The sequence below is a fragment of the Simplicispira piscis genome (assembly GCF_054783455.1).
Genome location: NZ_BAAGQN010000010.1, coordinates 8,026 through 120,568 on the forward strand (window position 1 = coordinate 8,026; position 112,543 = coordinate 120,568).

Annotated in this window: 92 protein-coding genes, 3 tRNA genes and 1 pseudogene; 48 read left to right on the forward strand and 48 right to left on the reverse strand. The window is 63.0% G+C overall.

The genetic code is table 11. The features are described from left to right. Nucleotides 1–14 precede the first annotated feature (14 nt). Nucleotides 15–797 (forward strand): serine O-acetyltransferase, encoded by a 783-nt coding sequence (gene cysE / locus ACYVOC_RS06215; protein WP_116003437.1) that lies wholly within the window; start codon nucleotides 15–17, stop codon nucleotides 795–797. 129 nt (nucleotides 798–926) lie between these two features. On the opposite strand, the gene ACYVOC_RS06220 is transcribed toward cysE, so the two are convergent. The 3 genes from ACYVOC_RS06220 to yjgA are packed head-to-tail and all read right to left on the reverse strand — an operon-like array spanning nucleotide 927 to nucleotide 3,247. Beyond that, nucleotides 927–1,958: a hypothetical protein gene (locus ACYVOC_RS06220; protein ID WP_461161202.1), complete on the reverse strand. Its 1,032-nt coding sequence runs from the start codon at nucleotides 1,956–1,958 to the stop codon at nucleotides 927–929. A 28-nt stretch (nucleotides 1,959–1,986) separates the two neighbouring features. Then, nucleotides 1,987–2,592, reverse strand: a complete 606-nt coding sequence (mog, locus tag ACYVOC_RS06225; protein ID WP_461161203.1) for a molybdopterin adenylyltransferase — start codon at nucleotides 2,590–2,592, stop codon at nucleotides 1,987–1,989. Then, nucleotides 2,582–3,247, reverse strand: a complete 666-nt coding sequence (gene yjgA / locus ACYVOC_RS06230; RefSeq protein ID WP_461161204.1) for a ribosome biogenesis factor YjgA — start codon at nucleotides 3,245–3,247, stop codon at nucleotides 2,582–2,584. Before yjgA ends, mog begins: the two co-directional genes overlap by 11 nt. A gap of 257 nt (nucleotides 3,248–3,504) precedes the next feature. On the opposite strand from yjgA, the gene pmbA reads away from it, so the two are divergent. After that, nucleotides 3,505–4,890 carry a metalloprotease PmbA gene (gene pmbA, locus ACYVOC_RS06235; RefSeq protein ID WP_461161205.1) on the forward strand — a complete coding sequence of 462 codons (1,386 nt, stop codon included), beginning with the start codon at nucleotides 3,505–3,507 and terminating at the stop codon, nucleotides 4,888–4,890. Nucleotides 4,891–4,981: 91 nt separating this feature from the next. On the opposite strand, the gene hpaI is transcribed toward pmbA, so the two are convergent. From hpaI to ACYVOC_RS06255, 4 genes are all read right to left on the reverse strand, one after another. After that, nucleotides 4,982–5,788: a 4-hydroxy-2-oxoheptanedioate aldolase gene (gene hpaI, locus ACYVOC_RS06240; protein ID WP_461161206.1), complete on the reverse strand. Its 807-nt coding sequence runs from the start codon at nucleotides 5,786–5,788 to the stop codon at nucleotides 4,982–4,984. Between the two features lie 89 nt (nucleotides 5,789–5,877). Continuing rightward, nucleotides 5,878–6,336 (reverse strand): GatB/YqeY domain-containing protein, encoded by a 459-nt coding sequence (locus tag ACYVOC_RS06245; protein ID WP_116003443.1) that lies wholly within the window; start codon nucleotides 6,334–6,336, stop codon nucleotides 5,878–5,880. A gap of 225 nt (nucleotides 6,337–6,561) precedes the next feature. After that, nucleotides 6,562–6,774: a 30S ribosomal protein S21 gene (gene rpsU, locus ACYVOC_RS06250; RefSeq protein ID WP_094477962.1), complete on the reverse strand. Its 213-nt coding sequence runs from the start codon at nucleotides 6,772–6,774 to the stop codon at nucleotides 6,562–6,564. Between the two features lie 161 nt (nucleotides 6,775–6,935). After that, nucleotides 6,936–8,264, reverse strand: a complete 1,329-nt coding sequence (locus ACYVOC_RS06255; protein ID WP_461161207.1) for a BaiN/RdsA family NAD(P)/FAD-dependent oxidoreductase — start codon at nucleotides 8,262–8,264, stop codon at nucleotides 6,936–6,938. 184 nt (nucleotides 8,265–8,448) lie between these two features. On the opposite strand from ACYVOC_RS06255, the gene ACYVOC_RS06260 reads away from it, so the two are divergent. Next, nucleotides 8,449–10,548, forward strand: a complete 2,100-nt coding sequence (locus ACYVOC_RS06260; protein ID WP_461161208.1) for a hypothetical protein — start codon at nucleotides 8,449–8,451, stop codon at nucleotides 10,546–10,548. Nucleotides 10,549–10,626: 78 nt separating this feature from the next. Next, a complete protein-coding gene (locus tag ACYVOC_RS06265; RefSeq protein WP_461161209.1) occupies nucleotides 10,627–11,109 on the forward strand; it encodes a DUF4124 domain-containing protein in 483 nt (160 codons plus the stop codon). A gap of 248 nt (nucleotides 11,110–11,357) precedes the next feature. On the opposite strand, the gene ybiB is transcribed toward ACYVOC_RS06265, so the two are convergent. The 7 genes from ybiB to ACYVOC_RS06300 form a co-directional block, all read right to left on the reverse strand. Beyond that, nucleotides 11,358–12,278 (reverse strand): DNA-binding protein YbiB, encoded by a 921-nt coding sequence (gene ybiB, locus ACYVOC_RS06270; protein WP_461161210.1) that lies wholly within the window; start codon nucleotides 12,276–12,278, stop codon nucleotides 11,358–11,360. Nucleotides 12,279–12,564: 286 nt separating this feature from the next. Continuing rightward, nucleotides 12,565–14,304, reverse strand: coding sequence for a protein kinase domain-containing protein (locus tag ACYVOC_RS06275; RefSeq protein WP_461161211.1), 1,740 nt, complete (start codon nucleotides 14,302–14,304; stop codon nucleotides 12,565–12,567). Nucleotides 14,305–14,307: 3 nt separating this feature from the next. After that, entirely contained in the window at nucleotides 14,308–15,120 is an 813-nt protein-coding gene (locus ACYVOC_RS06280; RefSeq protein WP_116003448.1) for a formate/nitrite transporter family protein, read from the reverse strand. Between the two features lie 36 nt (nucleotides 15,121–15,156). Continuing rightward, nucleotides 15,157–15,552: a nitrite reductase small subunit NirD gene (nirD, locus tag ACYVOC_RS06285; protein WP_461161212.1), complete on the reverse strand. Its 396-nt coding sequence runs from the start codon at nucleotides 15,550–15,552 to the stop codon at nucleotides 15,157–15,159. 69 nt (nucleotides 15,553–15,621) lie between these two features. Beyond that, nucleotides 15,622–18,102 carry a nitrite reductase large subunit NirB gene (nirB, locus tag ACYVOC_RS06290; protein ID WP_461161213.1) on the reverse strand — a complete coding sequence of 827 codons (2,481 nt, stop codon included), beginning with the start codon at nucleotides 18,100–18,102 and terminating at the stop codon, nucleotides 15,622–15,624. Between the two features lie 333 nt (nucleotides 18,103–18,435). Further along, complete coding sequence (locus ACYVOC_RS06295) at nucleotides 18,436–18,732, reverse strand: DUF4148 domain-containing protein (protein WP_116003452.1); 297 nt, start codon at nucleotides 18,730–18,732, stop codon at nucleotides 18,436–18,438. Between the two features lie 70 nt (nucleotides 18,733–18,802). Then, nucleotides 18,803–19,099, reverse strand: coding sequence for a DUF4148 domain-containing protein (locus ACYVOC_RS06300; RefSeq protein ID WP_116003452.1), 297 nt, complete (start codon nucleotides 19,097–19,099; stop codon nucleotides 18,803–18,805). Nucleotides 19,100–19,411: 312 nt separating this feature from the next. On the opposite strand from ACYVOC_RS06300, the gene ACYVOC_RS06305 reads away from it, so the two are divergent. Continuing rightward, nucleotides 19,412–19,852 (forward strand): CBS domain-containing protein, encoded by a 441-nt coding sequence (locus tag ACYVOC_RS06305; protein WP_461161214.1) that lies wholly within the window; start codon nucleotides 19,412–19,414, stop codon nucleotides 19,850–19,852. A gap of 65 nt (nucleotides 19,853–19,917) precedes the next feature. Here ACYVOC_RS06305 and ACYVOC_RS06310 read toward each other — a convergent pair whose 3' ends face one another. Next, entirely contained in the window at nucleotides 19,918–22,326 is a 2,409-nt protein-coding gene (locus tag ACYVOC_RS06310; RefSeq protein WP_461161215.1) for a tetratricopeptide repeat protein, read from the reverse strand. A gap of 242 nt (nucleotides 22,327–22,568) precedes the next feature. Here ACYVOC_RS06310 and ACYVOC_RS06315 point away from each other — a divergent pair, with 242 nt between their 5' ends. The 3 genes from ACYVOC_RS06315 to ACYVOC_RS06325 all read left to right on the forward strand — a co-directional run bounded on the left by ACYVOC_RS06315 (nucleotide 22,569) and on the right by ACYVOC_RS06325 (nucleotide 26,366). Beyond that, nucleotides 22,569–23,969, forward strand: a complete 1,401-nt coding sequence (locus tag ACYVOC_RS06315; RefSeq protein WP_461161216.1) for a UDP-glucose dehydrogenase family protein — start codon at nucleotides 22,569–22,571, stop codon at nucleotides 23,967–23,969. Beyond that, a complete protein-coding gene (locus ACYVOC_RS06320; RefSeq protein ID WP_461161217.1) occupies nucleotides 23,966–24,916 on the forward strand; it encodes a UDP-glucuronic acid decarboxylase family protein in 951 nt (316 codons plus the stop codon). The genes ACYVOC_RS06315 and ACYVOC_RS06320 overlap by 4 nt, the downstream gene beginning before the upstream one ends. Nucleotides 24,917–25,205: 289 nt before the next feature. Further along, entirely contained in the window at nucleotides 25,206–26,366 is a 1,161-nt protein-coding gene (locus ACYVOC_RS06325; protein ID WP_461161218.1) for a branched-chain amino acid ABC transporter substrate-binding protein, read from the forward strand. A 127-nt stretch (nucleotides 26,367–26,493) separates the two neighbouring features. Here the strand turns inward: ACYVOC_RS06325 and ACYVOC_RS06330 are convergent, their stop codons facing one another. Together ACYVOC_RS06330 and hpnC are read right to left on the reverse strand one after the other, a co-directional pair. Further along, nucleotides 26,494–27,879 (reverse strand): L-serine ammonia-lyase, encoded by a 1,386-nt coding sequence (locus tag ACYVOC_RS06330; protein ID WP_461161219.1) that lies wholly within the window; start codon nucleotides 27,877–27,879, stop codon nucleotides 26,494–26,496. Nucleotides 27,880–28,944: 1,065 nt separating this feature from the next. Next, nucleotides 28,945–29,811, reverse strand: coding sequence for a squalene synthase HpnC (gene hpnC, locus ACYVOC_RS06335; RefSeq protein ID WP_461161220.1), 867 nt, complete (start codon nucleotides 29,809–29,811; stop codon nucleotides 28,945–28,947). An 81-nt stretch (nucleotides 29,812–29,892) separates the two neighbouring features. Between hpnC and ACYVOC_RS06340 the strand changes: the two genes are divergently transcribed. From ACYVOC_RS06340 to ACYVOC_RS06380, 9 genes are all read left to right on the forward strand, one after another. Beyond that, on the forward strand, nucleotides 29,893–31,110 hold the full coding sequence (locus ACYVOC_RS06340; RefSeq protein WP_461161221.1) for an efflux RND transporter periplasmic adaptor subunit: 1,218 nt from the start codon (nucleotides 29,893–29,895) through the stop codon (nucleotides 31,108–31,110). A 7-nt stretch (nucleotides 31,111–31,117) separates the two neighbouring features. Next, nucleotides 31,118–34,381 carry an efflux RND transporter permease subunit gene (locus ACYVOC_RS06345; RefSeq protein ID WP_461161222.1) on the forward strand — a complete coding sequence of 1,088 codons (3,264 nt, stop codon included), beginning with the start codon at nucleotides 31,118–31,120 and terminating at the stop codon, nucleotides 34,379–34,381. Nucleotides 34,382–34,445: 64 nt separating this feature from the next. Beyond that, a tRNA-Leu gene (locus tag ACYVOC_RS06350) sits at nucleotides 34,446–34,532 on the forward strand. Nucleotides 34,533–34,608: 76 nt separating this feature from the next. After that, on the forward strand, nucleotides 34,609–35,922 hold the full coding sequence (tig, locus tag ACYVOC_RS06355) for a trigger factor (protein ID WP_116003459.1): 1,314 nt from the start codon (nucleotides 34,609–34,611) through the stop codon (nucleotides 35,920–35,922). Between the two features lie 124 nt (nucleotides 35,923–36,046). Beyond that, entirely contained in the window at nucleotides 36,047–36,655 is a 609-nt protein-coding gene (clpP, locus tag ACYVOC_RS06360) for an ATP-dependent Clp endopeptidase proteolytic subunit ClpP (RefSeq protein ID WP_116003460.1), read from the forward strand. Nucleotides 36,656–36,757: 102 nt separating this feature from the next. Continuing rightward, nucleotides 36,758–38,023, forward strand: a complete 1,266-nt coding sequence (gene clpX, locus ACYVOC_RS06365; protein ID WP_461161223.1) for an ATP-dependent Clp protease ATP-binding subunit ClpX — start codon at nucleotides 36,758–36,760, stop codon at nucleotides 38,021–38,023. A 123-nt stretch (nucleotides 38,024–38,146) separates the two neighbouring features. After that, nucleotides 38,147–40,582: an endopeptidase La gene (gene lon, locus ACYVOC_RS06370; protein WP_461161224.1), complete on the forward strand. Its 2,436-nt coding sequence runs from the start codon at nucleotides 38,147–38,149 to the stop codon at nucleotides 40,580–40,582. Nucleotides 40,583–40,666: 84 nt separating this feature from the next. Beyond that, nucleotides 40,667–40,742, forward strand: a tRNA-Gly gene (locus ACYVOC_RS06375). 55 nt (nucleotides 40,743–40,797) lie between these two features. After that, nucleotides 40,798–40,871, forward strand: a tRNA-Cys gene (locus ACYVOC_RS06380). Between the two features lie 86 nt (nucleotides 40,872–40,957). On the opposite strand, the gene ACYVOC_RS06385 is transcribed toward ACYVOC_RS06380, so the two are convergent. Further along, a complete protein-coding gene (locus ACYVOC_RS06385) occupies nucleotides 40,958–43,258 on the reverse strand; it encodes a TonB-dependent hemoglobin/transferrin/lactoferrin family receptor (protein ID WP_461161225.1) in 2,301 nt (766 codons plus the stop codon). A gap of 230 nt (nucleotides 43,259–43,488) precedes the next feature. On the opposite strand from ACYVOC_RS06385, the gene ACYVOC_RS06390 reads away from it, so the two are divergent. Then, complete coding sequence (locus tag ACYVOC_RS06390) at nucleotides 43,489–45,213, forward strand: nitrite reductase (protein ID WP_116003464.1); 1,725 nt, start codon at nucleotides 43,489–43,491, stop codon at nucleotides 45,211–45,213. An 83-nt stretch (nucleotides 45,214–45,296) separates the two neighbouring features. Here ACYVOC_RS06390 and ACYVOC_RS06395 read toward each other — a convergent pair whose 3' ends face one another. Then, nucleotides 45,297–45,860: a PadR family transcriptional regulator gene (locus ACYVOC_RS06395; protein ID WP_116003465.1), complete on the reverse strand. Its 564-nt coding sequence runs from the start codon at nucleotides 45,858–45,860 to the stop codon at nucleotides 45,297–45,299. Nucleotides 45,861–45,984: 124 nt separating this feature from the next. Here ACYVOC_RS06395 and ACYVOC_RS06400 point away from each other — a divergent pair. Together ACYVOC_RS06400 and ACYVOC_RS06405 are read left to right on the forward strand one after the other, a co-directional pair. Further along, a pseudogene (locus ACYVOC_RS06400) lies at nucleotides 45,985–47,994 on the forward strand (FAD-dependent oxidoreductase); the annotation flags it as partial. 566 nt (nucleotides 47,995–48,560) lie between these two features. After that, complete coding sequence (locus tag ACYVOC_RS06405) at nucleotides 48,561–49,373, forward strand: crotonase/enoyl-CoA hydratase family protein (RefSeq protein ID WP_461161226.1); 813 nt, start codon at nucleotides 48,561–48,563, stop codon at nucleotides 49,371–49,373. Between the two features lie 26 nt (nucleotides 49,374–49,399). On the opposite strand, the gene upp is transcribed toward ACYVOC_RS06405, so the two are convergent. From upp to ACYVOC_RS06425, 4 genes are all read right to left on the reverse strand, one after another. Further along, a complete protein-coding gene (upp, locus tag ACYVOC_RS06410; protein WP_116003468.1) occupies nucleotides 49,400–50,029 on the reverse strand; it encodes a uracil phosphoribosyltransferase in 630 nt (209 codons plus the stop codon). A 31-nt stretch (nucleotides 50,030–50,060) separates the two neighbouring features. Further along, nucleotides 50,061–51,041, reverse strand: coding sequence for a threo-3-hydroxy-L-aspartate ammonia-lyase (locus ACYVOC_RS06415; protein ID WP_116003469.1), 981 nt, complete (start codon nucleotides 51,039–51,041; stop codon nucleotides 50,061–50,063). Between the two features lie 130 nt (nucleotides 51,042–51,171). After that, the gene (locus ACYVOC_RS06420; RefSeq protein WP_461161227.1) at nucleotides 51,172–52,038 is read right to left on the reverse strand and encodes a glycine-rich domain-containing protein; all 867 of its coding nucleotides are present in this window, start codon (nucleotides 52,036–52,038) and stop codon (nucleotides 51,172–51,174) included. A gap of 4 nt (nucleotides 52,039–52,042) precedes the next feature. Then, the gene (locus tag ACYVOC_RS06425) at nucleotides 52,043–53,563 is read right to left on the reverse strand and encodes a helicase HerA-like C-terminal domain-containing protein (protein ID WP_461161228.1); all 1,521 of its coding nucleotides are present in this window, start codon (nucleotides 53,561–53,563) and stop codon (nucleotides 52,043–52,045) included. A gap of 79 nt (nucleotides 53,564–53,642) precedes the next feature. Between ACYVOC_RS06425 and ACYVOC_RS06430 the strand changes: the two genes are divergently transcribed. From ACYVOC_RS06430 to rng, 7 genes are all read left to right on the forward strand, one after another. After that, nucleotides 53,643–54,362 carry a YebC/PmpR family DNA-binding transcriptional regulator gene (locus tag ACYVOC_RS06430; protein ID WP_116003471.1) on the forward strand — a complete coding sequence of 240 codons (720 nt, stop codon included), beginning with the start codon at nucleotides 53,643–53,645 and terminating at the stop codon, nucleotides 54,360–54,362. Between the two features lie 13 nt (nucleotides 54,363–54,375). Continuing rightward, nucleotides 54,376–55,659 carry a phosphoribosylamine--glycine ligase gene (gene purD, locus ACYVOC_RS06435; protein WP_116003472.1) on the forward strand — a complete coding sequence of 428 codons (1,284 nt, stop codon included), beginning with the start codon at nucleotides 54,376–54,378 and terminating at the stop codon, nucleotides 55,657–55,659. Next, nucleotides 55,656–56,597: an oxygen-dependent coproporphyrinogen oxidase gene (hemF, locus tag ACYVOC_RS06440; protein ID WP_461161229.1), complete on the forward strand. Its 942-nt coding sequence runs from the start codon at nucleotides 55,656–55,658 to the stop codon at nucleotides 56,595–56,597. Before purD ends, hemF begins: the two co-directional genes overlap by 4 nt. A 171-nt stretch (nucleotides 56,598–56,768) precedes the next feature. After that, nucleotides 56,769–57,632 carry a ribosome silencing factor gene (gene rsfS, locus ACYVOC_RS06445; protein WP_461161230.1) on the forward strand — a complete coding sequence of 288 codons (864 nt, stop codon included), beginning with the start codon at nucleotides 56,769–56,771 and terminating at the stop codon, nucleotides 57,630–57,632. 8 nt (nucleotides 57,633–57,640) lie between these two features. Beyond that, nucleotides 57,641–58,108, forward strand: a complete 468-nt coding sequence (gene rlmH / locus ACYVOC_RS06450) for a 23S rRNA (pseudouridine(1915)-N(3))-methyltransferase RlmH (protein ID WP_116003475.1) — start codon at nucleotides 57,641–57,643, stop codon at nucleotides 58,106–58,108. An 89-nt stretch (nucleotides 58,109–58,197) separates the two neighbouring features. Then, nucleotides 58,198–58,812, forward strand: coding sequence for a Maf family protein (locus ACYVOC_RS06455; protein WP_461161231.1), 615 nt, complete (start codon nucleotides 58,198–58,200; stop codon nucleotides 58,810–58,812). A gap of 32 nt (nucleotides 58,813–58,844) precedes the next feature. After that, the gene (gene rng / locus ACYVOC_RS06460) at nucleotides 58,845–60,332 is read left to right on the forward strand and encodes a ribonuclease G (RefSeq protein ID WP_116005972.1); all 1,488 of its coding nucleotides are present in this window, start codon (nucleotides 58,845–58,847) and stop codon (nucleotides 60,330–60,332) included. A 675-nt stretch (nucleotides 60,333–61,007) separates the two neighbouring features. Here rng and ACYVOC_RS06465 read toward each other — a convergent pair. The 11 genes from ACYVOC_RS06465 to hemC all read right to left on the reverse strand — a co-directional run bounded on the left by ACYVOC_RS06465 (nucleotide 61,008) and on the right by hemC (nucleotide 73,219). Then, nucleotides 61,008–61,565, reverse strand: coding sequence for a dihydrofolate reductase family protein (locus tag ACYVOC_RS06465; protein ID WP_461161232.1), 558 nt, complete (start codon nucleotides 61,563–61,565; stop codon nucleotides 61,008–61,010). 251 nt (nucleotides 61,566–61,816) lie between these two features. After that, nucleotides 61,817–62,701 (reverse strand): UTP--glucose-1-phosphate uridylyltransferase GalU, encoded by an 885-nt coding sequence (galU, locus tag ACYVOC_RS06470; RefSeq protein WP_461161233.1) that lies wholly within the window; start codon nucleotides 62,699–62,701, stop codon nucleotides 61,817–61,819. Between the two features lie 109 nt (nucleotides 62,702–62,810). Next, nucleotides 62,811–65,693: a valine--tRNA ligase gene (locus ACYVOC_RS06475; protein WP_461161234.1), complete on the reverse strand. Its 2,883-nt coding sequence runs from the start codon at nucleotides 65,691–65,693 to the stop codon at nucleotides 62,811–62,813. 467 nt (nucleotides 65,694–66,160) lie between these two features. After that, on the reverse strand, nucleotides 66,161–66,736 hold the full coding sequence (locus tag ACYVOC_RS06480) for a YceI family protein (RefSeq protein ID WP_116003481.1): 576 nt from the start codon (nucleotides 66,734–66,736) through the stop codon (nucleotides 66,161–66,163). Nucleotides 66,737–66,799: 63 nt separating this feature from the next. Then, on the reverse strand, nucleotides 66,800–67,381 hold the full coding sequence (locus tag ACYVOC_RS06485) for a YceI family protein (protein WP_461161235.1): 582 nt from the start codon (nucleotides 67,379–67,381) through the stop codon (nucleotides 66,800–66,802). Nucleotides 67,382–67,403: 22 nt separating this feature from the next. Continuing rightward, nucleotides 67,404–67,973 (reverse strand): cytochrome b, encoded by a 570-nt coding sequence (locus ACYVOC_RS06490; protein ID WP_116003483.1) that lies wholly within the window; start codon nucleotides 67,971–67,973, stop codon nucleotides 67,404–67,406. 128 nt (nucleotides 67,974–68,101) lie between these two features. Continuing rightward, nucleotides 68,102–68,809: an MgtC/SapB family protein gene (locus ACYVOC_RS06495; RefSeq protein ID WP_116003484.1), complete on the reverse strand. Its 708-nt coding sequence runs from the start codon at nucleotides 68,807–68,809 to the stop codon at nucleotides 68,102–68,104. A gap of 310 nt (nucleotides 68,810–69,119) precedes the next feature. Then, nucleotides 69,120–70,397: a heme biosynthesis HemY N-terminal domain-containing protein gene (locus ACYVOC_RS06500; RefSeq protein WP_461161236.1), complete on the reverse strand. Its 1,278-nt coding sequence runs from the start codon at nucleotides 70,395–70,397 to the stop codon at nucleotides 69,120–69,122. Nucleotides 70,398–70,417: 20 nt separating this feature from the next. Beyond that, complete coding sequence (locus ACYVOC_RS06505; protein ID WP_461161237.1) at nucleotides 70,418–71,500, reverse strand: uroporphyrinogen-III C-methyltransferase; 1,083 nt, start codon at nucleotides 71,498–71,500, stop codon at nucleotides 70,418–70,420. Beyond that, the gene (locus tag ACYVOC_RS06510) at nucleotides 71,497–72,288 is read right to left on the reverse strand and encodes a uroporphyrinogen-III synthase (RefSeq protein WP_461161238.1); all 792 of its coding nucleotides are present in this window, start codon (nucleotides 72,286–72,288) and stop codon (nucleotides 71,497–71,499) included. Before ACYVOC_RS06510 ends, ACYVOC_RS06505 begins: the two co-directional genes overlap by 4 nt. Nucleotides 72,289–72,292: 4 nt before the next feature. Beyond that, on the reverse strand, nucleotides 72,293–73,219 hold the full coding sequence (hemC, locus tag ACYVOC_RS06515; protein WP_461161239.1) for a hydroxymethylbilane synthase: 927 nt from the start codon (nucleotides 73,217–73,219) through the stop codon (nucleotides 72,293–72,295). Between the two features lie 36 nt (nucleotides 73,220–73,255). On the opposite strand from hemC, the gene ppc reads away from it, so the two are divergent. Beyond that, a complete protein-coding gene (ppc, locus tag ACYVOC_RS06520) occupies nucleotides 73,256–76,096 on the forward strand; it encodes a phosphoenolpyruvate carboxylase (protein ID WP_461161240.1) in 2,841 nt (946 codons plus the stop codon). A gap of 44 nt (nucleotides 76,097–76,140) precedes the next feature. Here ppc and ACYVOC_RS06525 read toward each other — a convergent pair whose 3' ends face one another. Next, on the reverse strand, nucleotides 76,141–77,370 hold the full coding sequence (locus ACYVOC_RS06525; RefSeq protein WP_461161241.1) for a spherulation-specific family 4 protein: 1,230 nt from the start codon (nucleotides 77,368–77,370) through the stop codon (nucleotides 76,141–76,143). Between the two features lie 137 nt (nucleotides 77,371–77,507). On the opposite strand from ACYVOC_RS06525, the gene ACYVOC_RS06530 reads away from it, so the two are divergent. Further along, entirely contained in the window at nucleotides 77,508–78,227 is a 720-nt protein-coding gene (locus tag ACYVOC_RS06530) for a hypothetical protein (protein WP_461161242.1), read from the forward strand. Continuing rightward, nucleotides 78,224–78,763, forward strand: a complete 540-nt coding sequence (locus tag ACYVOC_RS06535; protein ID WP_233521089.1) for a FlgO family outer membrane protein — start codon at nucleotides 78,224–78,226, stop codon at nucleotides 78,761–78,763. The genes ACYVOC_RS06530 and ACYVOC_RS06535 overlap by 4 nt, the downstream gene beginning before the upstream one ends. Nucleotides 78,764–78,848: 85 nt before the next feature. On the opposite strand, the gene flhC is transcribed toward ACYVOC_RS06535, so the two are convergent. From flhC to ACYVOC_RS06560, 5 genes are all read right to left on the reverse strand, one after another. After that, complete coding sequence (gene flhC / locus ACYVOC_RS06540) at nucleotides 78,849–79,421, reverse strand: flagellar transcriptional regulator FlhC (protein WP_461161243.1); 573 nt, start codon at nucleotides 79,419–79,421, stop codon at nucleotides 78,849–78,851. Nucleotides 79,422–79,474: 53 nt separating this feature from the next. Next, on the reverse strand, nucleotides 79,475–79,801 hold the full coding sequence (gene flhD, locus ACYVOC_RS06545; RefSeq protein ID WP_116003492.1) for a flagellar transcriptional regulator FlhD: 327 nt from the start codon (nucleotides 79,799–79,801) through the stop codon (nucleotides 79,475–79,477). 230 nt (nucleotides 79,802–80,031) lie between these two features. After that, nucleotides 80,032–80,931: a sulfurtransferase gene (locus ACYVOC_RS06550; protein ID WP_461161309.1), complete on the reverse strand. Its 900-nt coding sequence runs from the start codon at nucleotides 80,929–80,931 to the stop codon at nucleotides 80,032–80,034. A gap of 66 nt (nucleotides 80,932–80,997) precedes the next feature. Then, nucleotides 80,998–81,915 carry a DMT family transporter gene (locus tag ACYVOC_RS06555; protein WP_116003493.1) on the reverse strand — a complete coding sequence of 306 codons (918 nt, stop codon included), beginning with the start codon at nucleotides 81,913–81,915 and terminating at the stop codon, nucleotides 80,998–81,000. Between the two features lie 91 nt (nucleotides 81,916–82,006). Beyond that, nucleotides 82,007–83,146 (reverse strand): aromatic ring-hydroxylating oxygenase subunit alpha, encoded by a 1,140-nt coding sequence (locus ACYVOC_RS06560; RefSeq protein WP_461161244.1) that lies wholly within the window; start codon nucleotides 83,144–83,146, stop codon nucleotides 82,007–82,009. Between the two features lie 266 nt (nucleotides 83,147–83,412). Here ACYVOC_RS06560 and ACYVOC_RS06565 point away from each other — a divergent pair, with 266 nt between their 5' ends. The 5 genes from ACYVOC_RS06565 (at nucleotide 83,413) to ACYVOC_RS06585 (ending at nucleotide 89,417) form a co-directional block, all read left to right on the forward strand. Then, a complete protein-coding gene (locus ACYVOC_RS06565; protein WP_116003495.1) occupies nucleotides 83,413–83,640 on the forward strand; it encodes an exodeoxyribonuclease VII small subunit in 228 nt (75 codons plus the stop codon). Then, the gene (locus ACYVOC_RS06570) at nucleotides 83,637–84,563 is read left to right on the forward strand and encodes a polyprenyl synthetase family protein (RefSeq protein WP_461161245.1); all 927 of its coding nucleotides are present in this window, start codon (nucleotides 83,637–83,639) and stop codon (nucleotides 84,561–84,563) included. The genes ACYVOC_RS06565 and ACYVOC_RS06570 overlap by 4 nt, the downstream gene beginning before the upstream one ends. A gap of 67 nt (nucleotides 84,564–84,630) precedes the next feature. Next, nucleotides 84,631–86,544, forward strand: a complete 1,914-nt coding sequence (gene dxs / locus ACYVOC_RS06575) for a 1-deoxy-D-xylulose-5-phosphate synthase (RefSeq protein WP_116003497.1) — start codon at nucleotides 84,631–84,633, stop codon at nucleotides 86,542–86,544. A gap of 557 nt (nucleotides 86,545–87,101) precedes the next feature. Then, complete coding sequence (locus ACYVOC_RS06580; protein ID WP_116003498.1) at nucleotides 87,102–88,184, forward strand: TRAP transporter substrate-binding protein; 1,083 nt, start codon at nucleotides 87,102–87,104, stop codon at nucleotides 88,182–88,184. 153 nt (nucleotides 88,185–88,337) lie between these two features. Further along, the gene (locus ACYVOC_RS06585) at nucleotides 88,338–89,417 is read left to right on the forward strand and encodes a TRAP transporter substrate-binding protein (RefSeq protein ID WP_116003499.1); all 1,080 of its coding nucleotides are present in this window, start codon (nucleotides 88,338–88,340) and stop codon (nucleotides 89,415–89,417) included. Between the two features lie 418 nt (nucleotides 89,418–89,835). On the opposite strand, the gene bamC is transcribed toward ACYVOC_RS06585, so the two are convergent. The 5 genes from bamC to ACYVOC_RS06610 all read right to left on the reverse strand — a co-directional run bounded on the left by bamC (nucleotide 89,836) and on the right by ACYVOC_RS06610 (nucleotide 94,050). Beyond that, a complete protein-coding gene (bamC, locus tag ACYVOC_RS06590) occupies nucleotides 89,836–90,921 on the reverse strand; it encodes an outer membrane protein assembly factor BamC (RefSeq protein ID WP_461161246.1) in 1,086 nt (361 codons plus the stop codon). Between the two features lie 33 nt (nucleotides 90,922–90,954). Further along, nucleotides 90,955–91,851, reverse strand: coding sequence for a 4-hydroxy-tetrahydrodipicolinate synthase (gene dapA / locus ACYVOC_RS06595; protein ID WP_461161247.1), 897 nt, complete (start codon nucleotides 91,849–91,851; stop codon nucleotides 90,955–90,957). 34 nt (nucleotides 91,852–91,885) lie between these two features. Further along, on the reverse strand, nucleotides 91,886–92,464 hold the full coding sequence (locus tag ACYVOC_RS06600; protein WP_461161248.1) for a class I SAM-dependent methyltransferase: 579 nt from the start codon (nucleotides 92,462–92,464) through the stop codon (nucleotides 91,886–91,888). A gap of 207 nt (nucleotides 92,465–92,671) precedes the next feature. Beyond that, nucleotides 92,672–92,830, reverse strand: coding sequence for a hypothetical protein (locus tag ACYVOC_RS06605; RefSeq protein WP_158550273.1), 159 nt, complete (start codon nucleotides 92,828–92,830; stop codon nucleotides 92,672–92,674). Nucleotides 92,831–92,832: 2 nt separating this feature from the next. Beyond that, nucleotides 92,833–94,050 carry an MFS transporter gene (locus ACYVOC_RS06610; RefSeq protein ID WP_461161249.1) on the reverse strand — a complete coding sequence of 406 codons (1,218 nt, stop codon included), beginning with the start codon at nucleotides 94,048–94,050 and terminating at the stop codon, nucleotides 92,833–92,835. A gap of 137 nt (nucleotides 94,051–94,187) precedes the next feature. On the opposite strand from ACYVOC_RS06610, the gene ACYVOC_RS06615 reads away from it, so the two are divergent. The 3 genes from ACYVOC_RS06615 to ACYVOC_RS06625 all read left to right on the forward strand — a co-directional run bounded on the left by ACYVOC_RS06615 (nucleotide 94,188) and on the right by ACYVOC_RS06625 (nucleotide 100,670). Beyond that, on the forward strand, nucleotides 94,188–96,173 hold the full coding sequence (locus ACYVOC_RS06615; protein ID WP_461161250.1) for a DNA topoisomerase IV subunit B: 1,986 nt from the start codon (nucleotides 94,188–94,190) through the stop codon (nucleotides 96,171–96,173). Between the two features lie 236 nt (nucleotides 96,174–96,409). Then, nucleotides 96,410–98,761: a DNA topoisomerase IV subunit A gene (gene parC / locus ACYVOC_RS06620; protein WP_461161251.1), complete on the forward strand. Its 2,352-nt coding sequence runs from the start codon at nucleotides 96,410–96,412 to the stop codon at nucleotides 98,759–98,761. A gap of 124 nt (nucleotides 98,762–98,885) precedes the next feature. Further along, on the forward strand, nucleotides 98,886–100,670 hold the full coding sequence (locus ACYVOC_RS06625; RefSeq protein WP_461161252.1) for a methyl-accepting chemotaxis protein: 1,785 nt from the start codon (nucleotides 98,886–98,888) through the stop codon (nucleotides 100,668–100,670). Nucleotides 100,671–100,723: 53 nt separating this feature from the next. Here the strand turns inward: ACYVOC_RS06625 and ACYVOC_RS06630 are convergent, their stop codons facing one another. Next, nucleotides 100,724–101,182 carry a RidA family protein gene (locus tag ACYVOC_RS06630; protein ID WP_461161253.1) on the reverse strand — a complete coding sequence of 153 codons (459 nt, stop codon included), beginning with the start codon at nucleotides 101,180–101,182 and terminating at the stop codon, nucleotides 100,724–100,726. 348 nt (nucleotides 101,183–101,530) lie between these two features. On the opposite strand from ACYVOC_RS06630, the gene ACYVOC_RS06635 reads away from it, so the two are divergent. Genes ACYVOC_RS06635 through ACYVOC_RS06650 form a run of 4 tightly spaced genes read left to right on the forward strand, consistent with a single transcriptional unit; the run spans nucleotide 101,531 to nucleotide 106,703 of the window. Continuing rightward, nucleotides 101,531–104,029 carry a DNA internalization-related competence protein ComEC/Rec2 gene (locus ACYVOC_RS06635; protein ID WP_461161254.1) on the forward strand — a complete coding sequence of 833 codons (2,499 nt, stop codon included), beginning with the start codon at nucleotides 101,531–101,533 and terminating at the stop codon, nucleotides 104,027–104,029. A 51-nt stretch (nucleotides 104,030–104,080) separates the two neighbouring features. Further along, nucleotides 104,081–105,544 (forward strand): circularly permuted type 2 ATP-grasp protein, encoded by a 1,464-nt coding sequence (locus ACYVOC_RS06640; protein WP_461161255.1) that lies wholly within the window; start codon nucleotides 104,081–104,083, stop codon nucleotides 105,542–105,544. Next, nucleotides 105,538–105,750: an alpha-E domain-containing protein gene (locus ACYVOC_RS06645; protein ID WP_116003509.1), complete on the forward strand. Its 213-nt coding sequence runs from the start codon at nucleotides 105,538–105,540 to the stop codon at nucleotides 105,748–105,750. The genes ACYVOC_RS06640 and ACYVOC_RS06645 overlap by 7 nt, the downstream gene beginning before the upstream one ends. After that, nucleotides 105,744–106,703 (forward strand): alpha-E domain-containing protein, encoded by a 960-nt coding sequence (locus tag ACYVOC_RS06650; protein WP_461161256.1) that lies wholly within the window; start codon nucleotides 105,744–105,746, stop codon nucleotides 106,701–106,703. The genes ACYVOC_RS06645 and ACYVOC_RS06650 overlap by 7 nt, the downstream gene beginning before the upstream one ends. A 111-nt stretch (nucleotides 106,704–106,814) precedes the next feature. On the opposite strand, the gene ACYVOC_RS06655 is transcribed toward ACYVOC_RS06650, so the two are convergent. Continuing rightward, the gene (locus ACYVOC_RS06655) at nucleotides 106,815–107,132 is read right to left on the reverse strand and encodes a VF530 family protein (RefSeq protein WP_461161257.1); all 318 of its coding nucleotides are present in this window, start codon (nucleotides 107,130–107,132) and stop codon (nucleotides 106,815–106,817) included. 97 nt (nucleotides 107,133–107,229) lie between these two features. Continuing rightward, nucleotides 107,230–107,706: a bacterioferritin gene (gene bfr / locus ACYVOC_RS06660; RefSeq protein ID WP_116003512.1), complete on the reverse strand. Its 477-nt coding sequence runs from the start codon at nucleotides 107,704–107,706 to the stop codon at nucleotides 107,230–107,232. Nucleotides 107,707–107,931: 225 nt separating this feature from the next. On the opposite strand from bfr, the gene ahpC reads away from it, so the two are divergent. The 6 genes from ahpC to ACYVOC_RS06690 all read left to right on the forward strand — a co-directional run. Further along, the gene (ahpC, locus tag ACYVOC_RS06665) at nucleotides 107,932–108,495 is read left to right on the forward strand and encodes an alkyl hydroperoxide reductase subunit C (protein ID WP_461161258.1); all 564 of its coding nucleotides are present in this window, start codon (nucleotides 107,932–107,934) and stop codon (nucleotides 108,493–108,495) included. A gap of 101 nt (nucleotides 108,496–108,596) precedes the next feature. Continuing rightward, nucleotides 108,597–110,165, forward strand: a complete 1,569-nt coding sequence (ahpF, locus tag ACYVOC_RS06670) for an alkyl hydroperoxide reductase subunit F (protein ID WP_461161259.1) — start codon at nucleotides 108,597–108,599, stop codon at nucleotides 110,163–110,165. Between the two features lie 207 nt (nucleotides 110,166–110,372). After that, nucleotides 110,373–110,630: a type II toxin-antitoxin system Phd/YefM family antitoxin gene (locus ACYVOC_RS06675; protein ID WP_461161260.1), complete on the forward strand. Its 258-nt coding sequence runs from the start codon at nucleotides 110,373–110,375 to the stop codon at nucleotides 110,628–110,630. Next, nucleotides 110,627–111,067 (forward strand): PIN domain-containing protein, encoded by a 441-nt coding sequence (locus ACYVOC_RS06680; protein ID WP_461161261.1) that lies wholly within the window; start codon nucleotides 110,627–110,629, stop codon nucleotides 111,065–111,067. Before ACYVOC_RS06675 ends, ACYVOC_RS06680 begins: the two co-directional genes overlap by 4 nt. A 4-nt stretch (nucleotides 111,068–111,071) precedes the next feature. Then, the gene (locus ACYVOC_RS06685) at nucleotides 111,072–112,142 is read left to right on the forward strand and encodes an HlyD family secretion protein (RefSeq protein WP_461161262.1); all 1,071 of its coding nucleotides are present in this window, start codon (nucleotides 111,072–111,074) and stop codon (nucleotides 112,140–112,142) included. Further along, nucleotides 112,139–112,543: ATP-binding cassette domain-containing protein (locus ACYVOC_RS06690; protein ID WP_461161263.1), on the forward strand; the 405-nt coding region annotated here is incomplete at its 3' end. The genes ACYVOC_RS06685 and ACYVOC_RS06690, both read left to right, overlap by 4 nt.

Consider the following 112,543-nt stretch of genomic DNA (forward strand, 5'->3'; position numbering starts at 1 on the left):
CAGCACCATCTTTCATGTTCACCCGCCTGCGCTCCGACATCCAATGCATTCTTGAGCGCGACCCTGCCGCGCGCAGCCGCTGGGAGGTGCTGACCTGCTACCCCGGCTTGCACGCATTGGTGCTGCACCGGCGCGCCCACTGGTGCTGGAACCACGGGTTCAAATGGCTGGGGCGCTTTATTTCGCATAGCTCGCGCTGGCTGACCGGCATTGAAATCCACCCTGGCGCAAAAATTGGCGAGCGTGTTTTTTTCGACCATGCCATGGGCGTGGTGGTGGGCGAGACGGCAGAGATTGGCGATGGCTGCACCATCTACCAGGGCGTCACGCTGGGCGGCACTTCGCTCTACAAAGGCAGCAAACGCCACCCCACGCTGGGCCGTGACGTGGTGGTGAGCGCCGGCGCCAAGGTGCTGGGCGGCTTCGAGATAGGCGATGGCGCCAAGATTGGCAGCAACGCCGTGGTCATCAAACCCGTGCCTGCGGGCGCCACCGCCGTGGGGATTCCGGCGCGCATCATCCCTTCCAAGGAAGGCCAGAGCGCCGACGTGACCGAGCCGCAGCAGGCGCCCAAGTTCACCGCCTACGGCATCACCCAGGAAGACGACCCGCTCTCCCAGGCCCTGCGCGGCCTGATCGACAACGCCTCGTCGCAAGAGCACCAGATTGCGCTGCTGTGGCAGGCCATCGAAAAGCTGTCGTCCGGCCCCCAGCAAGCCCGCGACTGCGTGCCCCGCGATGCGGCGCTGCAAGAACACTTCGAGGCAGGCAAGCTCAACGACCTCGTGGGCGAGTGATTGCTTCTGAAAAGAGAGCTGATTGCGCTTGATCCTATTGGTTTTCAGATGGAAAAATATCTGAAAACCAATCAATCCAAGCGCTACGTGCTATCAATTAAGTAATATTGGCACGGGTGCATGCACCCGCTACAGCAACGTGGCCAGGTGGGGCGCCAGCGTTTCCAGGTTGACAAACGTCAGTTCGTACATGGCCGTGAGCCCGGCCGCCTGTTCCTGCGTGAGGTCGGCGGCGCAGATCACGAAGCGATGGCGGTCCAGCCCCAGGCGCTTGCGCAGGCGCAGGTATTTGTCGATGTCACGGCGAAACTCGCCCGATTTGCATTCGATGCAGATCGGGGGCTGGCCTGCAGGCAGGCACACCACGTCGAGTTCATGCAGGTCTTCGTTGGGGAACACCACCTTGACCCCGCGTGCGCAGGAGAAATCTTTGCCGCGTTGCTGGGCCAGCTCGATCAGGGTGATGAAGGCATACCACTCCAGCCAGCCGCCGTCGAAAAACTGGCGCACGGCGGGCGCAGTCTGTAGTGTGAGCCGCACGATTTTCTCGGGCTTTTGGTAGTGGTAGCGGGCAAAAAACGTGTGGCTATAAAGCTGGCGGCACAGGGTGTTGATGGCCTGCGCATCCTTTTGGGACAGGCTGGCGAGTTCCAGGTTGACCCAGCTATGGCTTTTGCGATAGGCGAAGCACACGCGGTCCATCAGTTCGGAAAACAGGGTGTAACCCGTGCCCACCATGCGCGCTGCGTCGTCAAAGAAGCCGCTGGTGTCGACCTGCGCATAGTCAAACTGCGCCTCGATCTGGCGCGCGGCGAACCAGGCCTGCAGCGGTGCGTGCTGCTCTGCCGTGGCCAGCAGGCTGGTGTTGTGCAGGTTGACGTCTTGTAGCGGCGAGACGTCGGCCGCGGGGCTCTCGGGCGCCTGCGTGGCCTGCGGCGTTGCGTGGGAATCCATCATGCCTTCGGGCGGTGCGTCGGGCTGCTGTAGCGCCTTGATTTCCCGCATGGCTGAAAAATACCGTTCCACGAGCTTTTCGACATAAAAGACCGTGCCAAAAACCGTTGCGGCGGTACCGCAGCGGGCGCAAGGCATCTGGGTGCCGATGGGGGTGCTGGCTTCTTCGGAGACGAAACCACATTGGTTGCAGCGGTAAATCGGCATGGTGGATGCGATGGAAAAAGGGGGGTGTTCAGGCCGCCCTGGGCCGCACAGCGCTCTTGGGCCGGAAGGCCTTGCACACGGCGTCGTGCGTTTCCAAGTAGGGGCCGCCAATCAGGTCGATGCAGTAGGGCACAGCAGCAAAAATCCCGGGCACGAGCTGCTGGCTGTCCGCGTCCTTCAGACCCTCCAGCGTTTCGGCAATGGCCTTGGGTTGGCCGGGCAGGTTGATGATGAGGCTGTGGCCCCGCACCACCGCCACCTGGCGCGAGAGGATGGCCGTGGGCACAAAGCGCAGGCTGATCTGGCGCATCTGTTCGCCAAAGCCCGGCATTTCCTTGTGCGCCACGGCCAGCGTGGCCTCGGGGGTCACGTCGCGCAGCGCAGGGCCCGTGCCGCCGGTGGTCAGCACCAGGCTGCAGCCCGCTTCTACCAGCTCAATCAGTGTGGCGCTGATGCGGTCCTGTTCGTCGGCAATCAGTCGGGGTTCGAACGTAAGCGGGTTTTTCAGCGCGCGTGCCAGCCAGTCTTGCAGAGCGGGCAAGCCCTTGTCTTTGTACACGCCGCTGCTGGCGCGGTCGCTCACGGAGACGATGCCGATCTTGACCGGGTCGCAGGCCAGTGTTTCATTCGCCATCGGAATCCTCGTTCAAGGCGGTGTCGGGCTCCTCGGTGCTGGCGCCTGACACCTGCTCGCGCACCAGCGCAAACAGCTCGCGGTAGGCGCGGCCCTTGCGGGGGGCCAGGCCTTGCGAGACGGTGGTGTTGTTCTCGGTGGGGGCGTCCTTGCGTGCCTGGCGGATCAGGGCGCGCAGCTGCTGGATGTCGGTACCGGGGTAGTGGGCAATCCATTCGGCCTGGGCGCTGTCCTGGGCCAGCAACTGGTCGCGCCACTGCTCGGCCTGGTGCAGGGCCAGTTTTTCTTTGGCGGAGCCGCTGCGCTGTTCAGTCAGCGCGTCGCGCACGGCCTGTACTGCCTCGGGATCGAGCTTGCGCATGAGCTTGCCGACAAACTGCATCTGGCGGCGCTTGCCTTCAAAGTTGGTGATGCGCCGGGCTTCCCGCAAGGCCTCTGCCAGCTTGTCGGGCAGGTCCAGTCGGGTGAGCAGGTCGGCGCGCAGGGTCAACAGCTCTTTGCCCAGCTCTTGCAGCTCGTCGCTCTCGCGTTTGAGATCGGTGCGGCTGGCATCGTGGGTGCCTTTGAGTTCGGCCTTGAGCTCAAGGTCAAGTTCGCTGCCTTCGGCAACAAACTGGCCCTTCACGAAGTAGCCTTTGGTGGGTTTGCGTGACATGGTGGAATCCGGGGGAAAAGGGTGGCATAGGGATGCTCTGCACAACTCTCAGCGGTCTGTGGCAGCACGGCCTCGGGCGGTCTACGGCGTTGCTTTTCTTGCCAATAGCCGCGCTATTGGCTGCAAAAAACGCCTTGTAGCCCATCCCGATCCGCACCACCACATCCTCGCGAGAGTTATGCAGAGCATCCCTCGTGGGGCGGGCGACGGTGCCGCGCCAAGCGGGTGCCACTGCGGCAAGTATCATAGCCGTCGCCATGAACCATACGCATTCCTCCGCTGACACGGGCTTTAGCTATTCCCGCCCATTTTTTGAACAACTCGTGGACCAGGCCCTCGCACATGCGAAGAAGCTGGGCGCTACCGATGCGGGCGCTGAGGCCTCCGAAGGGTGCGGCCTCTCCGTGGGCGTACGCAAGGGCGAGTTGGAAACCGTGGAGCGCAACCGCGACAAATCGCTGGGCGTGACGGTCTACATCGGCCACCGCCGGGGCAATGCCAGCACGTCCGATTTTTCGTCCGCCGCGATCGAGCGCACGGTGCAAGCCGCCTACGATATCGCCCGTTTCACCGCCGCAGACCCGATGGCCGGCCTGCCGGACGCCGACGACATCGCCCCGCCGGAAACCCACCGCGATCTTGACCTTTTCCATCCCTGGGCCTTGACCAGCGAAGAGGCGACGCGCATCGCGCTCGAATGCGAGGCGGCAGCGTTTGCCACCCACCGGCGCATCACCAACAGTGAAGGCGCGGGCGTGTCGGCGCAGCAAAGCCATTTTTTCAGCGCGCACACGCGGGGCTTTCGCGGTGGCTATGCCACTTCGCGCCACAGCCTGTCGGTCTCGCCCATTGCCTCGCTGCCGGGCAAGAACGGCGAAATGCAGCGCGACGCCTGGTACAGCTCCCAGCGCAGCGCGGCCGAACTGGCAGCGCCTGCCGCGATAGGCCGCTATGCGGCCCAGCGGGCCCTGTCCCGCCTGGGTAGCCGAAAAATCGCCACCACCGAATGCCCGGTGCTGTTCGAGTCATCGCTGGCCGCAGGCCTGCTGGGCGGTTTTGTGCAGGCCATCAGCGGCGGTGCGCTGTACCGCAAGAGCACATTCCTGCTCGATTCGCTGGGCAAGCCGGTTTTTCCTGCGCATATCGACATTCTTGAAGATCCGTTCATCCTGCGCGGCAAGGGCAGCTCGCCGTTTGACGAAGAAGGCGTGCGCGTGCAGCCCCGCAAGGTGGTGGACGCCGGGCGCGTGCAGGGCTATTTCCTCAGCAGCTATTCGGCCCGCAAGCTGGGCATGAAAACCACCGGCAACGCCGGTGGCTCGCACAACCTGGTGCTGACATCGCGCCGTACCAAAAAAGGCGACGATCTGGACGCCATGCTGAAAAAGCTGGGCACCGGCCTGTTCGTGGTCGAGCTCATGGGCCAGGGCGTCAATTACGTGACGGGCGACTACTCGCGCGGCGCCAGCGGCTTCTGGGTGGAGAACGGCGAGATCGCCTTCCCGGTGCACGAGATCACCATCGCAGGCAACCTCAAGACCATGCTCAAGGGCATTGTGGCCGTGGGTGCCGACACCTATAACTACGGTGCCAAGACCGTGGGGTCGATTCTGGTCAATCGCATGACGGTGGCTGGGAGCTGATGGCGACGTCTGCCGGGCCTTGGATTTGAATCCCCGGTGCCACTCTCGTGGCTGGGAGGGGCCGTTGTGGTGCTCAGGTCGGCTGTGAGCTTCAGTACGCAGCGCTCGTGGCCTTGACAGCAGCGGACAGGGGATGGGCACCAAACTGCGCGCGCAACTGGCGCGCCGCTTGGGCAAACACCAGCACATCCACGCCCACTGCCACAAAAGTGCAGCCCAATTGCAGGTAGTGCTGGGCCAGCGCGGGGTCCGATGTGAGGATGCCGGCCGCCTTGCCGCTGGCCACAATGGTGGCGATGGCCTTGTCGATGGCGGCTTGCACTTCGGGGTGGCCCGGGTTGCTGCGGTGGCCCATGGAGGCGGACAGGTCTGCCGGGCCGATGAAGACGCCGTGCACGCCTTGCACCGCGCAGATTTCGGGCAGGTTGTGCATCGCGGTGACGGTTTCGGCCTGCACCAGCAGGCATATTTCGTCATCGGCAATGTCCATGTAGTCGGCGCGACTGGTCCATAGCGATGAGCGCGCCACCGCGCTGCCCACACCGCGCACGCCCCGCGGCGGGTACTGCGTGGCGGCGGCGATGGCGCGGGCCTGCTCGGCCGTGTCCACCATGGGCACCAGCAGCGACCTGGCGCCGATGTCGAGCACCTGTTTGATGAGGGCTGTGTCGCCCTGCGGCACACGCACCACGGGGTGCGAAGGGTAGGGCGCGATGGCCTGCAGCGCCGCCAGCATGCTGCGCAGGTCGTTGGGGGCGTGTTCGCCGTCGATCAGCAGCCAGTCGAAGCGGGCCGTGGCGGCCACTTCTGCGAGGTAGGCGTCCGCCATGGAAAGCCACAGGCCGATCTGGGGCTGGCCTGCGGCCAGGGCGGATTTAAAGGGATTGTGGGCGGGCATGGCGGTGGGGTTCGTTCAAAAAAGACGATCAGACCGCTATCGTAGCGCCAGGTCTTTGACACGCCGGGCCGCTATGGCGGCCCCCCCTATCAGTTGGCGCTCAAGCCCGCCAGCGCGGCTTTCACAGCGGCAGACACCTGGCCCATGTCGGCCTTGCCCGCCAGGCGGGTTTTGACCACGCCCATGACCTTGCCCATATCGCCCTGGCCCTTGGCGCCCAACTCGATCACGATGGCTTGCACCGCTGCGGCGGTTTCCTCGGCCGACATGCGCTCGGGCAGGTAGCCCTGCAACACCGCCATTTCGGCTTTTTCCTTGTCGGCCAGGTCCTGGCGGCCTGCGCCCTCGAAGGCAGCGATCGAGTCCTTGCGCTGCTTGACGAGCTTGTCGACGATGGCGACCACGGCCGCATCGTCGAGTACCACGCGCTCGTCCACCTCTTTTTGCTTGCAGGCGGCCAGCAGGCCCCGGATGGTCAGCAGGCGCTCACTGTCCTTGGCGCGCATGGCGGTTTTCATGTCTTCGGTGATCTGGTCCTTGAGGCTCATGGCGGCTTCCTTTTGTGGGTTAGGCAGAGGTGTCGGGTTTGCACAAAGCCCCTCTGGCTAGGCGCAGCGCCGCAGACAGTAGTGTTGCTACGGCAAGGCGTTGTAACGACGCCAGAGGGGCTTTGTGCAGACCCAAAAAAACAAAAACCCGCGCTTGGCGTCCCTAGCGCGGGTTGGGACCTGTGGTGACAAGTCCAGGTTCCAAGCAGAGCCCGGAGCCGAAGATCAGTACATCTTCTTGGGCAGCTGCATGCTGCGGATACGCTTGTAGTTGCGCTTGACGGCGGCTGCCTTCTTGCGCTTGCGCTCGGCGGTGGGCTTTTCGTAGAACTCGCGGGCACGCAGGTCGGTCAGCAGGCCCAGCTTTTCGATGGTGCGCTTGAAACGGCGCAGGGCAACGTCAAAGGGCTCGTTCTCTTTTACACGGATGGTGGTCATTAGCTAATGGTTTCCAAAAATTTTGCCCGCAGAGGGTCTTGGGGAGATCGGGCCTCAAGACCTTGCGTGGCGGTGTTCCCCGTCTGTAACTAGTATTTGGCCGACGGGGCGATGCCAGCAAAGCCGGACATTATAGCGCTTGTCCGGCGGGTGTCCAGGCATCAAGCGGCAGGCAACGCTTGCGCGCACGCATGTGCACTGGCCCAGGCCCACTGAAAGTTATAGCCCCCCAGCCAGCCGGTGATGTCCACCACCTCGCCAATGAAGTACAGGCCGCTTTGCGCCTTGCTCTCCATGGTTTGTTGCGACAGGGCGCGCGTGTCGATGCCGCCCAGCGTGACCTCGGCCTTTTTGTAGCCCTCGGTGCCGGTGGGCGTGAGCTGCCAGTGCGCCAGTTGCTCTGCCAGCCGCGCCAGGGCCTTGTCCGAGGCCTCGGCCACGGGGCGCTGCCAGTCGCTGCTTTGCGCAGTCCAGGCGTCGGCCAGGCGGCTGGGCACCCACTGGGCCAGTTCGTTGGCCAGCAACTTGCGTGATCGCAGCTTGGCCTGCGCCAGCGCGGCAGACAGGTCGGCCCCCGGTGCAAGGTTGATGGACAGCGGCGTGCCCTCCTGCCAGTAGCTGGAGATTTGCAGCACCGCCGGGCCCGACAGCCCCCGGTGCGTGAACAGCAGGTCTTCGTCGAAGGCCATGCGCGTTTTTCTTTTGCCGCCGGGCCGCCCCAAGGCAAAAGCGGCCCCCTCGGGGGGCAGCGACCCGCGAAGCGGTGGAGCGTGGGGGCCTTCCTGGATTCCCGTGCTGATCTGCACCGGCAGCGCCAGGCCGGCGAGCTGCGCGTAAGGCGCCCAGGCGTCGCCGTCGAAGGTGAGCGGCACCAGGCCGGGGCGGCGTTCGATGAGCGGAATGCCGAACTGTTGCGCGATCCGGTAGCCAAAATCGGTGGCGCCGATTTTTGGAATGGACAGCCCGCCCGTGGCCACGACCACGCTGCGCGCCTGCACCGTGCCGCAATCAGTATCAATTTGATAGCTGCCAGCGCTTGTATCGTCTGCCATAGAGGCTAAAAAGATGATTTTTTTGACACTGCAGGGTTGCCAGCGCGTCACGCCCCCTGCGGCGCATTCGGCCAGCAGCATGGCGATGATGTCTTCGGCCGAGCGGTCGGCAAACAACTGGCCTTTGTGCTTTTCGTGGAAAGGGATGCCGTGCTTCTGCACCAGCGCAACGAAGTCGGCAGGCGTGTAGCGCGACAGCGCCGAGCGGCAGAACTGCGGGTTCTGCCCCACAAAGTATTTGTGCGGGGCCGCGGGGTCGAGATCGCGGTTGGTGAAGTTGCAGCGCCCGCCGCCCGAGATGCGGATCTTCTCGGCCACGGCCTGGGCGTGGTCGATGAGCAGCACCTTCAGGCCACGCTGGCCCGCCTGGCCTGCGCAAAACAAACCGGCGGCGCCTGCGCCGACGATCACGGTATCAAAAAAGGGAAGCGTCGGCACGGCAGTCGGAAGCGGTGAGGCAAAGGCGCTGATTGTGCCGTCTCTGCTGGTGGCAAGGGGTGTGGCTACAGGAGCCTCTGCCGCACTTCGTAAAACAGTGTTTCTGTTGGTAACGACGGGATGGCAAAGGCGTTCTGTGGGCGCGGTTCATCAATAATCTGGGCTGCTCAAGGAGAACCTGGATATGACGTCAGCATTCGATTTCTACGCACAGGCCATCACACGGCGCCGCTTTGGCCAGTGGGGTCTGGTGGCCGCAGCGACCGGCGTTGCTGGTTGTGGGGGAGGGGGGGAGGGCGAGGAGCCCCCAGTGGTTCCGCCTGCCAAAGTGGGCGCGCTGGAGCTGTTGGCTGGCGCTTTGGGCGGCGGCGGGTTCGCACTGCAGCAAGGCGCCATGGCGCGGCTGCCCGATGAACTGAGCGGGCCTGCGTTCAACAGCCAGGGCGACTTTCAGTTTGTGAGCGGAACCTATGACTGTCGCGTGGGGCGCAGAAGCAGGCAAGGGGTGTCGTCGTTTTCTCCGATCCCCTCGGCTCTCCATGGACTGTTGTTTGATGCCATGGACCGTTACCTCGTGACGGGGGGCGGGGGAACCATTGAATACTTGCAGGGCGAAACACCCGTGCGCCTGGCGGGAGGTGCTTCCGGTACGGGGTTGATCGATGGGGTGGGAACGGGCGCGCGTCTCTTTTCCCCCCAATCTCTGCTGCTGGCCAAGAACGGGCTCGTGTACTTCATCGATGAAGATTCCCAGAGGGGTTTCCAAACGGTGTTGCGCACCCTGGCGACGGACGGAACGGTGAAGACACTGTTGCCGATACCCCATGGGAGCCAGCTGCTGGAGTCCCCTGTCGGAGGCGTGCGGCGCTACACCCATTCGTCGGACGCGTCCGTGCCAAAGGAGTGGGCGGAACTGGTGTTGGAGGGCAACGCCTACCAATGGAGAGTGCTTCCCAGCCAGTGGGCGTTCGACCAGTGGACTCCGCTGCAAAAGGTCCAAGGGGCTGCAGATGTGTACTGGGCGTATTCCGGAACGCAAGGGGACCCCGAATTCAGCATTGCGCAAATCGACTTGTCGGGCCGCTCGGTGGCCGCCGGGTGGAAGGTGCCGGGCGGTGCGGTGGCGGTCGTTGCTCAAGGGTCGTCGCAGGCAAACCTGGCCTCCCTGTTCGTCGTGGCCCGCAGTGGGCTGTGGCAGGATGGATCGGAGGTTGTGGAGTGCAGGCAGGAGTCCACAGGTGCCGTGGTGCACCGGTGGTTGGGCCTGCGGGCCCGCAGGGGCGAGGCAGACGGCCAGGGCCTGCAGGCGCGTTTTGACTTCATGCAAGGCGCTGAGGCATTGTCCGATGGGGCCGGTGGTTTGGTGCTGCTGGAGTACCAGCGCGGCAGTTCGTCGTCTGTTGCACCTGTGCCTGCCGTTCGATCGTTCAGCGCCTCGGGCCAGGTGAGCACATGGGCCGCCGCGCCGCGCGGGTCCCGGTTGGCCATCGCCTATGGCCATCTGGTCGGCCATGAGGGCGGAACCAAAAATACCTTGGTTCGAACGCCCATGGATGGCAAGTCTGCCTGGCAGTCATGGACAAGTTCCAGCCATGTCGCTCGCAACAGGGGTGAAGATGTGTTTCTGCGCACCGATACGACGGGGCGGCTGTGGTTTGCCAAGCGTTATTCGCCGCAGCCCGGCGGTGGCGATGCCTATTTCGGCAGGGCCAAGGGGAACTCGCTCGTGGGCACGATCGATGCCAATGGGCAGGTGCAAATCGTCGCGGGGGATCCGCAGGCCTTGTACACGCCTCAGACTTATCCCCCACTGGCGCAGCGCCCCTGGTACATGGACATTGCGGACATGGCTTTCGAAGGCGGCTCCGCCCAGGTTTCGTGGGTGCTGTGCAACCGTGTGGAGTTGGATGGCGCCACCTCCTTTGTGCGCTTCCACCCCGAATTGGTGCGCATCGATACCCAGGGAATCCAGAAATTTGCGTTGTCTTTGGCGATAGATCCCAAACTGCCGGAGTTCTATCAGGAGCCCTTCAAGCAGATCTGCGTTCTGCCCGGTCGGCCCGGCGAGGTGTTTCTCTCCAGCGCCTGCGGCGTGCACCGGTGGACGCAGGCCAAGGGACTGGAGCTGCTGGCGGGCCAGAACGAGCCCACACCCGGAGGCGTTTTCCCCGGCCCGCTGCCGGGCGGGTTGAACCTGGTGAAGTTTCTGGCGTCAGGGCCTGACCGGAACAGCCTGTACGCGGGCAGCGAGAACAGCGTGCTGCGACTGGTGTTGCCGGAGTAGGTTTGGCAGGCCAAAGACACCCTGGTTTCCCCCATGCAGCGCGGTAGCATGGAGTCTTTGTTATCCGAGGGGTGTCCCATGAATTTGCTTCGCTACGCCGCCTGTATCCTGGCACTGGGCCTTGTGTCCCCAGCCTGGGCCATCAACAAATGCACGGATGCCCAAGGCAAGGCGTCGTTTCAGGAGGCGCCCTGTCCCGGCGAGGGCGAGAAGGTCGAGCTACGGCCCGCAATGCCGGCTCCCGCCGTCGCACCGCCCCCGCGCAAACCCTCCAAAGAGGGGCCATTTGGCGAATCCTGGCGGCGCAAGCAGTCTCTGCAGACCCAGGGCATTCCGCAGGCGCGCGCGGCCCTTGAGCGCAACCAGAGTGAATGCGCGGCGGCGCCGGCAGAGGCCGTCGCCCACGCGGGGCCGCTGCGGCGCGGCAACCTTCCGCAAGGCTCCCAGTTCGTGCAAGAGCTGGAGGCTGCCAGCACCAAGGACAAGGCGGCCTGCGAGGCGCGCTCCGAGGAGCTACGCAAGCAGCTCAAGGCGCTGGAGAAGGAGCTGGAAGGACTCTGATTCCATTTCTAAATCACCCGTGTCGTTGTTGCTTCGCCTTGCCGTGCCACAGCACTGTCTGCGGCTTCGCGCCTAGACACGAATGATTTGGAAAAGGAATGAAAAGGCACGCACAGAACTTCGCGCGCAGTTTCAGGTGCACGCTGTGTGGGTCGCCGCAGTGGCCGTCGCCCCGGTTGGCCCAGTGCTTTTGGGTACCCAGTGGTCCGTTCCCGAGGAGTGGACTGTGCGGAAGGGCCATGGGGTGCCTATCGTGCAATCTGTTGGACGAGATGCAAGAGATGTTCCACCTGCCGTGCGATGGGCTCGGGCACGGGCAGTTCGCCGCTGAGCACGGCGCGGGTGTAGGCCGCAGTGCTGGCAGCTTCGGTGGTGGCGGGCAGTGTGGGCAGTGCGGTCAGCGGGCCGCCCTGGGCTTCCTGCAGGCGCACGGCGCGCCCGGAGAGAAAGCCATCCATCTGCGGCGTGCGGCGCGGATCGGCCACGGGCTCGCCTTCGGTGCCGCGCAGCAGCAGGGCATCGGCGCCCGTGAGGGCGATGGTGGCAGCCATCGACTCGGCGTACTCGGGGTGCGTGTAGCTGCCCACGATGAGGCTGTCGCCCGCCACGGGAGCGAGGGGGTCCATGAGCTTGACGAGGCTGTGGGCGCTGTTGCGCAGGCCCAGCGTGCGGCGCACGTCCAGCAGGCGCTCCAGGCCCGGCAGCAGCAGCGCGGTGGGGGCGAAGGCCACCTGACCGTTGTCGATTTCGTCCAGTTCCTGCAGTGCTGGAATGTCCAGCGCGGCCAGCACGTCCTGGCTGGAGACGCGGCGGTCTTCCGTGGCCGTGCCGTGCACCAGCACGGGCAGGCCGTTGCGTGCCAGCAGCAGGGCCAGCAGCGGGGTCAGCACGGGCAGCTTGCGCGCGCCGTTGTAGCTGGGCAGCACCATGAGCGGGCGGGCGCTGGCGGGCAGCATCTCCAGGCGCTCGTGCACGGCGTCGAGGAAGCCCGCCATTTCTTCTGGTGTTTCGCCCTTGATACGCATGGCGATGCAGAAGGCGCCCACTTCAAGGTCGCTGGCCGTGCCGTCAAGCACCTGGCCCATCAGGTCGGTGGCCTGGTCGCGCGGCAGGTTGCGTGCACCCACTTTGCCGCGTCCGATCACTTTGAGGTATTGGCTAATGCCCATGGGTCTGACGCCTGTATTGGTGTGGGGAGCGCATTGTCGTGCAAGTGCAGCCGCACTGCAGCGCGCGCTGCACAGGGGGGAGTGCGCCGGTCGGGTACAGCGCCAGATTGCAGCCGCACCATGAAGCTTCGGCGGTGGTGCGTGCGCTGGCGGCGCTGCCGTGCGTGGTGCAGGTTGGTGCCTTGCTGTACAGGCGGCCCCCAAGTGGGTCGGGATGCGTGTGGGGCATGGCGGTGTTTCTTGTGCGGTGCTGTGCCGGACACCATGCAAACCTTGTGCCTGGGCTTCAGCCCCGCGCGTGGAGCACACCCAGCAGCGCGATGACGGTGATCGCCAGCACCAATGCCGTGGCGCGCCAGAACATCAGCGGATTGCGCTCGGCCAAGGGCGGGCGCGTGCGGGCCAGGGTGGCTGCGCCGGCTTGGTGCAGTTCGTGCACGAACTCGGACAGCTCGGCCTGGCGTTTGAGCGGGTTGGGGTGTACCGCGCGTTCCAGCACGGCATCGATCCAGGCGGGAATGGGTCGGCTTTCGTCGTGCAGCGCACTGGCATAGCGCAGCCGCGTGAGGGCGGCGCGGGTGCGCAGGCCCGCCATATGGGTGCCGTAGGGCAGGCGCCCGGTGAGCATCTGGTAGGTGATGACGCCGAGTGAAAAAAGGTCTGATTGCGGTGTGCTGGGCCCGCCCCAGAAATATTCGGGCGCGGTGTATTGCACGGTGCCCAGAATGGCATCGCTGCCACCGTGCACCGCCGTCTCAGCCAGCCCGGCCACGTGCACCGCACCAAAGTCGATGATCTTCACCGTGCCGGTATGGTCGATCATGATGTTCTCGGGGCGCAGGTCCTGGTGCAGCATCTCCCTGCGGTGAAAGGCCTGCAGGCCGCGTGCGATCTGCACCACGATGCTGCGCACCTCGGCAAGCGGGGGGCGGGGGTGGTCGATCATCCACTGCGCCAGCGTCTGGCCCTGCACATGCTCTAGTGCGACAAACAGGTGCTCGCGCCGGTGGGTGCTGGCCACGGCCTGCAGCACATGGGGGCTGTGGATGCGGCGGGCAATCCATTCCTCCAGCAGAAAGCGGTCAAGGGCGTCCTCGTCGCTCTGCAGGTCGATGGAAGGGGTCTTGAGCACCACCTGTTCGCCGCTGTCCGGGGCCGTGGCCAGGTAGAGGTGGCTGCGGTGGCTGGCGTGCAGCTCGCGCACGATCTGGTAGCCGTCCAGGGTGTCGCGCGGGGCCAGTACCGGCGGCAGGCGCAGGGCCGCGCGCTGGCGCTGCAGTTCGCTGCTGTCCTGCAGGGGCAGTGCGTCGATGCGCACCACCTGCAGCGTCAGGTTGTCGGGGCTGCCTCGGTGCAGTGCCTCGGCCACGATGGCGCGTGCGGCCTGGTCCAGGTCGCACGCGTGGTCCTGCAGCGTCTGGATGATGAAGGGGGCGGGTACATGCTCGTGCACGCCATCCGTGGCCAGCACGAAGGTGTCGCCAGGCTCGACGGACAGCGCGCGGTAATCGATGTCGAGCTGGGGGTGAAAACCCATGGCGCGGGCCAGGTGGCTGTGGCCACCGGGCAGTTGCACGCGATGGTCCTGCGTGAGCTGCTCCAGCGCCTTGCCCTGCACGCGGTAGATGCGTGCATCACCCACATGGAACAGGTGCGCGGTGGTCGACTTGAGAACCAGTGCGCTGAGGGTGCACACATGGCCACGGTCGGCATCGAAGCGGTGGGGGCCATTGCGGTCTTGTGCGTACAGCCAGAAGTTGGTGGCGGCCAGCACGCACTGCACCGAGCGGCGCACGCTCCAGGCGTCGGACGTGCAGTAGTAGTCCTGCAGCAATGCATGCACGGCGGCGGCACTGGCGATGTGGCTGACGTCGCTGCTGCTGATACCGTCGGCCAGCGCCAGGGCCACGCCCTTGCTGACCAGGGCCGGGCCTTCGGGGACGCAGGCACCATGGAAATCCTGGTTGACTTCCTTGTGGCCCTTGTCCGAATGCTGGCCGATGTGCACGCGCAGGGTGTCGGCCACTGGTCAGACCAGCTTGCGCTTGGGGGCCGTGCGGATGTGCGTGACGTAGAGCGTGAGCCCGGTAAACGCCAGACCGCCGACCAGGTTGCCCAGCACCACGGGGATTTCGTTCCAGAGGAAGTAGTCGAGGATGGAGAAATTGCCGCCCATCATCAGGCCCGAGGGGAACAGAAACATGTTCACCACCGAGTGTTCGAAGGTCATGGCAAAAAACACCATCACCGGCATCCACATGGCGATGACCTTGCCGCTGACGGTGGTGGAAATCATGGCCCCCACCACGCCGGTGGACACCATCCAGTTGCACAGCATGCCGCGGATGAAGATCGTGATCCAGCCCATCAGGCCGTGTTGCGCATAGCCCAGGGTGCGCGCCTCGCCGATGTGGCCGATCTTGGTGCCCACCTCGTTGGGGGGCACCGAAAAACCGTAGGTGAAGATGAAGGCCATCATGAAGGCCACGGTCAGCGCCCCCAGGAAGTTGCCGACAAAAACCAGCCCCCAGTTGCGCAGCACCCCCTTGACCGTGACGCCGGGGCGCTTGTCGAGCCAGGCCAGCGGGGTGAGCACGAACACGCCGGTCAACAAATCGAAGCCCAGCAGGTAGAGCATGCAAAACCCCACGGGGAACAGGATGGCGCCCACCAGCGCCGAGCCTGTCATGACGGTGGCCGAGACGGCAAACACGGCTGCCAGCGACAGGATGGCGCCCGCCATATAGGCGCGAATCAGGGTATCGCGGGTGGACATGTAGACCTTGGATTCACCGGCATCCACCATCTTGGTGACGAATTCGGAAGGGACGAGGTAGGCCATGGTGTTCTTTCTGCGGTAGTCGGGGTCGAAAAGGTGTTACGCCGTGGTGGCTGTAGTGGCGCTGCGCTGGCAGGGCCCGGCGAGAGGGCGCGTCTCGGTGGTGGCGTGGTGCGCCAGTTCGTCGGCGTCCAGGAACACCTGGCCGTCCTCCACCTTGACCTGGAACTTCGGCGTGCAGCCCTCGTCGGGCGCTGCGGCCTGGCCGTCGCACAGGCCGATGGCCCAGTTGTGCAGCGGGCAGGCCACGCTGTGGCCGAACACGATGCCCTGCGACAGTTGCCCGCCCTTGTGTGGGCAGTGGTCGAGCAGGGCGAAGATCTCGCCCGCCTCGGTCCGGAACACGGCCACCTCCAGGCCCTGGGCGCGCTGAACGCGGCGTGCGCCCAGCACAGGGATGTCGTCTACGCGGCAAATGGGTTTCCATGTGGTCATTGCTATTCCTTTTGTAGCTGGTAGCGCTTATCTATAAAGCGCTATGGGCTGTTTTTGTATAAATATTGTTCAGACTACGGCGATGGGGATGAACTGGCGCGGGTCCACGCGCGCCTTGTCGAACTCGAACCAGGGGTCGGGCTCGCCTTCGAGCGCCCCTTGCAGGCGCGCCCACAGGGCTTTGCGGCCCTCGGGGTCGTCGAGCACTTTCTTTTTCACGTAGTCCAGGCCCACGCGCGCCACGTAGTGCACGGTGCGCTCCAGGTACCAGCCTTCCTCGCGGTAGAGCTGCATGAAGGCGCCCGTGAATTCCAGCACCTCCTCGGCGGTCTTGAGCTTGGTGAAGAACTGCGCCACCTCGGTCTTGATGCCGCCGTTGCCGGCGATGTACATCTCCCAGCCGCTGTCCACGCCGATGATCCCCACGTCCTTGATGCCGCTCTCGGCGCAGTTGCGCGGGCAGCCGCTGACGGCGAACTTGACCTTGTGCGGTGCGTGCATGCCCACAAAGGCGCGTTCCAGGTCCTTGCCCATCTGGGTGCTGTCCTGCGTGCCCATGCGGCACCACTCGCTGCCCACGCAGGTCTTCACCGTGCGCAGCGCCTTGGCGTAGGCGTGGCCGCTGGGCATGCCGATGTCGCGCCACACGGCCTGCAGGTCTTCCTTCTTCACGCCCAGCAGGTCGATGCGTTGGCCGCCCGTGACCTTGACGGTGGGAATTTTGTATTTGTCCACCACATCGGCGATGCGGCGCAGCTCATCGGCCGTGGTCTCGCCGCCCCACATGCGGGGCACCACGGAATAGGTGCCGTCCTTCTGGATGTTGGCGTGGCTGCGCTCGTTGATGGCGCGGCTTTGCGGGTCGTCCTGCGCCTCCTTGGGCCAGGTGCTGATGCAGTAGTAGTTGATGGCCGGGCGGCAGCCGGGGCAGCCGTTGGGGGTTTTCCAGTCCATGAAACGGAATACCGCGCCCGTGCTCAGCAGCTTGTGCGTGCGGATGGCGTCGCGCACGGCCTGGTGGCCGTGGTCGGTGCAGCCGCACAGGGGCTTGGTTTTGGGCGTGGCCGAGTAGTCGCCCCCGGCGGTGAACATCAGAATCTGTTCGACCAGGCCGGTGCACGACCCGCAGCTCGCGCTGGCCTTGGTGTGCTTGCGCACCTCGTCCAGCGTGAACAGGCCCTTGTCTTTGATGGCCTTGCAGATGGTACCCTTGGTGACGCCATTGCAGCCGCACACCTCGTCGGTGTCCAGCATGGCGGCGGCCTTGTTGTGGCCCTGGTGGCCGGCGTCGCCCATGTTGGATTCGCCAAACATCAGCTTGTCGCGGATGTCGCCGACGGGGCGGGCGTCGCGCAGCAGCTTGAAGTACCAGCTGCCATCCACCGTGTCGCCATACAGGCAAGCGCCTATAAGCTTGTCGTCCTTGAGCACCAGTTTCTTGTACACGCCGCCGCTCGGGTCGCTCATGACGATCTCCTCGGTGCCCGCGCCGCCCTGGAAGTCCCCGGCCGAGAACAGGTCGATGCCCGTCACCTTGAGCTTGGTGGACGTGAGCGAGCCCTGGTAGCGGCCAATGCCAAACTCCGCTAGGTGGTTGGCCAACACGCGGGCCTGCTCGAACAGCGGCGCCACCAGACCGTAGGCAATGCCCCGGTGCGCCGCGCACTCGCCCACGGCGTAGATGCGCGCGTCGGTGGTGGTTTGTAGCGTGTCGCTCACCACAATGCCACGGTTCACGTGCAGGCGCATCTTTTCGGCGAGCTGCGTGTTGGGGCGGATGCCCACGGCCATCACCACCAGGTCGGCGGGCACCTCGGTGCCGTCCTTGAATTGCACGGCCCGGACCCGTTGTTTCGACGGGGCCTCTTCCCCGTCTGCACGGCCGTTCTCGTTGCCCAGCAGCGCAGCAGTTTGGCCCTGCATGAGGAACTGCATGCCGCGCTCGGCCAGCGACTTTTGCAGCATCTTGCCGGCCACGCTGTCGAGCTGGCGCTCCATGAGCCATTCGCTGGCGTGCACCACGGTCACCTGCATGCCGCGTTTCATCAGGCCATTGGCGGCCTCCAGGCCCAGCAAGCCGCCGCCGATGACCACCGCGTGCTGGTAGGTGGCGGCGGCGTCGATCATGGCCTGCGTGTCGGCAATGTCGCGGTAGGCCAGCACGCCGTCGAGCTCCTTGCCCGGCAAGGGCAGGATGAACGGGTTGGAGCCCGTGGCGAGGATAAGGCGGTCGTATTCGGCGCTGATCTGCTCGCCCGCTGCGCTGGTGCCGTGCACCACGCGGTGCACGCGGTCTACATCGGTGACCGTGCAGCCCGTGTGCAGGGTGATACCGTTGTCCTGGTACCAGGACCAGTCGTTGAGGATGATCTCGTCCACCGTCTGCTCCCCCGCCAGCACGGGCGAGAGCAGGATGCGGTTGTAGTTCGGGTGCGGCTCGGCGCCGAACACCGTGATGTCGTACAGGTCGGGTGCGATCTTGAGCAGCTCTTCGAGCGTGCGCACACCGGCCATTCCGTTGCCTACCATGACCAGCCTGGGTTTTTTCATCGGAGCCCCTCCCTGGGCAATTGCATTGCAGAACATGGGCGCGTTGGATGTGCGCCTGTATGCACTGCAATGCAATGACCGTGCCAGCGATGAAATGCTTGTGTGCTTTGTCTATGGGTACAGGAGTGCGCACCCTGGCAGTGCGGTAGGCCAGAACCGTGCGGTGCCTGAGGCGTTTGCACCATGCTGGGGTGCTGTGCCAGCGCCTGGTGCGTCGCAAGGTGCGTCTGCGCCATGGCGGCGCACATACCGAGAGAGAAAGCGAAAAGCCCGCACCGTTTGCACGGTGCGGGCCTTGTAGGGCGCCAGAATTCTGGCGTCGGAATGCAGTGTTTAGCTGCGGTTGCCGGTGGCGATCAGGCCTGCACGGGCGGCGGTCACGGCCTCTGCACGCACAGCGGTGCGGTCCTGGGTGCTGACAGCGCGGGCTGCGTGGTCGGCCACAGGGCCCTTGGCAAAGCTAGCCAGTGCCTGCTGACCTTCGGCGCGCACATCGGCGCTGCTGCGGGTGGACTGGACGCGGGCTTCGAAGTCGGTGCCGTACAGGTCGCCATTGAGTTCAGCGGCTTGTGCGCCGATCGAGGCAAAAGCGGCAACGGCGGCAATGGAGAGGATGCGTGCGGTGTTCATGGTGGTGTCCTTGATACAAAAAATGGTGGGGTGCTCAAGGCGCCTGCCAGGTCTGCAGGCGCCGGGGTTTTTAGCTGCGGTTGCCAGTGGCGATCAGGCCTGCACGGGCGGCGGTCACGGCCTCTGCACGCACAGCGGTGCGGTCCTGGGTGCTGACAGCGCGGGCTGCGTGGTCGGCCACAGGGCCCTTGGCAAAGCTAGCCAGTGCCTGCTGACCTTCGGCGCGCACATCGGCGCTGCTGCGGGTGGACTGGACGCGGGCTTCGAAGTCGGTGCCGTACAGGTCGCCATTGAGTTCAGCGGCTTGTGCGCCGATCGAGGCAAAAGCGGCAACGGCGGCAATAGAGAGAATGCGTGCGGTGTTCATGATGGTGTCCTTTCAAACGTACTCTGTGGATCCGCTGGCCGCAGAAGCCATCGAGTCCTGCGGGGCGGTTTCGGTGAGTCGCCTTAGCGGGTTCGTCTCATCGATGGGTTGAACTGTACGCCCCTATTGGTCATGAAAAAACTACTCAGTCTATAATTGACTATTCCGGTATTTGGAATAATTGGCGTGTCTGGGGTGAGAAATCGGGCGTATACACGGCAGCACACAACTTGGTACAAGGCCCCGTTGCGCTATGGGCGTGGATGGGCTGAAATAGGCTTTTGCAGCCTGTTATCCCGAGGGAGGTGTTCCATGACCGTCGTAGCCGAAATTCTCAAGTCCAAACCGGATTCCATCGTGCAGTCCATCGGGCCCACGGACACTGTTCTAGAAGCGCTGCGCCGTATGGGCGACAAGGGTATTGGCGCGCTGCTGGTCATGGAGAACGACGCCATCGTGGGCATCATCACCGAGCGCGACTACGCCCGCAAGATTGCCCTCATGGGCCGTACCTCGGACAAAACCCTGGTGCGCGACGTGATGACGACGTCCGTGCTGTGCGTGCATTCCACCCAGACCAGCGAGCAGTGCATGCAGCTGATGACCGGCAAGCGCCTGCGCCACCTGCCGGTGGTGGACGACGGCAAGCTGCTGGGCATGATCTCCATCGGTGACTTGGTGAAAGACATCATCTCCGAGCAGAAATTCATCATCGAGCAGCTGGAGCACTACATCACAGGTGGTCGCCGCTGAACGACGGCAAGCCCCCCCTGGGTCGGGTTTGCCTCTTCGACTGAGGGTAGTCCACTGGCTTTAGATCAGCCTTCGATGTAAATCGGCTCACAGGGTAGGTTGGCTTGCTGCCGCTCAAACATGATGCGATACGCTTTTTCGAGGTCGCGTGTGAAGCGTTGGCCATCGAACAACGGTGAACTGCGGCGCAGTTCCTGAAGTTTTGCGCGCAGGGCAGCCAGATCGCCAGGATGGGTGGCGAGGTGGATCGCCCGGTTTTCATAGTCCTGTGGTGTGTGAGTGATCAGCTCAGGCAAGCCCACAGCAGTGAGGAGGCTGGCGGCTACTCGACCCGCGAAGGCTTGGCCTACCAGCGTGAGAACCGGCAATCCTGCCCAAAGTGCATCGCTGGTTGTCGTGTGGGCGTTGTAAGGCAAGGTGTCGATAAACAGGTCAGCGGCTTGGTGGCGCGCCAAATGTTCATCCAGGGCCATACGGGGGGCGAAAACCAGGCGTTGCCCGCTGATGCCGCGCTGTTCGGCTTCATGAATTAAACGCTCGGCAACGGTAGCGTTATCCTCGAATAACCAGAGCACGCTATTGGGCACGGCGTGCAGTATGCGCATCCAGCGGTCGAAGGTGTCGGGCAGAATTTTGTAGTTATTGTTGAAACAACAAAAAACGAAGCTGTCTTGTGGCAGGCCCAGCTCGTCCCGCGTGAACTGGCGGTTTGATATGGCGCGGCGGCTGTCATTGGCTTGGTAGCTGTGCGGCATGTAGACCGCTTTTTCCGTGAAGAAGCGCTGCAGTGGGGGAGGAAGCACGACAGCGTCAGCAATCACGTAATCCATGTAGTCGGCGCCGGTCGTCCCAGGGTAGCCTAAGTAGCTGACCTGCACGGGGGCGCAGCGGTTGGCAAAAATGCCTAGACGGCCATCACGTGTGAAGCCCATGAGGTCCACTGCGATATCGATGCCTCGCTCGCGGGCCAGAGAGGCAACCTCTTCATCGGTGTGGCTGCTCACATCGTGGAAGTGTTCGACAGTGCATTCGATGCGGCTGCGCATCGTATCGAACACCTGAGGGCCCAAAGAAAACGCATGGATTTCAAACTGGTCTTTGGCATGGCTTTCGAACAACTCAGCCATCAGATACATCACCGGATGATTGAAGTAATTTGCAGAAAAATAGCCCACGCGAATTTTGCCTTTACGTCGCTGCGGGAAACTGTGCTGAACACCGCGTGAAATATGGAGCGACTCCAAATGTGCACGCGCGAGTTCCAAGTGCATTTGTGGATCATCCACCATTGCGAGGAGCGAAAAAGGGGGAAGCTTGTGGTCAATAGTTTCGGTCCGGAGTGCCTTTATGTTTTCCTCGAATCCGGTCCAATCACACATATGCATTCGCAGTGGTAGTGTGAGTGATAGATCAGCGTCACATTGCTCAAGGCTGTGAATTGCTTCGCGGTACATTTTGAGTTGTGCTTGCGAGAGGGACTTTTGATAGTGGGCGGAAGCCAGGTTCGGCTCGATTTCCAAGGCTTTGTTGTAGTTTGCAATGGCGTCTTGGAGCCTGTCTTGTGCTGCGAGCGCTTTGCCACCGATCACATAGGCGGTAGCACGCATAGGGGCGATGGAAAGAGCACGCTCCACATAAGCAATGGCCTGTGCGTGCTGGTGAAGGTCGATCAGGCAGTCGGCGTAGCTGACCAGCATGTCGGCATCCAAGGGCTTGAGTTCGGTGGCGCGCCTTAGCAAAGGCGCTGCCTGCGCGGCATGCTCCTGGCGTTTCAAGGCGCATCCTTTGGTGTGAAGCGCCTCTGCATACTGCGGTTGAAGGGCCAAAGCCTGGTCTGCGATAGCAATGGCGGAATCCAGTTGATCGATGTCGATCATTGCCGTCGCAAGGTTGTTGAGGGCCTTGAGATGCTTTGGTGTTTGTTCTAAAACTTGCTCGAAGATGGCGATGGCTTCCTGAGGGCGCTTCAGTCCCAGTAGCGCAATGCCTTGATTGATTCGCAGGTCAGTGTTGTCGTGTCCTGCTGCAAGCAGTTGCTCGGCCGCCTGGAGGGCGTCATGGTGTCTGCCTGCCTTCACGAGGATGGCCACGCGGTTGAGCTGTGCCGCAGGCATCTGCGGGTTTAACGCAATCGCCTGCTCGATACGGTTCAGGGCTTCCTCGGTTCGGCCTCCATCGGCCAAGGCAATTGCGAAATTGACTTGCACACCCGCGTCCTGCGGCAGCAACTGTGCGGCCTGCCCAATGAGTCGTTGCGCGTCAGAGATAGCGCCGCTCGTTAGCGCGACTACGCCCAGCATGTGCAGTGCACCCGCATGGTTAGGGCGCTGCGCCAGTATCTGCTGGTATTGAGTGGCCGCGTTTTGCAGCTGGCCGCTGCGGTGCTGAGCTACCGCCTGCTGAAAGGCCCGGTCAATATCGAAAGGGCGATCCGGGGTGGTCGGACGAAATGGGAAGAGATTCTGCGATTTCATATGGTGAATTTACTGCTGTGACAAGACCGTCTGGCCTGTTTGGCGGGGTCGGCCAGGAAGCATGCTGCGGTTGATTTGTATTGTCTACCTGACTGCCGTGGGTCCATTGCTGGAAACTCTTCTCCGGTAAAGTTCGAACAACGCCATTCCAAGCCGCTCAAAATTCGCCAGGTCATCGGGGGGCGATTCAGGGTCGGCTGTGGGTTGGTTTTTTGCTTTCGTCCAACGACATTCGATTTTTCATGAATCTCACCATATTCGGAACCGGCTACGTAGGCCTCGTCACCGGGGCTTGCCTGGCGGAGCTAGGAAATGATGTCCTTTGTATAGATACCGATGCAGGCAAGGTCGCTTCCCTCCAAGCGGGAGATGTACCAATCTACGAGCCTGGGCTGCGAGAGTTAGTGGACAGCAATACTAGCGCCGGTCGGTTGGCGTTTTCCACTGACATGGCCTATGGCGTGGCGCATGGAGAGGTGCAATTCATTGCAGTGGGCACACCCTCTGCTGAAGATGGCAGCGCCGATCTTCACTCTGTATTCAACGTGGCGCGCACCATCGCCATGCATATGACGGGTTTCAAGGTGATCGTCAATAAGTCGACCGTCCCCGTAGGTTCGGGCGAAGCCGTGCATCGCACTGTTGCAGCCGTTCTCGCGCAACGCCGCGGGGAGGTCGATGCGCTACCCCGTTTCGCCGTGGTCTCCAACCCTGAGTTCCTCAAGGAAGGTAGCGCAATCGATGATTTCATGCGGCCTGATCGCATCATCATCGGTTTTGGTGATTCGCATGATGAGCAGCAGGCGGGGCGCCTCCTGCGCGAGTTATATCGTCCATTTGGGCATGATCACGACCGCCTGATTTGCATGGACCGACGCAGTGCTGAATTTACGAAATATGTAGCGAATGCCATGCTGGCCACGCGCATCAGTTTCATGAACGAGATGGCTAACCTTGCTGACCGTCTGGGAGCGGATATCGAGCCTGTGCGTATAGGCATAGGTTCTGATCCGCGGATTGGGGATAGCTTTCTTTATCCTGGTGTCGGCTATGGTGGTAGCTGCTTTCCCAAGGATGTGGCCGCGCTGCAGTGGATGGGTCATAGCGTTGGTTTGCCGCTGCGAGTGCTGGCAGCCGTGGAGCAAGTCAATGATGATCAAAAACAGTTACTGGTGCACAAGCTCGCGCTGCGGTTCGGACAAGATCTCTCTGGGTGCCGATTTGCACTGTGGGGCCTCGCCTTCAAGCCCAATACCGATGACATGCGCGAAGCGTCTAGCCGTGTGATCGTGCGCGAATTGCTGGAGCGCGGGGCAGTGCTCTGCGTCTTTGATCCGGTGGCCATGTCGGAGGCTCGCCGTTGCTTTGAGGAAGACATGCGCAATCGACCCGAACTGCTGGAGCGAATCAGCTACGCTGATGGCCCCATCGAGGCTGCGCGTGACGCTGATGCTTTGCTGATCGTGACCGAGTGGCAAGTGTTCCGCAGTCCTAACTTTGATGCATTAAGAGCGGCACTGAGGCGGCCGCTCGTGGTGGATGGACGCAATCTTTACGAACCATCCGCCATGCGAGCCCTCGGGTTTGATTATCTGACAATAGGCCGGGGCATGCCGGATGCACTGAGGACCACAGCACTGTGATATCCGCAAAAAAAATTCTTGTGACCGGAGGGGCCGGTTTTCTGGGTTCCCACTTGTGCGAACGTCTGCTGTTGGATGGCCACGAAGTATTGTGTGCCGATGACTTTTCTACGGGTTCCGAAAAAAATATCACCCATCTCCAGTCTTCTCCACGCTTTCGTTTACTTTGTCACGACGTCACCTTGGCCTTGGATGTTGAGGTGGATGAGATCTATAACTTGGCCTGTCCCGCATCGCCCGTGCACTATCAGGCAGATCCTCTGCGGACAATGCGCACCAACGTCATCGGTGCGTTGAACCTGCTGGAACTGGCCCGTAAATGCGATGCCGTAATCCTTCAAGCCTCTACCAGTGAGGTGTATGGCGATCCCAGCGTGCATCCGCAGTTGGAATCTTATTGGGGGAATGTCAATCCCATTGGGGTGCGGGCCTGCTACGACGAAGGAAAGCGTTGTGCAGAGACAATGTTCTTCGACTATCGACGCCAGCACAGCGTACGGACGAAGGTGGTACGACTGTTCAACACCTATGGCCCCCGAATGCGTCCTGACGATGGTCGGGTTGTTTCAAATTTCATCGTCCAGGCGTTACGCGGTGCCGATTTGACTGTATATGGAGCAGGAGCACAGACCCGTAGCTTTTGCTATGTCGATGACCTGGTGGAAGCGCTGGTGCGCATGATGGCGACGCCGGATGATGTGGCGGGACCCGTTAATCTTGGAAATCCGGATGAATTCACCATCCTGGAACTTGCGCAAAAGGTTCTCGTACAGACTGGCTCGTCCGCTCGCATCACCTATCGCCCTCTGCCGGAAGACGATCCTCGCCAGCGCCGACCCGACATCACATTGGCGCATACGCTGTTGCACGGTTGGGTGCCTCAGATCGATCTTGACAACGGTTTGCGTCGGACTATTGCCTATTTCCATGCAGCTGATGCGGGATGAATCAGCGGATTTGACACTCCAAGTCACCTTGTTTGATGGGTAATGTGGCCTGCTGTCGCGAGCGATTGGCCAGCGGCTGGGCATGCTAATAGGCCGGTCACGGCCAGGATCTTCGCCACGATACGTAAGCCATTTATGGCGGTGTTATCGCAAGTTCCGTACCGAAAGATGTATTGCACGGCCTTTTCATGCCTGAAACTTGCTAATGGCAGGGCTTTCCCGGTCACGCCTGAGGTCAAGGCCCTTGTATACACCCAGTCACAAACATTTTTTGGACGGAGTTTCCTGCATGACGACTTCTTTGAAACGGCGCCATTTCACTGCCGGACTGGCGCTTGCCCCTTTGGCGGCCAGCGGCTTGCTGACGGGCTGCAGCAATATCCCTGACACCATCAAGATCGGGGTAGCGCAGCCGTTGAGTGGCCCGCTGGCCGCCCTGGGGCAGGATTTGCTCAATGGCGTGAACCTGGCCGTGAGCGAGTTGAATAAGAACAACTACGCCATTGACGGCAAGCGCGTCACGCTAGAGGTGGTTGCAATGGACGACCGGGCCGACGCTGCCACAGGCAAAGCCGTGGCGCAGCAGTTGGTGGATGCGGGGATCGTGGCTGTCATTGGGCACCTCAATTCGGGCGTGAGCATCGAGACAGCGCCCATTTACGGTGCCAAGGATATTGCGCAGATTGCGATCTCCACGAACCCAAAGTTCACGCAGCTGGGCTTGTCCACCACTTTCCGCATGGTGGCTAACGACGATCTGCAGGCACGTGCCATTGGCTCGTTTGCTGCGTCGCAGTTTGGGGCTGTGCGCTATGCCGCGCTGGACGATGGGACGCCTTATGGCAAGGGCTTGACCGATGGCGCCGTGGTCCAGCTCAAGGCCGAGAAGCGCGAGGTGGTGCTGCGCCAGTCGTTTGACGACAAGACGGTGGCGTTTGACAAGCTGGCGGAGGAAATCAAGGCCGCAAATGTCGAGGTCATCGTCTCCACGTTGAATGACTTTCAGGCTGTGGCCCTGATTGAGGCGCTTAAAAAGATCGACTACACCCGGGTACGCCTGCTCGGCGGTGACACGATCAAAACCACCGATATGGCCAAGGCGGCCGGCATCATCGAAGGTATTTTTGCCACCTCGCCGGTGCTGGAGGCCAAGGAATTCGTCACCGGTCGCCAGTTCCTGGAGAAGTACCTTGAGGCTTTCAAGAAGCCCCCGGCGTATGGCGGCCACTACACCTACGACAGCATGTATGTGCTGTCGGCAGCGCTGCAGAAGGCCAAGTCGGCCAAGCCCAAGGATGTGACGGCCGCGATGCATTCCATCAACGGCTATGCACCGGTGACCGGCACCATGACCTGGGACGATAAAGGCGAGCAGCGCTACGCCGCCGTGGGCGTGTATGAACTGCGGCGCGGCAATTGGGAGCTGCGCATGCGGTCAGACCGCTGGTAAGCGTGCTGCTCGGCACGTGAAATGGGCAAGCCTGTGCCAGGGGCCACCGCGCAAAGGCTTGCCCTGCGCGCTGGTGGCTCCCCCCCTTCTCTTGCAGCGCGTAGCGATATAGGGGTGTGTCTATCTTTCAGCATTCCACCACGTTCACGGCCAGGCCACCGCGCGAGGTTTCCTTGTACTTGGACATCATGTCGGCGCCAGTTTGCACCATGGTCTTGATCACCTGATCGAGCGACACCACGTGCTGGCCGTCGCCGCGCAGTGCCAGGCGCGCGGCATTGATGGCCTTGATGGCGCCCATGGCGTTGCGCTCGATGCAGGGAATCTGCACTTGCCCGCCCACGGGGTCGCAGGTCATGCCCAGGTTGTGCTCCATACCGATCTCGGCCGCATTCTCTGCCTGCGCGGGTGTGCCACCCAGCACGGCGGCCAGAGCCCCGGCTGCCATCGAGCAGGCCACGCCCACTTCCCCTTGGCAGCCCACTTCGGCGCCTGAGAGCGAGGCGTTGAGTTTGTAGATGCTGCCAATGGCGCCTGCCGTGAGCAGGAAGTCGAAAATGCCCGCCTCGTTGGCGCCCGGCACAAAGTTAATGTAGTAGTGCAGCACCGCCGGGATCACCCCGGCCGCCCCATTGGTGGGCGCCGTCACCACGCGGCCCCCGGCAGCGTTTTCCTCGTTCACGGCCATGGCGTAGAGGTTGACCCAGTCCAGCATGGAGAGCGGGTCGCGCAGCGCAGCCTCGGGGTTGCTGCTCAGGCTGCGCTGCAGCTCTGCAGCCCGGCGCCGGATGCGCATTGGCCCAGGCAGGGTACCGCCTGTAGCGCAGCCGCGCCGCACGGCCCCGGCCATGGTGTGCCAGATGGCCCGCAACTGCGTCTGCACTTCGTCGGGGCTACGCCACTGCGCTTCGTTGGCACGCATGATCTGCGCGATGCCCAGGCCGCTGGTTTGGCACTGTGCCAGCAGCTGTGCGCCGCTGGTAAAGGGGTAGGGTGCCGTGGATGTGGCGTTGCCAGGCGCGCTGCCATTGAGTACGCGCTCACCCGCCGCATCCACCACAAAGCCACCGCCGATCGAGAAGTACTCGGCCACGGTGGTTTCGGCTCCTTGCGCGTCGAGGGCTGCAAAGCGCATGCCATTGGGGTGACGTGGCAGGCTTTTGCGGCGGTACAGCAGGTGTTCCTTTTCCACAAAGCGCACAGGGTGTTCGCCCAGCAGTGCCAGCCGTTGCTGGCTGCGGATGGCGTCGATGGCCGGGGCGATGTGCTCGGGGTCGATCTGGTCGGGCTCGTGTCCGGCCAGCCCCAGCAGGATGGCGCGGTCGGTGCCGTGGCCGATGCCTGTGGCGGCCAGCGAGCCGAACAGCTCCACGCGCACGCCATGCACGGCGGCCAGCCCCGGCATCTGTTGCAGCTGGCAGGCGAAATGGCGCGCCGCGATCATGGGGCCCACGGTGTGGGAGCTGGACGGGCCGATGCCGATTTTGAAGAGGTCGAAAACGCTGACGGTCATGGTGTGTGGGGTGTGCGGGGGCCGGGCGCAAAAGGGGTCAACAAAAAGGCACCCCGTGGGTGCCGTGGATCGGTGGTGCTGACGGTAGGTGTGTGCGAGTGGGGCTGCAAGATCGCTATCCCTGAGCGTGTGGGGCGCCTTGTGCGGGGGAGGTGGTGTGGTTGCTATGAAATAAATAGCTTTTTGCGCTTTATTGGTAAGCGTTAGAGGCTGTTCTGCCTCAAATATTTGGGACTTACTTCAGCTGGGATTGCGGGGCATGAATCTTTCTTTTAGAGGCGCCGGGTGGGGCGGTTGAGGGCGGAGGCCGGGTCTCGCCCCGGCGGGCGACCTCCTTTCTTGTCGCGCGATAAGCAAGGAGGCAAAGAAACGCGCCCCACAGTCTGCGACCCCTTCGCGCAGCGAAGGGGCAAACCTGCGTCGGGGCGCTTGCGGGGTGCGCCGCGTAACTCACTGCGCGCTGGCGCGCTCCGTTCGAACAAACGCGGCGAGTCAGTTCACGAAGCATGCGCGCGGGGGCGCGCATGCTCACCCCGCAAACGCCCCGCCGCAGGCGCAGCCAGAAGGGGGTTTGAAGACCGCAATCCACACGGGCCATCGCTGCGCTCGCCCCTGCATTCGCGGGCGCAAGCGCCTCGCGCTGCGCAGGCCAGGCCGAGCAAAGCGATGGCCCGTGCGGCTGTTTGGACTTTCCCTGCCCCTTCTGTATGCGCCGAGGAGCGCAGGGCGCGGGGTGGCGGGTGTGCCGCAGGACACACCCGCTTCGTGATCTGACTCGCCGTGGTTGTTCGAGCGGCGCGCCGAAGGCGCAAAGCGAGTTCCACGGCGCACCCCGTGACCGCGCACCGCAGGTTGCCCGCAGCGAAGCGAAGGGACGCAGACTGTAGGGTCGCCCTTTCTTTGGTGACTTTCTTTCGGCGAAGCGAAAGAAAGTTACTGCGCCGCCGGGCGCACACCCCGGCTCCCGCCCCTTGCAAAGGCACGCTGATAGCTGCAAAAAATATAGCTGCTGACGTATGACCAACAAGCGACAGATGCCAAAAACACCAAAAACCGGCCAGCTTCTCACATCCCCAGCGCCCGCCCCAGCATCACCGGCGCATCCCACCCCCGGATGCGCGGCCGCTGGCACAGGCTGTGGCCGTGCAGCGCATCCACCTTGTCGAGGATGCGCAAGCCCCCTTGCACCACCAGCCGCAATTCCCAGCCGATGCGCCCCGGTAGGCGGTGCACCAGCGGCGCGCCCTCCAGCATCGTGGCGCGTGCCCAGCGGGCATGTTCGGTGATGAGCGCGGTGGTACGAGGCGTCGGCTGCAGTGCCTGCAACTGCGAGCGGTCCACGCCGTGGGCGGCGCAGTCGTCGTCGGGCAAATAGAAGCGCCCCCGGGGAATGTCCACGCTCAGGTCTTGCCAGAAATTGATGAGCTGCAGCGCGGTGCAGATGGCATCGCTCTCCTGCAGGGCCTGCGCGCTGTGCACGCCGTACAGGTGCAGCAGCAGACGGCCCACCGGGTTGGCAGAGCGGCGGCAGTAGTCCAGCAGCTCGGCACGGCTGGCATAACCCGCGCTGTCGCGGGTTTTTTCCACGTCTTGCACAAAGGCGCTGAGCAGATCGTCCAGCAGGGGCACGGGCAAGTGGTGGCTGCGCAGAACGCCTGCAAGGGGTGCAAACACCTCGGGCCAGCGGGACGATACGGCGTTGTCCGTGGCGGTGGCATGCAGGTCGGCCCGGTAGGCGGCCAAGTCGTGCAGGCGTTCGGCCGGGTTGGCGTTGCCTTCGTCGGCCAGGTCGTCGGCGGTGCGGGCAAAGGCGTAAATGGCGGCAATGGGCGTGCGCAGATGCGGCGGGCACAGCCACGAGGCCACGGGAAAGTTCTCGTAGTGAGTAATGGCCTGGGGCGGGGCTGGGGGCTGGGGGGCGGGGGTGTTCACGGTGCTGATTGTCGCTTGACAAGAAAAGGACGATCACATAGATTACTAACCAGTCAGTCAGTAATATTCCGGACCCATTCCATGCGCACACCGCAAGCACCGTTGCCCCAGCAGGGGCTTTTTTTCGGCCCGTTTCGACTTCTGCGGTACGCCAGTGGCGTGGGTGCAGTCGCCTTGTTTTTGGTCGCCTGTACGCCTGCGGAGCCTCCGCCAGAGCCTGTGCGGGCCGTCAAACTGGTGACCGTTGGCGTGGAGGCCTTGCAGGCGTACCAGGATTATTCGGGCGAGGTGCGCGCGCGCACCGAGTCGCGCCTGGGCTTTCGCGTGGCAGGCAAGATCGTGCAGCGCCAGGCCGAATTGGGGCAGCGCGTGCGTGCCGGGCAGGCGCTGGCCCAACTGGACCCGCAGGACTACCAGTTGGCCGCGTCGGCAGCGCAGGCCCAGGTGTCCGTCGCGCAGACGCAGCATGATCTGGCGGCAGCGGATTTCCAGCGGTTTGCGGCCCTGAAAGCGCAGAACTTCATCAGCGGTGCCGAGCTGGACCGGCGCGAAGCGTCGCTCAAGGCCGCCAGGGCCACGTTGGCGCAGGCCCGGGCACAGGCTTCGGCGCAGGGCAACCAAGCCACCTACACCCGGCTGGTGTCCGATGTGGACGGTGTCGTCACTGCCGTGGATGCCGAGGTGGGCCAGGTGGTGAGTGCGGGCACGCCGGTGCTGCGCATTGCCCAGGACGGTGCACGCGATGTGGTGTTTGCCGTGCCCGAAGACAAGGTCACCCGTCTGCGGGTGGGCCAGGCAGTCACTGTGCGTTCGTGGTCTGGGGGTGAGACCCTGCAGGCCCGCGTGCGCGAGGTGGCGGCCAGTGCCGACCCGGTGACGCGCACCTTTGTTGTCAAGGCCGGTATCGAGGCGGGCCAGGTGCCGCCCCTGGGGGCTACGGTGCATGTCACGCCGGAAGCCCTCGGCGCGGTAGGCCGGTCCGCCATCAAGCTGCCCACCACGGCACTGCGCCAGGAAGGCGCTGCAACCGCTGTGTGGGTGTATGAGCCGGATACAGGCACCGTGCGCTCGCAAGCGGTGCAAGTGGTTACGGCCGATGGCAATGAGGCTGTGATTACGGACGGACTGGTGCCTGGCATGCAGGTGGTGAGCACCGGTGTGCATGTGCTGACACCAGGGCAGAAGGTCGGAGTTTATGAGCAAAAATCGGCTCAAGCGCTCTCTGGTAAAGCGCAAGAAGCTATAAAAATAACAGTGCCTGTGCCGGCTGCGGCGGCTTCTGCTTCCGTGGCCCGGTGAGCGCACCATGAAGCAAACGCCACAGAACAACGGCTTCAACCTCTCGGCCTGGGCCATCAACCATGCCCCGCTAACGCGCTACCTCATGGTGGTGCTGATGGTGATGGGCATTGCCGCTTATTTCCAGCTTGGCCAGGACGAGGACCCGCCCTTCACCTTCCGCGCCATGGTGGTGCGCACTTACTGGCCTGGCGCCACGGCGCAGCAGGTGGCTGAACAGGTGACCGACAAGATCGAGCGCACCTTGCAGGAGGTGCCGCTGGCCGACAAGATCCGCAGCTATTCCAAGCCGGGCGAGTCGCAGATCATTCTGGAAATCAAGGACAGCTCGCGCTCGAACGAGGTCGCCAACGTTTGGTACAGCGTGCGCAAGAAGGTGGGCGACATGCGCTACACCTTGCCACAAGGCGTGCAGGGCCCGTTCTTCAACGACGACTTTGGCGATGTATTCGGCGTGATTTATGCGCTGGAGGCCGACGGGTTCAGCTATGCCGAGGCCAAACAGTTTGCCGACGACGTGCGCCAGAAGCTGCTGCGTGTGCCCGATGTTGCCAAGGTCGAGCTGTTTGGCGTGCAGGATGAAAAGCTCTATATCGAGATCTCGCAAAGCCGCCTCTCCCAGCTCGGGCTGGACATGAACCAGGTGCTGGCACAACTGGGCCAGCAGAACGCGGTGGAAAGTGCGGGCATTGTGCAGACGCCGCAGGACCAGTTGCAGGTGCGTGTGGCCGGGCAGTTTCGGGCCATGGAGGACTTGAGCGCCATGCCGATTCGCGGCGCTTCGGGTGCGCAGTTGCGCCTGGGGGATATCGCCACGATCCAGCGCGGGTATGTCGAGCCCACCGCCGTCAAGGTACGGCATGAGGGGCGCGAGGTGGTCGCCCTGGGGGTCTCCATGGCCAAGGGCGGCGACATCATCCGTCTGGGCAAAGCCCTGCGCAGTGCGACGGCGGACATCGAAAAAACACTGCCCGCCGGAGTGCGCCTGGCCAATGTGCAGGACCAACCTCAGGCCGTGGCCCGTTCCGTCAATGAATTCGTCAAGGTGCTCATCGAGGCCGTGGCCATCGTGCTGGCTGTGAGTTTTGTCAGCCTGGGCCTGCACAAGCGGGCAGGCCAGCAGCCCTGGTGGCGGCGCTGGTATATCGACCCGCGCCCGGGGCTGGTGGTAGGCATCACCATTCCGTTGGTGCTGGGCGTGACCTTTCTGGCCATGTGGTACTGGGGGATTGGGTTGCACAAAGTGTCGCTGGGCTCGCTCATCATCGCCCTGGGCCTGTTGGTGGACGATGCCATCATTGCCGTGGAGATGATGGTGCTCAAGCTCGAGGAGGGCTACGACAAGATGCGCGCCGCCACCTTCGCTTATGAGCTGACGGCCATGCCCATGCTCACGGGCACACTCATCACGGCGGCAGGTTTTCTGCCCATTGGCATTGCCAGGTCGTCTGTGGGCGAATACGCCTTCGCCATCTTCGCCGTGACGGTGATCGCGCTGGTGCTGAGCTGGCTGGCCTCGGTGTATTTCGTGCCGTACCTGGGCACATTGCTGCTCCAGCCGCCGCCGGGCCGCCCCAAGGCGGCTGGCGCCCCCTTGGGGGGCAGCGAAGCACAGGCAGTGGCGAGTGTGGGGGCCAGTGATCTGCCTGCGCATGTGGCCGCAGCGGGCATCACTGATGATCCGCGCGAGGTGTTCGACAGCCCGTTTTACAAAGCCTTCCGCCGTTTGGTGCACTGGTGCGTGGAGCACCGCTGGGCCACCATTGGCGCCACGCTGCTCACTTTTGCGCTGGGCATTGCCGGTATGGGTGTGGTGCAGCAGCAGTTCTTCCCCGATTCGAACCGGCCTGAGGTGCTGGTCGACCTGTGGTTTCCCGAGGGCACCTCTTTTGCAGGAAACGAGGAGGTCACCCGCCGCGTGGAGAAGCGCCTGATGGAGCAACCCGGCGTGGCATCGGTCAGTGGCTGGGTGGGTTCGGGCGTGCCACGTTTCTATTTGCCGCTGGACCAGGTGTTTCCGCAAAGCAATGTGTCGCAATTCATTGTGCTGGCGCAAGATCTCCAAAAACGCGGTGCCTTGCTGCGGACGCTGCCGACCGTTCTGGCGCAGGAGTTTCCCGAGGTGCGCGGCCGCGTCAAGCTGCTGCCCAATGGGCCGCCAGTGCCCTACCCGGTGCAGTTCCGCGTGGTGGGGCCGGACCCGACGGTGCTGCGCGCGCATGCCGACGAAGTGAAAGCCGTGATGCGCGAACATGCCAAGATGCGCGGCGTGAACGACAACTGGAACGAATCGGTGAAGGTGTTGCGCCTGGAGGTCGATCAGGACAAGGCGCGTGCCCTGGGCGTGAGCAGCCAGTCCATCGCCCAGGCCTCCCGGGTCATGCAGTCGGGTATGACGGTAGGCCAGTTCCGCGAAGACGACAAGCTCATCGACATCGTGCTGCGCCAGCCCGAGGACGAGCGCCGCGCCATCACCGATATCGGCAACGCTTATCTGCCCACGGCGTCGGGCAAGTCGATACCGCTGACGCAGATTGCCAGGCCGGTGTTTGCCTGGGAGCCGGGCGTGATGTGGCGCGAGGGCCGTGAATACGCCATCACGGTACAGGGCGATGTGGTCGAGGGTATGCAGGGCGCTACGGTGACGCAGATGCTGCTGCCTGGTTTGCGAAAGATCGAGGCCGCATGGCAGCAAAGCGGGCAGGGGGCCTATCGCATCGTGGTGGCCGGCGCCGTGGCGGAAAGCTCCAAGGGCTCGTCGTCCATCGCGGCAGGTGTGCCTATCATGCTGTTCATCACGTTCACCCTGCTGATGCTGCAACTGCACAGCTTCAGCCGGGCTGTATTGGTCTTCCTGACCGGCCCGCTGGGCATCGCCGGGGTGGCCGGGGCGCTGATTTTGCTGGGGCGTCCGTTCGGCTTTGTGGCGCTGCTGGGTGTGATTGCGCTCATGGGCATGATCCAGCGCAATTCGGTCATTCTGATCGACCAGATAGAAAAAGACCGCGCACGCGGCGTGCCGGCATGGGACGCCATTGTCGAGGCGGCCGTGCGCCGCTTGCGCCCCATCGTACTGACCGCTGCGGCGGCCGTTCTGGCCATGATTCCGCTGTCCCGCAGCGTGTTTTGGGGCCCTATGGCTGTGGCTATCATGGGCGGGCTCATTGTGGCCACGGTGTTGACGCTGCTGGCCCTGCCCGCCATGTATGCGGCCTGGTTCCGCGTGCGCCGACCGGAACCTGTCATCGGAGATGGGCCAGTATCAGGTTAAAATTAAAAGTTAACCAGTTTCATGCAGGCGGCAGTTTTTCTTGCCGCCTGCTTGTTTGATGACCGCGCGGGTGGCGAAATTGGTAGACGCACCAGGTTTAGGTCCTGACGGTGGCAACACTGTGGGGGTTCGAGTCCCCCCCCGCGCACCACCCCTTTTGAAACTAGTCCGGACACGGTGTCACTGCACGGCAGTGGTCACGTTTAACCAAAAATTTAGGAGTAGCCATGGCTGTTACCGTTGAAACCCTTGAAAAGCTCGAACGCAAGATCACGCTGAGCCTGCCCCTGTCCGCCATCCAGAGCGAGGTGGAAACGCGCCTCAAGCGCCTGGCCCGCACCGTCAAGATGGACGGCTTCCGTCCCGGCAAGGTGCCCATGAATGTGGTTTCGCAGCGCTATGGCTACTCGGTGCAGTACGAAGTGCTCAACGACAAGGTCGGCGAGGCTTTTGCACAGGCGGCCAACGAAGCCAGTCTGCGCGTGGCCGGTCAGCCGCGCATTACTGAAAAAGACGGTGCGCCCGAGGGCGAGGTCGCCTTTGACGCGGTATTCGAGGTGTTTCCTGAAGTCAAAATTGGAGACCTGACCAGCGCCGAAATCGAAAAACTGTCGGCCGCTGTGGACGATGGCGCCATCGACAAGACTGTTGACATACTGCGCAAGCAGCGCCGCAGCTTCGCACAGCGCGCCATGGACGCCGCAGCGCAGGACGGCGACCGCGTCACCGTGGACTTTGAAGGCAAGCTCGACGGCGAGACCTTTCAGGGCGGCAAGGCCGAGGACTTCCAGTTTTTGGTGGGCGAAGGCCAGATGCTCAAGGAATTTGAAGATGCCGTGCGCGGCATGAAACCGGGCGAGAGTAAGACTTTCCCGTTGGCTTTCCCCGAGGAATACCACGGCAAGGATGTGGCAGGCAAGACCGCTGACTTCCTGGTCACCGTTAAAAAGATTGAAGCCGCCCACCTGCCTGAAGTGAACGATGCCCTGGCCAAGTCGCTCGGTATTGCCGACGGCACCGTGGCGGGCCTGCGCGCTGATATCAAGACTAACCTCGAGCGTGAAGTCAAGTTCCGCTTGCTGGCACGCAACAAGCAAGCCGTGATGGAAGCCCTGCTGTCCAAGGCCGAACTCGATCTGCCCAATGCCAGTGTGCAGGGTGAAATCGATCGCCTGAAGGAAGGCGCACGCGCTGACCTCAAGCAGCGTGGTGTTAAGGATGCCGACAAGGCAGAAATCCCTGACGACATCTTCCGAGCCCAGGCCGAGCGCCGCGTGCGCCTGGGCCTGGTGGTGGCAGAACTGGTCAAGACCAACAACCTGCATGCCAAGCCTGAGCAGCTCAAGGCCCATATCGACGAACTGGCCGCCAGCTACGAGAAGCCCGAAGACGTGGTGCGCTGGTATTTTGGCGACCGCCAGCGCTTGGGCGAAGTCGAGGCTGTGGTCATCGAGAACAATGTCGCCGATTTCGTCCTGGCACAGGCCAAGGTGACCGAGAAGGCCATGTCCTTTGACGAACTGATGGCTGGACAGGGCTGATAACTGCTTGAACGCGGCCCATTTTTGGTGGCCGTGTCCGGGTATTGCGCCTTCAGGGGCTTGTGACAACGTTCACAAGCCCCAATTCATTTCTGGGTACAGTACCCGCCTGACAGGAGTAAATATGAGTGCACTGGAAACACAGGCCTTGGGAATGGTCCCGATGGTCATCGAGCAGTCGGGCCGCGGTGAGCGGTCTTACGACATCTATTCGCGGCTTCTCAAAGAGCGCGTGATCTTCCTCGTGGGCGAGGTCAATGACCAGACGGCCAACCTGGTGGTGGCACAGTTGTTGTTCCTGGAGAGTGAGAATCCGGACAAGGACATTTCGTTCTACATCAACTCGCCCGGGGGCAGCGTTACAGCCGGCATGGCGATCTACGACACCATGAACTTTATCAAGCCCGATGTGTCCACGCTGTGCTGTGGCTTTGCCGCCAGCATGGGCGCGTTCCTGCTCGCTGCAGGGGCTAAGGGCAAGCGTTTTTCGTTGCCTAACTCCAAGGTCATGATCCACCAGGTGCTGGGCGGCGCACGCGGCCAGGCCACGGACATCGAGATCCATGCGCGCGACATCTTGCGCACCAAGGACCAAATGAACCGCATTCTTGCCGAGCGCACGGGCCAGACGCTGGAGAAGGTTCAGCGTGACACCGAGCGCGACTATTTCATGACCGCCGATGAAGCCAAGGACTACGGCATCATCGACCAGGTGATCTCCAAGCGTCCCTGACCGTGGCGCGCAGGGCGTGCCCGGACTTTTTTCGTTCCGGGCAACTCTGTTTTTCATTGGGTATCATTCTGACCACTATCTGTAATACAAGGTAAAGCCCCCATGGCCGAGAAAAAAGGCTCCTCCAGCGAAAAAACGCTTTACTGTTCGTTCTGCGGCAAAAGCCAGCACGAAGTGAAGAAGCTGATCGCCGGTCCGTCGGTCTTTATCTGCGACGAATGTATCGACCTGTGCAATGAGGTGATCCGGGACGAATTGCCCCCGGGCGACACGAATCGCGAGGCGCGTACCGATTTGCCGACGCCCACCGAAATCAAGGCAAACCTGGACAACTACGTCATTGGCCAAGAAATTGCCAAGCGCACTCTGGCAGTGGCTGTTTACAACCACTACAAGCGCCTGCGCTACAAAGACAAGGCAGGCAAGGACGAGGTGGAGCTGTCCAAGAGCAATATCCTGCTCATTGGTCCCACGGGTTCGGGCAAGACGCTGCTGGCGCAGACTTTGGCACGCATGCTGGACGTGCCTTTTGTCATGGCCGACGCCACGACGCTGACGGAGGCAGGCTATGTCGGCGAGGACGTGGAGAACATCGTCCAAAAGCTGCTGCAAAGCTGTAACTACGAGGTCGAGCGCGCCCAGCGCGGCATTGTTTATATCGACGAGATCGACAAGATCTCGCGCAAATCCGACAACCCCAGCATTACGCGGGATGTGTCGGGTGAGGGCGTGCAACAAGCCTTGCTCAAGCTCATCGAGGGCACCATGGCCAGCGTGCCGCCCCAAGGCGGGCGCAAGCACCCCAACCAGGATTTTCTGCAAATCGACACGACCAACATCCTGTTCATTTGCGGCGGCGCGTTCGCGGGCCTTGAGAAGGTCATTGAGAACCGCACCGAGGCCTCAGGCATCGGTTTTGGCGCGGCCGTCAAGAGCAAGAAGCAACGCTCATTGTCGGACGTGTTCCAGGAAATCGAGCCCGAAGATCTCATCAAGTTCGGCTTGATTCCGGAGCTGGTCGGGCGTATGCCTGTAGTCACGGCCCTGGCCGAGCTACATGAAGATGCACTGGTGCAGATCCTGATCGAGCCTAAGAATGCCCTGGTTAAGCAGTACAGCAAGTTGCTGGCCATGGAGGGTGCCGAGCTGGAAATCCGGCCTGCAGCCCTCAAGGCCATTGCCCGCAAGGCCCTGGCACGCAAGACGGGCGCACGTGGTTTGCGTTCTATTTTGGAGCAGGCGCTCCTGGGCACCATGTTTGACTTGCCCAATACAAGCAATGTGGACAAGGTGGTGGTGGATGAGTCCACCATCGATGAAAACAAGCCACCACTGCTGGTGTACCGCGAAGCAGCGAAAAAGGCTTGACTACACGGCGTGGGCGTTGTGGCGCCCATGCCCGTCACGAGCCCCTGTGTCGGCATTTTGCGCACCAGGGGTTGAAAGTTTCTGTCTGCGGACCATATTCCCTGTAGTTTCATGAGGATCTCCATGTCCGGACACGTCCCCCTTTCTGCTACACCCCTCGAGCTGCCGCTGTTGCCGCTGCGCGATGTCGTTGTTTTCCCTCACATGGTCATTCCCTTGTTCGTGGGGCGCCCCAAGAGCATCAAGGCGCTGGAGTTGGCCATGGAGACCGACCGCCGCATCATGCTGGTGGCTCAAAAGGCAGCAGCCAAGGATGAGCCCTCGGTCACCGATATGTTTGATGTGGGCTGCATCTCGACCATCCTGCAGATGCTCAAGCTCCCTGATGGCACCGTGAAGGTGCTGGTCGAGGGTCAGCAGCGTGCCTCGGTGGGTGCGATCGAGGATGCCGATTCCCATTTTTCTGCGACGGTGACGCCGGTTGAACTGGCAGAAAGCGAGCACCGCCCTAGCGAAGTTGAGGCACTGCGCCGCGCCGTAATGCAGCAGTTTGACCAGTATGTCAAGCTCAACAAGAAGATCCCGCCCGAAATCCTGACCTCGATCTCCAGCATTGATGACCCGGGCCGCCTGGCCGACACCATTGCCGCGCACCTGCCGCTCAAGCTGGAAAACAAGCAGGCCGTGCTCGATCTCTCGGATGTCAAGGATCGGCTTGAAAACCTGTTCGAGCAGCTCGACCGTGAAGTGGACATCCTCAACGTCGATAAGAAAATCCGTGGCCGCGTCAAGCGCCAGATGGAGAAAAATCAGCGCGACTTCTATCTGAACGAACAGGTCAAAGCCATTCAGAAGGAGCTGGGTGAAGGTGAAGAGGGCGCTGACCTGGAAGAGGTCGAGAAAAAAATCAAGCAGGCCAAGATGCCGGCCGAAGCGCGCAAGAAGGCCGAGGGCGAGCTCAAGAAGCTCAAGTTGATGTCGCCCATGTCGGCGGAGGCCACCGTGGTGCGCAATTACATCGATGTGTTGGTGTCGCTGCCTTGGAGCAAGAAAACCAAGATCAAACACGACCTGGGCCATGCCGAAACGGTGCTCAACGAGGACCACTACGGACTGGAAAAGGTCAAGGACCGCATCATGGAATACCTTGCCGTGCAGCAGCGCGTGGACAAGGTCAAGGCGCCCATCCTGTGTTTGGTGGGGCCACCGGGTGTGGGTAAAACCTCGCTGGGCCAGTCCATTGCCAAGGCCACAGGGCGCAAGTATGTCCGCATGGCGCTGGGCGGTATGCGCGACGAGGCTGAAATTCGTGGCCACCGCCGCACCTATATCGGTGCCATGCCGGGCAAGGTGCTGCAAAGCCTGGGCAAGATCGAAACGCGCAATCCCTTGTTTTTGCTCGATGAGATCGACAAGTTGGGCACAGACTTCCGGGGCGATCCGTCGAGCGCCCTGCTGGAGGTACTGGACCCCGAGCAGAACCATACCTTTGGCGACCACTACGTGGAGGTGGATTTCGATCTGAGCGACGTCATGTTCGTCGCCACCTCGAACTCGATGAACATTCCGTCGGCGCTGCTCGACCGTATGGAGGTCATCCGCCTGTCGGGCTACACGGAGGAAGAGAAAACCAATATCGCCATGAAGTACCTGCTGCCCAAGCAGTTCAAAAACAATGGCGTGAAGGACGAGGAGCTGCAGATCACCGAAGCTGCAGTGCGCGACATGGTGCGCTACTACACCCGCGAGGCTGGTGTGCGTTCGCTCGAGCGTGAGCTGTCCAAAATCTGCCGCAAGGTGGTCAAGGCACTGTTGCTCAAGAAGCTGGAGCCACAGGTGGTAGTTACGGCTGACAACCTTCCAGATTTTCTGGGCGTGCGTAAGTACACCTTTGGGCGGGCAGAGCAAAAGAACCAGGTGGGTCAGGTCGTCGGTCTGGCCTGGACCGAGGTGGGTGGTGATTTGCTGACCATCGAGGCAGTGACCATGCCAGGCAAGGGTGTCATTACCCGCACGGGTTCACTGGGTGATGTGATGAAGGAGTCGGTTGAGGCAGCGCGCACCGTGGTACGCAGCCGTGCGCGCATGCTGGGCATCAAGGACGAAGCCTTCGAAAAGAAGGACGTGCACATCCATGTGCCCGATGGCGCGACTCCCAAGGATGGCCCGAGTGCTGGCGCAGCGATGGCTACGGCTTTTGTGTCGGCGCTGACTGGCATTCCCGTGCGTGGTGATGTGGCAATGACTGGTGAAATCACGCTGCGCGGTGAAATCACGGCCATCGGGGGCTTGAAGGAGAAGCTGTTGGCCGCCCTGCGTGGAGGCATCAAGACAGTGTTGATCCCCGAAGAAAATGTCAAAGATTTGCAGGAGATTCCGGACAACGTCAAGAGCGGCCTGGAGATCGTGCCGGTGAAGTGGATCGACAAAGTGCTGGACGTGGCGCTGGAGCGCCAGCCCGTGCCTCTGACCGATGCCGAGGTGGCTGCCGCTGCTGCTGTGGTGGCGGTCGCGGCGGCACCGTCAGTGGCCGTGTCGGTGGAATCTGTAAAACATTGATGATTTTTTCTGGCGCCCTTAAAAAATTGCGCTACAATACCTTCACTGCAGACAAACGTTATACAATGTGAGGCTGTAGTAAATGCGGGAATAGCTCAGTTGGTAGAGCGCAACCTTGCCAAGGTTGAGGTCGAGAGTTCGAGACTCTTTTCCCGCTCCAATTTTCAAAAAAGGGAAGCAATTGCTTCCCTTTTTTATAAATTACACGGTTCTCTGGCGCGGTAGCAAAGCGGTTATGCCCCGGATTGCAAATCCGGTTAGTCCGGTTCGACTCCGGACCGCGCCTCCAAAAATATTCCCCAATAAAAAGCCGCTGGCTCTATCGAGAGCGCAGCGGCATTTTTATTGCCGGCGCGCGGAACGCGCCGTGCGCCTTCAGAAATCCATGACCAAAGCGACGTGAAAGCTGCGCCCAGGCTGGGTATAGGCATCGTTGGTAGTAGATGCTGCCGTCAGGCCATAGACGTCGGGCCACATCCAGTATTTCTGGTTGGTGAGGTTGTGCACTGCCAGATTTAAGCGCATGTTCTTCTGAAAGCGCCATTGCGCGGACAGGTCGAGCGTTGTTGCCGATGGAATGGTAAACTGCGTGTTGGGTAGCTTGACAGAAGATGCGCTGTCGATGTCCTTGCTTGTTTTGGCTGCATGGTGGCGCATGTCGAGACGCATGCCCCAGGCAGCGGTGTCGTACTTGACGCCCAGGGCCAGCTGCGCCGGGTCAATCGAGTTGATCGGTTTTCCGGTAGCGCGGTTTACGCCGCGCGTTTTCCCGTAGGAGAACGGGGTTGCCCAGCGTCCGCCGGCATAACGTCCCCAATCGTATTGGCCCTTGACTTCGAAGCCGCTGATGCGCGCACGCTCAGTGTTGATGGTCTGGAAAATGCGAGGATCTGCAGCCGTGCCTGTGCCCCGTATGAGCACAGTGTCCATGATGAGGTTCGAATAGTTGCTGGTGAACGCTGCCACATCCAGGCTCAGGCGCTCCATTCGGCCACGTACGCCAACTTCAAATCCCCGGCTTTTCTCAGGCTTGAGGTTGGGGTTGGGGATGATGACGACCTGTTCCGCCATGTTTTCATAGTAGCCGTTGACCTGACCCGCGTCAGGGGCACGGAAGCCGGCCGAGTACTGGCCGAAAACGCTCCAGATAGGTGTGGCACGGTACAGCGCACCGATTTTCGGTGACAGGGCAGATCCCGAGAGTGACTGGCCGGGCTGTTTCGCAGGTGGGGAGAAACCGGCTTGGCTGGTGACATTGAGATCGAAGTGGTCGAAGCGCAAACCGGGGGTCAAGCTCCAATTTCCATACACCGATTCGTCCTGCAGATACAGCGCGCTCGTGGTCTCACGGGTATCGGGGAAGCGCTTGAGAGGAAACACCTCGGGCGGCAGTGGCTCCAGGCCTGTGTACACATTGCTGATGTCGCTGCGCACGTGGTCCAGTCCGTAGGTGATTTTGTGGGCCCAGTCGCCACTGCGCAGTGTTTTGTCGGCCTGTAGGCCGGCTTGCCAAGTCTTTTCGCTGTAAGAATTGTCACGTACGCGCAAGGGCAGGGTATTGCGCACGCTGGTACCCAGTTGGCGCGATGCGGCATGCTGCACGGCAATCAACGTCTGGGCGGTGTCGGCCCAAGGCGCGCCCAGGTCGAAGTGGGCATTCCAGGTCAGGCGGTCGCGCTCCAGCGAGCGCGTAGAGTATTCGTCCACGATGGCTCCTGCGATCTGGGCGGGTGTGCCCCGCAGCGGCAAGGGGGCGCGGCTTGAAAGCAGGTTGACATCCGTTTTCTTTTCCACATGTTCCAGCGTGAAGATGTGTCGTTGCCCGGCATGTGGCCGCAGCACGATCTTTCCGAGTAATGCGTTGTCGCGGTCGCGCTGTGGATTGGGCTGGGTGCGGTTGCTGTTGGGCTCGCCATTGCTGCCCATGTTGTCCATGGCGTGGGCGCCGTGCGTGGTGGTGGTCAGCATCCACTGCAGGGTATCGCTGGCTTGACCGGCCACCGTACCAGCCAGCGTGTGACCGTTGTCATCGCTGCTCCAGCCTGCAGACACGCGGCCCCCCAGGGTGCGTGGCGCGCCATCATCTTTGGACGCCAGGAAATCGGTTGGCTCCATCGTGATGAAGTTGACCAGTCCGGCCATGCCGTCGGAGCCATACAGGGCGGACGCCGGGCCACGCACCACTTCAATCCGCTTGAGCAGTTCCAGCGACAGGTATTCGCGGTCGAATGTGGTGGTGCGGAAGGCATAACTGCGCGGCATGCGCACACCATCGACCATCAGTAAAACCCGGTTGCCCCCCAAGCCGCGGATGTTAATGCCCACGTTGCCATCGCGCCCAGCGCTGGCGGTGGTGCCGCCCACCGAAAACCGGGAGGGGGATCGCTTGACCGATACATTGGGTAAATCCTGCAGGGCTTCCCGCAGGGTACGGTTTTGCTGGTCACCCATCGCACGTGCGTCGATCACATCGAACGATAGCGGCAGATCGTCCGCTGCTTTTTCGTTGCGTGATCCACTGACCACCACTTCGCCCAAGGTGGCTGGTGCGCTATGGGTTTGCGCGCTGCTCTGTGCTTGGGCCGTGCTCAGGGCCAGGCCGGCAAGCCAAAGCAGTGCGACCAAGCTGCGCAGGGGCGCAGCCTTTTGTCGGCGGTGAAAATTCAATGCGAACATGGAGTTTTGGGAGTGGTCGGCACGTCCGAGTGGCGCCGTTGTTGAATTATTGGGGGTCGTGATTGCATAAAGTTGCAGATCACGTGTGAATTTGCTCTGGATCAATGAATGACCTTATCATCAGTAGGAATAATATAGGAAAGCCCCGCTGGATTAGTCGTCGCAGCCCTCAGCGGGCAGTCCCTTGAAGGGTCTCTCCTTCTGGGCAGCGGCATATAAGGAGTCTTTCCATGACAACCCGCAAGCTGGCGCAACTCACGGCCCTGGCACTTTCTACGCTGGCACTGGCTGCCACGGCCCAAGGCACGAATAAGCCGGGCATGTCTGCCCCTGAGGTGAATTACCAGGCAGGTTCGTCGCCATTGGGCGACGTGCCCATGTACCAGAGTTCGAACCCCAAGGCGCCGAAGATGACGCAGGCCGAGTTTGATCGGGCCCGTCAAATCTATTTCGAGCGCTGCGCTGGTTGCCACGGCGTGCTGCGCAAAGGTGCTACCGGCAAACCCTTGACACCCGATATCACGCTGGAAAAGGGCACGGATTACCTCAAGGTTTTCATTGCCTACGGCTCACCCGCTGGTATGCCTAACTGGCAAACCTCCGGTGAAATGACCGAAGCCGATGTGGATCTGATGGCACGCTACGTGCAGCAAGATCCCCCTGTCCCGCCGGAATTCGGTATGGCAGACATGAAGAAGACGTGGAAGGTTGTGATTCCTCCGGACCAGCGTCCGAAGAAGAAGATGAACAACTACAACATCAGCAACATCTTCTCGACCACGCTGCGCGATGCGGGTGAGATTGCGCTGATTGACGGCGACACCAAGGAAATCATCAGCGTTCTGAAGACTGGCTATGCCGTGCACATCTCGCGCATGTCGGCCTCGGGCCGCTACTTGTTCGTGATTGGCCGCGACGCCAAGGTGAACATGATTGACATGTGGATGGAAAAGCCCGACACCGTGGCTGAAATCCGCACGGGCCTTGAAGCGCGTTCGGTCGAGAGCAGCAAGTTCAAGGGCTTTGAAGACAAGTACGCGATTGCCGGAACCTACTGGCCGCCCCAATTCGTCATCATGGATGGCGACACGCTGGAGCCCCTCAAGATCGTCTCGACCCGCGGCAACGTGGTGGGCACGCAGGAATACCACCCTGAGCCCCGTGTGGCCTCGATTGTGGGTAGCCACTTCAAGCCTGAGTTTGTCGTGAACGTCAAGGAGACCGGCAAGACCCTGATGGTGGATTACTCTGACCTGAAGGCACTGAAGATGACCGAAATCGGTTCGGCACCTTTCCTGCACGACGGCGGTTTGGATTCCACCAAGCGTTACTTCATGGTGGCGGCCAATAACAGCAACAAGATTTCGGTTTTTGACCTGAAAGAAGACAAGCTGGCGGCCATCGTCGATGTGGGCAAGATTCCCCATCCCGGCCGCGGCGCGAACTTCACGCACCCGAAATTTGGTCCTGTCTGGGCTACGGGCCACTTGGGTGACGAAACGATCTCTTTGATCGGCACCGATCCCAAGAAGAACAAGCAGTACGCTTTCAAGGAAGTGGCCAAGCTGACAGGTCCTGGCGGTGGCGCTCTGTTTATCAAGAGCCACCCCAAGTCCAACCACCTGTATTCGGATGCGCCTCTGAATCCTGATCCGAAGATTTCCCAGTCGGTGGTGGTGTACGACATCAAGAACCTGGAAAAGGGCTATGTCACGCTGCCGATCGCCGAGTGGGCAGACATCAAGGACGACGGTGCCAAGCGCGTCGTGCAGCCTGAGTTCAACAAGGCCGGCGACGAAGTCTGGTTCTCGGTGTGGAGTGCCAAGAACAAGATCAGCGCAATGGTGATCGTGGACGACAAGACGCTCAAGCTGAAGAAGGTGATCAAGGATCCACGTCTGATCACGCCTACCGGCCACTTCAACGTGCACAACACGCAGCACGACGTGTATTGATCGTGCAAATGCGCGCGCAGGCCTCTGGGCCTGTATCGTGCAACGAGGCCACCGATCCCTGAGGATTTGGTGGCCTTTTTTGTTTATGGGGTGGAAGTTGCCTCGGGCGCTGCCAGTTGCGCCAGAACGCCCAACATTTCCTGCGCCCAGGCGATGGAGCCTTGCTCGTACAGAATGCCCTTTTTCAGGATCATGTGCTGGATTTGTGCGTGGCGGGAAAGCGTGCGGCCGACTGGAAAATCGCGCATTTCAATGGTTTGGTAGTGCGCCAGCTTTTCGCGGTGGAGTTGCAGGTGGCGCGCCAGTTCCGGGCGCAGGTCTATTTCCGACAACACAGCGTCCGCGCGCAGCTTGACCATGAATTCATCGCGCAGGTCCATGGGTGCCGAGGGCTGCTCCGCCCAGCGTGCCAGCTCCTCACGACCCGCCACCAGGACCCGATATTCCTTCTTTCGCGTTTTGCCTGCATCGGCTGGGATGCTGCTGGCGATCCAGCCTGCGCCTTCCATGCGGGCCAGTTCGCGGTAAATCTGCTGGTGCGTGGCGTGCCAGAAATAGCCAATCGATTTGTCGAACCGCCGCGCCAGATCGTAGCCCGAGGAGGGTTTTTCGAGCAATGATGTGAGAACAGCATGGGCCAGCGACATAGGCAAAGTGTAGCGTCGTCAAAAAACTATGCACCTGGTTGCATAAATAAAAAAACGCCCGTACACTTTTGTGCAACTGGTTGCATAGACAACTGGATTTTCTTACTTCCACAAGGATTCCACGATGACCACCTTCCCCCACATGCTCGCACCCCTCGATCTGGGCTTCACCACCCTCAAGAACCGCGTGCTCATGGGTTCCATGCACGTCGGCCTGGAAGAAGCCAAAGACGGCTTTGCCCGCATGGCCGCCTTTTATGCCGAGCGTGCGCGTGGCGGTGTCGGCTTGATCGTGACGGGCGGCATTGCACCCAACGACCGCGCACGCCCCATGCCGGGCGGTGCTGCCATGACCACCCAGGCCGAGGCGGACAAGCACAAGGTGGTGACGCAGGCGGTGCACGATGCGGGGAGCAAGATTTGTATGCAAATCCTGCATTTTGGCCGCTACGCCTACCATCCCGAACTGGTGGCGCCCAGCGCTTTGAAAGCGCCCATCAGTCCCTTCCGTCCGCATGCGTTGACGAGTGAAGAAGTCGAGCAGACGATTGAAGACTACGCCAATGCCGCTGCCCTGGCGCAAAGCGCTGGCTACGACGGTGTGGAAATCATGGGCTCCGAGGGCTACCTCATCAATGAGTTCATCGCCCAGCAGACCAACCACCGTGACGATGAATGGGGTGGCCCGTATGCCAACCGTATCCGTTTCCCGCTGGAAATCGTGCGGCGCACGCGCGCCCGGGTGGGGGCCAACTTCATCCTGATCTTCCGCCTCTCCATGCTGGATCTGGTAGAAGGCGGCTCCACCACCGAGGAGGTGATCGAACTGGCGCAGGCGCTGGAAAAGGCGGGCGTCACCATCCTCAACACCGGCATCGGCTGGCATGAGGCGCGCATTCCAACAATAGCCACCAAGGTGCCGCGCGGCGCGTTTGCCTGGGTCACGCAGCAGCTCAAAGGCAAGGTCGGTATTCCGCTGGTCGCGACCAACCGCATCAACACACCCGAAGTAGCCGAAGAGATTCTGGCGGGCGGCATGGCCGACATGGTGAGCATGGCGCGGCCCTTCCTGGCCGATCCCGAGTTCGTCAACAAGGCGGCTGCCGGCCAGTCAGACCAGATCAACACCTGCATCGGCTGCAACCAGGCCTGTTTGGACCACACCTTTGGCGGCAAGATCACTTCGTGCCTGGTCAATCCGCGCGCCTGCCACGAAACCATTTTGGTGATGCAGCCCTTGACCCGCAAAGAGCGCGTTGCTGTCGTGGGTGCCGGCCCGGCAGGTTTGGCGTTTGCTACCGAAGCAGCGCGCCGGGGCCTGGATGTGACGCTGTTCGATGCGGCGCAGGAGATTGGCGGCCAGTTCAATATCGCCAAGCAGGTGCCGGGCAAGGAAGAGTTCTACGAGACCTTGCGCTACTTCGGCAAGCAGATCGAGCTGACGGGCGTCAAGCTCCAACTGGGCCGCAAGGTGGCAGCGCACGATTTGGTCGCTGAGGGCTTCAAGCAGGTGGTGCTCGCCACCGGCATCGTGCCGCGCACACCGGAAATTGAGGGTGTGAACCATCCCAAGGTACTGAGTTACCTCGATGTCTTGCGCGACAAGAAAACTGTGGGCAAGAACGTGGCCGTGATTGGCGCGGGCGGCATTGGCTTTGACGTCTCCGAATACCTGCTGCACGAGGGCGTAAGCCCCAGCCTGAGCAAGCCGAAGTTCTTCGCCGAATGGGGCGTGGACACCACGGGCGCCAACCGGGGCGGCTTGCAAGAAGCCCACCTGGGCGAGATTCCCCGCAAGATCTACCTGCTGCAGCGCAAGACCAGCAAAGTGGGCGAGGGCCTGGGTAAGACCACCGGCTGGATTCACCGCACCTCACTCAAGAACCGCCATGTGGAAATGGTCCCCGGCGTGCAGTACCGCAAGGTGGACGACGCCGGCCTGCACATCACCGTGGACGGCAAAGACAGCGTGCTGCCGGTGGACAACGTCATCCTCTGCGCCGGGCAAGACCCGCAGCGCGAACTGCAGGCCGCACTCGAAGCCGCAGGTTGCACCGTGCACCTGATTGGCGGCGCCGACAAGGCGGTCGAACTCGACGCTAAGCGGGCCATCCAACAGGGCACCGAACTGGCACTGCGCCTGGACCCTTCTGCGAAGAAGGAAGAGGCCCCGCAGGCCAAGGGCTTCGCTCAGATGCTGACGCCGAGGGTGGCTGAGAGCCTGGCGAAATGGCATGCCATGGTGGCTGAGGCTAGCCTGGCCGAGCTGCCCTCCATCCTGCACCCCAAGGCGGTTTTTCGCTCGCCCATGGCGCACACGCCGTACCCGAGCGCACAGGCGGTGCAGCTGATTCTGGGTACGGTGGTCAAGGTGTTTGAAGACTTCGCCTACCATCGCGAAATGGCCAGTGCCGACGGCAAGAGCGTGGTGCTGGAGTTCAGCGCCAAGGTGAACGGCAAAGAGCTCAAAGGCATCGACATGATCCAGTTCGACGACGAAGGAAAAATCGTCGACTTCGAAGTCATGGTGCGCCCCATGAGCGGCCTGCAGGCCCTGGGTGACGAGATGGCCAAGCGCCTGGCGCCCTATCTGGCCGCCATGAAGGGCGCCAAGGCATAACGAAACGCTACTTAATTGATAGCTTGTAACGCTTGCTGAACAAGCGTTAGAGGCCAAAAACTTAAATATTGGAGTCCTCCATGCAATTTGAAACGCTGACCGTCTCGCTGGAAAACCACATCGCTACTGTGCGCCTGAACCGCCCGGACAAGGCCAACGCCATGAATGCCGCCATGTGGCAGGAGATCCGCCAGGCATTTCAATGGATCGATGCCACCCCCGAGGCCCGCGTGGCCGTGCTGCAAAGCGAAGGCAAACTCTTCACCGCCGGCATCGACCTGCAAATGATGATGGGCCTGGGCCCGCAGATCCAGAACGACTGCGAAGGGCGCAAGCGCGAGGCGCTGCGCCGCGTCATTCTCGACATGCAGGACACGCTTACCAGCCTGGAGCGCTGCCGCAAGCCCGTGCTGGCTGCGATCCATGGCGCCTGCGTGGGCGGTGGAATCGACCTCATCACCTGCGCCGACATGCGCTACGCGAGCAGCGACGCCTACTTCACTATCAAGGAAATCGACATCGGTATGACGGCCGACGTCGGCACGCTGCAGCGCCTGCCCAAGCTGGTGGGCGAGGGCATCACACGCGAACTGGCCTACACCGGCCGCAAGTTCGATGCGGCAGAAGCCAAAGAGATGGGTCTGGTGAACCGTGTTTTCGACTCGCGAGATGCCCTGTACGCAGGTGTGCAAGAGATTGCCGCCACCATTGCCGCCAAGTCACCGCTGTCGATTCGCGGCACCAAGGAAATGATCACCTACGCCCGCGACCACTCGGTGGCCGACAGCCTGAACTACATCGCCACCTGGAACGCGGCCATGCTGATGAGCGAAGACCTCACCGCTGCAATGACGGCCAGCATGACCAAGCAGACGCCCAGCTTCAAGGACTGAGCGCCGCCGGTGGGCGACCGCGGCACTTATTTGGTGCCAAAAATCCGGTCGCCCGCATCGCCCAGCCCCGGCAGGATGTAGCCGTGGTCGTTCAGCTCGCGGTCGATGGCCGCCGTGTAGATGGGTACGTCGGGGTGGGCCTTTTGCATTGTCGCAATGCCTTCGGGAGCGGCCAGCAGGCAGACAAACTTGATGGACTTGGGGTGTGTCTGCTTGAGGCGCGCTACGGCGGCGGCGGCCGAATTGCCGGTGGCCAGCATGGGGTCCACCACGATGATGTCGCGCTCTTCCATCTCGGACGGCATCTTGAAGTAGTACTCCACCGGCTGCAGCGTGGCCGGGTCGCGGTACAGGCCAATGTGGCCCACGCGCGCGCCGGGAATCACGTTGAGCATGCCGTCCAGAAAACCATTGCCGGCGCGCAAGATGGAGACCAGTACCTGCTTCTTGCCGTCGATGACCTTGCCGGTCATGGTCTCCAGCGGTGTTTCAATCTCGATGTCCTGCAGCGGCATGTCGCGCGTGACTTCGTAGGCCATCAGCGTGCTGAGTTCGCCCAGCAGGCGGCGAAAGCTGTTGGTGCTGGCGTCCTTGCGGCGCATCAGGGTCAGCTTGTGCTGTACCAGGGGGTGGTCGATGAGGTGGACGTTGCTCATGGGGGAAAACTCGGTGGATAAAAAGCAGGTTTCAGTCTGCCAGAAAGCGGGCGTAGCGCGGCAGGTCGACGTTGCCGCCGCTGATGATGATGCCCACGCGGGAGCCGCGGATGTCCAGCCCGGCATGCCGTGCACCCGCCAGGGCCAATGCGCCAGTGGGCTCGACCACGATCTTCATGCGCTCAGCAAAAAAGCGCATGGCTTGCACCAGTTGCTCGTCGCTGGCGGTAACGATGCCTTCGGCCTCTCGCTGGGCGATGTCAAACACCATGGGGCCGAGTGCCTGCGCTAGCGCTCCGTCGGCAATGGTGCTGCGCGGCAGCGGGATACGCACGATGTGTCCGGCCCGCAGCGATTGCTGGCCGTCGTTCGCTACTTCGGGCTCCACGCCGTAAACACGGCACAGCGGTGCCACGGCCTTGGTGGCCAGCAGGCTACCTGCCAGCAGCCCACCGCCGCCCACGCCCACGAACAGGTAGTCCAGCCGGGGCACTTCTTCCAGCAGCTCCAGTGCAGCGGTGCCTTGCCCGGCGATAACGTGGCGGTTCTCTGAGGGGGCGATCAGCACCATGCCGCGCTCCAACGCCAGTCGCTGGCAAATGATTTCGCGGTCTTCGGCGGCGGGGTCGTAGGTCAACACCTGGGCGCCGTATTCGCGCGTGGCGGCCATTTTGGCGGTGGGCGCGTTGTCGGGCATCAGCACCAGCGCCGGCATGTCCAGCAGCCGTGCGGCCAGGGCGATGGCCTGTGCGTGGTTGCCTGCCGAAAAGGTGATGACACCGCGTTCACGCTGGTCTGCGTCCAGCTGGGCCAGCGCGTTGAAGGCCCCCCGGAACTTGAAGGCGCCGGTGCGCTGCAGGTTTTCGCACTTGAAGAACAGTTGCGCACCCAGCATTTCATCGATCGAGCTGGAACGCAGCACGGGCGTGCGGTGCGCAACACCCTTGAGCTTGTGGGCGGCCTCCACGACATCGTGGGCGGTCGGTGCAATCAGGTCTGGCAGGACGTTCATGTCAGTTTCCTCGGGCCATGGGCGCAGGTGTTGCGCCGAGAGGTATCTTAGGGTGAACCACGGTGTTTAGCAAAGAAAATACCCTGTAGCGCTTGTAAATAAAGCGCTTGCAGCTATGGATTTTGATGAATCAATCGCCACCACCGTCGCTACCGCCATCACCGCTGTCGCCGTCATCGCCAAAGCCACTATCGCCGCCATCACTGCCGCTGGTTTTTCTTCGTGCGGGTTCGGCGCCCCCAAAGTCCAAGAAGTTGCCAGTGAAATTGCTGTCCGAAAAATCGGTGCCGAAGTACGGCGTGCCTGCGGGTCTGTGGTGGCCATCGGGCTTGGCGATACCCTGGGGCCCAGGCGCATAGTGAAAACCGTCGGGTATGGCCAGCTTGGTATCGAGCGCAAACAGCAGGGGGAGGCGGCTCGGGAGTCGCGGGTGGATCGCTTCGTCCTTGCAGGCCCAGTACCAGGCGCGGCGCAGCCCATCGTTGTGGTGGGCCTTTTTGCCCAGCACCTGGGCGGGTGAGTGTTCGGGTACGTAGCCCAGCGCGTTCTGGCACCAGTGCTGATAGGTCTGGGGAATTTGGCTAAAGGCGTTCCACAGGGCGTCCACGGCGCGCGAGGGCATGGCCACAAAATGCTTGTCACTGCGCAGGCAGGCCATGAAAAACTGGCGCAGGCCGCGCTCAACCAGGTCGGCGTCCTTGGGGCTCAGCAGCGGATAGGTGTCGCGCAGTTTGCGCTTGAGGAGCTGGGGCAGGGGGGCTTCGCGTATGAAACGTTCGCGCACGGCCAGCGCCCAGCGCCGGGCACCCATGACGGCCAGCAGCGTGCAAACCAGGTAGACGGTCCAGCGCCCCTCGGGCTCCCACCAGCCTACCGGTACGCCGACCAGCGCGATGACCCAGGGGACGGCGGCCAAAGGCACCAGAAGGCCGGAGACCCGCAGCAGCAGGTGTTCAAAACCGGTCATGGTCGGTGCCACTTTGGCGCTTGCAAGCATGGTGTTATCGCTTTCGTCCGCCAAAGATGCTGCCCAACACGCCGCGCAAAATTTCGCGGCCCAGCGTGGTGCCCATGGTGCGCACAGCGGACTTGGCCATGGTTTGCGCCAGTCCATCGCGCTGGCCGCCGCGCGGGCCTGTGGTGCCAAACAAGACATCGTTCAGGCCACCCATCATTCCACCGCCTTCGTTGGCAGGGGCCGGGGGAGTGCCTTTGTTGCTGCCTGTCGGGGCTTGTGTTGCGGTGGCGGCGGCGCGGCTCTTGAGTTTTTCGTAGGCTGACTCCCGGTCGACGGTGTTTTCGTAGACACCCGCCACCAGCGAGCCTGCCACCAGGCTTTGGCGCTGCTGCGGCGTGATGGGCCCCAGCTGGCTGCCAGGGAGCAGCACATAAACGCGCTCAGTCACACTGGGCCGGCCCTTGGCGTCCAGAAGACTCACCAGGGCTTCGCCCACCGCCAGTTCGGTGATGGCTGCCTCAATGTCCAGCCCCGGTTTTTGGCGCATGGTGGTGGCCGTGGCTTTCACCGCTTTCTGGTCGCGCGGCGTGAAGGCCCGCAGCGCGTGCTGCACACGGTTACCCAGCTGTGCCAGCACGCTGTCGGGGATGTCGAGCGGGTTCTGGGTGACAAAGTACACGCCCACGCCCTTGGAGCGCACCAGGCGCACCACCAGCTCGATGCGCTCGATGAGCACCTTGGGCGCTTCGTTGAACAACAGGTGGGCTTCGTCGAAGAAGAACACCAGCTTGGGCTTTTCGGGATCGCCGATTTCAGGCAATTGCTCGAACAGCTCGGACAGCATCCACAGCAAAAAGGTGGCGTACAGGCGTGGCGAGTTCATGAGCTTGTCGGCCGCCAGGATGTTGACCACGCCCTGGCCGTCCACCGTCTGCATGAAGTCCTGGATGTCGAGCATGGGCTCGCCAAAGAACTGCGTACCGCCTTGTTGCTCGATCTGCAGCAGTCCGCGCTGGATGGCGCCCACACTGGCGGCGCTGATGTTGCCGTACTCGGTCGTAAATTCTTTCGCGTTGTCGCCCACATATTGCAGCATGCCGCGCAGGTCTTTCAGGTCCAGCAGCAGCATGCCGTTGTCGTCGGCAATCTTGAACACGAGGTTGAGCACGCCCAGCTGCGTCTCGTTCAGGTTGAGCATGCGGCCCAGCAGCAGTGGGCCCATGTCTGAAATCGTGGCCCGCACGGGGTGGCCTTGCTCGCCAAAAACGTCCCACAGCGTGGTGGGGCAGGCGCCGGGTGTGGGCAGCTCCAGCCCGCGCTCCTTGAGCACGGCGGCCAGCTTGTCGGCGATCTTGCCGGGCTGGCTGATGCCGGTGAGGTCGCCCTTCACGTCGGCCATGAATACGGGTACGCCGATGCGCGAGAAGTTCTCGGCCAAGGTCTGCAGGGTCACGGTTTTGCCCGTGCCGGTGGCGCCGGTGATGAGCCCATGGCGGTTGGCCAGGCCCGGGAGCAGGTGGCATTCGATGGTGTCGTGCTTGGCAATCAGCAGGGGTTCGGCCATTTCGGGTTTCCTCGGGGGTCGCGGTGCGGGCAAAAGTAAAATCGGGCACAGTAGATTAAATCAATACGAAGGACTTCCCATGGCAGGACACAGCAAATGGGCGAATATTCAGCACCGCAAGGGGCGCCAGGATGAAAAACGCGGAAAAATCTGGACGCGCATCATCCGCGAGATCACCGTAACGGCGCGTGCCGGTGGCGGTGATCTGTCGACCAACCCGCGTCTGCGCCTGGCAGTGGACAAGGCCAAGGCGGCCAATATGCCGGCCGACCGCATCAAATACAACATCGACAAAGCCTCGGGCACGCTCGAAGGTGTGAACTACGAGGAAATCCGCTACGAAGGCTACGGTATCGGCGGCGCGGCCATCATTGTGGATACCATGACCGACAACCGTGTGCGCACCGTGGCCGAAGTGCGCCACGCTTTCAGCAAGCATGGCGGCAACATGGGCACGGAAGGCTCGGTGGCTTTCCAGTTCAAGAACGTAGGGCAGCTGATTTTTGCGCCAGGCACCAATGAGGACAAGGTGATGGAGGTGGCGCTGGAAGCTGGCGCCGACGATGTGGTCACCGACGAAGAAGGCGCCATCGAGGTGCTGACTGCGCCAACCGAATTCGAGGCCGTGAAAAACGCGCTGGAGGCGGCGGGACTGGTTCCCGCCGACGCAGGCGTCACCATGCGGCCCGACCTCACCATTGAGTTGACCGGCGACGATGCCGAACGCATGCAGAAACTCCTGGACGTGCTCGAAGACCTCGACGACGTGCAGGAAGTCTTTCACAACGCAGCCCTCTGAGTCAGGCGGAAAAATGAAAGTACTTGTCATTGGCGGCGGTGGCCGCGAACACGCCATCGCCTGGAAGCTGCGGCAGTCGCCCAAGGTCACCCAGGTGTATGTGGCTCCGGGCAACGGGGGCACGGCGCTGTCGGCCGATCTGCAGAACATCGATATGACCGATGTGCGCGCTCTGCGCGAATGGGCGCAGAAGGAAAAGATTGGCCTGACCGTGGTCGGCCCAGAGGCGCCGCTGGCCGCTGGCGTGGTCGATGAATTCCGTGCCCATGGCCTGCGCATCTTCGGGCCCACCAAGGCGGCCGCGCAGCTGGAGAGCTCCAAAGCCTTCTCCAAGGCCTTCATGCGCCGCCACGCCATCCCCACGGCCGACTACGACACTTTCACCGACCCGGCGCAGGCCCACGCTTTTGTGGACCGCCTGGGCGCGCCCATCGTCATCAAGGCCGATGGCCTGGCAGCGGGCAAGGGTGTGGTGGTGGCCATGACACTGCAGGAGGCCCACGATGCGGTGGACTTCATGCTGGTGGACAACAAGTACGGCGCGGTGCACAACGAAGGGGGCGCGCGCGTCGTCATCGAAGCGTTTCTGGAGGGTGAAGAAGCCAGTTTCATCGTGCTGTGCGACGGCAAGAACGTTGCGGCGCTGGCCACCAGCCAGGACCACAAACGCCTGCAGGATGGCGACCAGGGCCCCAACACGGGCGGCATGGGTGCGTATTCGCCAGCACCCGTGGTCACGGCCGATGTGCATGCCCGTGCCATGCGCGAAATCATCCTGCCCACCATCCGCGGTATGGAAAAGGACGGCATCCCCTACACCGGCTTCCTGTATGCGGGCCTGATGATCGACGCCCAGGGCCACCCGAAGACGCTGGAATTCAACTGCCGCATGGGTGACCCCGAGACCCAGCCCATCCTGATGCGCCTCAAAAGCGACCTGTGTGAGCTGCTCGGCGCGGCCGTCGATGGCAAGCTCGACCAGGTGGAGCTGCAGTGGGACCGCCGCACTGCGTTGGGCGTGGTGATGGCCGCGCATGGTTACCCCGAGGCACCGCGCAAGGGCGACGCCATCAGTGGCCTGCCGCAAGACCAGGACGACGCCATGGTGTTCCATGCCGGGACCGAGCTGGTGGACGGCGTGGTGCGCACCAGCGGCGGGCGCGTGCTGTGCGTTACAGCCCTGGGCGACAGCGTGCGCCAGGCCCAGCAGCATGCCTACGATCTGGCACGCGGCATCCATTTCGATGGTGCGCAGATGCGCCGCGACATCGGCTACCGCGCCATCAAGAACCCATGAGCCAGGCCTTCAACACCGAAAGCACCGTGGCCCGTGTGCGCGGCTACCTGGTCGATTTGCAGGCGCGCATCATCGGTGCGCTCGAAGCGGCAGAGGGCGCGCGCGGCGCCCGCGCCGTCACCGACCCCTGGCGCAAGGCGCCGGGTGAGCTGCTGCAGGGCGACGGCATTACCCGCATCATCGAAGGCGGCCGCGTGTTCGAGCGCGCTGGCTGCGGCTTCTCGCATGTGCGCGGCCCGCAGCTGCCGCCGTCGGCCACGCAGCACCGGCCCGAACTGGCCGGCGCGCCGTTCGAGGCCATGGGTGTTTCGCTGGTGTTCCACCCGCGCAATCCCTATGTGCCCACGGTGCACATGAACGTGCGCATGATTGCGGCCGGGCATCCCGGCCAGGAGCCCGTGTGCTGGTTTGGCGGCGGCATGGACCTGACGCCGTACTACGGCTTTGAAGAAGATGCCGTGCACTTCCACCGCAGTTGCCGTGATGCCCTGGCGCCTTTTGGCGAGGACAAGTACCCGCGTTTCAAGCAATGGTGCGACGAATATTTTTACCTCAAGCACCGCAATGAGCAACGCGGTGTGGGCGGAGTCTTCTTCGACGACTTTTCCGAGCTGGGTTTTGAACAAAGCCTGGGCATGACGCAGGCTGTGGGCGATGCCTTTTTGGGCGCCTACCTGCCCATCGTTGACAAACGCCAGAACACAGCCTTTGGTGAGCGCGAGCGCGACTTCCAGCTCTACCGCCGGGGCCGCTATGTCGAGTTCAACCTGGTGTGGGACCGGGGCACGCATTTCGGCCTGCAGTCGGGCGGGCGCACCGAATCGATCTTGCTCTCCATGCCGCCGCTGGCGAGCTGGGAGTACCGCCGTGAGGCCCCCGAGGGCAGCCCTGAGGCCGAACTCACGCGCCGCTTCCTGGTGCGGCGCGACTGGCTTTGATGCTGGTCTACTATAATTTCAATAGCTTGAAGCGCTTGCCCCATTTGCCCTGAAGGCCAAAAACACCCAAAAACCCGTGCGGCGCGCATGCGCAACACCTGCGGAGCATTCCGCTGGTGACCTGCGGCGTTGCACGTTATATTGACCTTATCACCTCTGAACCACTGCCTGATGACCACCACCAAAACCTCGGAATCCGCCGCCAAAAAAGACGTCGCCAAACTCCAGCGCGCGATCGTTGATGGCCTGGAAGATGTCAAGGCGCAAGACATCCAGGTCTTCAACACCGAGCACCTGTCGCCGCTTTTCGAGCGCGTCATCGTGGCTTCGGGCACGTCCAATCGCCAGACCAAGGCGCTGGCCGCCAGTGTGCGCGACAAGGTGAAGGAAGCCGGGTTCGTCAAGCCCCGCATCGAGGGCGAAGACAACGGCGAATGGATCATCGTGGACTGCGGCGCCGCCGTGGCCCACATCATGCAGCCCACGATTCGCCAGTATTACCGCCTGGAAGAGCTCTGGGGCGACACCCCGGTGCGCCTCAAGCTCGGCGCTGCCAAGCCCGCGGCCCCGGCTGCGGCCAAGGTGCCCGCCAAGACTGCCGCCCGCCGTGCGGCCAAGGCTGCGGCCGAGCAGGGCACTGTGCCCGCCCAGTCCGGCCGCAAGGTGGCTGCCAAGGTCGCCAAGGCCACCGCGGCCAAAACTGCTGCAGCACCCAGCGCGGCCAAACCTGCCAGCAAACCCGCTGCCAAGGTGGCCCGCAAACCGGCCACCAAGACTGCTGTGAAGACCCCCGCAACCAAAACAGCGGTCAAGACCCCGGCCAGCAAAACGGCCGCCAAGCCAGCGGCCAAGGTCACCAAGCCAGCAACCAAAACCACCAAGGCACCGGCCGCCAAGACCCCCATCAAGACCGTGGTGGTCAAGCCGCGTGAGGCCACCAAGCCCACAGGCAAAGCGCCTGCCAAGACGACACGGGCCAAGCCCGAGGCCGCTGCCAAGGCCCCTGCCCGTAAAGCACCCGCCCGCAAGGCCTGACCCGGGCCATGCGGCTGCTGATCGTCGCAGTCGGGCAACGGGTGCCCGACTGGGCGCAAACCGCTTACGACGACTATGCCAAGCGGTTTCCGCACGAGCTCAAGGTGGAGCTCAAAGCAGTCAAAACCGAGCCGCGCGGCTCCAAGTCGCTGGAAACCCTCTACGCCGCCGAGCGCGAGCGCATCGAAGCCGCCATTCCCCGGGGCACCCGTGTGGTGGCGCTGGACGAGCGCGGCACCAGCCTGACCACCAAGGCGCTGGCCGAGCGCCTCCAAGGCTGGCAACTGGGCGGGGACGATGTGGCCCTGGTCATTGGCGGGCCCGACGGGCTCGACCCCGGTTTTCGCCAGGCAGCGCACGAACGCATTCGCCTGTCTGACCTGACCCTGCCGCATGCCATGGTGCGCGTGCTGCTGATCGAGCAGCTCTACCGCGCCTGGTCGGTCAATGCCGGGCACCCGTACCACCGGGAATAGCGCACCTTCTCGTTGTTGTGCTATTGAATATATAGCTGTTAGCGCTTACTGAGTAAGCGCTAGAAGCCTATTTCTATTAAAATTTCCGCATGTCTGCATTCATATACCTCGCCTCGCAAAGCCCCCGGCGCAGCCAGTTGCTCGACCAACTGGGCGTGCGCCACACCCTGCTGCTGCCCAATGTGGAGGGCGACGTGGCTGAAGATGCCGAAGCCATCGAGCTTGCCCTGCCCGACGAGGCGCCTGACGACTATGTGCAGCGCGTGACCGCCCTCAAGCTGGGCGCAGCCGTGCAGCGCCGGGCGCGCCGGGGGCTGCCTGATGCGCCCATCCTGTGCGCCGACACCACGGTCACCATGGGCACCACCCTGTATGGCAAGCCGGTGGACGCGGCCGATGCCCGGCGTATGCTGGCCGAACTATCGGGCCACACGCACCGCGTGCTGACCGCCGTGGCCTTGCAGGCCGGGGCGCAGCGCTGGGCGGCGCTGTCGGTCTCGCAGGTCACGTTCGCCGAGCTTTCCCCTGCGCGCATTGCGGCCTATGTGGATTCGGGCGAACCCTTGGGCAAAGCCGGTTCTTATGGCATCCAGGGCCGTGCAGCGGCGCTGATTGCGCACCTGAGCGGCAGCTATTCGGGCATCATGGGCCTGCCGCTGTACGAGACGGCGCAGTTGCTGCGCACCGCAGGTTTTGCCTTCTGAGATCCACAAGTTGTGACACCCCCATGCCCACCATGCAACAAGACATTCTGATCAACTGGTCGCCCCAGGAAACCCGCGTGGCAGTGGTCGAGCATGGCGCAGTGCAGGAGATGCACATTGAACGCACGCTGGAGCGCGGCCTGGTGGGCAATGTCTACCTGGGCAAGGTCTCGCGCGTGCTGCCGGGCATGCAGTCGGCCTTCATCGATATTGGTCTGGAGCGCGCGGCCTTTCTGCATGTGGCCGACGTGTGGCAGCGCCAGGAGGGCGGCGAAGCCCCCATGTTCGCGCGCAAGGGTGAGCCGCAGGTGCCGATCGAGAAGCAGGTGTTCGAGGGCCAGTCGCTGATGGTGCAAGTCATCAAGGACCCCCTGGGCACCAAGGGCGCACGTCTGTCCACGCAAATCAGCGTTGCCGGGCGCCTGCTGGTGTTTTTGCCGCAGGACGACCATATCGGCATCTCGCAAAAAATCCCGGTGGCTGAGCGCGATGCCCTGCGCGCCCGCCTGCAGGCCCTGGTGGGCGATAAGTCCACGGGCGGCGGCGGAGGCTTCATCCTGCGCACCAATGGCGAGGATTCGACCGACGCCGAGCTGGCCGAAGACATTGCCTACCTGCGCAAGACCTGGGCGCGCACCAAAGAGGCCTCGCTGCGCCTGCCGCCCACTTCCCTCTTGCACCAGGACCTGGACCTGCTGCAGCGCGTGCTGCGCGACCTGGTGGGTGAGCACACCCAGGGCATTCGCATCGACTCGGCCGAGCAATTCCACCGGCTGCGCGCCTTTGGCCAGGAGTTCATGCCGGCCGCTGCGGGCAAGCTGCAGCACTATCGTGGCGAGCGCCCCATTTTCGACCTGTACTCCATTGACGAAGAAATCGCCCGGGCACTGGGGCGGCGGGTTGATCTCAAATCGGGCGGCTACCTCATCATCGACCAGACCGAGGCGCTGACCACGGTGGATGTGAACACTGGCGGCTACGTCGGCGCGCGCAATTTTGACGACACCATCTTCAAGACCAACCTGGAAGCAGCGGGCGCTATTGCCCGCCAGCTGCGCCTGCGCAACCTGGGTGGCATCATCATCGTGGACTTCATCGACATGGCGCAAAGCGGCCACCAGGACGCCGTGCTGACCGAGTTTCGCAAACAACTCGCGCGCGACCGCGTCAAAACCATGTCGGGGGGCTTCTCGCAACTGGGCCTGGTGGAAATGACGCGCAAGCGCACCCGCGAATCGCTGGCGCACATGCTGTGCGAGCCCTGCGCCGCCTGCCAGGGCCGGGGTGCCATACGTACGTCGCGCAGCGTGGCCTACGACATCCTGCGCGAAATCCTGCGCGAAGCCCGCCAGTTCAACCCCCGCGAGTTCCGCGTGGTGGCCGCACCGCAGGTGGTGGAGCTGCTGCTGGACGAGGAAAGCACCCATCTGGCGGGTCTGTCGGACTTTATTGGCAAGCCGATCTCATTGCAGTCGGAAGCCGCGCTCGGGCAGGAGCAGTACGACATCGTGCTGCTGTGAGGTTTTGTCGGGTGAGTGTTCTGCCCGGCCGCAGTCACAGGCGGGTGTGGAGGCCAGAGTGGATTGGATCGCCGAGGGAAGCGGTCTCGGATTGAACGGTGAGTGCCGACCTGCAGCCACTACCCACGGGCCGACCGGCTACTAGCGACAAAGTAGAAGAGCACGCATGGCAGGATGAGCAGACCGAAGAAGGCGAGCCCAACCATGGGGTTCTCTGAGCCGATGTGCTTGGGCAATTCAACGGCGTCGAGCGAGGCGTACAGACTGTGGGCAAGCGTCGGAGCAAACAGAACAGCGGACGCCATTTTTGGCGGGTTTGCGTGACCGAAAAACCAGCATGAGCGCCCAGAACGCACACGCAGCGGGCAGGAGCGGAATGCCGACAACCAAGATGAGCATGCCGTTCGAAGCATATGCGACGGCAGGCCAGAGACCAGGAGCCGTGCTGCTGTCGCTACGGATTTTTGAATGTGTCTCATGGGCTCGAACACCCGCGCTCATCGGAGAACCGGGCAACGCGAGGTCCGCCCGAGCGCAGCGCATTGTTGTTATGCCATTTCTAAATCACCCGTGTCGTTGTTGCTTCGCCTTGCCGTGCTACAGCACGGCCTGCGGCTTCGCGCCTAGACACGAATGACTTGGAAAAGGAATGAGGCGACATGACCCATCTCTGCATCAGCGTGCGCGCCGGTAGTGCATGGCGACCGCGCCGTTGCGCAGCGGTTTCGCCGAGACCAGCTCGAGCCGTCGCGTGCTGGGCAGCCCGCTTTGATACAGGGTTGGGCCGTGACCGGCGATTCTGGGGTGGACGAGCAATCTGTACTCGTCGATCAGGTCCAGCCGGTCCAATGCGGTCGCGAGCTTGCTGCTACCGAGGAGTACGCCGTCTGGGGTTGCGTCCTTGAGCTTCTGTACGCCCGTGCGCAGGTCTTCTGTGATGTGGTGGCTGTTGGTCCACGGGAAGTCCTTTCGCGCTCTGGACACCACGTACTTCGGCTTGGCCTCCAGCTTGAGCGCCCATTCGCGCATCGCCGGCGGTGCCTGCGTGTCGCCGTGGGCGACCGCTGGCCAGTAGCTCTCCATCATCTCGTAGGTGACGCGCCCCCACAGCATCGCCCCGCTCTCGTCCATGAGGCGGGTGAAGAAGGCGTGTGTCTCGTCGTCGGCGATTCCTTCCTGGTGGTCGACGCAGCCGTCCAGGGTGACGTTGATACTGAAGGTCAAGTGTCCCATGGTGTTCTCCGTTCGATATACGGGACGAGCCGCTCGCCGTCTGGCTCCAAGTGCACGAGCCCAATTCGCGAGGTACTCTCCCTATGCCGCCTACGGTTACTGTGTCGTGCAGGCCGTCGGTGGCAATCAGAAAGACATTGCCTGCCTGTACGAATCCCTCCCGGACGTGCATGGCGCCGGTGTGCGACGAATCGTGTCGCATATCACCAGCCTATCCGGGGTGCACATGGCGCGACTGGTTGCAGAGCAACTTACAGTGCCAGACCCTTCAGGTATTCCCGGAACGACTCCCCCACCTGCGGGTGCTGCAGCGCCAGCTCCACCGTGGCTTCCAGGAAGCCTTCCTTGCTCCCGCAGTCGTAGCGCTTGCCCTGGTATTGAAAGGCGTAGACAGCCTCATGCTCCATCAGGCGGGCAATGGCATCGGTGAGCTGGATCTCGCCACCGGCACCCGTCGATTGGTTGCGGATTTCATCAAAAATTGCAGGCGTGAGGATGTAGCGGCCGGCCACGCCCATGCGCGACGGTGCGTTCTGCGGCGCGGGTTTTTCCACGATGCGTTCGATGCGGATCAACTGCCCGCCCGCCGGTTCGCCCGCCACGATGCCATAGCGGTTCACTTGGTCTGCGGGCACTTCCTGCACGGCCAGCAGCGACCGGCCTTGCTGCCGGAAGGCCTGCACCATTTGCGCCAGCACGGGTTCGCCGTCCTGGGGGCCCATCATCAGGTCGTCGGCCAGCAGTACGGCAAAGGGCTCTTTCCCGACCAATGGTTCGGCGCACAGCACCGCGTGGCCCAGGCCCAGCGAGCGCGGCTGGCGCACAAAGGCGCAGTCCATGTCGTCGGGTTGCACCGAGCGCACCAGTGCCAACAGATCGTGCTTGCCTGACGTTTCCAGCTCGTTTTCCAGCTCGTAGGCGGTGTCGAAATGGTCTTCAATGGCGCGCTTGCTGCGACCCGTGACAAAAATCATGTGCCGGATGCCGGCTGCGTAGGCTTCCTCGACGGCGTACTGGATCAGGGGTTTGTCCACCACGGGCAGCATCTCTTTGGGGGATGCCTTGGTGGCAGGCAGGAAGCGGGTTCCGAGGCCTGCCACGGGGAAAACGGCCTTGCGGACGGAGGATTGGTGCATATTGGGTGCTCCTAAAAAATGAGCTGCTCGCGCTTGTAGATAAAGGAATTTAAATGGGTTTCGGTTCTAAATCTTTATCCAGAGAGCGCTGGCAGCTCTCTTTTTGATATCAACCCAGCCGGACCAACTGCTCCTGCAGCCGGGAGAGCAGGGCGCCGAAGTCGGTCAGGCGCTTCTTTTCCTGGTCGAGCACGGCGGCGGGGGCCTTGGCGACGAAAGCCTCGTTGGAGAGCTTGTTGTTGGCTTTGGTCATTTCACCTTCGATGCGCGTGATTTCCTTGGACAGACGGGCCTTCTCGGCGGCCACGTCGATTTCCATGTGCAGGCACAGGCGGGCCTCGCCCACCACGGCCACAGGGGCAGCCTGCGCTGCCGCTTGCCAGGCGGTCTCGTCGTCAAACACCTTGACTTCGCTGAGTTTGGCCAGCGCCTGCAGCACGGGGGCCGCGCCGCGCATGAAGTCCTGGTCGCCCACCACGAACAAGGGCAGGCGGGTGGCGGGCGAGACGTTCATCTCGCCGCGCAGCGTGCGGCAGGCGTCCACCAGCGATTTCAGGCGCACCATGTGCGCTTCGGCCGCCACGTCGATGCGTTCGGGCTGGGCTTCGGGATAGGCGGCTACGCTGACCGAGGGGCCTGCGCGCCCGGCCACGGGGGCTACGGTTTGCCACAGCGCTTCGGTCACGAAGGGGATGATGGGGTGCGCCAAGCGCAGGATGGTCTCGAGCGTGCGGATCAGCGTGCGGCGGGTGGCGCGCTGTTGCGCGGCAGAGCCGGTCTGGATCTGTACCTTGGCGATTTCCAGGTACCAGTCGCAGAACTCGTTCCAGACGAAGTCGTAGAGGGTGTTGGCCACGTTGTCGAGGCGGTAGTCGGCAAAGCCCTTGGCCACCTCGGCCTCGACGCGCTGCAGGCGCGAGACGATCCAGCGGTCGGCCTGGCTGAACGCCAGGAGCTCTGCGTTGCAGGCCGCGCTGCCGGGCTCGGCCAGGCCGCAGTCAAACCCTTCGCAGTTCATCAGTACGAAGCGGCTGGCATTCCAGAGCTTGTTGCAGAAGTTGCGGTAGCCCTCGCAGCGCTTGCTGTCGAAGTTGATGCTGCGGCCCAGCGACGCGAGCGCGGCGAAGGTGAAACGCAGTGCATCGGCACCATAGGCTGGTATGCCCTCGGGGAATTCCTTTTGTGTGTTCTTGCGCACGGTGGGCGCGGTTTCGGGCTTGCGCAGGCCGGTGGTGCGCTTGGCGAGCAGGGGTTCGAGCGCAATACCGTCGATCAGGTCCACCGGGTCGAGCACGTTGCCCTCGGACTTGCTCATCTTCTTGCCCTGCGCATCGCGCACCAGGCCGTGGATGTAGACATGCTTGAACGGCACGCGACCCGTGAAGTGTGTGGTCATCATGATCATCCGGGCGACCCAGAAGAAGATGATGTCGTAGCCCGTCACCAGCACGCTGCTGGGCAAATACAGGTTGTAGTCGTCGGTGGGCGCATCGCCTTGTTCAGGCCAGCCCATGGTGCTGAAGGGCACGAGGGCGGACGAGTACCAGGTGTCGAGCACGTCCTCGTCGCGGCGCAGGGTTTTTCCCGGCGCCTGCGCCTGGGCATCAGCTTCGCATTTGGCGACATACACCTTGCCGTCTTCGTCGTACCACGCCGGAATCTGGTGGCCCCACCACAGTTGGCGGCTGATGCACCAGTCCTGGATGTTGTTCATCCACTGGTTGTAGGTGTTGACCCAGTTCTCGGGAACAAAGGTCACCTCGCCGCTGGCCACGGCGTCGATCGCCTTTTGCGCGATGCTCTTGCCCGTAGGGTCCTGGTCGCTGACCTTGCTCATGGCGACAAACCACTGGTCGGTCAGCATGGGTTCGACCACCTGGCCGGTGCGGGTGCAGATGGGCACCATGAGCTTGTGCTTCTTGGTCTCGACCAGCGCGCCGCAGGCTTCGAGATCGGCCACCACCGCTTTGCGGGCCACGAAACGGTCCATGCCACGGTACTTTTCCGGGGCGTTGTCGTTGATGGTGGCGGCAAGCGTCAGCACGCAAATCATGGGCAGCTGGTGGCGCTGGCCCACGGCGTAGTCGTTCTGGTCGTGCGCGGGCGTGACCTTGACCACGCCGGTGCCGAATTCGCGGTCCACGTAGTCGTCGGCAATCACTGGAATCTGGCGGTCGCACAGCGGCAGGTTGACCCTTTGGCCGATGAGGTGCTTGTAGCGCTCATCCTCGGGGTGCACCATCACGGCCACGTCGCCCAGCATGGTCTCGGGGCGCGTGGTGGCCACCACGAGCTGGCCCGATCCATCGGCCAGCGGGTAGGCGATGTGCCAGAGCGAGCCGTCTTTCTCCTCGTTCTCCACTTCCAGGTCGGACACGGCGGACTGCAGCTTGGGGTCCCAGTTCACCAGGCGCTTGCCCCGGTAGATCAGGCCCTGCTGGTACAGGCGCACGAAGGTCTCGGTCACCACCTTGGAGAGCTTGTCGTCCATGGTGAAGTATTCGCGGCTCCAGTCCACGCTGTCGCCCATGCGGCGCATTTGGGTGGTGATGGTGTTGCCGCTCTGTTCCTTCCACTCCCAGACTTTGGCGACGAAGTTTTTGCGCGCCTCGGGCGGGGTGGGGCCCATGTCGTGGCGGCTGATGCCACGCTCCTGCAACTGGCGTTCCACCACGATCTGCGTGGCAATGCCCGCATGGTCGGTGCCGGGCACCCAGGCCGTGTTGAAGCCGCGCATGCGGTGGTAGCGGGTGAGGCTGTCCATGATGGTCTGGTTAAAGGCATGGCCCATGTGCAGCGTGCCGGTCACGTTGGGGGGCGGCAATTGGATGCAGAACGCGGGCTCGCCCGCCTGGGGCATGCCGGTGCCCCGGAAACCTGCATTGCCATAGCCGCGGGCTTCCCATTCGGGGCCCCACTGGGCTTCCAGCGCAGCGGGTTCGAAGGATTTGGACAGGGATTGCAGACCGGGTTGCTGGACAGGATCGTTCATGGGTACGCTGGGTCTTCTTGAAATAACAGCGGCACCCCTGGGGATGCCGCTGGGCCACCGGGCGTGGCTGGATAAGAGGTCGGGAACCGACCATTTTATGCGATCACCAGGCTGCACAAGCCCCTGAGCGCCCTGGCCGATGGCTGGCGGGTATGACTGGGGTAAGAGGCCGATGGCCTGGTCGTGCGGCAGGAGCGCAGGTGACCCCTGCCGGGAGTGGGCCGACGAGCGCATTGCGTTCGAGGGTTGGTTCAAGGTACCAGGGTTTTCTTGACGAAAGAGTGCTGTCCCGTGCGTTCCGCTGCGGAGCCAGCCGAGCATCGGTGCGTGATAAAAAAATGATACAAAATGGCCTCTGAAGCTTTCCTGTCAAGCGTCTGCAGCTATCAATAGATGAGTAAATTGTGGGTGTAAAAAACCCGCCAGCCGCAATGCACGGGTGGCGGGTTGGCGACCTGGGGACAGGTTTATTGTTTGACGGCCTCGACCTGCACCACCAGGCGCACGTTCTTGGCAAAGCCCCAGTCCACGCCGTAGTTCATGCCCCACTGCGTGCGGTCGATGGTGGCCTCGAAGTCGCCGCCGCAGACTTCGCGCTTGAGCATGGGGCTCTGGTAGCAGTTGAACTGGTTGGCCTTGAGCGTCACAGGGCCGGTTTTGCCCAGCAGCGTGAGCTGGCCGCTCACTTCGCTGACCTTGTCGCCGTTGAAGCTGAACTTGTCGGACACAAAGGTGATTTTGGGGTGCTGCGCTGCGTTGAACAGATCGGCGCTTTGCAGGTGCTTGTCGAACGCCGGGGTGCCGGAGTTGATGGAAGTGGCGTCAAAGCTGATCTCCACTTTGCCCGCCTTGCCCGCGCGGTCGAATTGCACCGTGCCTTCCTTCTTGTCGAAGCGGCCGCGGTTGACGGAGGCGCCAAAGTGGTTGATCTCGAAGGTGACGAAGGTGTGCGTCGGGTCGATGGTGTAGCTGGCCGATTCAGCCTGGGCCACGCCGGTGACAAGGGCTGCGGCTGCGGCCAGGGCGATGAAGGAAGTGCGCATGGGAGAGCTCCTGTAGAGGGTGGGAAGAACGTGGGAGAAAAATGGGGTGGGCGGCAGATGTGTTTAGAGCTTTCCCACGCCAGTGAGGGCCAGCTTGAACTTCACCTGAACTTCGTCGGCCACCATCGAGGTGTCGGCCCATTCGCCATCACCAATTTTGAAAACCAGGCGCTTGAGGGGCAGGCTCCCAGTGGCCGTGGTGGTGGCGCCCGATTGGGTCAGCACCACAGGTACCGTCACATCGGCCGAGGTGCCCTTGATGCTGAGCTTGCCTGAAACATCGAACTTGCCGCCACCCAGCGCCTTGATGCTGGAAGACTCGAAAACAGCCTGCGGAAACTGGGCTACGTTGAACCAGACCGGTTTGGGTAGTTCGGCATCGGTTTCACGCGCGCCCATGGTGGCGCTGCCGGTGTCCACCGTAAAGCGGATGCGGCTCGAAGCCAGCTTGGCAGGATCAAAGGCCAGTTGTGCATCGAATTTTTTGAAATGGCCCTGCAGGGGGACGCCCATCTGGCGTGCGCTGAATTCAATGCTGCTTTGAGCGAGAACCAACTGTTGTTGGGCCTGGGCGGGCATGCTGGCCCACAGGAGGGCGCTGGCGAAGGCCAGGTTGGGGATGGAGCGAAGCTTCTTGAGGTTCATTGGGTTGTGGGGGTGTCGGAAGTCAGCGGCGGCCAGGCAGCATGCGCTGCAGCAGGCCGTCGTTATCAATCCAGTGGTGCTTGAGGGCTGCTGCCACGTGCACCAGCACCAGCCCTGCCAGCATAAAGGCCAGCGTGGCGTGGGTGGCTTGGAGGAAATCGGCCAGTGGCTTGCTCACTGGAACAAAATCGGGCAGCGGGACGATGCCCAGAAACACGATCGGAAAACCCGCCGCTGAGCTGTAGGCCCAGCCTGCCAGCGGTACGGCGATGAACAATGCATACAGCGCCAGATGTGTGCCGTGGTGCGCCCATTTCTGCCAGCCGGGCATGGCTTGCTCCACCGCCGCAGGCAGCGCCGGTGGCCGGTGGGTGAGACGCCACAGAATGCGTACAAGCGACAGGGCCAGCACCGCCACACCCGCCCATTTGTGCCAGTTGTAGAGCTTCAGGCGCTGGGGGGAAAAGGGCAGATCGCTCATGTAGGTGCCCAGACCAAACAAACCCACCAGCACCAGGCCCAGCAGCCAGTGCAGGGCAATGGCCGTGGCGTTGTAGCGGCCGGTGTCTGGAGCGGAGGGAGAGCGTTGCATGGGGGTCTAGCGAGGGAAGGAGGTTTTGCTGCTGTGCTTGCTCCCAGTGTAGGAAGTCCAGGCCCCGTTCGGTTTCAACACGATTGACGCCATTATTCGAATATTTTGAATCGAATGGCGCTGCCAGTTCAATCTCCCGTGGGGGAGATGCCAAAGGCCCGGACGCTGGGCATCTGGCGCAGGGTGACTGCAATTTTTGACAGGTTTTCTGGCTTGTGGGTGCGTATCACCATGCGGTATTCGTAGAACAGGCCGTCGTCGGTGAGGCGCTGGCTCATATTGGCCACAGTGAAACCATGCTCCGCCAGGAAGGTCTTGAACAGCGGTTCCGGCATGACCTCCTCGCGGGCAAAGCGCACGAAATGGTGGGCATAGAAATGGGCCGGCATGCGGGCTTCGATCCAGCGGAAGATGGACAGGGTGGCCAGCGTCAGCGCGGTGGCCAGAATGGCCGGCATGTAAAAGCCGATACCCATCAAGACGCCAATGGCCGCAGTGATCCAGATGGACGCGGCGGTCGTCAGGCCGCGCACGGACAGCCCTTCCTTGAAGATGACCCCGGCGCCGAGAAAACCGATGCCGGTCATGATGCCCTGGGCCATGCGGGTGGGGTCGGTGCGTATGGTTTCGATTGCAATACCCGCCGGTATCCAGCGCGACTGGTACATGGTGACCATCATCAGCAGGCTCGATGCCAGGCACACCAGGGCATGGGTGCGAAACCCGGCCGGGCGACCATGGAAACTGCGCTCCAGCCCGATGATGGCGCCGGCCGTGAGTGCGCTGACGAGGTGGATGATGATCTGGATGTCGTCGCTGGCCAGAGTGAAATTCATGCTGTTTCTCCGTTGTTCTTTTGAGAGCGGCTCACAAAACTTTTCTGGCGTCGTTGCCGCGTCTGGTCGGGCTACCCGTATTGCCTGCGACACAGCGCCTGGCCAGAACCGCGTTGCTGAGTTTTGTTATCCGCTCTTATTCCAGATACCCATTGCTTAGCACCTGCACTCACCCGGATCTGGATACGGCAGGGTGCGAACGCGCCATCCTGGGGCCGTGGTTGGCGATCGCCTTTGCCCAAGATGGGCCGGTGTGCCAGTGTAGTGACTGCGGGCCTGAGGGGAAAGCAGGCCTTCGCACCATCGCTGTTCAGTCGGCCAGGGCGGCCTTCTTCCAGGCCTGTGCTGCAGCTTGGGCGTCGCCGCGTTGCTCGGCGAGTGTGGCCAGCTTGCTCCAGGCATTGCGGCGCAGAACGGCATCGTGCAGTTGCGGGGCCGCCTGGGTCAGCAGTTGCTGCGCCTTGCCCCAAAGCTGGCGTTGCGCGCAGGCCATACCCGCCAGGTATTGCAGTCGGTGATCGCGCGGGTTGGCTTGCTGCGCGGCTTCGATGCGTGCCAGCCAGGCGGCGTCCACATCGTCCAGGCCGGATTCCAGGGCCAGGATGAGTTTGAGTGCATTGTTTTCGGCCAAGGAGCCCGGCAGGTCCACCATGTGCTGCCATACCGGCAGCAGCCACTGGCGGACTTGTTCTGCGCTACCCCCCAGCCGGGCCAATTGCTGGGCGGCGTGGATGGCCAGCTCCGGCATGGCGCGCTCGCTGGCTTCGAACGACAGCCAGGTGGCCTGTAGCTGCGCTGGGTCGTGGGCGCCGTGGATGAGTTCGGTGGCCAGGCCGCGCACAATGCTTTGTGCCGCAGAAGCTGAGAACGCACGGTGTTTGCCCAGCAGGCGGGCGGTGTCCAGTGCGTTCTGTGTCTGGCCTGAGAGGCGTGCCGCCTTGAGCTTGATGCGCAAGGCCAGTGTGCGCCGTGCAGCGCCGTGCGGCAGGTTGGCCAGGCGTTCCAGCGCCGCTTCGGCCTCGCGGTCGTCCAGTGACCAGCGTGCTGCGCGCATGTGCGCGCCTTCGTGCAGTTCCTGCGCCTGCGCGGTGCGGCGTTCGGTGGCATGGCCCAGGGCCTGGTTCAGATGGTGTTCGCGCTGGGTGCGGTCTTGCAGCGCATGCGATGTCTCGGCGGCCACCATGTGTGCCAGGGTGCGCAACTGGTGGCCGTGGGGCACTGTGGCGCCGGCGTGCCCCAGGGCTCCTTCTTGTTCCAGCGCGGTCAATGCCGCCTTGCGTGAACGCAGAAAACGCCCGGCCAGCAGCTGTGCCAGGGCGTCCAGCAGGGCGCCGTGCATGGCGCGTTCTTTTTGCTGCTGGCGCCAGCGCTGCGCCTGGCGGGGCAGCTCCAGCAGCGCAGCGAGGCCGCGCAGAGCGGCATACAGCGTGACAAAGCCCAGGGTGAGTGAGAGCACCACCATGTTCAGGGAAAGATCGACGCGGTACGGTGGCCAGAACAGCGTGACCGTGCCCTGGTTGTTGCCGGCAAACAGTGCCGCCGCGACCGCTACGCCAAACAGGGCCAGGAGCCAGAGAGCTGCACGCATGGGGTTTTCCTGGCGCGTCTTCAGCGTCCGGCGGCCGCTGTGGCCAGGGCGGACAGGGTTTCATCCAGGCGCGGCATTTCGGCCGTTTTGATGTGCGCCTGGGCCTGCTGCAGCACCGTGGCCGCGCTTTGCGTGCGCCGCGATGCCGGGTCGAAGTATTTGTTCAGCGCGGCACTGGCCCCGGCCAGGTCGTTGCGGGCCGCATCGGTCTGGCGGGCCAGCACGCCCAGGCGGGCATTGAGCAGCTTGAGCTTGAGGTTTTCGCGCAGGAAAAAGGCCTGGTCGGGCGATACCAGAATGGCATCGGGCTGGTCGATGCGGCTCACGCGCACCAGGCCACGCGCTTCGTCACGCACCACTTCCCAACTGCGCTGCAGCACCGCCTGCCACCAGGCCTGGTCTTCGGGCGCTGGACCGGGGGCTTGTGCCGGTGCGGTTGCACGGGCATTCATGCGGCGTGTGGCCGCTGCCTGGGCAACGTCGTTTTGCAGGGGCAGGTCGTCCACCTGGCGCACCAGATCGTCCAGGCGCCCCAGCAGGCCCGCCGTGTCGGCCACACTGGCGCTGGCGATGCGTTCCAGGTCGCGGCTGATGGCGCGCTGCACGGGTGCCAACCGGGGCTGGGCGGCACGCTCGATGCGTTGCTGGGCGCTTTTGAGCGCCGCGATTAAAGGCTCCAGGCTACCAGTGAGCTGGGCCTGTTGCTGTGCCAGGCGCAGGCCTGATTCGATGTCCACCACCAGATTTTCGTCGCGTGAGCGCGACAGGCTCTGCATCAGTTCTTCGAGCTGGCTGCGCTGCAGAGCCACCTCGCTCACACGGGTTTCCTGTACTGTCAGGCGTGCGCTGGCTTCGGCGACTTGTTCCTGGGCCTGGCGTGCGATGGTGCGCGCCTCGATGGCCTGGGCATTGGCGTCCTGGCTCTGGCGAGCCAGGGTTTCCTGGATGGTGCTGAGTTTTTGCCACAACAGGCCGCTGGCCGCCAGGGCGACGACGGCAACGGTGCCCACGGCGTAGAGCAGCGCCTTGCCACCCTGGGCGCCACGGTGCACGGGCGCCGCGTCGGCGTGACTGGCTGGGTGAGGGTGGGGGGCTGCACTCATGGCATGGATTCTATCGAGGCTGCGACATCGGTCAGCGCCGGACGGCATTCGTGCACGCTGGCAAAGCCCAGGGCGTGGGCTGCTTGCGCAATGCGCGGGTGGGTGGCCAGTGCGTGGGCCCGGTCCCAGGCCTGGCCGGGCAGAGCTGCGCGCAGGTTGTCCAGGGCCTGGGAGCTGCTCAACAGCCACAGGGCACCGTCGCTGGCTGCCGTGCGGGCCTGTGTGCGCTGCGCCTCGGTCCAGTCGGGAGCGCCACGGGTATAGGCAACCACAAAATTTACGCGCCCCCCTGCGGCGGTGATCTGCTGCGCCAGCCAGTCGCGCCCCGTGCCTTGTTGGTGGGCACCCGCTTCGGTGCCGCGCACGATGAGAACAGCGTCGCCCGGGCCGATCTGCCGCTGCACCTGGGCCCATAGCGATTCGGAGTCGAACTGCGCAGCGTCGGCGGCGGGCTGATCGATGCAGGCGGCATCCACTCCCAGCATTTGCAGCGCGTGGGCTGTTCCTGGGCCGGGTGACCAGACTCTTGTTTTGATAGCTGCTTGCGCTTGTCCAGTAAGCGTTAGAGCCGTATTTTGATCAAAAAAATGTTGTGCAGCGTTGCTGCTGACGACCATCACGGCGCGGTAGTTCGTGATGTGGTCGCGGGCGGCCTGTAGCGCATCTGCGTCGGTCGGTGGGGAGATGGCAATCAGGGGCAAGGCCTGCGCAGCAATGCCGCGCGCCTGCAGTGCGGCCACCCACTGCAGGGCCTCGCGCTCGGGCCGGGTGACGATCACGCGGGGCATGGTATTAGCCTGTGGCGCCGCCTGCCCGCAGCTCGGTTGCTACGCCTTCGCCCAGGGTGTTGGCCTGCTCCAGCGTGGTGACGGGGCCCTGGGCACTGGCGCGCACCAAGGCCATGCGGCCCTCGGGGTCGCCCCAGGCGGCATCGATGTGGAGTTGACCACCTTCGAAACGCGCGTGCGCAGCCAGCGGCATGGAGCAACTGCCGCCCATGCAGCGGCTGACGGCGCGCTCGGCGGTCACGGTGAGCCAGGTGGGCATGTGCGCCAGTGGGGCCAGTGCGGCCACCAGATCCTGGCGGTTGCTGCGCACCTCAATGCCTAAAGCGCCTTGCCCGGCGGCGGGCAGCATCTCGGTGCGGTCGAATTCGGTGCGAATGCGTTCCTGCAGGCCCAGGCGTTTGAGGCCGGCCGCCGCCAGAACGATGGCGTCGTACTGGCCTTCATCGAGTTTGCGCAGGCGCGTGTCGAGATTGCCCCGCAACGGCTCGATCTTCAGGTCGGGGCGCAGCGCCTGCAGCAGCACCTGGCGGCGCAGGCTGGAGGTGCCAACGACAGCGCCGTGGGGAAGGTCTTGCAGGCGGGCGTAGCGGGGCGAGACAAAAGCGTCGCGCGGGTCTTCGCGCTCCATCACGCAGGCGAGAAGCATGCCTTCGGGCAGCACCATGGGCACATCCTTGAGCGAGTGCACGGCGATGTCGGCTCGGCCGTCTTCCAGAGCGGTTTCAAGTTCTTTGACAAACAGGCCTTTGCCGCCGACTTTGCTCAAAGAACGGTCCAGAATCTGGTCGCCCAGCGTGGTCATGCCCAGCAGCGATACGTGGTGGCCGCGCGCGCGCAACAGGGCCTGCACATGTTCAGCCTGCCACAGGGCCAGGCGGCTCTCGCGGGTTGCGATCACGATGGGTGGGAGAGGGGGGCTTTGGGGCGTCATGCTTTTGCAGGGAAAGGTCCAGCGCGGGATGCTAGCATGCTGCGCTGCAGCAGCCTTGCCGGTGCGGGGGTGCGACCAGGAGACAACGCCGTGAACACCAAAAAGACCGACAAAGACCGCCCCTTGATCCAAGATATTCGCCTGCTGGGCCGCATCCTGGGCGATGTGATCCGCGAACAGGAGGGCGTGGCCGCGTTCGAGCTGATCGAGCAGGTGCGCCAGCTTTCCGTGGCTTTCCGGCGCGATGCCGACCACGAGGCCGACAAGGCACTGAAAAAGCTGCTCAAGGGCCTATCGGCCGACCAGACGGTGAGTGTGATCCGGGCGTTTACCTATTTCAGCCACCTGGCCAACCTGGCCGAAGACCGCCACCACATTCGCCGCCGCACCATCCGCGAACGCGCTGGCGACACGCAGGAGGGCAGCATCGAGGTGGCGTTGGCCCGTTTGCGCTGGGCCGGTATTTCATCGCAGCAGGTGGCGCAGACCCTGGCCAGCAGCTACGTGGCACCGGTGCTCACGGCCCACCCCACCGAAGTGCAGCGCAAGAGCATTCTGGATGCCGAACGCGACATCGCCCAACTGCTCACCGTGCGCGATGACATCGCCGAGCGCGCCCAGATCTACAACGCCGCCCGCGATGCGCTGACCCCGCGCGCCCTGGCCGCCAACGAAGCCCAGTTGCGCGCCCGCGTGGCGCAGCTGTGGCAGACACGCCTGCTGCGCTACAGCAAGCTCACCGTGGCCGACGAGATCGAGAACGCACTTTCTTATTACGAGGCCACCTTTCTGCGCGAGATTCCCAAGATCTACGCAGAGCTCGAGCGTGAGCTGGGCGACCAGTCCGTGCACAGTTTTTTGCGCATGGGCCAGTGGATCGGCGGCGACCGCGACGGCAACCCCAATGTCAGCGCCGACACACTGGCGCAGGCGCTGCGCCGCCAGAGCGAGGTGGCGTTGCGCCACTATCTGACAGAGGTGCACCTGCTGGGCGGCGAGTTGTCGCTGTCGGCGCGCTTGGTCGACGTTTCTCCCGCGATGCAGGCCCTGGCGAACAGCTCGCCCGATACCAGCGAGCACCGCCAGGACGAGCCCTACCGCCGGGCGCTGACCGGCATTTACGCACGCCTGGCGGCTACCTTGGAGACACTCAGTGGAGGCGCCGCCGCACGCCATGCCGTGGCGCCGCAAAACCCCTACCCGGACGCTGCCAGCTTCCTCGCCGAGCTGCGCACCATTGAGGCATCGCTGCAGGTCCACCACGGCGCGCCGCTGGCAGCGCAACGCCTGCACCCGCTGATCCGTGCGGTGGAAGTGTTTGGTTTTCACCTTGCCACGGTGGACTTGCGCCAAAGCTCCGACCAGCACGAGCGCGTTGTGGCTGAACTGCTGGCCGTGGCGCGCATCGAGCCTGATTACAGCGCGCTGTCCGAGGAGCAACGCCGCGCCGTGCTGCTGCGCCTGCTGCAGGACGCCCGCCCCTTGCGCGTGATGGGCACGCAATACTCCGAACACACGCGGGGCGAGCTGGCCATTTTTGAGACGGCTTTGCGCATGCGCCAGCGCTATGGGGCCGAGGCGATCCGCCACTACATCATCAGCCACACCGAAACGGTGAGCGACTTGCTGGAAGTGCTGCTGTTGCAAAAAGAAGTGGGCTTGATGCGCGGCACCCTCGATGGTGAAGCCAGCGCCGACCTGATTGTGGTGCCGCTGTTTGAAACCATCGAAGACCTGCGCAACGCCGCGCCCATCATGCGTGCGTTCTACCAGTTGCCCGGCGTGACGGCCCTGGTGCAGCGCTCGGGCGCCGAGCAGGACATCATGCTGGGCTACTCCGACAGTAACAAGGATGGCGGTATCTTCACCAGCAATTGGGAGCTGTACCGCGCCGAAATTGCGCTGGTGGAGTTGTTTGACGAGCTGCCCCACATCCGCCTGCGCATGTTCCACGGCCGCGGCGGCACGGTGGGGCGCGGCGGCGGCCCCAGCTACCAGGCCATCCTGGCGCAGCCGCCAGGCACGGTGCGCGGCCAGATCCGTTTGACCGAGCAGGGCGAGGTGATCGCATCCAAGTACGCCAACCCCGAAATTGGCCGGCGCAACCTCGAAACCCTGGTGGCCGCCACGCTGGAGGCCACGCTTTTGCAGCCCACCAAGTCAGCCACGCCCGCTTTTTTGCAGGCAGCGGCGCAACTGTCGCAGACCAGCATGGCCGCCTACCGTGCGCTGGTGTACGAAACCCCGGGCTTTACCGACTACTTTTTCAACGCGACCCCGATCCGCGAAATCGCCGAGTTGAACATCGGCTCGCGCCCCGCCTCGCGCAAGCCCAGCCAGAAGATCGAGGACTTGCGCGCCATTCCGTGGGGTTTCAGTTGGGGGCAGTGCCGCCTGACCCTGCCCGGTTGGTACGGTTTTGGCTCGGCTGTAGAGAGTTTTCTGAACGCCGATGGACACGACGCCAAGGCACAGCTGGCGCTGCTGCGCAAGATGTACCGGCAGTGGCCGTTTTTCAGCACCCTGCTGTCCAACATGGACATGGTGCTGGCCAAAAGCGACCTGGCCCTGGCCTCACGCTACAGCGAGCTGGTGCAGGATGCGCGCCTGCGCAAGAAGGTGTTCGGCGCCATCGAGCAAGAGTGGCACCGCACGGCCGACGTGCTGACGCGCATTACCGGCGACAAGCAGCGCCTGGCGCACAACACCGCCCTGGCGCGTTCGATTCGCCACCGCTTTCCCTATATCGACCCGTTGCACCACCTGCAGGTCGAACTGGTGCGCCGCTGGCGCGCGGGGCAGGGGGATGAGCGGGTGCAGACGGGTATCCACATTTCCATCAACGGGATTGCGGCGGGGTTGCGCAATACGGGGTGATGGGGCGGGTGGGCGGGTGGCACGCAAGGCGCCACCCGAGGCCGTCAGCAGGTGGGAAGGGGGTTGCCCTTGTTGGTGGCGTCCACGGTGCCCAGGAAGGATTTCCAGTAAGCGGTGGCCGGCAGCGTAGACCAGGGGGCGCCAACGGCCTGGTCGGTGACGAAGATCCAGCCCGTATTCATGCGTGGCAAATGGGCCCGGGCCACGGCTGCTTTCATGTCCGAGCAGGTACTGGCCGAATGCACCTGCATGGCCTGCGCGACGTTCTGCTTGTCGTAGACCCACGAGGCGCTGGCGGTCTGCGGATCCGTGGTCTGGTAGTTGGTGGCCGAGCCGCTGTGGGTCACCAGTACGTTGACGAGGGCCGCGTACTCCTTGGCGGGGTAGGTGGCAGGGTTGCCGACCACGAGGGGCGGTGTGGTTCCCAGGCCCGTTTTTTCTGCGATGCGGGCGGTGAGGGGTTGGTAGAACGACGCGATGAGGTTGCGGTCAACGGCCATGCCGTCCAGGTAGAAACCGTCGATCTTGGTGCCGTAGCCCGCACTGTACTGGTCGATGGTGGTCTGGACGTCGGTCAAAGAGATCGTGCCGGTGGTGCCGCCCCCGGTGGCGATATAGCCCAGCACCTTGGTGCGGGGGTGCGCGGTTTTGAGCGCGCCGATGGCGGTGACGAGCGCGCTGTCCGGTGTGTAGGTGCCAGTGGGGATGATGCCGCTGACAGCGTTGTCGGGCTTCACGATGACGTTGATCTGAACGTCTGGATAGCTTTGGGCTGCGGTGGTGAGCGCGGTCCAAACGGCGGCGTTGGTGCTGGCGCTGAAATAAGCGGGCACCAGCACTTGCAGCTTGTCCGGGGCGGGGCGCACGTAGGCAGCAAAATTTTCAAGGACCGTATTGGTCGCCGTGGCCTTGGCCGTGATGGACATGGCGCCTGTCGTGGCGGCCAGAGGCACACTCAGCGTGGTCGAGGCAATCCCACCCCTCGGTTGGACTGATACGGGGCTGGTTGTGCCCTGGGTGGCCGAAAAAACGACCGTAACGTCGTCTGCATTGCCGCCATCCTTGGTGGCTTGCACAGACAAAGTGTTCGAGGTGGACCCCTGGTCGAACACGTTGGCATGGATGTCGTTCAGGAAGCGCAGGCTGACCACTCCGGACGGAGGGGGTTGAACCGGCGGATTTTTTTCGGTACCGCCCCCACAGCCCGCCAGCATGGCAGCGAGAAACAGGGGTGCAGCGGCAAGGCGGTAGGGGGAGTGAACGTGATGGTGCATACAGTCTCCATGGAATTTTCAGGTGCCATTGTGCCGGGTTGTTGTTGCAGCGGGGCGGTGCCAAGCCTTGGTTCTGGCCTGAAAAAAGTGCTCTGTTGCACCGATCGCAGCAGGCCCGAATCGCTACGATGGCGTGCATGCCTTCACCCATTTGCCGTATTTCAGCGCTGCTCGCAGCGGTGTTATTGGTTGGCTGCAGTACCTTGGATGTGCCGCGTGCTGACAACTACCCTGCCACCGGCCAGAAGAAGGCGCGCGCTGTTCACCACTGGAGCGTGCTTGCCGATGACGTGGCTTCGCGCGTCGCGGAAAAAATCGTTGCTTGGCCTGCGGGGGAATACCCCATTTATGTCAAGGCGGCGAACAGCTCCAGCTTCGATCAGGGTTTTTTGAGTCTTTTGCGCGTGCGCTTGTTGGATCGAGGCGTGGTTTTGTCTGTGGTGCCTACAGACGTTGAGTTGGAGGTGCAGACGCAACTGGTACAGCATGAAGCGACCGGGCCCCGTAATTCACCCATTCCCCTGCCTTGGACCATGCTGGCTTCGGGCGTAGGTGTGTGGCGCGACTGGGATGTGCATTACTCCGATCGGACGTTACTGCCCGGTGTGGCAACCGTGATCGGGGTGGGTGTCGGCTTGGCCTTGGATTTGGCGCAGCGCCATACCCAAGGCGATGCGGCGGGCGGACCCACGCGCACCGAAGTGCTCATTACCACCACGCTCAAGTCCCACGACCGCTATCTGGCCGGTTCTGCAGACATGTATTACATCGAGCGTGCCGATGCCGTGTTGTACCAACCTCCGACCCCTGTGGCGCCGCTGTCTCCCGTTAAAACCTGGAAAGTGGTGACGCCATGATGCGCCGCATGCGATGGGGTGTTCTGTGCGCTGCGGTGCTGGCAACTTCGGGGTGCGCGCAGTATTACTATGGCGAGCGCGGTGGCGTTCTGCAGCGCACGGATGTGCTCAAGACCAACTACGATGCAGCCGATCGCCTGCTCCAGAACGCGCCGCTGGATCCACGGCGCAGCGTGCTGGTTTCCACGATCGTGAATGTGGACCGGCTCCATGAGTCGTCCCGTCTGGGGCGGCTTTTCTCGGAGCAGATTGCCGGTCGCCTCGTGCAGCGCGGTGTACCCGTCACCGAAGTGCGCCTGCGTGAGCAACTGGCGCTGCAGCCGGCACATGGAGAATTGCTGCTCTCACGCGAGTTGCGCGAGGTCAGCCAGGCGCATGATGCCCAGGCCGTGGTGGTAGGCACCTATGCGGTGTCTGGAGCCATGGTGTACGTGAGCCTCAAACTTGTTAACCCGCTGGGCAACCAAGTGGTGGCAGCGAGTGACTATGCGCTGCCGATGGATGACAACATCCGTGGGTTGTTGCAGGGGCGTTGACTGATGCTTTAAATATGATAGCTGTTGGTGCTTTATACATAAGCGCTACAGGCATATTTTATGGATATTTTGGAGCTTGCTCTTATCAGTGCAACATCAGCGCGCCGGCACTCTTGCTTTTGCCGGCCCGGGCCGGTGGGTTGCACAGGCCGCAGGTGAAGTGGCGGTTCTCGTACAGCTCGGTCACAAACTGGCCACTGCATTGAGCGCATTTGGTGCGGGTCAGCATGCCGGCGTCGACAAACTTCACCAGGCGCCATGCGCGCGTGAATGACAGCAAGGGCTCGACTTGTGCGGCAACAATTTGCTCGTTGTACAGGCGGTAGGCCTTGGTCAGCAGTTCCACCGAGTCCAGATCCACGCCTTTGGAGAGGTACTCGTAGATGTTGAGGAACAGCGAGCTGTGGATGTTCTCCTGCCAGGTGAGAAACCAATCGGTGGAAAACGGCAGCTGTCCCTTGGAGGGAGACTTGCCTGCGATTTCCTTGTACAGACGGATCAGGCGCTCGTACGACAGCGTGGTCTCCGACTCCAGTACCTGCATGCGTGCGCCCATCTCGATCAGCATGGCTGCGCGTTCGATCTGCCGGGATTCATTGAGCACGCTCTTGGCGGCGGGCTTGGCGGCTTTTGGGGGGGTGTCGGTGGTGGCGGTCATGGCGTTTCCTGGTCGTGGGGGTGGCAGCGTGGTCTGTACAGGAGCGGGGGTGCTCAGAGCACCTCGGAGACCCGGCTGGCCATCAGGATGTTGGCGTGCAGCGTGTTCGTGGCCTCGTTGCCTACCTTCGAGGCGGAATGGTTGGTCAACAGGCTCCACACCAGGTTGTCGTCCACCCGGAAGCTGCAAAGAAGGGTGTTTCTGGAGGCCAGTTTCATCACTTGCGCGGCGGACAGGGATGACAAAATATCGGCGGCGTCTTCGTTCAGGCCCAGACGGAAAACTGCTTCCGCCTTGTCCTGGCGGATCAGGGTCTGCGCCAGCATCAGGTAGGTGAGGTTGGCTTCGCGGATTTCGGCGAGCAGTTGTTCGTTGGTCATGGGGGCATCCTTTCCATTCCCGGATCGTTGGCTACTTGCCGCATGCAAGTTTTCGCGATCCGTTGAAATGGATTGTGAATTCGCCCCAATCAAAAATTAAGTCGGGGTTTGGCTGTGCTGTGCGTCTGGTTTCGCGGCCTGCCTTGTAGGAATTTGCCTTACAAGGGGCGGGCCAATCAACGCTGTCACGCCTGTGATGAGGCCTGCTGCCCGTGCAGCCAATCCGCTGCCTATCCGCGCTCGACCGGGCGGGCAGGGTCGCTGCACCATTCGCTCCAGCTGCCTGCAAAGAGCGTGGTTTTTCCGAGCCCTGCCCGTTCCATGGCCAGCACATTCGGGTTGGCGGTGACGCCGCTGCCGCAGTGGTGCACTACGCTGGCAGGGTCGCGCCCCGCCAGCAGCGCCAGGAATTCGGCGCGCAGCACTTCCGGGCTTTTGAAGCAGCCGTCTGGGCCAAAGTTGTCGCTAAAAGGGCGGTTGAGTGCCCCCGGAATATGGCCAGCCACGGGGTCCAGGGGTTCCACTTCTCCGCGGTAGCGTGGTGTGGCGCGGGCGTCGATGATGGTTTGATTGGGCTGCCCCAGGCCTTGCAGCACGTCGCCCACGGTGGCTAGCGTGCGCAGAGGCGCCGCTACGCGGAAAAGTGACTGGAAATGCGCCGGTTCGCTGCCGTGCGACAGTGGTCCGTTCGCCGCCTTCCAGGCCTGCAGCCCGCCATCGAGCACGGCCACGTTGGCATGGCCCAGCCATTGCAGCATCCACCACAAGCGTCCGCAATAACTGCTGGCGTTGCGGTCGTACACCACGGCCTGCATATCGTTGGAAAACCCCACGCTGCTGAGCCAGGCCGCAAACTTTTCGCGGCTGGGCAAGGGGTGGCGACCGCCCGATGCGGGTGTGTCGGCATCTGTGGCAATGATGGTGCCGCTAGCGCCTGGCGCGCCATGGCGGGCTGAGAGTGCGTTGTCAAGGTGGGCATAGACGGCACCAGGGATGTGTTCGGCAAGATACTGCTGCTCGCCCGCACCAGGGGCAGCCAGATCAAAGCTGCAGTCGAACACCATCAGCGGTGTGCCGCTGGCCGTCAGAGCTTGCAGTTCAGGAACGGAGATCAGCGTGGTGTAGTGCATGGACATGAACGTGTGAAAGAAGGTGCAGACGTCATTGTGGTCTCGCTGATGGAGCCTTCCGCCGATTCAGTGTTCTTCGGCCGGTGCGCCGGGTGCTGCGCGGGCCCGCAGCACGGTGGCGACAATGCCGCTGCCCACGATGAGCGCCATGCCCACCCAGCCCAGCAGGGTGATGATGTCGTCAAACAGCAGCACACTGAAAAGAGATGCGAAAACAATGCCCGAATACTGCAGGTTGGCCACGACCAGCGTGGCGCGCTGGGTGTGCGCGCTGGCATAGGCGCGTGTCATGCACAGTTGCCCGCCGGCGGCCAGCACCCCAATGGGCAATAGCCATAGTCCAGGCCAGCCAGGCCATGGCGAGGTGCCCGTGACCAGCAGGGCCGCGCCGCCGGCCACGGCAGAGCCCACGGCAAAATAAAACACGGTGCGCGTTTCGGGCTCCCCCATGCGCGAGAGCGCGACCACCTGCATGTAGGCAAAGGCGGCCGACAGGCCTGAGAGCAAGCCCACCAGGCCAGCGAAAACCTGCTCCTGGCTTTGATCGATGCTGGGCCGCAGCATCATGACCACTCCGGCAAAACCGGCCAGCACCGTGAGGATCAGCGGCCCCTGCAGGGCAGGCCGGGGCGTTGCAGCCGTGGGGCGCCAGGCCAGCAGCGTGCCGCCCACCAGAAAGGCGGCGATCCACACGCTGCTCATGTAGTTCAAGGTAATGGCCGTGGCCAGCGGCAGGTGGGCAATGGCATAAAACCAGGCCCCTAGCGAAGTCACGCCTACCAGGCTGCGCCAGGCGTGCATGCCAGGGTAGCGGGTGGCGAGCGTGATGCCTTGTGAGCGCGCCAGCAATGCCAGGATCGCCATGCCGATAAACCCCCGGTAACACACCAGTTCGGCAGGGTTGAAATACTCCGATGCCAGCTTCACGCACACCCCCATGCTGGCAAACATGAAGGCGGCCAGAACCATCCAGAGGGCTTGCATAGGTGCGGGGGGGTTTCAAATAAAAATAGCTGCCAGCGCTTATTGGGCAAGCGCTGGCAGCTATTGTAATGAGAGTGTGGTGCGCTGGCTGTCAGCCCTTGGGGACAGCGTCGCCCAGGGCGCGTCGGTACCACTCGTGGAAGTGCTGCATGCCGTCTTCCATGGGGCTCTGGTAGGGGCCGACCTCGTTGTCGCCACGCTCGAACAGTGCCTTGCGCCCCGCGTCCATGCGCTCGCCGATCTCGTCGTCCTCGATGCAGGTTTCCATGTAGGCCGCTTGCTGGGCTTCCACGAATTCGCGCTCGAAGGCGGTGATTTCTTCGGGGTAATAGAACTCCACCATGTTCAGCGTCTTGTGGGCACTGAGGGGGTGCAGCGTGGAGACAGTGAGCACATGCGGGTACCACTCCACCATGATGTGCGGGTAGTAGGTCAGCCAGATGGCACCGCGCTCGGGCAGCTTGCCTTGGCGGTATTTGAGCAGCACCTCGTGCCACTTCTTGTAGACGGCAGAGCCGGGTTGGCCAAACGTAGAGGCCACGCCCACTGTCTGCACCGAGTATTCCTTCTGGAATTCCCACTTCAGGTCGTCGCAGGTGACGAAGTTGCCCAACCCGGGGTGGAAGGGGCCGACGTGGTAGTCCTCCAGATAGACCTCGATGAAGGTCTTCCAGTTGTAGTTGCACTCGTGCAGTTCGATACGGTCGAGGGTGTAGCCCTCAAAGGACAAGTCGTTGCGTGGGCCCATGCTGGCCAGGTCGGCCTCGATGTCACGGCCGTTGTCCTCGAACAAAAGGCCGTTCCATTCGCGCAGTTTGTAGTTGCTCAGGTTCAGGCAGGGGTCGTGCGCGAAATGGGGCGCGCCCAGCAGCTCTCCGCTGGGGCTGTAGGTCCAGCGGTGCACAGGGCAGACGATGTTGCCGCCAGCGCTGCCTTTTTGGTGCTGCTGCAGCGAGCCGCGCCCCTGCAGCATGATGGCCTGGCGGTGGCGGCAGACGTTGGAGATGAGTTCCACCTCGCCCTGGGCGTTGCGCACCAGGGCGCGGCCCCCGAGCTCCTGGGGCAGGGCATGGTAGTCGCCCACGTTGGGGACACTCAGGCTATGCCCCACGTAACGGGGGCCGCGCTGGAAGAGCGTTGCCATCTCGCGCTGGAACAGCGCCTCGTCAAAGTAGCTTGAAACTGGTAGTTGGCTTGCGGCCTGCTGCAGTCGAAGACTTAAATCAGACATGGGTGACCTGACCTAAAGACTCCCCACAGGGAGATGCGCTCGAGGCGCGGAGAGAAAAAAATAAACCGGCAGGGCGCCGGTCTGTAGGGAATGGGATTATAGGACGTGGGGTTATTGCAGCGGCCCATTCCCGCAGCGGCCATGCGTGTATTGGACTGTGGGCCGACTTCGGTAGGGCACATAGGTTTTGGGGCTGCCTTGGGCGCGGGGATGCGCACAGCGGTATCAGCCTAAAATCGCCTGTTTTGCTTTCCGCCCCGCTGCCCATGCCCAAACCCAAAAATGCCGACCCGGCCAGCTACGAAGCTGCGCTGGAAGAACTGGAGCAACTGGTGGTGCGTATTGAATCGGGCCAGATGCCGCTGGACCAGCTGCTGGCAGGTTACCAGCGCGGCGCCACGCTGTTGGCGTTCTGCCGCGACCGGCTGGAGGCCGTGCAGGAGCAGGTGCGCGTCCTCGACGGTGGCACGTTGCAACCCTGGACACAGGAATGAGCGGCATGGATCAGGCGTCTTTGCAAGTTTGGAGCAGCGCCCATTTGGCGCGGGTGGAGCAGGCGCTGGAGCGCTGGGTCGGGGGAGATGCCCCGGCGGGCCTGGGGCAAGCCATGCGTTACGCCGTGCTCGATGGCGGCAAGCGGCTGCGTCCCCTGCTGGTGATGGCGGCCCGCGAGGCCGTGGCCGATGGCAGCGATGCGCAGCATGCTGCGGTTTATCAGGAAGCGGCCTTGCGCGCGGCCTGTGCCACCGAACTGATCCATGCTTATTCGCTGGTGCACGACGACATGCCCTGCATGGACAATGATGTGCTGCGCCGTGGCAAGCCCACGGTGCATGTGCAGTTTGGCCAGGCACAGGCCTTGCTGGCGGGCGACGCATTGCAGGCGCTGGCTTTTGAATTGCTGACACCCGAAGATGTCGGAATACCCGCGACGGTGCAGGCGCGGCTGTGCCGTTTGCTGGCGCATGCGGCGGGTTCCTCCGGGATGGCGGGCGGTCAGGCGATCGACTTGGCCAGTGTGGGTGTGGTGCTGGACGAGGCCCGCCTGCGCGAGATGCACCGCCTCAAGACCGGCGCCTTGCTGCAGGCCAGCGTGATGATGGGCGCAGCCTGTGGGCAAGCCAGCACCGCCGCCTTGCAAGGGCTATCGGCCTACGGGGCTGCTTTAGGGCTGGCGTTCCAGGTGGTCGACGATATTCTGGACGTTACGCAGGATTCCGCTACGCTAGGCAAGACAGCGGGCAAGGATGCCGCGCAGGACAAACCGACCTATGTCTCTCTGCTGGGGCTCGATCGCGCGAAAGCGCAGGCCAAGGAGCTGCTTGATCAGGCCCATTCCGCGCTGGCACAAACAGCACTGCCCGACACCCGTGCTTTGGCGGCTCTGGCCGATATGGTTGTGAGCCGCTCACACTGATGCCGTTCCACGAAAAAAGCTACCAGCGCTTGTCTGCTAAGCGCTGGCAGCTATTAAAGTAATAGTAATGTCAACGACCCCCTATCCCCTGCTCACGAGTGTGAACGACCCTGCCGAGCTGCGCCGCCTCTCGCGCGGCGAGCTCAAGGTGCTGTCCGCGGAGTTGCGTGCCTTCGTGATTGACAGTGTTGCCAAGACGGGGGGGCACTTGAGCTCCAACCTGGGCACGGTGGAGCTGACCGTGGCGCTGCACCATGTGTTCAATACCCCTTACGACCGTCTGGTGTGGGATGTGGGCCACCAAACCTATCCGCACAAGATTCTGACGGGCCGACGCGACCGCATGCACACGCTGCGCCAACTGGGTGGTATTTCGGGGTTTCCGCAGCGCGCCGAGAGCGCTTACGACACCTTTGGTACGGCGCATTCCAGTACCAGCATCTCGGCTGCGCTGGGCATGGCCCTGGCAGCCCGTCAAAAGGGCGAAGACCGGCGTGCGGTGGCGATCATCGGTGATGGCGCCATGACGGCCGGTATGGCCTTCGAGGCGCTGAACAACGCGGGCGTGCAGGATTGCAACCTGCTCGTCATCCTCAACGACAACGACATGAGCATCAGCCCGCCCGTGGGCGCGCTCAACCGCTACCTCGCCCAGCTCATGAGCGGCCAGTTCTACGCGGCGGCCAAGAACGTGGGCAAGAGCGTGCTCAAGAATGCGCCGCCGCTGCTGGAATTGGCCAAGCGCCTGGAGCAGCAGGCCAAAGGCATGGTGGTGCCTGCCACTTTGTTCGAGAAGTTCGGCTTCAACTACATCGGCCCCATTGACGGCCATGATCTGGATTCGCTCATTCCCACGCTGGAGAACATCAAGGGCCTGCAGGGCCCGCAGTTTCTGCATGTGGTCACGAAAAAAGGCCAGGGTTACAAGCTGGCCGAGGCCGACCCCGTGGCCTACCACGGCCCCGGCAAATTTGACCCCTCTGTGGGGCTGACGGCGCCCGTCACCCCTCCAAAACAAACGTTCACCCAGGTGTTTGGCCAATGGCTGTGCGACATGGCCGACCAGGACGAGCGGCTGGTGGGCATCACACCCGCCATGCGCGAAGGCTCGGGCATGGTCGAATTCCACAAACGTTTTCCCGATCGCTACTACGACGTGGGTATTGCCGAGCAGCATGCCGTGACCTTTGCGGCGGGCATGGCCTGCGAGGGTGTCAAACCCGTGGTGGCCATTTACTCCACCTTCCTGCAGCGCGGCTATGACCAGATGATCCACGACGTGGCGCTACAAAACCTGCCCGTGGTGTTCGCCCTCGACCGTGCGGGCCTGGTGGGCGCCGATGGTGCCACGCATGCCGGCGCTTACGACATTCCTTTCGTGCGCTGCATCCCCAATATGGCCATGGCCTGCCCTGCAGACGAGCGTGAATGCCGCCAACTGCTCAGCACCGCTTTCGCACAGAACCATCCTGTGGCCGTGCGCTACCCGCGCGGTGCGGGGGCGGGTGTCGAGCCCTTGCCCGGTTTGGATGCGCTGCCTTATGGCAAGGGCGAGATTCGGCGCATGCGAGAAGGGCGTGCCGATCGCACTGGCACGCGCATTGCCATCCTGGCTTTTGGCACGCTGCTGTACCCGGCGTTGCAGGCCGCACAGGCCTTGGATGCTACCGTGGTCAACATGCGCTGGGCAAAACCGCTGGACGTGGATTTGCTGCTGGAAGTGGCGGCCAGCCACGACGTGTTGGTGACGGTGGAAGAGGGCGCTCTCATGGGCGGTGCAGGCAGCGCTGTTCTGGAAGCCCTGGCTGCAGCAGGAGTGCTGCGCCCGGTGTTGCAGCTGGGTCTGCCCGATGTCTTCATTGAGCATGGTGATCCGGCGCGCCTCCTGGCGTTGCAGGGTTTGGATGCGCAAGGTATCGAGGCTTCGGTGCGCGCGCGCTTTGACGCTCCGTCGTCCGCTATCGGCCAGCGCGCCGCCTGAGAGTTTTCTCCTGCGCCACCGCAGGAAACAGGCTCGCACATTCACCTGGAATTTTGCAGAACACGCCGTGTGCGTGTTCTGCATCTGCGCGCGTTCGGCGGTCGCTGCATGAACCATCGTCATTCCATTTCTAAACCATCCGTGCCGTTGTTGCTTGGCTTAGGGCAATGCTGAAAAAGTCCCTCACGCGCTGTGCATCCGTACCTCGGGCGGTCTGCGGCGTTGCAAATCCTCGCCATAGCTGCGGCTATAGCTGCGGTTTGCGCCTTGCATCCCATCCCGATGCACGGCGCGCATCATCGCGGTGACTTATTCAGCATCGCCTTAGCCGTGCTACAGCACTGTCTGCGGCTTCGCGCCTGGACACGAATGATTTGGAAACAGAATCAGTGCATGCTTGCAGAACCCTGAAGGCCGACAATTTTCGCGGGAAAACCCGCACGGACGATGCAAAGCACATTTTTACAATCCCCCGAGGGCTGCTAAAGTGGCCGTGCCGCGCGGCGGATTCGCCACGTGTTCGGCATTCTTGCAACCCCGTTTATCAAGAGGTTTTCATGCATCGTCGCTCACTCATCAAACATGCTGGCATTGCTGGCGTACTGGCCGCAGGGGTCGCTCCTGCTGTGCATGCCCAGGCCGCAGTGCGCTGGCGCCTGGCATCGAGCTTTCCCAAGTCGCTCGATACCATTTTCGGTAGCGCCGAAATGTTCGCCAAAACTGTCAAGGCACTGTCTGGTGGCAAGTTTGACGTGTCCGTGCACGCCGCTGGCGAACTGATGCCCGCGTTTGGCGTGGTCGACGCGCTGCAAAACGGTACGGTGGAAATGGCGCAGACCGCACCTTACTATTTCACTGGCAAGGACTCCATTTTCGCCTTCGGCTGTGCCGTTCCATTCGGCCTGACGGCTCGCCAGATGGACGCATGGATGGAGCACGGCAATGGCCGCAAGTACATGGACGAGTTCTATGCCAAGTACAACATCAAGAGCCGCAGCGCAGGCAATACCGGCACGCAAATGGGCGGCTGGTACCGCAAGGAAATCAACACCGTTGAAGACCTCAAGGGTTTGAAGATGCGTATGGGGGGTGGCCTGTTTGGTGAATCCATGCAAAAACTGGGCGTGGTGCCACAGAACATGCCTGCGGGCGATGTGTACCAGGCGCTCGAAAAAGGCACGCTCGATGCCTGTGAATTTGTCGGCCCCTACGACGATGAAAAGCTGGGCTTCAACAAGGTCGCGCCTTACTACTACTACCCCGGCTGGTGGGAAGGAGGCGCCGAGCTGGAGTTCTTCATCAACGCCAAGGCCTACGCCGCGCTGACGCCCGAATTCCAGGCCATGGTGGATGCCGCCACAGCGGTGGCAGCCCGCGACATGACGTCCAAGTACGACGCCTACAACCCTATCGCGCTCAAGAAGCTCGTGGGCGCCAAGACGCAGCTCAAGGCGTTCTCCAAGGAACTCATGGATGCCGGCTACAAGTCCTCGATGGAAGTGTTTGCCGAGCACGAAGCCAAGTCTGCCGAATTCAAGAAGATCCACCAGGACATGCGCGCCTTCCAGCGCGACCAGATCCTGTGGGGTCGTTTCTCGGAATTCCGCTTTGACAGCTACATGGCTACGGTCAAGCTGTAAACCGTTACCGTCTTGTTGCGATCGCGCGATCAATGCAGCGATCGCCCAAGTGCCGGAGATTTCGGCCCGCAGAAGTGTGGGCCGGGCTTCGGCTTTTTTTTGGGGCGCCACAAGCGCCGCCAGCACCTTTTCTTAATCCACAGGAGACTTGTAATGGATCGTCGTTCCCTTATCAAAAATGCCGGCCTTGCCGGGGTGCTTGCGGCAGGTGTCGCGCCAGCGGTGCATGCACAAGCTGCAGTGCGCTGGCGTCTGGCATCGAGTTTTCCTAAATCGCTGGACACCATCTTTGGCTCGGCCGAGGTGTTTGCCAAGGCCGTCAAGGAAATGTCGGGTGGCAAGTTTGAAGTGTCGGTCCATGCAGCGGGCGAGTTGATGCCTGCCTTTGGTGTGGTCGATGGCGTGCAGAGTGGCACGGTGGAGATGGCGCACACAGCGCCTTACTATTTTTTCGGCAAGAACGAGGCCTTTGCCATTGGTGGTGCCATTCCGTTCGGCATGAATTCGCGCCAACTGACCGCCTGGGTTGTGGATGGCAACGGCCACAAGCTCATGCGCGATTTTTATGCGCAATACAACATTGTTAACTTTGTCGGCGGCAACACGGGTGCGCAAATGGGGGGCTGGTTCCGCAAGGAAATCAAGTCGCCCGCTGATATCAAGGGGCTCAAGTTCCGTGTCGGCGGTTTTGCCGGCAAGGTCATCGAGCGCATGGGCGGCGTGCCGCAGAACATTCCGGGCGGAGAAATTTACCAGGCTCTGGAAAAGGGCACGATTGACGCCGCCGAATGGATCGGACCCTACGATGACCAGAAGCTGGGCATCAACAAAGTGGCGCCCTTCTATTACTACCCCGGTTGGTGGGAAGGCAGTCTGAATCTGGAGTTCTACATCAACGACAAGGCATTCAACGGCCTGTCGAGTGAGAACAAGGCTATTGTCCAGGCCGCCGCGCACGAAGCGCACGTGACCACACAGGCGCGTTACGACGCACGCAATCCAGGTGCCCTCAAGCAGTTGGTGGCGGCCAAAGCCAAGGTGCTGCCGTTCCCGCAGTCGGTCATGGACGCTTCGTACAAAGCCGCCAAGGAAGTTTTTGCCGAGCTCAATGAAAAAAATCCGGACTGGAAGAAGATCCACGCCGACTACCTGAACTTCCAGCGCGATCAGGTGCTGTGGTTCCGCTTTGCCGAAGGTACCTTCGACAGCTTCATGCAGCGCCAGAAGCTCTAAGGCAATGCTGAACAAGTCCCTCACGCGCTGCGCATCCGTACCTCGGGCGGTCTGCGGCGTTGCAAATCCTCGCCATAGCTGCGGCTATGGCTGCGGTTTGCGCCTTGCATCCCATCCCGATGCACGGCGCGCATCATCGCGGTGACTTATTCAGCATCGCCCTAAGCACGGAACGAGCCGGGAGTAATCCTGGCTTGATCGCGCCAGCCCGCTTAGCACCTGCAGGCCAACGCCTGGTATGGAAGCTGACGGGCTGGTTTTTTGCTTTGCGGAAAGGGCTTTTGCATTACGCCCGCAACGGGTTGTTCTGCCATGGCGTTCGCCTGCGTCGCGAGAGCCGCCTGCTCCCCCCATTCATCGGCCCAGGGCGGCCTGATCACGGCACTGGCTGTTATGGCCAGGCCGTGTTCGGGTTGGATTATTTGAGATCGTCTGCCAGCACGCGCACGATGCTCGACGCGTTGGCCGAGGTTTCGGGTGCGCCCGCGGCATTCAGAACGGACACCGTGGTAGCTTCGCCCTGGCTGCGTACAACGATGCGGTATTTGAGTGGCGGAACGGTTTTCTCGGAGCTGAACAGCTTGCCCAGGAAGCCCTTTTCTTTCTTGTCGTCCTTGGGTGCTACATAACGCACGAAATACACGCCTTGGCTGCGATCACGGTCTTCCACCGTAAAGCCGGTCCGGTCCAGGGCCAGGCCGACACGGCGCCAGGCGCGGTCAAAGCCCTCGTCAATCTGCACCACAGGGATATCGCCCACGGTCGCCACGCGCGCGGCGGGCGGGCGCTGTGCGGAGGCGGTCGCTACGGCTGCCGCTTGCTCCTTGCTCACGCCCAGCTTGACCATCATGCGGCGCAGGAATTCTGTTTCCAGCTCCGGATCGGCCGCACGCGGCTGCCACACGGTGGAATCCTTGGTGGCGCTGTTGAAGACTTCCACCATGCCGCGGTGGCTGACATAGATTTCGGTGCTGCCATCGGCAGCGCGTTCCATGCGTGTGCGGAACTTGTCGCGCTCACCCGTGGAGTAGAGCGAATCGAGCACCTTGCCCAGCGTGCTGCGGATGATGTCTTGCGGAATCTTGGCGCGGTTTTCAGCCCAGTCGGTTTCCATGATGCCGAGCTTGGACTGGTCCAGCGCGAGCGTGAAACCGTTTTCCAGCCAGAACTCGCGTACCGGTTCCCAGAGCTTGTCGGCCGGGCGATTGATGACCAGCCAGCGCTGGTCGCCGTTGCGCTCGATGCGTACATCCCCCATTTGCGCCAGCGCTGTCTGCGGGCCGGAGGGCTGCGTTGCCTGACCCGCCTGCAGCGCATTGGCCGAAACCACGCCGCCAGGCACGGCGTAGCGGGTTTCTCGCGAGAGCTGCGTCAGATCGGGCGGAACCTCCAGCGAAGAGCCCTTGCTGGCGCTCTTGTAGTCGATTTTCTCGCCTTCCAGCACCGAGCAGGCGGACAAGGCAATGGTCAGGCCCAGCAGGCCCAGTCGTGCAGTTTGGTTCACGCGGAAATCCTCTTGAGTATCGGGGGGGGCTGGTTACAGCAGACGTGCGGAGCGCAGTGCGCCTTCGACCACGGCCTCGTTGCCCTGGCTCAGTGGCGTCATGGGCAGGCGCATGGTGCCGCCGCACAGGCCCATGCGGGCCATGGCCCACTTGACGGGGATGGGGTTGGCTTCGACGAACAGGTGCTTGTGCACGGGCATCAGCTGGAACTGGATTTCCATGGCGCGGCGGGCATTGCCTGCAATGGCAGCCACACACAGTTCGTGCATCAGGCGCGGCGCTACGTTGGCCGTTACGCTGATGTTGCCGTGGCCGCCGCAGAGCATCAGGGCCACAGCGGTCGGATCGTCGCCCGAATACACGGCAAAGTTCTTCGGCAGGTCGCGGATCAGCCACTGCGCGCGCTCGATGTTGCCCGTGGCTTCCTTGATGGCGATGATGCCGGGCACCTGCGCCAGCCGCAGCACGGTGTCGTGCTGCATATCGGCGACCGAGCGGCCGGGCACGTTGTAGAGCACGATGGGCAGGTCGCCCGTGGCCTCGGCAATGGCCTTGAAGTGCTGGTACTGGCCCTCTTGGGTGGGCTTGTTGTAGTAAGGCACTACCTGGAGCTGGCTGTCGGCGCCCACGCCCTTGGCAAAGCGGGCCAGCTCGATGGCCTCTTTGGTAGAGTTCGCGCCGCACCCGGCCATGACCGGTACGCGGCCCGCCGCCTGTTCGACGCTGACGCGGATGATCTCGCAGTGCTCTTGGACGTCCACCGTGGGCGATTCGCCCGTGGTACCCACCACGCCGATGCAGTCGGTGCCTTCTGCAATATGCCAGTCGATCAGTTTGCGCAGGGCAGGGTAGTCCACGCTGCCGTCCTCGTGCATGGGGGTGACGAGGGCGACGATGCTGCCGGTAAGGGGGACGGTGGAAGAGGTCATGTCCGCAGTGGTAAACGGTAAAAGAGCATTCTAACTAGGAGTGCGCGCGCAGCGGATGGCATGCCGGTGAAACGCCGCTCGGTGGCATACGCACGGCGGCAATACGTTGCACGAAGCGTGCGGGGGTGTCGAGAAATCCGTTTTCGTAGGCCACCACCTGCAGACTGGCGCAGGCCGTGAGCAGTTCCCCGGGTTGCAGCAAAAAGTCTGCCCGCGCGGGGCGGCCCACGGTTTCGTTGCCGCAGGCAAAGGTTTCGTACAGCAGCACCCCGCCCGGGGCCAGGCTCTGCACCAGCATGGGCAGCAGCGGGCGCCAGAGGTAGTTGGTGACCACGACCGCGCCGAACAGGCGCCCGGGCAGCGGCCAGGGGCCGCTTTCAAGGTCGGCGGCAATCGCCTCCCCCACGGCGGCTGCCGCGTCAATGGCTTGCGGGTTGCAGTCAATGCCTGTCACCGGATGGCCCAGGGCCTGGAACCAGCGCAGGTGGCGGCCCTGGCCGCACGCCACATCGAGCATGGGCGCCTGCGGCGGCACCAGGTGTGACCAGCGCCGCACCCATTCAGAAGCGTTGTCCAGCGCAACGGGTGGGGAATAGGTTGCTTTCATATTCATAGCTGGTTGCGCTTGCTGCATAAGTGCTAGGAGTCTGTCGGGCTTGGAGCGTCGAAAGCGAGAATCGGCCCCAGCGAGGACAGTTTTTGCCGGATTTGCAGCCCCATAGCTCGGCTATGGGGTAAAAAGACGGTGAAAAATGGACCGCTGCGGTCGATTCGCAGCCGACGATTGCCAAGTCCGACAGCCTCCTAGAGGCCAATTTGTCTAAAAACAGGCCCACACCTGGTCGGCGAGCATCACCATGAATTCCGGCTGGCTATAGAGCGCAAACACCGCCAGCAGTGCCACCACGGCCAGCGCCCAGGCCATCCAGCGGCGGTGCTTGCGCTGTGCAGATGTAGGGGTGTTGGGGGTGATCGACATGGTCAGGCCGGTTGTGGTGCGCCGCGCTCAAGGGGCTGTTCGCGAATCGGCAGGTTCACCAGCCCGGCCAATAGCCCCAAGCCAATGGCGATCTGCCAGACGATGTCGTAGCTGCCCGTGCGGTCGTACAGATAACCCCCCAGCCACACGCCCATGAAGCTGCCGATCTGGTGGCTGAAGAACACCAGCCCGCCCAGCATGGAGAGGTGCTGCACACCAAAAATCTGCGCAATCGTGGCGTTGGTCGGCGGCACCGTGGACAACCACAGTGCACCCATGATCGCAGAGAACACATACACCGACGTGGGCGACAGCGGCACCCACAGGAAAATGGTGATGACCACGGCGCGGGAAAAATAGATGAAGGCCAGGATATGGCGGCGCGGCATGCGCTGGCCGAGCGTGCCCGCGATATAGGTGCCAAACACGTTGAACAGCCCGATCAGCGCCAGTGAAAAACTGGCCACCTGGGGGGACAGGCCGTGGTCCTTGAGGTAGCTGGGCATGTGCACGCCAATGAACACCACCTGGAAGCCGCAGACAAAATAGCCCGCTGTCAGCAGCAAAAAGCTGGGGTTGCGCACCGCTTCGGTCAGCGCCTCGCCAATACTTTGCTGGCGATGTGCAGGTGCCGCGCCCTGAAAGCCCGGTTCCCGCAGCCCATAGGCCAGCGGCGCGATCAGTAAAACCATCAACGCGAGCGCCAGCAGCGCCGTTTGCCAGCCCAGGTTGGCAATCAGAAGGCCCTCCACAGGCACCATGAGGAACTGGCCGAACGATCCCGCCGCCGCCGCCACGCCCATGGCCCACGAGCGCTTCTCGGGGGCAATCTGCCGCCCCAGCACGCCATAAATCACGGCATAGGTGGTGCCCGCCTGTGCCGCGCCAATCAGCACGCCCGTGGTCAGGGCAAACAGCGTCTGGGTGGGCGAGAGGGCCATGCCCGCCAGGCCCAAGGCATACAGTACGGCACCGCCCACGAGCACGCGAAAGGCGCCAAAACGGTCGGCCACCATGCCGACAAAGATGCCGATCAACCCCCAGGACAGGTTCTGGATGGCGATGGCCAGTGCAAAAGACTGGCGTGTCCAGCCCATCTCCTGCGTGATGGGCTGCAGCCATAGACCAAAGCCGTGGCGAATGCCCATGGACAGCGTGACAATGGCTGCGCCGCACGCCAGCACCTGGAACATGGACAATTTTTGGGAATTCGTATGCATACGCATAAATGTAGCGATTTTGTCCAAAATGCGCCGGAACACGGGTGACCGGTACGCGGCAAAAACCATGGGCTGCAGATCTTTCGCCTGTGTATTCATCCAGCTGTTTGCGCAGCAGCACACTACAATCCGCCCCCATGGCAGCCAAACCCTCTCCCGTTTCCTCCAATAGCGAATACTCCGAAGGCTCGATCCGCGTGCTCAAGGGCCTGGAGCCCGTCAAGCAGCGGCCGGGCATGTACACCCGCACCGACAACCCCTTGCACGTCATCCAGGAAGTGCTGGACAACGCCGCCGACGAAGCGCTGGCCGGCTACGGCAAGAAGATCAAGGTCACCTTGCACGCCGATGGCTCGGTGAGCGTCGAAGACGATGGCCGAGGCATCCCGTTTGGCCTGCACCCGGAAGAAAACGCGCCGGTGATCGAGCTGGTCTTCACGCGCCTGCACGCGGGCGGCAAGTTCGACAAAGGCAAGGGCGGCGCCTACAGCTTCTCGGGCGGCCTGCATGGTGTGGGTGTGAGCGTGACCAACGCGCTCTCCACCCGGCTCGAAGCGACGAGCTACCGCGAAGGCCAGGTCGCGCGCCTCGTGTTCTCGGCCGGTGATGTGATCGAGCCGCTGACCACGCAGCCCAAGGGCGAAGGCGACCGCAAGCAGGGCACCACGGTGCGTGCCTGGCCCGACGCCAAATATTTTGAGTCCAGCCACCTGCCCATGAACGAGCTCACGCACTTGCTGCGCAGCAAGGCGGTGCTGATGCCGGGCGTGAGCGTTTCGCTGGTCAACGAAAAAACCCGTGACACCCAGACCTGGCAATACAAGGGCGGCCTGCGCGACTATCTGCAGCAGACCCTGAACGGCGAACCGGTGATCCCGCTGTTCGAGGGCGAAGGTTTTGCCGATGGCGGGCACGAGAGTTTTGCCGAAGGCGAGGGCGCGGCCTGGTGCGTGGCGTTCACCGAAGACGGCCAGCCGGTGCGCGAGAGCTATGTCAACCTCATCCCCACCAGCGCGGGCGGCACGCACGAGAGCGGCCTGCGTGATGGTCTGTTCACCGCCGTCAAAAGCTTCATCGAGCTGCACAGCCTGTTGCCCAAGGGCGTCAAGCTGCTGCCCGAAGACGTGTTCGCCCGCGCCAGCTACGTGCTCTCGGCCAAGGTGCTGGACCCGCAGTTCCAGGGCCAGATCAAGGAGCGGTTGAACTCGCGCGACGCGGTGCGGCTGGTGTCGAGCTTTGTGCGCCCGGCGCTCGAGCTGTGGCTGAACCAGCATGTCGAATATGGCAAGAAACTCGCCGAACTGGCCATCAAGGCCGCGCAAACGCGGCAGAAGGCCGGCCAGAAGGTCGAAAAGCGCAAAGGCTCTGGCGTGGCCGTGTTGCCCGGCAAGCTGACCGATTGCGAAAGCCGCGACCTCGCGCACAACGAAGTGTTTCTGGTTGAGGGCGACTCGGCGGGCGGCAGCGCCAAGATGGGGCGCGACAAGGAAAGCCAGGCCATCCTGCCGCTGCGCGGCAAGGTGCTTAACACCTGGGAGGTCGAGCGCGACCGGCTGTTTGCCAACAACGAAATCCACGACATTTCGGTCGCCATTGGCGTGGACCCGCACGGCCCCAACGACACGCCCGACCTGTCGGGCCTGCGCTACGGCAAGGTCTGCATCCTGTCAGACGCCGATGTGGACGGCTCGCACATCCAGGTGCTGCTGCTCACGCTGTTTTTCCGGCACTTTCCTAAACTCATCGAAACCGGCCACATCTACGTGGCACGCCCGCCGCTGTTTCGTGTGGACGTGCCCGCGCGCGGCAAAAAACCGGCGGCCAAGCAGTACGCGCTGGACGACGGCGAGCTGCAAGCCATCCTCGACAAGGCCGAAAAAGACGGCGTGGCGCGCGACAAGTGCCAGATCAGCCGCTTCAAAGGCTTGGGTGAAATGAACGCCGAGCAGCTGTGGGACACCACGCTCAACCCCGACACCCGTCGCCTGCTGCCGGTGCAGCTGGGCAGCATGGACTTTGCCGCCACCGAAGGCCTCATCACCAAGCTCATGGGCAAGGGCGAGGCGGGGTCGCGGCGCGAGTTGATGGAGCTGCACGGTGACAGCGTCGAGATCGATGTTTAAGGCAATGCTGAACAAGTCCCTCACGCGCCGCGCATCCGTGCCTCGGGCGGTCTGCTGCGTTGCAAATCCTCGCCATAGCGATGGCTATGACGGCGGTTTGCGCCTTGCATCCCATCCCGAAGCACGGCGCGCGCCATCGCAGTGATTTATTTAGTATCGCCAAAATTCAAGCAAAATTGGCCTCTAGCGCTTATACATCAAGCGCTAGTAGCTATGAAAAAGATAGTGATTGACCTATGAGTGAGCAACCCGGCCTTGCCTTTTCCGCGTCCGAGACCCCCGACGAACCGGGCCTGGGCAGCTACGCCCAACGTGCCTACCTCGAATACGCGCTCTCTGTCGTCAAGGGCCGCGCGCTGCCCGACGTGTGCGACGGCCTCAAGCCCGTGCAGCGGCGCATTCTGTATGCGATGGACCGCATGGGCCTGTCGTACAGCGGCCCCACGCGCAGCAGCGCGCCCAAACCGGTCAAAAGTGCCCGCGTGGTGGGCGATGTGCTGGGGCGTTTTCACCCGCACGGCGACCAGTCGGCGTACGACGCGCTGGTGCGCATGGCGCAGGATTTTTCCCAGCGCTACCCGCTGATCGACGGCCAGGGCAACTTTGGCAGCCGTGACGGCGATGGCGCTGCCGCCATGCGCTACACCGAGGCACGGCTGTCGCGCATCACCAGCCTGCTGCTCGATGAAATCGACGAGGGCACGGTCGATTTCATGCCCAACTACGACGGCAGCACGGAGGAACCGCGCCAGCTGCCCGCGCGCCTGCCGTTTGCCTTGCTGAACGGCGCCAGCGGCATTGCCGTGGGTCTGGCCACCGAAATCCCCAGCCACAACCTGCGCGAGATTGCCGACGCCTGCGTGGCGCTGATCAAGACGCCAACGCTGAGCCAGGACGAGTTGCTGGCGCTGGTGCCCGGTCCCGATTACCCGGGGGGCGGCCAGATCATCAGCAGTGCGGGCGACATCGCCGACGCCTACCGCACGGGCCGTGGCAGCCTCAAGGTGCGCGCCCGCTGGAAGATCGAAGACATGGCGCGTGGCCAGTGGCAACTGGTCGTGAACGAGTTGCCGCCGGGTGTGAGCACGCAGCGGGTGCTCGAAGAAATCGAAGAAATCACCAACCCCAAGATCAAGGCCGGCAAAAAGGCCCTGAGCCAGGACCAGGTCCTGCTCAAGGCCAGCATCCTGGCCGTGCTCGACGTGGTGCGCGATGAGTCGAGCAAGGACGCGCCCGTGCGCCTGGTGTTCGAGCCCAAGACGAGCAAGACGCCGCAGCAAGAGCTGATCACCGCGCTGCTGGCGCACACCAGCCTGGAGACCTCGGCGCCCATCAACCTGACCATGGTGGGGCTCGATGGCCGGCCGGTGCAAAAGTCGCTGCGGCAGATGCTCGAAGAGTGGATCACCTTCCGCCAGACCACTATCACGCGGCGCAGCCAGCACCGGTTGGACAAGGTGCTCGACCGCATCCATATCCTTGAAGGGCGGCAGACCGTGCTGCTCAACATCGACGAAGTGATCGCCATCATCCGCGCGGCCGAAGAGCCCAAGGCCGCGCTGATTGCACGCTTCAACCTGAGCGACCGGCAGGCCGAGGATATTCTTGAAATTCGCCTGCGCCAGCTCGCGCGGCTCGAAGCTATCAAGATCGAGCAAGAGCTGAAAGAACTGCGCGACAGCCAGGGCAAGCTCGAAGACATTCTGAACAACCCGGGCACGCTGCGCCGCACCATGGTCAAGGAGATCGAGGCGGATGCCAAAACCTTTGCCGACCCGCGCCGCACCCTGATCCAGGCCGAGAAAAAGGCGGTGGCCGAAGTCAAGGTGGTGGACGAGCCCGTCACGGTGGTCGTGTCGCAAAAAGGCTGGGTGCGTGCGCGCAACGGCCATGGGCACGAGGCGGCCAGCTTTGCTTTCAAGGCGGGCGACGGCTTGTATGGCACGTTTGAATGCCGCACGGTCGATACCTTGCTCGCCTTTGGCAGCAATGGGCGTATCTATTCGGTAGCCGTGTCGCTGCTGCCCGGTGCGCGCGGTGATGGTCAACCGGTGACCACGCTCATTGAGCTGGAAGCGGGCACGCAGGTGCAGCATTATTTTGCGGGCCCGGCCAACGCCACGCTTTTGTTGTCCAGTTCGGGCGGCTATGGTTTTCTGGCGGCGGTGGAGAACATGGTGTCACGCCAGAAGGGGGGCAAGGCGTTTCTCACGCTGGGCGAAGGCGAGACCGTGTGCGCGCCTTCGCACGCCGCAGGCTCCAGCGGGGGCCAGGTGTTGGCCCCGGCCACGCATGTGGCCTGTGCCTCCACGGGCGGGCGCATTCTCACGTTCGAGATCACCGAGCTGAAAACCATGGCCAACGGCGGCCGTGGCCTGATGCTGATCGACCTGGAAGACAAGGACCAGCTCGCGGGCGCGGCGGCCTATACCCGCAGCATTCGCCTCGACGGCGTGGGCCGGGGCGGGAAACAGCGCGATGAAACGCTGGAGATCCGCTCGCTCAACAACGCCCGCGCCGCACGGGGACGCAAGGGCAAGGCTGCGGACCTTGGATTCAAGCCGGCCACTGTGACGCGGATAGAGTAGCTCTCAAGCTACAGGGAGTCGCGCATGTTCCTGTGTGCGCATGCTGGTTTTGTGCTTCAACAGAAAACAGTGCAATATCGCTGTAACAAGCAAAAATTGTTTCAATGCAAGAAGGGAGACTCCGATGTTTCAGCAATTGAAAATGGGCCACAAGTTGTGGCTAGCCGTCACGGTCATTGTGGTGTTGCTGGTGGCCGTCGTTGGGTTTTCGGGCTATCGGTCGGCCAAGACACGTGCCGACGCCGACGTGATCTTGCAAGCAACCGTCCAGCGGCATGATGCGGTCGTGCAATGGGCGGGCCTGACGGAAACCAACGCGGTGCGCACCCTGGCGTTGGTGCTCAGTGATGACCCCGCGATGCAGGCCGAGTTCAAGGATGCCATGGCTGCTACTTCGGCCAAGATCAGCGAGGTGCAAAAGTCGCTGGAGGCGCTGGCGCTGTCAGATCGTGAAAAAGCGCAGATGGACACGATTGCCGCAGCCCGCAAAAATATGGTGGCGCAGCGCGACCAGGCGCGCAAACTCAAGGCCGATGGCCAGGGCGACCAGGCCGAAACCTTTGTGCGCCAGACCTATAACCCGGCCTCGGCGGCCTATCTGCAAACCCTGCGGGACTTCGTGCAGCTGGAAAAGCAGATCATGCAGGAAACCCGCGATGAGTTGGGCCGTGCCGGTATGGATACCGTCAAAATGGCTGGGGCGGCCGTGGGAGCCTTGCTGCTGGCGATCATCATTGGGGCCTACTACCTGATTCGCAGCATTGTGCAGCCGCTGCAGCAGGCGACAACCTTGGCGGGGCGCATTGCTGAGGGGGATCTGAGCCAGCGTGAAACGATCACGCGGGCAGACGAATTCGGCGAACTGCTGCACTCGCTCTACGCCATGAGCGATTCTCTCGGACGCATGGTGCACCAGGTGCGCCAGAGCACCGACAGCATTGCCACGGCCAGCGCCCAGATTGCGGCGGGCAACCATGACCTGTCGGCGCGCACCGAGCAGACGTCCAGCAACCTGCAGGAAACAGCGGCCGCCATGGAGGAGTTCACCAGCACCATCCAGCAAAGCGCCAGCAGTGCGCAGCAGGCCAGCAGCCTGGCGGCGGGAGCCAGTGGTGTGGCGCGGCGTGGTGGCGAGGTGGTGACCCAGGTGGTCTCCACCATGGAGGCCATCCAGCACAGCAGCCAAAAAATATCCGACATCATTGGCGTGATCGACGGCATTGCCTTCCAGACCAACATCCTGGCGCTCAACGCGGCCGTGGAGGCTGCCCGCGCGGGCGAGCAGGGCCGGGGCTTTGCCGTGGTGGCCAGCGAGGTGCGCAGCCTGGCCGGGCGCAGCGCCGAAGCGGCCAAGGAAATCAAACAGCTCATCAACACCTCGGTCGAGAAGGTCGAAGCCGGCTCGCGCCTGGTACAGGACGCGGGTACCACCATGCAGGACATCGTGCAGTCGGTGCAGCGCGTGAACGACATGATTGGCGAAATCACCGCTGCGTCCACCGAGCAAAGTGCGGGCGTTTCCCAGGTGAACCAGGCCGTGGGTAACCTCGATCAGATGACGCAGCAGAACGCCGCGTTGGTGGAAGAGAGTGCGGCCGCAGCCCAAAGCCTGCGCGAGCAGGCTGAGCAGCTGGCCCAGGTGGTATCGATCTTCAAGGTCAATACTTCGGGTCTGCCACCCGCACAACCCGTGCGGCGCAGTGCACCGGTGGCAGCACCTGCCCCGGCGCGCGGCGTGCCTGCGCCCGCCAAACCGGCTCCGCTGCGTACCCCGGCGGCCAAGGCACCTGCTGTGCGTCTGGCCTCAGCGAAGGCGTCGCCTGCAGCCCACAAACCGGCTGCGCAGCCCCCGGCAGCACCACCGCGGGCCCAAGCTGCTGCCAGTGACGACGACTGGGAATCCTTTTGAACGTGAGAGGGGCGGCGGTGGATGCTGCCCCTGAACCTGACCGGCTCTGACGATCAGGCCAGTTCGGCGATCAGTTCTATCTCCACGCAGGCGCCCATGGGGATCTGCGCCACGCCGAAGGCGCTGCGCGCATGCACACCGGCTTCGCCAAACACCTGGCCCAGCAGTTCGCTGGCGCCATTGGTCACCAGGTGCTGCTCGGTGTAGTCGCCTGTGGAGTTCACCAGGCTCATCACCTTCACGATGCGCTTGACGCGGTTCAGGTCGCCGCCCGCTGCCGCTTGCAGCGTGCCCATCAGGTCGATGGCGACAGCGCGGGCAGCCGCCTTGCCTTCTTCGGTCGTGATGTTCTTGCCAAGCTGTGCAACCCAGGGCTTGCCGTCCTTGCGGGCAATGTGGCCGCTCAGGAAGACGAGGTTGCCGGTCTGCACATAGGGCACATAGGCCGCCGCCGGTACGCTGACGGGGGGCAGGGTGATGTTCAGGGCGGAAAGCTGGTCGTAAACGCTCATGGTGTTCCTTGAAGAAAATAGATTCCGGCATTGCGGGAGCGGGGCGCTCCACCACGCAGACGGATTTTTGCGTGCAGGGCCGGGCCAAGGGTTGGCATGTTACACAGCCCCGTGCTTGCTGCGCAGACCCAGGAGCCTGTCGGGCTTGGAAATCGTCGGCTGCAAATCGGCCGCAGCGGTCCATTTTTTACCGTCTTTTTGCCCCATAGCCGGGCTATGGGGCTGCAAATCCGGCAAAAACTGTCCTCGCTGGGGCCAATTCTCGCTTTCGACGCCCCAAGCCCGACAGACTCCCAGGTGGCGTTGACCGCCATTTTCAGAACACAGGGCCTGCCGTAGCATGCGTCCATGCCATCGCTTTCTGATCGCCCGCTCCTGTCCGACACCGCAGCGCCGCATGCCGCTGCACGGCACAGTGATGGGGGTGCGTCGGCGCTGCTGGGCGCCGTGCTGGGGGCCGCCCTGCAAATGCAGCAGGCAGCGCTATGGCCTGGCTGGCTGTATGGCGTGCTGCTGTGTCTTGCAGGCATCAGCGCCGTGGTGCTGTGGCGCTGGGCGCCGCAGCGCGGCCCGGTGTGGGGGCGGGCGCTGGCCTGGGCCGGGCTGGCGGCCCTGCTGGTCGGGGCGCTGACAGGACTGCGCGCTGCGCATTTCGCCGCGCAATCTTTGCTGCCATCGCTGGAGGGCCAGGACATCCAGGTGACCGGTATCGTGGCCACCATGCCGCAGCTGGGCGATGCAGCGCTGCGGCTGCGCCTGGAGGTGGAGTCCGCACACCAGAACGGGCAGCCGGTGCGCCTGCCCACGCTGATCGACTTGGCCTGGTACCGGGGCTTATGGCAGGAGACTCCGGATCTGGCTACATTGCAGCGCCAGCCGCTGCCCATGCGCCCTGGTGAGCGCTGGCAGATGATGGTGCGCCTGAAGGCCCCGCACGGGGCGCGCAACCCGCACGGGTTTGATTACGAACTCTGGCTGTGGGAGCAAGGCGTGCAGGCTACGGGCTATGTGCGTGCAGGGCCACGGGATGCGCCGCCCCAGCGCATCGGGGAAACCTGGCGGCACCCGGTCGAGCGCCTGCGCCAGACGGCACGCGACGCCATCACCACGCGCCTGGCGCCCGACCGCACGGATGTGCAGGCGGTGCGTGTTGCCGGTGTGGTGGCGGCGCTGGTCACGGGCGACCAGCGGGCCATCGACCGCGGCGACTGGGATGTTTTCCGCGCCACGTCCGTAGCGCACCTCATGAGTATTTCTGGATTGCATATCACGCTGTTTGCCTGGCTGGCCGCTGCGGCTGTGCAGTGGCTCTGGCGCCGTTCACCGCGCCTGTGCCTTGCCGTGCCAGCGCCTTCGGCCGCGCTGGTCTGTGGCGTTCTGCTGGCGGCGTTGTATGCCCTGTTCAGTGGCTGGGGGCTGCCGGCACAGCGCACCGTGCTGATGCTGACCACGGTGGCGCTGCTGCGCCTGTCGGGGCGGCGCTGGCCCTGGCCGCAGGTGTGGTTGCTGGCCTGCGCGGTGGTGGTGGTGCCCGATCCGTGGGCTTTGCTGCAAGCGGGGTTTTGGCTCAGCTTTGTGGCGGTGGCTGTTTTGTTTGCTACTGATAGTAGAGCTGTTAGCGCTTATCCAGCGGGCGTTAGAGGCAGATTTAATGCTTTATTGCGTGAACAATGGATCGTCACGCTGGCGCTTACGCCCTTGGGGTTGCTGCTGTTTGGGCAGGTGTCGCTGGTGGGGCTGGTGGCCAATCTGTTGGCGATTCCCTGGGTGACCCTGGTGGTGACGCCGCTGGCATTGGCGGGTGTGCTGTGGGCACCGCTGTGGCAGTGGGCGGGTGCGGCAGTGCTGCCGCTGGTGGCCGTGCTGCAATGGTTGGCGGCCTGGCCCTGGGCCTCGCTGTGGCTACCGGCGGCGCCTTTGTGGGCGGGCGTGGCAGGGGTAGCCGGCGGTGTGCTGCTGGCCTTGCGGCTGCCGTGGCCGGTGCGTGCATTGGGCGTTCCGTTATTGGTGCCGGTGTTGCTGTGGCAGTCGCCGCGCCCGGTGCCAGGGCAGTTTGAGGTGCTGGCAGCCGATGTCGGCCAGGGCAATGCCGTGCTGGTACGTACCGCCACGCACAGCCTGCTGTACGACACTGGCCCGCGCTTTGGGGTAGACAGCGATGCCGGTGGCCGCGTGCTGGTGCCGCTGCTGCGGGCGCTGGGCGTGCGCCTCGACATGCTCATGCTCAGTCACCGCGACAGCGACCATACTGGCGGGGCAGCGGCCGTCATGGCCCAGCAGCCCCAGGCCGTGCTGACGGGCTCCATTGCCGGGGATGAAACGCTGCGCGCGCTGGGGCCTGCTGCGCCCTGCCTGGCAGGCCAGCGCTGGACCTGGGATCACGTGGCATTCGAAGTGCTGCACCCCTTGCCGGGTGCGACCGAGGGGGCTCCGGGCCAGCGCGCCGTACGCCCCAATACCCTCAGCTGTGTGCTGCGCATCACGTCGGCCAACGGAACCGCAGCGCTGCTGGCTGGGGACATCGAAAGCGCACAAGAACAGGCCCTGGTGGCGCGCGCAGCACCCTTGAAGGCCAACCTGCTGTTGTTGCCCCACCATGGCAGCAAAACCTCGTCCAGTGCCGTCTTTCTGTCTGCGGTGCAGCCACGCACCGCGTTGGTGCAGGCGGCCTATCGCAGCCGCTTCGGCCACCCTGCGCCTGAAGTCTTGCAGCGCCTGCAGGCACAGGGTATCGATGCTGTGGTCTCGCCGCATTGCGGGGCTGCTACATGGCATTCGGCCCAGCCGGGGCTGGCGCGCTGTGAGCGGGACGAACATCCCCGCTACTGGCAGCACCGCGTTCCCTGATGGGCACAGAGCTGGTGTACAACTTGCTATCCTGACCCCAGGAGGCCTGCGATGCAGAAATTTGACGAGATGTACGCCCTGTTGCCCTTTGATGGCAGTGATGTGCGCGCCCATTACAAGCGCTATGGCCACTGGCTTGCGCGCCAGGCGCCCGAAACCATGGAGGCGCGCCGTGCCGAGGCCGAGATGATTTTTCGCCGCGTGGGCATCACCTTTGCGGTGTATGGCGACAAGGACGAAGGTGGGGCGGGCAACGAGCGCCTGATCCCGTTTGACCTCGTGCCGCGCATCATTCCAGCGCAGGAGTGGGCGCACCTGGAGCGCGGGCTGGTGCAGCGCGTGGCTGCGCTCAACCATTTCATTCGCGACGTGTACCACGGCCAGGACATCCTGCGCGCCGGTATTGTGCCGACCGATCTGGTGCTGCACAACGCCCAGTACCGCCCCGAAATGGTCGGACTGCAGGTTCCCCGGGATATCTACGCGCATATCGCCGGCATCGACATCGTGCGCGCCGCCAACGCGCAGGGCGAAGGCGTGTACTACGTGCTGGAAGACAACCTGCGCGTGCCCTCGGGCGTGTCGTACATGCTGGAAAACCGCAAGATGATGATGCGGCTCTTCCCCGACCTGTTTGGCATGCACCCGGTGGCGCCCGTGGCGCATTACCCCGACCTGTTGCTCGACACCCTGCGCGCCAGTGCCCCCGCAGGTGCGTCTGAGCCCACCGTGGTGGTGCTGACCCCCGGCATGCTCAACAGCGCCTATTTCGAGCATGCCTTTCTGGCACAGCAAATGGGGGTGGAGCTGGTGGAAGGGCAGGACCTGGTGGTGCGCGACAAGTTCGTCTACATGCGCACCACGCGCGGCCTGCAGCGGGTGGACGTGATCTACCGCCGCGTGGACGACGATTTTTTAGACCCCCAGGTGTTTTGCTCCCGCAGCACACTGGGCTGCGCCGGGTTGATGGAGGTTTACCGCGCAGGCAACGTGGCGATCTGCAATGCCGTGGGTACGGGCGTGGCCGACGACAAATCGGTCTACCCTTATGTGCCCGAGATGATCCGCTTCTACCTGGGCGAGGAACCCCTGCTGGCCAATGTGCCTACGTGGCTGTGCCGCAAACCGGACGATCTGCGCTACGTGCTCGACCACCTGCCGGAGCTGGTGGTCAAGGAGGTGCACGGTGCGGGAGGTTACGGCATGCTCATCGGTCCGGCGGCAACGCGCGCCGAGATCGAGGATTTTCGCCGCGCTCTGGTGGCCGACCCGGCCCGCTATATCGCGCAGCCCACGCTCAGCCTGTCGAGCTGCCCGACCTTTGTGGACAGTGGTCTCGCGCCGCGCCACATCGACCTGCGGCCCTTCGTGCTGTCGGGCGAAAAAGTGCAGATGGTGGCCGGGGGGCTGACGCGGGTGGCGCTCAAGGAGGGCTCGCTGGTCGTCAATTCGTCGCAAGGGGGCGGCACCAAGGACACCTGGGTGCTGCAGGAAGAAGGGAGCACGCCATGCTGAGCCGCACCGCTGACCATCTGTTCTGGATGTCGAGATACACCGAGCGGGCGGTTCTGTTTACACCAGTAAACAGGGGGGACGCTAACAACTGTGCGAAGCACTTGTTATGCGTTCACCAAAAGACCGTCGCAGGCGGGCTTTCACTAAAACACGGCCGACGCGCGCAGCGCGTGCGGGGTTTTCTGCCCGAGGAGGTTGCATGCTGAGTCGTACCGCTGACCACCTGTTCTGGATGTCGAGATACACCGAGCGGGCAGAAAACACTGCCCGGATGTTGAACGTGGGCTACGAGACTGCACTGCTGCCGCAGTCCGCCGCACGCGCCCAGGCGGGCTGGCTGGGCATGCTCTCGATCAGTGAATTGATCCCCGCCTACACGGCACGCCACGGGACGGTCACGCGCGAAGGCGTGCTGGACTTCATGGTGCGCGACGGCGGCAATTCATCGTCCATCCTCTCGTGCCTGCGCGGCGCACGCGAGAATGCGCGCGCCGTGCGCGGTGCGCTCACCACCGAGGTCTGGGAAACGCAAAACCAGACCTGGCTGGAGTTGAACCGCTTGCTGGCCAGCGGCGCCTTCGAGCGCGACCCGGGCCAGTTCTTTGAGTGGGTGAAGTACCGCTCGCACCTCTCGCGCGGTGTTACCTTGGGCACCATGCTGCAGGATGAGGCCTTCCACTTTCTGCACCTGGGCACTTTTCTGGAGCGGGCCGACAACACGGCGCGCCTGCTCGATGTGAAGTTCCACGCCGTGGCCAACGATTTTCATGGCGCCGCCAGCGGGCGTGAGCCGGAGGCCGATTTCTACCACTGGAGCTCCATTCTGCGCAGCGTGTCTGCCTTCGAGGTCTATCGCAAGGTGTACCGCGATGTGATCACGCCTGAGCGCGTGGCCGAGCTGCTGATATTGCGGCGCGACATGCCGCGTTCCTTGCATGCCAGCCTGCGCGAGGTGGTGGACAGCCTCGCCCTGGTGTCCAACGAACATTCGCACCACACCGAGCGGCGCGCCGGGCGGCTGCTGGCCGACCTGCAGTACGGCAGCATCGATGACATCCTGGCGACGGGCCTGCACGCCTTTCTGACCCAGTTTCTGGACCGTGTAAGCGATCTGGGCGATGGCATCAGCCGTGACTTCCTGGCGACCCCGGGCGGGTAATCCCGTTTCTAAACCATCCGTGTCGTTGTTGCTTCGCCTTGCCGTGCTACAGCACTGATCGTAGGCTTTGCTCCTAGACACCAATGATTTGGATACGGAATAAGGCGCTCTTCAGCGCCCGCTGGCGGCGCTGCGCTTTTGCTCGCGCAGCATGAACAGGTAAAGGCTCTCGACCTTCTCGCGCGCCCAAGGCGTCTTGCGCAAGAACTTGAGGCTGGAGCCCACGCTGGGGTCCACCTGGAAGCAGCGCACGGGGATCTGCTGGCCCAGGCCCTCCCAGCCAAAGTATTCGGCTAGTGCTGTCACCATGGCCTCCAGCGTCACGCCGTGCAAGGGGTTGCGCGGCTGCTGCGGGCGCGGCGGAGCGCTTGTCGGTGTCGCAGGGGTTGCGTGGCTGTCGTCGGCGGGGGGGGGCTCGGTGGCATTCATGGGTGCAAGGATAAGGCGTTGAGCGGAGCCAGGGTCGGGCATAAAAAACGGGCCGAAGCCCGTTGGAAGCACTGGCCTGCGTGGGCAGGGCGCAAGCTTATTCGTTCTCGCCCATCTGCGACTGCAGGTAGTTGGGCAGGCCCACCTTGTCGATCAGGGCAATCTGGGTTTCGAGGAAGTCGATGTGCTCCTCGGTGTCGTTCAGAATTTTTTGCAGCAGGTCGCGCGATACATAGTCTTTGACGGTCTCGCAATGCGCCATGCCCGCCTTGACCGTGGCCTGGGCTCCTTGTTCGGCGCGCAGGTCGCAAGCCAGGATTTCTGCCACATCCTCGCCGATCTGCAGCTTGCCCAGGTCCTGCAGATTGGGCAGGCCATCGAGCATGAAGATGCGGTCCATCAGCAGGTCGGCGTGCTTCATCTCGCCAATCGACTCTTCGTATTCTTTCTTGGCCAGCTTGTCGAAGCCCCAGTGCTTGAGCATGCGAAAGTGCAGAAAGTACTGGTTGATGGCGGTCAGTTCGTTTTTGAGCTGGGCCTGCAGATGGCCAATGACTTGGGGATCGCCTTGCATGGGTGACTCCTGAAAGGTTCAAAAAAAGGAGGGCAGCGGCCTGCCGTGAATTTGCAAGCCTACTCCACTGGGCGCCGTAGGGGAGTAGCACAGCCAAAACCATGGGGGCATTGCATTGAATAGCTAAAAACGATTGATGTCATTCAATCAATTGATTGGAATTATTCGCAAAACCGGCCCATACTCTCTCCTGTGTTCACATTCCATCCATGAAAGGTAGCAACCATGTCCCTGATCAACACCCAAGTCCAGCCCTTCAAGACCGAAGCCTTTCACAACGGCAAATTCGTCACCGTGACCGAAGAAAGCCTCAAGGGCAAGTGGTCTGTGGTGATCTTCATGCCCGCCGCTTTCACCTTCAACTGCCCCACTGAAGTGGAAGACGCCGCCGAACACTACGCCGAGTTCCAGAAGGCCGGCACCGAGGTGTACATCGTGACCACCGATACGCATTTCTCGCACAAGGTCTGGCATGAGACCTCTCCTGCGGTCGGCAAGGCCCAATTCCCGCTGGTGGGCGACCCCACGCACCAGCTGACCCGTGCCTTTGACGTGCACATCGAAGAAGAAGGCCTGGCACTGCGCGGCACCTTCATCATCAACCCCGATGGCATCATCAAGACCATGGAAGTGCATTCCAACGAAATTGCCCGCGACGTGAAGGAAACCTTGCGCAAGCTCAAGGCTGCCCAGTACACCGCAGCGCATCCTGGCGAAGTGTGCCCCGCCAAGTGGAACGAAGGCGCCAAGACCATCGCTCCATCGCTGGACCTGGTCGGTAAGATCTAAGCGGACTCCCTCCGCGCTTCAGTTGAACTGAACAAGACGCCCGGGTGCCTGGCGCCCGGGCTTTTTTACGCCCAAAAATCGAATATTTCAGGAGTTTTGCCATGCTCGACGACACCCTCAAGACCCAGTTGAAAGCGTACCTGGAGCGTCTGCAGCGCCCGGTGGAACTGGTGGCCACGCTGGACGACAGCGCCACGTCGAACGAGCTGCGCGAGCTGCTGGAAGACATCCGCGCCCAGTCGGACAAGATCACCGTGGTCGAGAAGAACGACCCGGGCGTGCGCAAGCCCTCGTTCCTCATCACCAACCCCGGCGTGGACAGCGGCGTGCGCTTTGCCGGCGTGCCCCTGGGCCATGAATTCACCTCCCTGGTGCTGGCGTTGCTGCATGTGGGCGGCCACCCTTCCAAGGAAGCGGCTGAACTGCTGGAGCAGATCAAGGGGCTCGACGGGGATTTCCACTTCGAGACGTATTACTCGCTCTCGTGCCACAACTGCCCTGACGTGGTGCAGGCGCTCAACCTCATGAGCGCGCTCAACCCGCGCATCACCCACACCGCCATCGACGGCGGCCTGTTCCAGAGCGAGATTGCCGAGCGCGAAATCATGGGCGTGCCCACGGTTTTTCTCAACGGCGAGCGTTTCGCCCAGGGCCGCATGGAGCTGGCCGAGATCGTCGGCAAGATCGACAAGGGCGCTGCTGCCAAGGACGCCGCCAAGCTCAACGCCAAGGAAGCTTTCGACGTGCTCATCGTCGGCGGTGGCCCCGCTGGCGCAGCCGCTGCCGTGTATGCGGCGCGCAAGGGCATCCGTACCGGCGTGGCGGCCGAGCGCTTTGGCGGCCAGGTGCTCGACACGGTCGATATTGAAAACTACATCTCCATCCAGAAGACCGAAGGCCCGCAGTTTGCCGCCGCGCTGGAGCGCCATGTGCGCGACTACGAGGTGGACATCATGAATCTGCAAGCGGCCAAGCAACTGACGCCTGCCACCACCGAAGGCGGCCTGATCGAGGTGCAGCTCGAAAGCGGCGCCACGCTGCGCAGCCGCACCGTGATCCTGTCCACCGGCGCGCGCTGGCGCAACATGAACGTGCCCGGCGAGGACCAATACCGCACCAAGGGCGTCACCTACTGCCCGCACTGCGATGGCCCGCTGTTCAAGGGCAAGCGCGTGGCGGTGATCGGCGGCGGCAACTCCGGCATCGAGGCCGCCATCGACCTGGCGGGCGTGGTGGCGCATGTCACCGTGCTTGAATTCGCGCCGGAACTCAAGGCCGACGCCGTGCTGCAGCGCAAGTTGCGCAGCATGCCCAACGTCAACATCATCCTGAATGCCCAGACCACCGAGGTCAACGGCGACGGTCATAAAGTCAACGGCATCACCTACAAGGACCGTATGAGCGGCGAGGTGCGGCAGATCGCGCTGGAAGGCATTTTTGTGCAGATCGGCCTGCTGCCCAACACCGACTGGCTCAAGGGCACGGTCGAATTGTCGAAGTTCGGCGAAATCGTGATCGATGCCCATGGCCGCACCAACGTCCCCGGCGTGTTTGCTGCCGGTGACTGCACTACGGTGCCGTACAAACAGATCGTGATTGCCGCAGGGGCAGGTGCCACCGCCGCGCTGAGCGCGTTTGACCACCTGATCCGGACCTCGGCTCCTGCGTGAGACCCTGGGGCCTGTCTCCCTCTCCCACAAGGGAACAGGGGGATTTCAAGGAAAATGAGGCTCTAGCGCTTATGTAGAAAGCGCGGATAGCTATCAAAAATAAAGCGTTTGTGCTGTTGCAGCACAAACGCTTTTTCGTTCAGCTTTTTGACAGAGATGGAACATACGAGCAAACTAGTCATCTAACTGGTTTGTTTGGAGTTTGATATGCACACATGGCCCGTTCAGGATGCGAAAGCACGGTTCAGCGAGTTTCTGGATGCCTGCCTCACGGAGGGGCCGCAGTTGGTGACCCGGCGCGGCGCCGAGGCGGCCGTGCTGGTACCCGTGGCCGAGTGGCGGCGCTTGCAGTCGGCTGCACGCCCGTCGCTGAAACAACTGTTGCTGTCTGAGCAGGCCCGCACCGACCTGATCGTGCCCGCCCGGGGCCAGGCCCAGCGCCGGAAACCAGAGGACCTCCTGTGACGCCCGCGTACCTGTTGGACACGAACGTGGTGTCGGAGCTGCGCAAACAGCGCCCGCATGGTGCCGTGCTGGCTTGGTTGGAAGGGGTGGACGTTGCCCAGTTGTACGTGTCCGCCGTTACCTTGGGCGAGATACAGGCGGGCATTGAACTCACACGCGAACAAAACCCCGCCAAAGCCGCTGAAATCGAAGTGTGGCTGGAGCTGCTGGCTGGGGCCTACAACGTTTTGCCCATGGATGCAGCCACCTTTCGGGCCTGGGCGCGGCTGATGCACCGCAAGTCCGATGCGCTCTACGAAGACGCCATGATCGCCGCCACGGCCCAGGTGCATGGGCTGACAGTGGCGACAAGAAATGTGGCCGACTTTCATGCGTTGGGTTTGGAGGTCTGCAATCCCTTTGCGCCGAAGCAGGCGCCTCAATCCGCAGGACAATAGTCCCATGAAGATCCAATGGAAATCCGCATTCACAGCGGGTGCGCTGCTGGTGGTGGGCGCTGCGCTGGTGGCCGCCTGGGCACCCTGGCGCGCCGATGGCACGCAGGCCGCTCTGGTGGGCGGCAATGGCCGCATCGAGGCGACGGAAATCGCCGTGGCCAGCAAACAGCCTGGCCGCTTGCGCGAACTGCTGGTGTCCGAGGGCGATTTCGTCAAGGCGGGGCAGGTGCTGGCCCGCTTGCAGCTCGACGGTTTGCAGGCGCAGCGCGATGAGGCGCTGGCCCGGCTGCAGCAGGCGCGCCAGGCGGTGGCCACCAGCCAGGTGCAGGTGGCGCAGGCGCTGGGCAACCACCAGGCAGTGCTGGCGCAGGTGGTGCAGCGTGAAACCGATTTGCAGATGGCCCAGCGCCGACTGCCGCGTACCGAGCAACTCGCCCGCGACGGCTTTCTGTCCGACCAGGCGCTTGACGACGACCGGGGGAAGGTGCACAACCTGCAGGCCGCCCTGAGCGCCGCCCAGGCCCAGGCCCGCGCGGCCCAGGCCGGGGTGGATGCCGCACGCACCCAGGTTCCAGCCGCCCAGTCCAATGTGCAGGCCATGGAGGCGACGCTGCAGCGCATTGATGTGGATCTGGCGGAGAGCGAGCTCAAGGCCCCGCGCGATGGCCGTGTGCAGTTTCTCATTGCACACCCTGGTGAAATCGTGGCGGGGGGCGCCAGGGTGCTGAGCCTTGTCGACCTGTCGGATGTGTACATGACCTTCTTCCTGCCGGAGACCGTGGCAGGCCGGGTGGCATTGGGCAGCGAGGTGCGCATCGTGCTCGATGCCGCGCCGCAGTTCGTGATTCCGGCGCGCGTGTCCTTTGTGGCCAGCACGGCCCAGTTCACCCCCAAGACCGTGGAAACCGCCAGCGAGCGGCAAAAACTCATGTTCCGCGTGCGTGCGCAGATCGACCGCGAACTGCTGCTGCGCCACATCGAGCAGGTCAAGACCGGGCTGCCCGGCATGGCCTGGATCCGCACCGACCCGCAGGCCGCGTGGCCCGAGCACCTGGCCATCAAAGGGCAGCCGTGAACGACGCGGGCTTGGCGCCCGTGGCGCGGCTGGCGGGTGTGGGGCTGCGTTACCGGCAGGTACAGGCCCTGGCCGATATCGACCTGGACGTGCCGACAGGCTGCATGGTGGGCGTGATCGGCCCTGACGGGGTGGGCAAGTCCAGCCTGCTGGCGCTGATGGCGGGGGCACGCGTGGTGCAGCAGGGGCGGGTGCAGGTGCTGGGGGGCGATATGGCGCGTGCTGGCCACCGGCGCCGCGTTTGCCCGCGCATTGCCTACATGCCCCAGGGCCTGGGCAAAAACCTGTACCCCACGCTCTCGGTCGAAGAGAACCTGCAGTTTTTTGCGCGCCTGTTCGGCCATGGCGCGCGGGAGCGTCGCCGGCGCATCGACCAGCTCACCCGCGCCACCGGCTTGCAG

Excerpts from the sequence above, each read along its gene's own strand:
- ACYVOC_RS06625 (WP_461161252.1), top strand. The coding sequence starts at position 98,886 with ATGTTTCAGCAATTGAAAATGGGCCACAAGTTGTGGCTAGCCGTCACG.
- cysE (WP_116003437.1), top strand. The coding sequence starts at position 15 with ATGTTCACCCGCCTGCGCTCCGACATCCAATGCATTCTTGAGCGCGAC.
- ACYVOC_RS06420 (WP_461161227.1), bottom strand. The coding sequence starts at position 52,038 with ATGCTTGCAAGCGCCAAAGTGGCACCGACCATGACCGGTTTTGAACAC.
- ACYVOC_RS06430 (WP_116003471.1), top strand. The coding sequence starts at position 53,643 with ATGGCAGGACACAGCAAATGGGCGAATATTCAGCACCGCAAGGGGCGC.
- hemC (WP_461161239.1), bottom strand. The coding sequence starts at position 73,219 with ATGACGCCCCAAAGCCCCCCTCTCCCACCCATCGTGATCGCAACCCGC.
- ACYVOC_RS06650 (WP_461161256.1), top strand. The coding sequence starts at position 105,744 with ATGCTGAGTCGTACCGCTGACCACCTGTTCTGGATGTCGAGATACACC.
- dapA (WP_461161247.1), bottom strand. The coding sequence starts at position 91,851 with ATGACCTCTTCCACCGTCCCCCTTACCGGCAGCATCGTCGCCCTCGTC.
- ACYVOC_RS06310 (WP_461161215.1), bottom strand. The coding sequence starts at position 22,326 with ATGAAATCGCAGAATCTCTTCCCATTTCGTCCGACCACCCCGGATCGC.
- ACYVOC_RS06220 (WP_461161202.1), bottom strand. The coding sequence starts at position 1,958 with ATGCCGATTTACCGCTGCAACCAATGTGGTTTCGTCTCCGAAGAAGCC.
- parC (WP_461161251.1), top strand. The coding sequence starts at position 96,410 with ATGAGTGAGCAACCCGGCCTTGCCTTTTCCGCGTCCGAGACCCCCGAC.
- ACYVOC_RS06655 (WP_461161257.1), bottom strand. The coding sequence starts at position 107,132 with ATGAATGCCACCGAGCCCCCCCCCGCCGACGACAGCCACGCAACCCCT.
- dxs (WP_116003497.1), top strand. The coding sequence starts at position 84,631 with ATGTCAACGACCCCCTATCCCCTGCTCACGAGTGTGAACGACCCTGCC.
- ACYVOC_RS06580 (WP_116003498.1), top strand. The coding sequence starts at position 87,102 with ATGCATCGTCGCTCACTCATCAAACATGCTGGCATTGCTGGCGTACTG.
- ACYVOC_RS06415 (WP_116003469.1), bottom strand. The coding sequence starts at position 51,041 with ATGAACGTCCTGCCAGACCTGATTGCACCGACCGCCCACGATGTCGTG.
- ACYVOC_RS06630 (WP_461161253.1), bottom strand. The coding sequence starts at position 101,182 with ATGAGCGTTTACGACCAGCTTTCCGCCCTGAACATCACCCTGCCCCCC.
- flhD (WP_116003492.1), bottom strand. The coding sequence starts at position 79,801 with ATGACCAACGAACAACTGCTCGCCGAAATCCGCGAAGCCAACCTCACC.
- ACYVOC_RS06600 (WP_461161248.1), bottom strand. The coding sequence starts at position 92,464 with ATGAATATGAAAGCAACCTATTCCCCACCCGTTGCGCTGGACAACGCT.
- pmbA (WP_461161205.1), top strand. The coding sequence starts at position 3,505 with ATGAACCATACGCATTCCTCCGCTGACACGGGCTTTAGCTATTCCCGC.
- ACYVOC_RS06345 (WP_461161222.1), top strand. The coding sequence starts at position 31,118 with ATGAAGCAAACGCCACAGAACAACGGCTTCAACCTCTCGGCCTGGGCC.
- ACYVOC_RS06685 (WP_461161262.1), top strand. The coding sequence starts at position 111,072 with ATGAAGATCCAATGGAAATCCGCATTCACAGCGGGTGCGCTGCTGGTG.
- rng (WP_116005972.1), top strand. The coding sequence starts at position 58,845 with ATGCAACAAGACATTCTGATCAACTGGTCGCCCCAGGAAACCCGCGTG.
- ACYVOC_RS06525 (WP_461161241.1), bottom strand. The coding sequence starts at position 77,370 with ATGCACCATCACGTTCACTCCCCCTACCGCCTTGCCGCTGCACCCCTG.
- lon (WP_461161224.1), top strand. The coding sequence starts at position 38,147 with ATGTCCGGACACGTCCCCCTTTCTGCTACACCCCTCGAGCTGCCGCTG.
- ACYVOC_RS06390 (WP_116003464.1), top strand. The coding sequence starts at position 43,489 with ATGACAACCCGCAAGCTGGCGCAACTCACGGCCCTGGCACTTTCTACG.
- ahpF (WP_461161259.1), top strand. The coding sequence starts at position 108,597 with ATGCTCGACGACACCCTCAAGACCCAGTTGAAAGCGTACCTGGAGCGT.
- ACYVOC_RS06565 (WP_116003495.1), top strand. The coding sequence starts at position 83,413 with ATGCCCAAACCCAAAAATGCCGACCCGGCCAGCTACGAAGCTGCGCTG.
- rlmH (WP_116003475.1), top strand. The coding sequence starts at position 57,641 with ATGCGGCTGCTGATCGTCGCAGTCGGGCAACGGGTGCCCGACTGGGCG.
- ACYVOC_RS06295 (WP_116003452.1), bottom strand. The coding sequence starts at position 18,732 with ATGAACACCGCACGCATCCTCTCCATTGCCGCCGTTGCCGCTTTTGCC.
- ACYVOC_RS06325 (WP_461161218.1), top strand. The coding sequence starts at position 25,206 with ATGACGACTTCTTTGAAACGGCGCCATTTCACTGCCGGACTGGCGCTT.
- purD (WP_116003472.1), top strand. The coding sequence starts at position 54,376 with ATGAAAGTACTTGTCATTGGCGGCGGTGGCCGCGAACACGCCATCGCC.
- ACYVOC_RS06585 (WP_116003499.1), top strand. The coding sequence starts at position 88,338 with ATGGATCGTCGTTCCCTTATCAAAAATGCCGGCCTTGCCGGGGTGCTT.
- ACYVOC_RS06330 (WP_461161219.1), bottom strand. The coding sequence starts at position 27,879 with ATGACCGTCAGCGTTTTCGACCTCTTCAAAATCGGCATCGGCCCGTCC.
- flhC (WP_461161243.1), bottom strand. The coding sequence starts at position 79,421 with ATGACCGCCACCACCGACACCCCCCCAAAAGCCGCCAAGCCCGCCGCC.
- ACYVOC_RS06280 (WP_116003448.1), bottom strand. The coding sequence starts at position 15,120 with ATGGCCTACCTCGTCCCTTCCGAATTCGTCACCAAGATGGTGGATGCC.
- yjgA (WP_461161204.1), bottom strand. The coding sequence starts at position 3,247 with ATGTCACGCAAACCCACCAAAGGCTACTTCGTGAAGGGCCAGTTTGTT.
- ACYVOC_RS06265 (WP_461161209.1), top strand. The coding sequence starts at position 10,627 with ATGAATTTGCTTCGCTACGCCGCCTGTATCCTGGCACTGGGCCTTGTG.
- ACYVOC_RS06475 (WP_461161234.1), bottom strand. The coding sequence starts at position 65,693 with ATGAACGATCCTGTCCAGCAACCCGGTCTGCAATCCCTGTCCAAATCC.
- ACYVOC_RS06510 (WP_461161238.1), bottom strand. The coding sequence starts at position 72,288 with ATGCCCCGCGTGATCGTCACCCGGCCCGAGCGCGAGGCCCTGCAGTGG.
- galU (WP_461161233.1), bottom strand. The coding sequence starts at position 62,701 with ATGCACCAATCCTCCGTCCGCAAGGCCGTTTTCCCCGTGGCAGGCCTC.
- hpaI (WP_461161206.1), bottom strand. The coding sequence starts at position 5,788 with ATGCCCGCCCACAATCCCTTTAAATCCGCCCTGGCCGCAGGCCAGCCC.
- nirD (WP_461161212.1), bottom strand. The coding sequence starts at position 15,552 with ATGACCACATGGAAACCCATTTGCCGCGTAGACGACATCCCTGTGCTG.
- ACYVOC_RS06560 (WP_461161244.1), bottom strand. The coding sequence starts at position 83,146 with ATGTCTGATTTAAGTCTTCGACTGCAGCAGGCCGCAAGCCAACTACCA.
- ACYVOC_RS06485 (WP_461161235.1), bottom strand. The coding sequence starts at position 67,381 with ATGAACCTCAAGAAGCTTCGCTCCATCCCCAACCTGGCCTTCGCCAGC.
- tig (WP_116003459.1), top strand. The coding sequence starts at position 34,609 with ATGGCTGTTACCGTTGAAACCCTTGAAAAGCTCGAACGCAAGATCACG.
- ACYVOC_RS06495 (WP_116003484.1), bottom strand. The coding sequence starts at position 68,809 with ATGAATTTCACTCTGGCCAGCGACGACATCCAGATCATCATCCACCTC.
- ACYVOC_RS06505 (WP_461161237.1), bottom strand. The coding sequence starts at position 71,500 with ATGAGTGCAGCCCCCCACCCTCACCCAGCCAGTCACGCCGACGCGGCG.
- clpX (WP_461161223.1), top strand. The coding sequence starts at position 36,758 with ATGGCCGAGAAAAAAGGCTCCTCCAGCGAAAAAACGCTTTACTGTTCG.
- upp (WP_116003468.1), bottom strand. The coding sequence starts at position 50,029 with ATGAGCAACGTCCACCTCATCGACCACCCCCTGGTACAGCACAAGCTG.
- ACYVOC_RS06500 (WP_461161236.1), bottom strand. The coding sequence starts at position 70,397 with ATGCGTGCAGCTCTCTGGCTCCTGGCCCTGTTTGGCGTAGCGGTCGCG.
- ACYVOC_RS06640 (WP_461161255.1), top strand. The coding sequence starts at position 104,081 with ATGCAGAAATTTGACGAGATGTACGCCCTGTTGCCCTTTGATGGCAGT.
- mog (WP_461161203.1), bottom strand. The coding sequence starts at position 2,592 with ATGGCGAATGAAACACTGGCCTGCGACCCGGTCAAGATCGGCATCGTC.
- ACYVOC_RS06605 (WP_158550273.1), bottom strand. The coding sequence starts at position 92,830 with ATGTCGATCACCCCCAACACCCCTACATCTGCACAGCGCAAGCACCGC.
- ACYVOC_RS06315 (WP_461161216.1), top strand. The coding sequence starts at position 22,569 with ATGAATCTCACCATATTCGGAACCGGCTACGTAGGCCTCGTCACCGGG.
- ACYVOC_RS06490 (WP_116003483.1), bottom strand. The coding sequence starts at position 67,973 with ATGCAACGCTCTCCCTCCGCTCCAGACACCGGCCGCTACAACGCCACG.
- ACYVOC_RS06385 (WP_461161225.1), bottom strand. The coding sequence starts at position 43,258 with ATGTTCGCATTGAATTTTCACCGCCGACAAAAGGCTGCGCCCCTGCGC.
- ACYVOC_RS06425 (WP_461161228.1), bottom strand. The coding sequence starts at position 53,563 with ATGGCCGAACCCCTGCTGATTGCCAAGCACGACACCATCGAATGCCAC.
- ACYVOC_RS06675 (WP_461161260.1), top strand. The coding sequence starts at position 110,373 with ATGCACACATGGCCCGTTCAGGATGCGAAAGCACGGTTCAGCGAGTTT.
- rsfS (WP_461161230.1), top strand. The coding sequence starts at position 56,769 with ATGACCACCACCAAAACCTCGGAATCCGCCGCCAAAAAAGACGTCGCC.
- ACYVOC_RS06305 (WP_461161214.1), top strand. The coding sequence starts at position 19,412 with ATGACCGTCGTAGCCGAAATTCTCAAGTCCAAACCGGATTCCATCGTG.
- ACYVOC_RS06300 (WP_116003452.1), bottom strand. The coding sequence starts at position 19,099 with ATGAACACCGCACGCATTCTCTCTATTGCCGCCGTTGCCGCTTTTGCC.
- ahpC (WP_461161258.1), top strand. The coding sequence starts at position 107,932 with ATGTCCCTGATCAACACCCAAGTCCAGCCCTTCAAGACCGAAGCCTTT.
- ACYVOC_RS06465 (WP_461161232.1), bottom strand. The coding sequence starts at position 61,565 with ATGGGACACTTGACCTTCAGTATCAACGTCACCCTGGACGGCTGCGTC.
- ACYVOC_RS06570 (WP_461161245.1), top strand. The coding sequence starts at position 83,637 with ATGAGCGGCATGGATCAGGCGTCTTTGCAAGTTTGGAGCAGCGCCCAT.
- ACYVOC_RS06395 (WP_116003465.1), bottom strand. The coding sequence starts at position 45,860 with ATGTCGCTGGCCCATGCTGTTCTCACATCATTGCTCGAAAAACCCTCC.
- ACYVOC_RS06455 (WP_461161231.1), top strand. The coding sequence starts at position 58,198 with ATGTCTGCATTCATATACCTCGCCTCGCAAAGCCCCCGGCGCAGCCAG.
- nirB (WP_461161213.1), bottom strand. The coding sequence starts at position 18,102 with ATGAAAAAACCCAGGCTGGTCATGGTAGGCAACGGAATGGCCGGTGTG.
- ACYVOC_RS06245 (WP_116003443.1), bottom strand. The coding sequence starts at position 6,336 with ATGAGCCTCAAGGACCAGATCACCGAAGACATGAAAACCGCCATGCGC.
- ACYVOC_RS06645 (WP_116003509.1), top strand. The coding sequence starts at position 105,538 with ATGCTGAGCCGCACCGCTGACCATCTGTTCTGGATGTCGAGATACACC.
- ACYVOC_RS06530 (WP_461161242.1), top strand. The coding sequence starts at position 77,508 with ATGCCTTCACCCATTTGCCGTATTTCAGCGCTGCTCGCAGCGGTGTTA.
- hemF (WP_461161229.1), top strand. The coding sequence starts at position 55,656 with ATGAGCCAGGCCTTCAACACCGAAAGCACCGTGGCCCGTGTGCGCGGC.
- ACYVOC_RS06480 (WP_116003481.1), bottom strand. The coding sequence starts at position 66,736 with ATGCGCACTTCCTTCATCGCCCTGGCCGCAGCCGCAGCCCTTGTCACC.
- ACYVOC_RS06635 (WP_461161254.1), top strand. The coding sequence starts at position 101,531 with ATGCCATCGCTTTCTGATCGCCCGCTCCTGTCCGACACCGCAGCGCCG.
- ACYVOC_RS06535 (WP_233521089.1), top strand. The coding sequence starts at position 78,224 with ATGATGCGCCGCATGCGATGGGGTGTTCTGTGCGCTGCGGTGCTGGCA.
- ACYVOC_RS06610 (WP_461161249.1), bottom strand. The coding sequence starts at position 94,050 with ATGCATACGAATTCCCAAAAATTGTCCATGTTCCAGGTGCTGGCGTGC.
- ACYVOC_RS06550 (WP_461161309.1), bottom strand. The coding sequence starts at position 80,931 with ATGCACTACACCACGCTGATCTCCGTTCCTGAACTGCAAGCTCTGACG.
- ACYVOC_RS06340 (WP_461161221.1), top strand. The coding sequence starts at position 29,893 with ATGCGCACACCGCAAGCACCGTTGCCCCAGCAGGGGCTTTTTTTCGGC.
- bfr (WP_116003512.1), bottom strand. The coding sequence starts at position 107,706 with ATGCAAGGCGATCCCCAAGTCATTGGCCATCTGCAGGCCCAGCTCAAA.
- rpsU (WP_094477962.1), bottom strand. The coding sequence starts at position 6,774 with ATGACCACCATCCGTGTAAAAGAGAACGAGCCCTTTGACGTTGCCCTG.
- ppc (WP_461161240.1), top strand. The coding sequence starts at position 73,256 with ATGCTGCGCTGCAGCAGCCTTGCCGGTGCGGGGGTGCGACCAGGAGAC.
- ybiB (WP_461161210.1), bottom strand. The coding sequence starts at position 12,278 with ATGGGCATTAGCCAATACCTCAAAGTGATCGGACGCGGCAAAGTGGGT.
- ACYVOC_RS06555 (WP_116003493.1), bottom strand. The coding sequence starts at position 81,915 with ATGCAAGCCCTCTGGATGGTTCTGGCCGCCTTCATGTTTGCCAGCATG.
- ACYVOC_RS06405 (WP_461161226.1), top strand. The coding sequence starts at position 48,561 with ATGCAATTTGAAACGCTGACCGTCTCGCTGGAAAACCACATCGCTACT.
- ACYVOC_RS06615 (WP_461161250.1), top strand. The coding sequence starts at position 94,188 with ATGGCAGCCAAACCCTCTCCCGTTTCCTCCAATAGCGAATACTCCGAA.
- ACYVOC_RS06260 (WP_461161208.1), top strand. The coding sequence starts at position 8,449 with ATGACGTCAGCATTCGATTTCTACGCACAGGCCATCACACGGCGCCGC.
- clpP (WP_116003460.1), top strand. The coding sequence starts at position 36,047 with ATGAGTGCACTGGAAACACAGGCCTTGGGAATGGTCCCGATGGTCATC.